This window comes from Actinomadura rubrobrunea NBRC 15275, from assembly GCF_001552235.1.
Taxonomy (GTDB): domain Bacteria; phylum Actinomycetota; class Actinomycetes; order Streptosporangiales; family Streptosporangiaceae; genus Spirillospora; species Spirillospora viridilutea.
The window spans coordinates 1-115343 of the sequence record NZ_BCQU01000002.1 but is presented as its reverse complement, the minus strand read 5'-3'; the positions used below and the strand labels follow the sequence as shown (position 1 = coordinate 115343).

At 74.1% G+C, this 115343-nt stretch carries 96 protein-coding genes and 2 pseudogenes; 58 read left to right on the top strand and 40 right to left on the bottom strand.

Annotated features, from left to right (window positions below; translation table 11 throughout):
• Positions 1-246: 246 nt before the first annotated feature.
• Both AR3_RS01255 and AR3_RS01250 read right to left on the bottom strand, forming a co-directional pair.
• Positions 247-822, bottom strand: coding sequence for a CGNR zinc finger domain-containing protein (locus tag AR3_RS01255; protein WP_083950814.1), 576 nt, complete (start codon positions 820-822; stop codon positions 247-249).
• Positions 823-1099: 277 nt separating this feature from the next.
• Positions 1100-2314: an NAD(P)-dependent malic enzyme gene (locus tag AR3_RS01250; RefSeq protein WP_067907058.1), complete on the bottom strand. Its 1215-nt coding sequence runs from the start codon at positions 2312-2314 to the stop codon at positions 1100-1102.
• A 356-nt stretch (positions 2315-2670) separates the two neighbouring features.
• Between AR3_RS01250 and AR3_RS01245 the strand changes: the two genes are divergently transcribed.
• The 4 genes from AR3_RS01245 to AR3_RS01230 all read left to right on the top strand — a co-directional run bounded on the left by AR3_RS01245 (position 2671) and on the right by AR3_RS01230 (position 6227).
• Complete coding sequence (locus tag AR3_RS01245) at positions 2671-3519, top strand: ABC transporter substrate-binding protein (protein ID WP_067907056.1); 849 nt, start codon at positions 2671-2673, stop codon at positions 3517-3519.
• 14 nt (positions 3520-3533) lie between these two features.
• The gene (locus AR3_RS01240; protein WP_067907054.1) at positions 3534-4370 is read left to right on the top strand and encodes an amino acid ABC transporter permease; all 837 of its coding nucleotides are present in this window, start codon (positions 3534-3536) and stop codon (positions 4368-4370) included.
• 20 nt (positions 4371-4390) lie between these two features.
• The gene (locus tag AR3_RS01235; protein ID WP_067907052.1) at positions 4391-5182 is read left to right on the top strand and encodes an amino acid ABC transporter ATP-binding protein; all 792 of its coding nucleotides are present in this window, start codon (positions 4391-4393) and stop codon (positions 5180-5182) included.
• A gap of 76 nt (positions 5183-5258) precedes the next feature.
• Positions 5259-6227 carry a zinc-binding dehydrogenase gene (locus AR3_RS01230; RefSeq protein ID WP_067907050.1) on the top strand — a complete coding sequence of 323 codons (969 nt, stop codon included), beginning with the start codon at positions 5259-5261 and terminating at the stop codon, positions 6225-6227.
• Between the two features lie 807 nt (positions 6228-7034).
• On the opposite strand, the gene AR3_RS01225 is transcribed toward AR3_RS01230, so the two are convergent.
• The 6 genes from AR3_RS01225 to AR3_RS01200 form a co-directional block, all read right to left on the bottom strand.
• A complete protein-coding gene (locus AR3_RS01225; protein WP_067907048.1) occupies positions 7035-7748 on the bottom strand; it encodes a PadR family transcriptional regulator in 714 nt (237 codons plus the stop codon).
• A 1-nt stretch (position 7749) separates the two neighbouring features.
• Entirely contained in the window at positions 7750-8574 is an 825-nt protein-coding gene (locus AR3_RS01220) for a DUF4097 family beta strand repeat-containing protein (protein ID WP_067907045.1), read from the bottom strand.
• 102 nt (positions 8575-8676) lie between these two features.
• Entirely contained in the window at positions 8677-8856 is a 180-nt protein-coding gene (locus AR3_RS01215) for a DUF6104 family protein (protein ID WP_067907043.1), read from the bottom strand.
• A 104-nt stretch (positions 8857-8960) separates the two neighbouring features.
• Positions 8961-12692, bottom strand: a complete 3732-nt coding sequence (locus AR3_RS01210; RefSeq protein ID WP_067907041.1) for a multifunctional oxoglutarate decarboxylase/oxoglutarate dehydrogenase thiamine pyrophosphate-binding subunit/dihydrolipoyllysine-residue succinyltransferase subunit — start codon at positions 12690-12692, stop codon at positions 8961-8963.
• A gap of 195 nt (positions 12693-12887) precedes the next feature.
• Positions 12888-13559, bottom strand: a complete 672-nt coding sequence (locus AR3_RS01205) for an AIM24 family protein (protein WP_067907039.1) — start codon at positions 13557-13559, stop codon at positions 12888-12890.
• Between the two features lie 198 nt (positions 13560-13757).
• Entirely contained in the window at positions 13758-14687 is a 930-nt protein-coding gene (locus tag AR3_RS01200) for a glutathione S-transferase family protein (protein ID WP_067907037.1), read from the bottom strand.
• A gap of 275 nt (positions 14688-14962) precedes the next feature.
• Here AR3_RS01200 and AR3_RS01195 point away from each other — a divergent pair, with 275 nt between their 5' ends.
• Together AR3_RS01195 and AR3_RS01190 are read left to right on the top strand one after the other, a co-directional pair.
• Positions 14963-15865 (top strand): SDR family oxidoreductase, encoded by a 903-nt coding sequence (locus AR3_RS01195; RefSeq protein WP_067907035.1) that lies wholly within the window; start codon positions 14963-14965, stop codon positions 15863-15865.
• Between the two features lie 12 nt (positions 15866-15877).
• Positions 15878-16723 carry an enoyl-CoA hydratase/isomerase family protein gene (locus AR3_RS01190; protein ID WP_067907033.1) on the top strand — a complete coding sequence of 282 codons (846 nt, stop codon included), beginning with the start codon at positions 15878-15880 and terminating at the stop codon, positions 16721-16723.
• 296 nt (positions 16724-17019) lie between these two features.
• Here the strand turns inward: AR3_RS01190 and AR3_RS01185 are convergent, their stop codons facing one another.
• The gene (locus AR3_RS01185) at positions 17020-17787 is read right to left on the bottom strand and encodes a sirohydrochlorin chelatase (RefSeq protein ID WP_227023129.1); all 768 of its coding nucleotides are present in this window, start codon (positions 17785-17787) and stop codon (positions 17020-17022) included.
• Between the two features lie 415 nt (positions 17788-18202).
• On the opposite strand from AR3_RS01185, the gene AR3_RS01180 reads away from it, so the two are divergent.
• The 5 genes from AR3_RS01180 to AR3_RS01160 all read left to right on the top strand — a co-directional run bounded on the left by AR3_RS01180 (position 18203) and on the right by AR3_RS01160 (position 23082).
• Positions 18203-18601 carry a roadblock/LC7 domain-containing protein gene (locus tag AR3_RS01180; RefSeq protein WP_067907029.1) on the top strand — a complete coding sequence of 133 codons (399 nt, stop codon included), beginning with the start codon at positions 18203-18205 and terminating at the stop codon, positions 18599-18601.
• 298 nt (positions 18602-18899) lie between these two features.
• The gene (locus tag AR3_RS32530; RefSeq protein WP_067907027.1) at positions 18900-21566 is read left to right on the top strand and encodes a sensor histidine kinase; all 2667 of its coding nucleotides are present in this window, start codon (positions 18900-18902) and stop codon (positions 21564-21566) included.
• A complete protein-coding gene (locus AR3_RS01170) occupies positions 21563-22009 on the top strand; it encodes a roadblock/LC7 domain-containing protein (RefSeq protein ID WP_067907025.1) in 447 nt (148 codons plus the stop codon). The genes AR3_RS32530 and AR3_RS01170 overlap by 4 nt, the downstream gene beginning before the upstream one ends.
• 79 nt (positions 22010-22088) lie before the next feature.
• Positions 22089-22487, top strand: a complete 399-nt coding sequence (locus tag AR3_RS01165; protein ID WP_285563351.1) for a DUF742 domain-containing protein — start codon at positions 22089-22091, stop codon at positions 22485-22487.
• On the top strand, positions 22468-23082 hold the full coding sequence (locus tag AR3_RS01160; RefSeq protein WP_067907020.1) for a GTP-binding protein: 615 nt from the start codon (positions 22468-22470) through the stop codon (positions 23080-23082). The genes AR3_RS01165 and AR3_RS01160 overlap by 20 nt, the downstream gene beginning before the upstream one ends.
• Positions 23083-23099: 17 nt before the next feature.
• Here the strand turns inward: AR3_RS01160 and AR3_RS32755 are convergent, their stop codons facing one another.
• From AR3_RS32755 to AR3_RS01155, 3 genes and pseudogenes are all read right to left on the bottom strand, one after another.
• Entirely contained in the window at positions 23100-23210 is a 111-nt protein-coding gene (locus AR3_RS32755) for a cupin domain-containing protein (RefSeq protein ID WP_313819561.1), read from the bottom strand.
• A 160-nt stretch (positions 23211-23370) separates the two neighbouring features.
• A pseudogene (locus AR3_RS32750) lies at positions 23371-23529 on the bottom strand (cupin domain-containing protein); the annotation flags it as partial.
• A gap of 154 nt (positions 23530-23683) precedes the next feature.
• Positions 23684-24301 (bottom strand): Uma2 family endonuclease, encoded by a 618-nt coding sequence (locus tag AR3_RS01155; protein ID WP_227023130.1) that lies wholly within the window; start codon positions 24299-24301, stop codon positions 23684-23686.
• A gap of 241 nt (positions 24302-24542) precedes the next feature.
• Between AR3_RS01155 and AR3_RS01150 the strand changes: the two genes are divergently transcribed.
• Both AR3_RS01150 and AR3_RS01145 read left to right on the top strand, forming a co-directional pair.
• Entirely contained in the window at positions 24543-25169 is a 627-nt protein-coding gene (locus AR3_RS01150; protein WP_067907019.1) for a DUF1707 SHOCT-like domain-containing protein, read from the top strand.
• A 179-nt stretch (positions 25170-25348) separates the two neighbouring features.
• The gene (locus AR3_RS01145; RefSeq protein ID WP_067907017.1) at positions 25349-28432 is read left to right on the top strand and encodes a beta propeller repeat protein; all 3084 of its coding nucleotides are present in this window, start codon (positions 25349-25351) and stop codon (positions 28430-28432) included.
• A gap of 524 nt (positions 28433-28956) precedes the next feature.
• On the opposite strand, the gene AR3_RS01140 is transcribed toward AR3_RS01145, so the two are convergent.
• The 3 genes from AR3_RS01140 to AR3_RS01130 form a co-directional block, all read right to left on the bottom strand.
• Positions 28957-31014, bottom strand: a complete 2058-nt coding sequence (locus AR3_RS01140) for a DUF8508 domain-containing protein (RefSeq protein ID WP_227023131.1) — start codon at positions 31012-31014, stop codon at positions 28957-28959.
• A gap of 277 nt (positions 31015-31291) precedes the next feature.
• Complete coding sequence (locus AR3_RS01135) at positions 31292-32380, bottom strand: Zn-dependent alcohol dehydrogenase (RefSeq protein WP_067907015.1); 1089 nt, start codon at positions 32378-32380, stop codon at positions 31292-31294.
• Positions 32381-32467: 87 nt separating this feature from the next.
• Positions 32468-32659, bottom strand: coding sequence for a ferredoxin (locus AR3_RS01130; RefSeq protein ID WP_067907014.1), 192 nt, complete (start codon positions 32657-32659; stop codon positions 32468-32470).
• 528 nt (positions 32660-33187) lie between these two features.
• On the opposite strand from AR3_RS01130, the gene AR3_RS01125 reads away from it, so the two are divergent.
• Positions 33188-33874, top strand: a complete 687-nt coding sequence (locus AR3_RS01125) for a class I SAM-dependent methyltransferase (protein WP_067907116.1) — start codon at positions 33188-33190, stop codon at positions 33872-33874.
• Positions 33875-33931: 57 nt separating this feature from the next.
• Here the strand turns inward: AR3_RS01125 and AR3_RS01120 are convergent, their stop codons facing one another.
• From AR3_RS01120 to AR3_RS01090, 7 genes are all read right to left on the bottom strand, one after another.
• On the bottom strand, positions 33932-35035 hold the full coding sequence (locus AR3_RS01120; RefSeq protein WP_067907012.1) for a prenyltransferase/squalene oxidase repeat-containing protein: 1104 nt from the start codon (positions 35033-35035) through the stop codon (positions 33932-33934).
• On the bottom strand, positions 35025-35807 hold the full coding sequence (locus AR3_RS01115) for a class I SAM-dependent methyltransferase (protein ID WP_174545402.1): 783 nt from the start codon (positions 35805-35807) through the stop codon (positions 35025-35027). Before AR3_RS01115 ends, AR3_RS01120 begins: the two co-directional genes overlap by 11 nt.
• An 83-nt stretch (positions 35808-35890) precedes the next feature.
• Positions 35891-37195 carry a glycosyltransferase family 4 protein gene (locus AR3_RS01110; protein ID WP_067907008.1) on the bottom strand — a complete coding sequence of 435 codons (1305 nt, stop codon included), beginning with the start codon at positions 37193-37195 and terminating at the stop codon, positions 35891-35893.
• A gap of 92 nt (positions 37196-37287) precedes the next feature.
• Positions 37288-38553 (bottom strand): cytochrome P450, encoded by a 1266-nt coding sequence (locus tag AR3_RS01105; RefSeq protein WP_067907006.1) that lies wholly within the window; start codon positions 38551-38553, stop codon positions 37288-37290.
• Positions 38554-38582: 29 nt separating this feature from the next.
• Positions 38583-39812, bottom strand: a complete 1230-nt coding sequence (locus AR3_RS01100; RefSeq protein ID WP_067907004.1) for a cytochrome P450 — start codon at positions 39810-39812, stop codon at positions 38583-38585.
• A gap of 241 nt (positions 39813-40053) precedes the next feature.
• A complete protein-coding gene (locus AR3_RS01095) occupies positions 40054-41067 on the bottom strand; it encodes an MBL fold metallo-hydrolase (protein ID WP_067907002.1) in 1014 nt (337 codons plus the stop codon).
• A gap of 4 nt (positions 41068-41071) precedes the next feature.
• Entirely contained in the window at positions 41072-42232 is a 1161-nt protein-coding gene (locus tag AR3_RS01090; RefSeq protein WP_067907000.1) for a steroid 3-ketoacyl-CoA thiolase, read from the bottom strand.
• 273 nt (positions 42233-42505) lie between these two features.
• Between AR3_RS01090 and uraD the strand changes: the two genes are divergently transcribed.
• Genes uraD through alc form a run of 8 tightly spaced genes read left to right on the top strand, consistent with a single transcriptional unit; the run spans position 42506 to position 51423 of the window.
• Positions 42506-43018, top strand: a complete 513-nt coding sequence (gene uraD, locus AR3_RS01085) for a 2-oxo-4-hydroxy-4-carboxy-5-ureidoimidazoline decarboxylase (protein WP_106258613.1) — start codon at positions 42506-42508, stop codon at positions 43016-43018.
• Positions 43015-43884 carry a factor-independent urate hydroxylase gene (pucL, locus tag AR3_RS01080; protein ID WP_067906998.1) on the top strand — a complete coding sequence of 290 codons (870 nt, stop codon included), beginning with the start codon at positions 43015-43017 and terminating at the stop codon, positions 43882-43884. Before uraD ends, pucL begins: the two co-directional genes overlap by 4 nt.
• A 26-nt stretch (positions 43885-43910) precedes the next feature.
• The gene (locus AR3_RS01075; RefSeq protein WP_067906996.1) at positions 43911-44783 is read left to right on the top strand and encodes an FAD binding domain-containing protein; all 873 of its coding nucleotides are present in this window, start codon (positions 43911-43913) and stop codon (positions 44781-44783) included.
• Complete coding sequence (locus tag AR3_RS01070) at positions 44783-45268, top strand: (2Fe-2S)-binding protein (RefSeq protein ID WP_067906994.1); 486 nt, start codon at positions 44783-44785, stop codon at positions 45266-45268. Before AR3_RS01075 ends, AR3_RS01070 begins: the two co-directional genes overlap by 1 nt.
• 53 nt (positions 45269-45321) lie before the next feature.
• Positions 45322-46698, top strand: a complete 1377-nt coding sequence (locus AR3_RS01065; RefSeq protein ID WP_067907112.1) for an 8-oxoguanine deaminase — start codon at positions 45322-45324, stop codon at positions 46696-46698.
• Entirely contained in the window at positions 46698-49025 is a 2328-nt protein-coding gene (gene pucD / locus AR3_RS01060) for a xanthine dehydrogenase subunit D (RefSeq protein ID WP_083950811.1), read from the top strand. Before AR3_RS01065 ends, pucD begins: the two co-directional genes overlap by 1 nt.
• A complete protein-coding gene (allB, locus tag AR3_RS01055; protein WP_227023132.1) occupies positions 49022-50374 on the top strand; it encodes an allantoinase AllB in 1353 nt (450 codons plus the stop codon). The genes pucD and allB overlap by 4 nt, the downstream gene beginning before the upstream one ends.
• The gene (gene alc / locus AR3_RS01050; protein ID WP_227023133.1) at positions 50371-51423 is read left to right on the top strand and encodes an allantoicase; all 1053 of its coding nucleotides are present in this window, start codon (positions 50371-50373) and stop codon (positions 51421-51423) included. Before allB ends, alc begins: the two co-directional genes overlap by 4 nt.
• A gap of 116 nt (positions 51424-51539) precedes the next feature.
• Here alc and AR3_RS01045 read toward each other — a convergent pair whose 3' ends face one another.
• Both AR3_RS01045 and AR3_RS01040 read right to left on the bottom strand, forming a co-directional pair.
• Entirely contained in the window at positions 51540-51785 is a 246-nt protein-coding gene (locus AR3_RS01045; protein WP_067906990.1) for a DUF397 domain-containing protein, read from the bottom strand.
• 162 nt (positions 51786-51947) lie between these two features.
• A complete protein-coding gene (locus tag AR3_RS01040; protein WP_083950810.1) occupies positions 51948-52568 on the bottom strand; it encodes a TetR family transcriptional regulator in 621 nt (206 codons plus the stop codon).
• A gap of 203 nt (positions 52569-52771) precedes the next feature.
• On the opposite strand from AR3_RS01040, the gene AR3_RS31445 reads away from it, so the two are divergent.
• The 5 genes from AR3_RS31445 (at position 52772) to AR3_RS01015 (ending at position 58293) form a co-directional block, all read left to right on the top strand.
• The gene (locus AR3_RS31445) at positions 52772-53353 is read left to right on the top strand and encodes an AMP-binding protein (protein WP_067906988.1); all 582 of its coding nucleotides are present in this window, start codon (positions 52772-52774) and stop codon (positions 53351-53353) included.
• A 96-nt stretch (positions 53354-53449) separates the two neighbouring features.
• Positions 53450-54601, top strand: a complete 1152-nt coding sequence (locus AR3_RS01030; protein WP_067906986.1) for an acyl-CoA dehydrogenase family protein — start codon at positions 53450-53452, stop codon at positions 54599-54601.
• 12 nt (positions 54602-54613) lie between these two features.
• The gene (locus AR3_RS01025; protein ID WP_067906984.1) at positions 54614-55786 is read left to right on the top strand and encodes an acyl-CoA dehydrogenase family protein; all 1173 of its coding nucleotides are present in this window, start codon (positions 54614-54616) and stop codon (positions 55784-55786) included.
• Between the two features lie 12 nt (positions 55787-55798).
• A complete protein-coding gene (locus tag AR3_RS32525; protein ID WP_067906982.1) occupies positions 55799-57133 on the top strand; it encodes an OB-fold domain-containing protein in 1335 nt (444 codons plus the stop codon).
• Positions 57130-58293, top strand: coding sequence for a lipid-transfer protein (locus AR3_RS01015; RefSeq protein ID WP_067906980.1), 1164 nt, complete (start codon positions 57130-57132; stop codon positions 58291-58293). Before AR3_RS32525 ends, AR3_RS01015 begins: the two co-directional genes overlap by 4 nt.
• A gap of 9 nt (positions 58294-58302) precedes the next feature.
• Here AR3_RS01015 and AR3_RS01010 read toward each other — a convergent pair whose 3' ends face one another.
• Complete coding sequence (locus AR3_RS01010; RefSeq protein ID WP_067906978.1) at positions 58303-59031, bottom strand: TetR family transcriptional regulator; 729 nt, start codon at positions 59029-59031, stop codon at positions 58303-58305.
• A 235-nt stretch (positions 59032-59266) separates the two neighbouring features.
• On the opposite strand from AR3_RS01010, the gene AR3_RS01005 reads away from it, so the two are divergent.
• Positions 59267-59542, top strand: a complete 276-nt coding sequence (locus tag AR3_RS01005) for a hypothetical protein (RefSeq protein WP_067906976.1) — start codon at positions 59267-59269, stop codon at positions 59540-59542.
• Positions 59543-59558: 16 nt separating this feature from the next.
• Here AR3_RS01005 and AR3_RS01000 read toward each other — a convergent pair whose 3' ends face one another.
• Positions 59559-60872 carry an RNA polymerase sigma factor gene (locus AR3_RS01000; RefSeq protein ID WP_067906974.1) on the bottom strand — a complete coding sequence of 438 codons (1314 nt, stop codon included), beginning with the start codon at positions 60870-60872 and terminating at the stop codon, positions 59559-59561.
• 196 nt (positions 60873-61068) lie between these two features.
• Here AR3_RS01000 and egtA point away from each other — a divergent pair, with 196 nt between their 5' ends.
• The 4 genes from egtA to egtD are packed head-to-tail and all read left to right on the top strand — an operon-like array spanning position 61069 to position 65387.
• Positions 61069-62388 (top strand): ergothioneine biosynthesis glutamate--cysteine ligase EgtA, encoded by a 1320-nt coding sequence (gene egtA, locus AR3_RS00995; protein ID WP_106258616.1) that lies wholly within the window; start codon positions 61069-61071, stop codon positions 62386-62388.
• On the top strand, positions 62366-63697 hold the full coding sequence (gene egtB, locus AR3_RS00990) for an ergothioneine biosynthesis protein EgtB (RefSeq protein WP_067906972.1): 1332 nt from the start codon (positions 62366-62368) through the stop codon (positions 63695-63697). Before egtA ends, egtB begins: the two co-directional genes overlap by 23 nt.
• Positions 63697-64425, top strand: coding sequence for an ergothioneine biosynthesis protein EgtC (egtC, locus tag AR3_RS00985; protein WP_067906970.1), 729 nt, complete (start codon positions 63697-63699; stop codon positions 64423-64425). Before egtB ends, egtC begins: the two co-directional genes overlap by 1 nt.
• An 11-nt stretch (positions 64426-64436) precedes the next feature.
• Positions 64437-65387 carry an L-histidine N(alpha)-methyltransferase gene (gene egtD, locus AR3_RS00980; RefSeq protein ID WP_067907104.1) on the top strand — a complete coding sequence of 317 codons (951 nt, stop codon included), beginning with the start codon at positions 64437-64439 and terminating at the stop codon, positions 65385-65387.
• A gap of 61 nt (positions 65388-65448) precedes the next feature.
• On the opposite strand, the gene AR3_RS00975 is transcribed toward egtD, so the two are convergent.
• Positions 65449-66207 carry an SGNH/GDSL hydrolase family protein gene (locus AR3_RS00975; protein WP_067906967.1) on the bottom strand — a complete coding sequence of 253 codons (759 nt, stop codon included), beginning with the start codon at positions 66205-66207 and terminating at the stop codon, positions 65449-65451.
• Positions 66208-66355: 148 nt separating this feature from the next.
• Between AR3_RS00975 and AR3_RS00970 the strand changes: the two genes are divergently transcribed.
• Positions 66356-67489, top strand: a complete 1134-nt coding sequence (locus tag AR3_RS00970) for an acyltransferase family protein (protein ID WP_067906965.1) — start codon at positions 66356-66358, stop codon at positions 67487-67489.
• A 269-nt stretch (positions 67490-67758) separates the two neighbouring features.
• On the opposite strand, the gene AR3_RS00965 is transcribed toward AR3_RS00970, so the two are convergent.
• Positions 67759-68301, bottom strand: a complete 543-nt coding sequence (locus tag AR3_RS00965; RefSeq protein WP_067906963.1) for a cysteine dioxygenase — start codon at positions 68299-68301, stop codon at positions 67759-67761.
• 4 nt (positions 68302-68305) lie between these two features.
• Positions 68306-69199: an amidohydrolase family protein gene (locus AR3_RS00960; RefSeq protein ID WP_067906961.1), complete on the bottom strand. Its 894-nt coding sequence runs from the start codon at positions 69197-69199 to the stop codon at positions 68306-68308.
• A 164-nt stretch (positions 69200-69363) separates the two neighbouring features.
• Between AR3_RS00960 and AR3_RS00955 the strand changes: the two genes are divergently transcribed.
• Positions 69364-70341, top strand: coding sequence for a LacI family DNA-binding transcriptional regulator (locus tag AR3_RS00955; RefSeq protein ID WP_245637843.1), 978 nt, complete (start codon positions 69364-69366; stop codon positions 70339-70341).
• Positions 70342-70427: 86 nt separating this feature from the next.
• On the opposite strand, the gene AR3_RS00950 is transcribed toward AR3_RS00955, so the two are convergent.
• The gene (locus AR3_RS00950; protein WP_083950808.1) at positions 70428-71909 is read right to left on the bottom strand and encodes an aromatic amino acid ammonia-lyase; all 1482 of its coding nucleotides are present in this window, start codon (positions 71907-71909) and stop codon (positions 70428-70430) included.
• 213 nt (positions 71910-72122) lie between these two features.
• Between AR3_RS00950 and AR3_RS00945 the strand changes: the two are divergent.
• The 4 genes and pseudogenes from AR3_RS00945 to AR3_RS00930 form a co-directional block, all read left to right on the top strand.
• Positions 72123-72869, top strand: a pseudogene (locus tag AR3_RS00945) (ABC transporter ATP-binding protein); the annotation flags it as partial.
• A 140-nt stretch (positions 72870-73009) separates the two neighbouring features.
• Positions 73010-73774 carry an ABC transporter permease gene (locus tag AR3_RS00940; RefSeq protein WP_067906955.1) on the top strand — a complete coding sequence of 255 codons (765 nt, stop codon included), beginning with the start codon at positions 73010-73012 and terminating at the stop codon, positions 73772-73774.
• A complete protein-coding gene (locus AR3_RS00935; protein WP_083950819.1) occupies positions 73771-74556 on the top strand; it encodes an ABC transporter permease in 786 nt (261 codons plus the stop codon). The genes AR3_RS00940 and AR3_RS00935 overlap by 4 nt, the downstream gene beginning before the upstream one ends.
• Positions 74553-75464, top strand: coding sequence for an ABC transporter substrate-binding protein (locus AR3_RS00930; protein ID WP_106258620.1), 912 nt, complete (start codon positions 74553-74555; stop codon positions 75462-75464). The genes AR3_RS00935 and AR3_RS00930 overlap by 4 nt, the downstream gene beginning before the upstream one ends.
• Here the strand turns inward: AR3_RS00930 and AR3_RS00925 are convergent.
• On the bottom strand, positions 75461-76237 hold the full coding sequence (locus AR3_RS00925) for an IclR family transcriptional regulator (protein WP_067906953.1): 777 nt from the start codon (positions 76235-76237) through the stop codon (positions 75461-75463). The two genes, AR3_RS00930 and AR3_RS00925, sit on opposite strands and share 4 nt — an antisense overlap.
• A gap of 112 nt (positions 76238-76349) precedes the next feature.
• On the opposite strand from AR3_RS00925, the gene hutH reads away from it, so the two are divergent.
• The 5 genes from hutH to hutI all read left to right on the top strand — a co-directional run bounded on the left by hutH (position 76350) and on the right by hutI (position 83438).
• Positions 76350-77894 carry a histidine ammonia-lyase gene (gene hutH, locus AR3_RS00920; RefSeq protein WP_067906951.1) on the top strand — a complete coding sequence of 515 codons (1545 nt, stop codon included), beginning with the start codon at positions 76350-76352 and terminating at the stop codon, positions 77892-77894.
• A gap of 27 nt (positions 77895-77921) precedes the next feature.
• Complete coding sequence (gene hutU, locus AR3_RS00915) at positions 77922-79604, top strand: urocanate hydratase (protein ID WP_067906949.1); 1683 nt, start codon at positions 77922-77924, stop codon at positions 79602-79604.
• A gap of 44 nt (positions 79605-79648) precedes the next feature.
• A complete protein-coding gene (locus AR3_RS00910) occupies positions 79649-80830 on the top strand; it encodes an allantoate amidohydrolase (RefSeq protein ID WP_067907098.1) in 1182 nt (393 codons plus the stop codon).
• 10 nt (positions 80831-80840) lie between these two features.
• Positions 80841-82184, top strand: a complete 1344-nt coding sequence (locus tag AR3_RS00905) for a formimidoylglutamate deiminase (RefSeq protein WP_067906947.1) — start codon at positions 80841-80843, stop codon at positions 82182-82184.
• Between the two features lie 84 nt (positions 82185-82268).
• The gene (gene hutI, locus AR3_RS00900) at positions 82269-83438 is read left to right on the top strand and encodes an imidazolonepropionase (RefSeq protein WP_067906945.1); all 1170 of its coding nucleotides are present in this window, start codon (positions 82269-82271) and stop codon (positions 83436-83438) included.
• Between the two features lie 66 nt (positions 83439-83504).
• On the opposite strand, the gene AR3_RS00895 is transcribed toward hutI, so the two are convergent.
• Both AR3_RS00895 and sppA read right to left on the bottom strand, forming a co-directional pair.
• Positions 83505-83990: a flavin reductase family protein gene (locus AR3_RS00895; protein WP_067906943.1), complete on the bottom strand. Its 486-nt coding sequence runs from the start codon at positions 83988-83990 to the stop codon at positions 83505-83507.
• Between the two features lie 8 nt (positions 83991-83998).
• Positions 83999-85702, bottom strand: a complete 1704-nt coding sequence (gene sppA / locus AR3_RS00890; protein WP_067906941.1) for a signal peptide peptidase SppA — start codon at positions 85700-85702, stop codon at positions 83999-84001.
• A gap of 103 nt (positions 85703-85805) precedes the next feature.
• Between sppA and AR3_RS00885 the strand changes: the two genes are divergently transcribed.
• Positions 85806-86675, top strand: a complete 870-nt coding sequence (locus AR3_RS00885; protein WP_067906939.1) for an NUDIX hydrolase — start codon at positions 85806-85808, stop codon at positions 86673-86675.
• A 52-nt stretch (positions 86676-86727) separates the two neighbouring features.
• Here the strand turns inward: AR3_RS00885 and glgB are convergent, their stop codons facing one another.
• The gene (gene glgB / locus AR3_RS00880) at positions 86728-88995 is read right to left on the bottom strand and encodes a 1,4-alpha-glucan branching protein GlgB (protein WP_067906937.1); all 2268 of its coding nucleotides are present in this window, start codon (positions 88993-88995) and stop codon (positions 86728-86730) included.
• Between the two features lie 329 nt (positions 88996-89324).
• Positions 89325-89543, bottom strand: a complete 219-nt coding sequence (locus AR3_RS00875) for a hypothetical protein (protein ID WP_067906935.1) — start codon at positions 89541-89543, stop codon at positions 89325-89327.
• Between the two features lie 202 nt (positions 89544-89745).
• On the opposite strand from AR3_RS00875, the gene AR3_RS00870 reads away from it, so the two are divergent.
• Positions 89746-90519 carry a GntR family transcriptional regulator gene (locus AR3_RS00870; RefSeq protein WP_067906933.1) on the top strand — a complete coding sequence of 258 codons (774 nt, stop codon included), beginning with the start codon at positions 89746-89748 and terminating at the stop codon, positions 90517-90519.
• Between the two features lie 73 nt (positions 90520-90592).
• Here AR3_RS00870 and AR3_RS00865 read toward each other — a convergent pair whose 3' ends face one another.
• From AR3_RS00865 to AR3_RS00855, 3 genes are all read right to left on the bottom strand, one after another.
• Positions 90593-92095 carry a maltokinase N-terminal cap-like domain-containing protein gene (locus AR3_RS00865; RefSeq protein WP_067906931.1) on the bottom strand — a complete coding sequence of 501 codons (1503 nt, stop codon included), beginning with the start codon at positions 92093-92095 and terminating at the stop codon, positions 90593-90595.
• Between the two features lie 2 nt (positions 92096-92097).
• Positions 92098-93873, bottom strand: a complete 1776-nt coding sequence (gene treS, locus AR3_RS00860) for a maltose alpha-D-glucosyltransferase (RefSeq protein ID WP_067907096.1) — start codon at positions 93871-93873, stop codon at positions 92098-92100.
• Between the two features lie 245 nt (positions 93874-94118).
• Positions 94119-96143, bottom strand: a complete 2025-nt coding sequence (locus tag AR3_RS00855) for an alpha-1,4-glucan--maltose-1-phosphate maltosyltransferase (RefSeq protein WP_227023146.1) — start codon at positions 96141-96143, stop codon at positions 94119-94121.
• Positions 96144-96681: 538 nt separating this feature from the next.
• On the opposite strand from AR3_RS00855, the gene glgP reads away from it, so the two are divergent.
• From glgP to AR3_RS00825, 6 genes are all read left to right on the top strand, one after another.
• Positions 96682-99294, top strand: coding sequence for an alpha-glucan family phosphorylase (glgP, locus tag AR3_RS00850; RefSeq protein WP_067906929.1), 2613 nt, complete (start codon positions 96682-96684; stop codon positions 99292-99294).
• A 35-nt stretch (positions 99295-99329) separates the two neighbouring features.
• Positions 99330-99947, top strand: a complete 618-nt coding sequence (locus tag AR3_RS00845) for a hypothetical protein (RefSeq protein ID WP_067906927.1) — start codon at positions 99330-99332, stop codon at positions 99945-99947.
• On the top strand, positions 99944-100495 hold the full coding sequence (locus tag AR3_RS00840; protein WP_067906925.1) for a hypothetical protein: 552 nt from the start codon (positions 99944-99946) through the stop codon (positions 100493-100495). The genes AR3_RS00845 and AR3_RS00840 overlap by 4 nt, the downstream gene beginning before the upstream one ends.
• A gap of 126 nt (positions 100496-100621) precedes the next feature.
• Complete coding sequence (locus AR3_RS00835) at positions 100622-101839, top strand: sensor histidine kinase (protein ID WP_227023134.1); 1218 nt, start codon at positions 100622-100624, stop codon at positions 101837-101839.
• A gap of 67 nt (positions 101840-101906) precedes the next feature.
• Positions 101907-102749: a M55 family metallopeptidase gene (locus AR3_RS00830; RefSeq protein ID WP_067906923.1), complete on the top strand. Its 843-nt coding sequence runs from the start codon at positions 101907-101909 to the stop codon at positions 102747-102749.
• Between the two features lie 141 nt (positions 102750-102890).
• A complete protein-coding gene (locus AR3_RS00825; protein ID WP_067906921.1) occupies positions 102891-103088 on the top strand; it encodes a hypothetical protein in 198 nt (65 codons plus the stop codon).
• A gap of 45 nt (positions 103089-103133) precedes the next feature.
• On the opposite strand, the gene AR3_RS00820 is transcribed toward AR3_RS00825, so the two are convergent.
• Both AR3_RS00820 and AR3_RS00815 read right to left on the bottom strand, forming a co-directional pair.
• Positions 103134-103976: an SWIM zinc finger family protein gene (locus tag AR3_RS00820; RefSeq protein ID WP_067906919.1), complete on the bottom strand. Its 843-nt coding sequence runs from the start codon at positions 103974-103976 to the stop codon at positions 103134-103136.
• Positions 103976-107038, bottom strand: a complete 3063-nt coding sequence (locus AR3_RS00815; RefSeq protein WP_067906916.1) for a DEAD/DEAH box helicase — start codon at positions 107036-107038, stop codon at positions 103976-103978. Before AR3_RS00815 ends, AR3_RS00820 begins: the two co-directional genes overlap by 1 nt.
• Positions 107039-107188: 150 nt before the next feature.
• On the opposite strand from AR3_RS00815, the gene AR3_RS00810 reads away from it, so the two are divergent.
• The 7 genes from AR3_RS00810 to AR3_RS00780 all read left to right on the top strand — a co-directional run bounded on the left by AR3_RS00810 (position 107189) and on the right by AR3_RS00780 (position 115251).
• Positions 107189-107971 (top strand): enoyl-CoA hydratase/isomerase family protein, encoded by a 783-nt coding sequence (locus AR3_RS00810; RefSeq protein ID WP_067906914.1) that lies wholly within the window; start codon positions 107189-107191, stop codon positions 107969-107971.
• 106 nt (positions 107972-108077) lie between these two features.
• On the top strand, positions 108078-108872 hold the full coding sequence (locus AR3_RS00805) for an SDR family NAD(P)-dependent oxidoreductase (protein WP_067906912.1): 795 nt from the start codon (positions 108078-108080) through the stop codon (positions 108870-108872).
• A 146-nt stretch (positions 108873-109018) separates the two neighbouring features.
• Entirely contained in the window at positions 109019-109843 is an 825-nt protein-coding gene (locus tag AR3_RS00800; RefSeq protein ID WP_083950805.1) for a serine/threonine-protein kinase, read from the top strand.
• A 55-nt stretch (positions 109844-109898) separates the two neighbouring features.
• Positions 109899-111857: a serine/threonine-protein kinase gene (locus tag AR3_RS00795; protein WP_083950804.1), complete on the top strand. Its 1959-nt coding sequence runs from the start codon at positions 109899-109901 to the stop codon at positions 111855-111857.
• Positions 111858-111899: 42 nt separating this feature from the next.
• The gene (locus AR3_RS00790) at positions 111900-113213 is read left to right on the top strand and encodes a protein kinase domain-containing protein (protein ID WP_067906906.1); all 1314 of its coding nucleotides are present in this window, start codon (positions 111900-111902) and stop codon (positions 113211-113213) included.
• 283 nt (positions 113214-113496) lie between these two features.
• Positions 113497-114276 carry an electron transfer flavoprotein subunit beta/FixA family protein gene (locus tag AR3_RS00785; RefSeq protein WP_067906904.1) on the top strand — a complete coding sequence of 260 codons (780 nt, stop codon included), beginning with the start codon at positions 113497-113499 and terminating at the stop codon, positions 114274-114276.
• 24 nt (positions 114277-114300) lie between these two features.
• Positions 114301-115251 carry an electron transfer flavoprotein subunit alpha/FixB family protein gene (locus tag AR3_RS00780; protein WP_067906902.1) on the top strand — a complete coding sequence of 317 codons (951 nt, stop codon included), beginning with the start codon at positions 114301-114303 and terminating at the stop codon, positions 115249-115251.
• The last annotated feature ends 92 nt before the right edge of the window (positions 115252-115343 follow it).

Genomic DNA, 115343 nt, shown 5'->3' with positions numbered 1-115343 from the left:
TAGGGCAGGGACCCCAGTACGACGGCGCGATGCTCGCGCCATGACCACGGCCTTTGCTCGCCGCGTCTGGCGATGATCACGGGTGGGGCGGTCCAGGCGAGGCCGCCTTTGGTGTGGGGGCCAGGCCGCCGCCTGTGAGTTATGAGGTTTTTGATTCTTATGTGGCGGATGGTGCGTTCAGACGGACCGCAGACCGCTATGGCGACCGTCCTCGGAGACGGGGTGACAGCCCGCGAGCGATTCGCCTCAACGGCGGCGGGGGCGGAGGGGGACGGAGACTCGGCGGGGCCGGGGACGGTGGGTCGCCGAGGAAAGATCGGGGCGGCGATCGGGGGACGGGGTGTGCTCGGTGCAGTAGCGGCGGGAGGGGGCGTCGGTGGCGTCGAGGTAGACGCGTTCGCAGCCCTCGGCCGCGCAGACGCCGAGCCCGGCCAGGCCGCGCTCGCTGATGTGGACGGCGAGCCCCATGGCGGCGCGCGCCGCGTACCGGTCGGGGATGGAGCCGCCCTCGTTGAAGTGCAGATGCCAGTCCTCCGCGTCGTGGCCGGACAGCTGCGGATGGACGGGGTGCCGGATGAGCAGGGCGTTGAGGCGTTCGACGGCGCCCTCTTCGTCCCCGCGGGACGCCGCGACGAAGACGGCCCGCAGCTCCTCGCGCAGTTCGCGCATCGCGTCCAGGTCGCGGCGCGTGATCCGGCCGCTCAGGTGCGGACGGTCCGCCAGCAGCGCCTGCAGCCCGTCCAGGTCCCCGAGATCGTCCCCGTCCAGGCCCCGGGTGTTCACCAGAACGAGCGCCAGGTCTGCGTAGGAGGAGAGGTCCACGAGCGCTCCTGACGGAGTCGGGCCCTCGCGCGAGGGTGAGTCGTCGGGATCATTCCCCTATGCCGACTATTACACCTTCTGTGACTGCGGCCATAGAAGCCGTCCCGGAGGAATATGAAATATTGTGCTGCTTTGCCCGCTCCTTGTCGATGAATCGCTGGTCATGGAGGGGTGACGTCGCAGATTTCGCTGCATGTCACGGCGGTGCCGGCGTCCCCATGACAACGGCCCGTGCCCCCGTGTGCGGGGAGCACGGGCCGTGACGCGAAGCGCCTGGTCAGGCGCGGCTGACGCCCTCGCGGCGGGCCTGTTCGGCCACGGCGGCGCTCACCGCGGGCGCCACCCGCTCGTCGAACGGACCGGGGATGACGTGGTCCGGGGCGAGGTCGTCGCCCACGATCGCGGCCAGCGCGTCGGCCGCGGCCAGCTTCATCCCCTCGGTGATGGTGCGGGCGCGCACGTCCAGCGCGCCGCGGAAGATGCCGGGGAAGGCCAGCACGTTGTTGATCTGGTTGGGGTAGTCGCTGCGGCCGGTGGCGACCACCCGCGCGTACCGCCGGGCGACGTCGGGGTGGACCTCGGGCGTCGGGTTGGACAGCGCGAACACGATCGCGTCGGGGGCCATCGCGGCGATGGCCGACTCGTGCACGGTGCTGCCCGACAGGCCGATGAACACGTCGGCGCCGCGCAGCGCCTCCTCGGTGGAGCCGCGCAGGCCGGCCCGGTTGGTGTCGGCCGCCAGCGCCTCCTTGACCGGGTTCAGCCCGGGGCGGCCCGGGTAGATCAGGCCGCGGCTGTCGGACACGGCGATGTCGCCGATGCCCGCCTCCAGCAGCATGCGCGTCACGGCGACGCCGGAGGCGCCCGCGCCCGCCACGACCGCGCGCAGGTCCGACAGCGGCCGGCCGATGAGGCGGGCCGCGTTCTTCAGGGCGGCCAGCGTCACGATCGCGGTGCCGTGCTGGTCGTCGTGGAAGACGGGGATGTCCAGGGCCGCGCGCAGGCGGTCCTCGATCTCGAAGCAGCGCGGCGCGCTGATGTCCTCCAGGTTGATCCCGCCGAAGCTGGGGGCCAGCCGCACGACGGTCTCCACGATCTCGTCGACACCGGTGCAGTCGAGCGCGATCGGCACCGAGTCGATGCCGGCGAACTCCTTGAACAGCAGCGACTTGCCCTCCATGACGGGCATGGACGCCGCCGGACCGATGTCACCGAGGCCGAGCACCGCCGTGCCGTCGGTCACCACGGCGACGACCTTGGACGTCCACGTGTAGCTGTGGGCGAGCGCGGGATCGTCGGCGATGGCGGTGCACACCCGGGCCACGCCGGGGGTGTAGGCGAGCGAGAGGTCTTCCTTGTCGCGCACCGGGATGGTCGAACGCATTTCCAGCTTGCCGCCCCGGTGCAGTCGAAATGCCGGATCGTTGTCGAGCGAGGCGGCGTCGGAGGACTCGCGGCGACGCGCTTCGCTGGTGAAGGGCTGAACAGCCACAGCGACCCCTGTCTGTGAGATTCGAGCTTTCAGGCGATGCCGCGTAGGTGACGTGGTCTCGTGGCCGTGCACCTGCGGTGATCTCGCGACGTACGGGGGTCACCCGTTGTCCGATTGTGCCACAGGGGCCCCGACCCCCACGGCGGGCCCCGAGGTGGCGAACGTCACGGAGGACCCTCCGCTTCCTGGTGTCATGCCCACGGTGTGCAGTCGAAACGTCGCCGCGGGTAGGGTGGGGCAGTCTGCCTTGTTGTCCGATTGTTTTGGAGCCTTAATCCGCTGCATGCATGGTGTAGGCCACAATGTCCACTCGTCCACGGATCGACCGGGATCCGACTACTGATTGTGGAGGGACCGTGACGACTGGTTCACTGCGTCGCCGTTCCGTCGCGGCCGCCGCGTTCGCCCTGACCGGCTTGCTGGCGCTGACCGCGTGCGGCGGTGACTCGGGCGACGATTCGGCGGCCGGGACCAAGGTCCCCGGTGTCAAGCTCGTCAAGAACGGCAAGCTGACCACCTGCACCAGCCTGCCCTACCCGCCGTTCCAGTTCCCGCAGAACGGCAAGGTCGTCGGCTTCGACGTCGATCTGATCGACAAGGTCGCCCAGAAGCTGGGCGTCACGCAGGAGATCGTGGACGTCAAGTTCGACATCATCAAGAGCGGCGCCGCGCTCAACTCCGGACGCTGCGACGTGGCGGCGGCCGGCATGACCATCACCGAGGAGCGCAAGAAGAACCTGGACTTCTCGACGTCCTACTTCCCCGAGGCGATCGCCCTGATGACCGCCAAGGGCAAGGGCGTGACCACGCTGGAGCAGGTCAAGTCCCAGAACCTGCGCCTGGGCGTCCAGACCGGCACCACCAGCCTGGACGAGGCCAAGAAGGCGGGGCTGAAGCCCAAGGAGTTCGACGACGCGGGCAAGCAGCTGCTGGCGCTGCAGTCCGGGCAGATCGACATCATCCTGCAGGACCTGCCGGTGGTGAACGACTGGCTGAAGAAGCCGGACGTGGCCGCCAAGTTCGAGCGCACCGCAGAGTTCGAGACCGGCATGCAGTACGGTTTCGCGGTCCGCAAGGGGGGCAACCCCGAGCTGCTCAAGGTGATCAACGACACGATCAGCGAGTCGATCAAGGACGGCAGCTGGAGGCAGCTCTACGTCAAGTGGATCGGGTCGGAGCCGAAGAGCACGCCCAACGCCCAGTGAGCGACCGATAGTCCATGAGCACAACCGCCACCGAGCCGGCCGGCCCCGCCCGGGGCCGGACCGGCCTGTCGCCCCGTCAGCGCCGCAAGATCAGCATCGCCGTCCAGTACGCGCTGTTCGTCGTCGTGCTGGTCGCCGTGGTGTTCATCGTGGACTGGCCGAAGATCCAGGACACCTTCCTGGACTTCGACAACACCCGGGAGATGTACCCGGACCTGTTCACGGTCGCGCTGAAGAACACGATCATCTACACGCTCACCGCCTACGCGCTCGGCTTCGCGCTCGGCCTGCTCGTGGCGCTGATGCGGCTGTCGTCGCTGGCGGTGTACCGGGCGGTCGCCCTGCTGTTCGTGGAGATCTTCCGCGGCCTGCCGGCGCTGCTCACCCTGCTGATCATCGGGTACGGGCTGCCGATCGCGCTGGGCGGCCCGGTGCCCGGCGGCACCGTGGGCGCGGTGGCGCTGGGGCTGGGCCTCGTCGCGGCCGCCTACATGGCCGAGACGTTCCGCGCGGGCATCCAGGCCGTGCCGAAGGGGCAGCTGGAGGCGGCGCGCTCGCTCGGCATGTCGCACACCCGGGCGATGTTCACCATCGTGATCCCGCAGGCGCTGCGGATCATCATCCCGCCGCTCACCAACGAGCTGGTGCTGCTGTTCAAGGACTCCTCGCTGGTGTCCGCGCTCGGCATCGCCGCCACCGGGGTGGAGCTCACCAAGATCGGCTCGGACTTCGCGATCAACACGGCCGACTCGACCCCCTTCGTGGTGGCGGGCGCGTGCTATCTGATCATCACGGTGCCGCTGGGGTTCGCCGTGCGGCGCCTGGAGGCCCGACAGGCGAAGGCACGGTGAGCGGAAGGCACGGTGACGCGATGACCCCCATGGTGGAGATCCGCGGCCTGCACAAGGCCTACGGCGACCTGAAGGTGCTCAAGGGCATCGACCTGACCGTCGAGCGCGGCCAGGTGATCTGCATCATCGGCCCGTCCGGCTCCGGCAAGTCGACGCTGCTGCGCTGCGTCAACCTGCTGGAGACGCCGACCGGCGGGCAGGTCTTCGTCGAAGGGGAGGAGCTCACCCACCCCGACGTCGACATCGACGCGGCCCGCCGCAAGGTCGGCATGGTGTTCCAGCAGTTCAACCTGTTCCCGCACCTGAAGGTGCTGGACAACGTCACCATCGCGCAGCGGCGGGTGCTCAAGCGGCCCAAGGGCGAGGCGGAGCGGATCGCCCGCGAGAACCTGGCGAAGGTGGGCCTGGAGGACAAGGCCGACAGCTACCCGGCGCAGCTGTCCGGAGGGCAGCAGCAGCGCGTGGCGATCGCCCGCGCGCTGGCGATGAACCCGGACCTGATGCTGTTCGACGAGCCGACGTCCGCGCTGGACCCCGAGCTGGTCGGGGACGTGCTCACCGTCATGCGCAAGCTCGCCCAGGAGGGCATGACCATGCTCGTGGTCACCCACGAGATGGGCTTCGCCCGGGACGTGGCCGACCGGGTCGTCTTCATGGACGGCGGCGTGATCGTCGAGGACGGCCCGCCCGAGCAGGTCATCGGCGCGCCGCGGCACGAGCGGACCAAGACGTTCCTGCGGCGCGTGCTCGACCCGACCCACGCCCAGGAGGACGACCTCGACGGCGCCGCCCTCCCCGCCGAGGGCGCCTGACCGGAGAGGCACGGGCGGCGCGCGTATCGCGGACGCGCCTCTCGGGTGCGCGACCGGCGTCCCGTATGGTGCGGTCATGTTCGCTGTGACGGCTACGCGATTCGACGCAGACGATCCCGTGAAGGGGCTGACGCTGGGCGAGCGGCCCGAACCGGAGGTCCCCGACGGGTGGACCACGGTGACGGTCAAGGCCACCGCCCTCAACCACCACGACCTGTGGTCGCTGCGCGGCGTGGGACTGCGCGCCGAGCAGCTCCCCATGATCCTCGGCTGCGACGCGGCGGGGGTGGACGAGGACGGCAACGAGGTCATCGTGCACGCGGTGATCGGCGACCCGGAGCGCGGCGGCGGGGACGAGACCCTCGACCCCAAGCGGACGCTGCTGTCGGAGCTGCACGACGGCACGTTCGCCGAGAAGGTCGCGGTGCCGCGCCGCAACCTGGTGCCCAAGCCGCCGGAGCTGTCGTTCGAGGAGGCCGCGTGCCTGCCGACCGCCTGGCTCACGGCCTACCGCATGCTGTTCGACAAGGCCGGACTGCAGCCCGGCTCCACCGTGCTGGTGCAGGGCGCGGGCGGCGGCGTCGCCACCGCGCTGATCGCGCTCGGCTCGGCCGCGGGCTACCGCGTCTGGGCGACCAGCCGCAGCGAGGCCAAGCGCGAGCGGGCGCTGGAGCTCGGCGCGGACGCGGCGTTCGAACCCGGCGCCCGGCTGCCGGAACGGGTCGACGCGGTCATGGAGACGGTCGGCCAGGCCACCTGGTCGCATTCGCTGAAGTCGCTGCGTCCGGGCGGGCGGATCGTGGTGTCCGGGGCGACGAGCGGCCAGGTGCCGCCCGCCGAGCTGAACCGGGTGTTCTTCCTGCAGCTGTCGGTGGTCGGCTCCACCATGGGCACCCGCGACCAGCTCCAGAGGCTGGCGCGCTTCCTGGTGAAGACGGGCGTCCGGCCGAAGATCGACCGGGTCCTGCCGCTGACGGACGCCGTCGAGGGCTTCACCGCCATGGCCGCGGGCGAACTCTTCGGCAAGGTCGTCTTCACCGTCTGATCGGCTCCTGAGCGGGCGGCGGGGCGCCTCTAGACGCGCCCGCTCGCCGCCGGGCGGCGGGGGAGACGCGCGGTCAAGGCGAGCGGGCGAGACGCCCGTAGAAGGGCGTGAAGCACTGCAGAAGGCAGTACGGCACCGCGCCGCACGCTCGCTGTGTTGTAGGCCTGCGCGTGCGCCAGAGGGACGCTGGAGGTCTCTGGTCGCCGCTTGATCGGTGTGGGCGGCCTGGTGAATCCGGGCGGCGTCTGGCCAAATGGGCCGCCCTCTGCAGAGACGTCTGCGACGGGAAGGCGTGCGCCTGGCGTGCCGCAGAAGGACGCTAACGGCCCCTGTGCTGCGGCTTGAGGCGGCCTGCTGGTTCGGGGACGGTGCCTGGTCGAATGGGCTGCCTTCCGCAGGGACGTCTCCGCCGGGGAGGCGGGGGGGGGGGAGCCGTAGGGGCGGTGCGTCACCGCGTGCGTGTCTGCCATGGGCCCTTGGGTGCGCGGCAGAAGAGACGCTGGAGGTCTCTGGTCGCCGCTTGACCGGTGTGGGCGGCCTGGTGAAACCGGGCGGCGCCTGGCCGGATGGGGTGCCTTCCGCAGGGGGCTCCCTGCGCTGGAGAAGCGCGGGGAGCCGTAGGGGCGGTGCGTCACCGCGCGCGTGTCCGACGTAGGCCCCTGAGCGCGCGGCAGATGGACGCTGAAGGTCTGTGGTCGCTGTTGGGCGGCCTGGTGGATCTGGGCGGCGTCTGGCCTGGTGGAATGCCTTCCGCAGAGCTCCTGCGGCGTGGAAGCGTGCTCGCCGCTTGCAGGGCGGGGCGCGCGGTCAGTCGCGGAGCAGGTCGCGGAGGCGGGCGCGGGCGTCGTCGAGGAGGTCCCGCACCGCCTCCAGGTCGTGCTCGTCCAAGTGGGCGTGCCGGACGTCGCGGCGGACGTCCTCGACGAAGCGGGCGAGCAGACGCTCCAGCTTGAGGCGGGCGACGTCGTCCGGGGAGCCGGTGGCGGTCCGCCAGACCTCCTCCCAGTTGCGCTGCCACTCCTCCTTCCAGGCCTGCTTCTGCTCCCGCCAGAACTCCTTCTGGCGGCGCCACTCCTCCTTATGGCGTTCGGCGGTCTCCCGCCACGCCTCCATGGACGCGGCGCGGCCCTGGTCGCGCATCGTGCGGGCGGCCTGGGTGAGCTCCTCGCGCAGCGAGCGCACCGTCTGGCGGACGTCCTGCTGCACCTCGCGGGCGAACCGCTGCGCCGAGGCGGCGATCTCCTCCTCCAGCTCGGCCAGCTCGTCCATCCGGCGCTCCAGCTCGGCCCGGCCCTTGTCGGTGAGCCGGTACACCTTCTTGCCCTTGACGACCTCGTGGCTGACCAGGCCCTCGGACTCCAGCCGCGCCAGGCGCGGGTAGATCGTGCCGGGGGAGGGGGAGTAGACCCCGAGGAACCGGTCCTGCAGCAGCCGGATCACCTCGTAGCCGTGGCGGGGGCTCTCCTCCAGCAGCTTGAGCAGGTACAGCCGCAGGCGGCCGTGGCCGAAGACGGGGCTCAACTCACTTCTCCATTCCGGGTGCGGTGGCGCCGTCGGCGTCACCGGGGGCGCGGCCGAGCAGGGTGACGCCGCCCGACACGGTGGTCACCGCCAGCCGGCCGGCGCCGTCGCCGAGCCTGCCGGCGAGGGCGCGGCCGATGGGGCGGTCCTGGCGTTCCAGGCCCGGGAAGGAGGACTCGATCCGTCCGGCCGCCGAGTTCAGCGTCACCTCGGCCGAGACGGTCTCGGGGACGCGCAGCGCCACCTCCCCGGACACGGTGTTGATCTCAAGGTCGCCGCCGGGCAGGTCGACGTCCACGGCGATCCGGCCGCTGACGGTGCGGGCGGTGAGCGCCTCGACCGAGCCGCCGGCCAGGGCCAGGTCGCCGGAGACGGACGTGAACGCCACCCGCCCGTCCAGCCCCTGCGCCTCGATCGCGCCGGACACGGTGCCCACGTCGATCTCTCCGGTGACCCCGTCGAGGGTGACGTCGCCCGAGGCGGTCTTCAGGGACGTGCGGGCCGACAGCCCGGTGATCACGGCGTCCGCGGACACCAGGTTCACGGTGACCGGGCAGTCGTGCGGCACGGTGACGGTCACCACGGCCCGGCAGCGCTGGGTGCGCAGCCAGGTCAGCACGCCCTCCCACAGGCGCTCGTGGCTGATGTTCAGCATCCCGGCCTCGTGGGCGACCACCAGCGGCGGCCCCTCGACCTCGTCCACCAGGACCGACGGCCGCTCGCCGCCGGCCAGCACGCAGACGCTCCCGGCGATCAGCGTGGCCTTGAGCGCCACCACGCCGTCGAACTCCAGGGAGGTCGGTTCCTCGATCGTCCAGCGCGGCATCGCGACATTCGCCCTTCGTCCGTGACCGACTTCCAGTAAACACGATATGTCGCGTTCTTGGAAAGGCAAGATGTATCGCGTTCCGCGTCCGACGGCGGCGGGCTACTCCTCGTCCTCGTCGTCCAGCCGGGCCAACCAGGTCGCCAGACGGTCGACGGGCGTCTCGAAGTCGGGGTTCAGGTCGACGAACTCGCGCAGCCGCTCGGCCAGCCAGCTCAGGGTGACCTCCTCCTCGCCGCGCCGCTCAGTCAGCTCCTCGATCCCCCGGTCGGTGAAGTACATCGCCTCTCTCTCCCATATGCGGCAAAGGCGAGGGCTCCGGGCGCGGTCGCGCGCTCCGGAGCCCTCGACCCTCAGCCGGTGACCACTCGCCGTGAACCGGTCGCCTACTTCGCGTCGCCGAACAGCCGGGCCAGCAGGGCCTCCTGCTCGACCTGGTGCAGCTTGGCCGAGCCGACCGCCGGGGACGAGGCCGCCCGCCGCGACACCCGGTTGAGCGGCCGGCCGTCCAGCTGCGGCCCGAGCTTGAGCGCGATGAACGGCCAGGCGCCCATGTTCGCCGGCTCCTCCTGCAGCCAGATCAGCTCGGCGTCGGCCGGGTACTTGGCCAGCTCCGCCTTGATCTCGTCCAGCGGCAGCGGGTAGAGCCGCTCGACGCGGATCAGGGCGGTCTCGGTGTCGCCCGCGGCCTTCCGCGCCGCCGCCGCCTCGTAGTACACCTTGCCGGACGTCAGCACGACCCTGCGCACCCGCGACGGGTCGACGTCCGCGGACGTCTCGCCGATGACCGGCTCGAACGACCCGCCGGTGATCTTGTCGACCGGCGACATCGCCGCCTTGAGCCGCAGCAGCGACTTGGGCGTGAACACGATCAGCGGCTTCTGCCGCTGCGACTTCACCTGCCAGCGCAGCAGGTGGAAGTAGTTCGCCGGGGTGCTCGGGTAGACCACGGTCATGTTGTCCTCGGCGCACAGCTGCAGGTAGCGCTCGATGCGCGCCGAGGAGTGGTCCGGGCCCTGGCCCTCGTAGCCGTGCGGCAGCAGCAGCACCACGCCCGAGCGCTGGCCCCACTTCTGCTCACCGGACGAGATGTACTCGTCGACGACCGACTGGGCGCCGTTGGCGAAGTCGCCGAACTGGGCCTCCCAGCACACCAGCGCGTCCGGCCGGGTCATCGCGTACCCGTACTCGAAGCCCATCGCGGCGTACTCGCTGAGCAGCGAGTCGTGCACGTAGAACTTCGACACGCCCTGCCCGAACTGCTTGAGCGGGGTGTACTCCTCGCCGGTCTTGCGGTCCACCAGCACCGCGTGCCGCTGGCCGAACGTGCCGCGCCGCGAGTCCTGGCCGACCAGCCGCACCGGGTGCCCGTCGATGAGCAGCGACCCGAACGCCAGCAGCTCCCCGGTGGCCCAGTCGATCGAGTTCTCCTCGACCATCTGCACCCGGCGCTGCAGGATCGGCTGCAGCCGCGGGTGCACGTTGAAGCCCTCCGGCAGCGTGACCTGCGACTGGATGATCCGCTTGACCGTCTCCTGCGAGATGGCCGTGTCGACGCCGGCGTGGTCGATCGGGATGCGCTCCTCGACGTCCGGCTTGACCACCGACCCCGGCTCCGGCGGCCGCTTGGCCGCCTCCCGGGTCTCGGTGAACGCCCGCTCCAGCCGCTCCTGGTAGTCGCGCAGCGCCGCCTCGGCCTCCTCGACCGTGATGTCGCCGCGGCCGATCAGCGCCTCGGTGTACAGCTTGCGCACCGACCGCTTGGCGTCGATCAGGTCGTACATCAGCGGCTGGGTGAACGAGGGGTTGTCGGACTCGTTGTGCCCGCGCCGCCGGTAGCAGACCATGTCGATGACGACGTCCTTCTTGAAGGTCTGCCGGTACTCGAAGGCCAGCCGCGCCACCCGCGCGCACGCCTCCGGGTCGTCCCCGTTGACGTGGAAGATCGGCGCCTGGATCATCCGGGCCACGTCGGTGGAGTAGACGGTGGACCGCGAGTACTCCGGCGCGGTGGTGAACCCGACCTGGTTGTTGACCACCACGTGCACGGTGCCGCCGGTGCGGTAGCCGCGCAGCTGCGACAGGTTCAGCGTCTCGGCCACCACGCCCTGCCCGGCGAACGCGGCGTCCCCGTGGATGAGGATCGGCAGGACGGTGAAGCCCGCCTCGCCCACGTCCAGGATGTCCTGCTTGGCGCGGACGACCCCCTCCAGCACGGGGTCGACGCACTCCAGGTGGGACGGGTTGGCCACCAGCGAGGTGCGGATCTTCGAGCCGTCGGGGGCCACGAAGTCGCCCTCGGCGCCCAGGTGGTACTTCACGTCGCCCGAGCCCTGGGCGCTGCGCGGGTCCAGGTTGCCCTCGAACTCGCCGAAGATCTGCCCGTAGGACTTGCCGACGATGTTGGCCAGCACGTTCAGCCGGCCGCGGTGCGCCATGCCGATGACGACCTCGTCGAGGTGGGCCTGCGCGGCCGACGAGATCACCGCGTCCAGCAGCGGGATCAGCGACTCGCCGCCCTCCAGCGAGAACCGCTTCTGCCCGACGAACTTGGTCTGCAGGAACGTCTCGAACGCCTCGGCGCTGTTGAGGCGGCGCAGGATGTGCAGCTGCTCCTCGCGCGTCGGCTTCTCGTGGGGGACCTCGACGCGCTCCTGGATCCAGGCCCGCTCCTCGGGGTCCTGGATGTGCATGTACTCGATGCCGACCGTGCGGCAGTACGCCATGCGCAGCACGCCCAGGATGTCGCGCAGCTTCATGGTCGGCTTGCCGCCGAACCCGCCGGTGGCGAACTCGCGCTCCAGGTCCCACAGGGTGAGGCCGTGCTCGAGGATGTCCAGGTCGGGGTGGCGGCGCTGCTTGTACTCCAGTGGGTCGGTGTCGGCCATGAGGTGGCCGCGGACCCGGTAGGCGTGGATCAGCTCGTGGACGCGGGCGACCTTGGCCACGTCGTCCTCGTGGCTGGCCGAGATGTCCTGCACCCAGCGCACCGGCTCGTACGGGATGCGCAGCGCCTCGAAGATCTCGTCGTAGAAGCCGTCCTCGCCCAGCAGGAGCTGGTGGATGCGGCGCAGGAACTCGCCGGACTGCGCGCCCTGGATGATGCGGTGGTCGTAGGTCGACGTCAGCGTCATGACCTTGCTGATGCCGTTGCGCGCCAGGGTCTCGGCGGACGCCCCGGCGAACTCGGCCGGGTACTCCATGGCGCCCACGCCGATGATGCAGCCCTGGCCGGGCATCAGCCGCGGCACCGAGTGCACGGTGCCGATCGTGCCGGGGTTGGTCAGGCTGATCGTCGTGCCCTGGAAGTCCTCCAGCGTCAGCTTGCCGCCGCGCGCCTTGCGGACGATCTCCTCGTAGGCGGCCCAGAACTGGCGGAAGTCCAGCGTCTCGGCCGCCTTGATGTTGGGCACGACCAGCTGCCGGGTGCCGTCGTCCTTCTGCAGGTCGATGGCCAGGCCCAGGTTGACGTGCGCCGGCTTGATCAGCGTCGGCTTGCCGTCGACCTCGGTGTAGCCGTAGTTCATCTCCGGCATCGCCTGCAGCGCCCGCACGACGGCGTAGCCGATGAGATGGGTGAACGAGACCTTGCCCCCGCGGCCCCGCTTCAGGTGGTTGTTGATGACGATCCGGTTGTCGATCAGCAGCTTGGCCGGGACCGCACGGACGCTGGTGGCCGTGGGCACCGCCAGGCTGGCGTCCATGTTCGCGGCGGTGCGGGCCGCCACGCCGCGCATCCGGATCTCTTCGGCGTCCGCCGGCACCGGGACGGCCGGGGCCTTCTTGGCTTCGGGCTTGGCTTCGGGCCTGGCCGCGGGCTTGGCCGCGGCCTTCGGCGCGGCCTCGACCTTGGGCGCGGACGGCTGCTGCTGTGTCGGCGGGGCGGCCGCGGTGCCGTTGGCGGCCGTCACGGCCGCTCCGTCGGTGGCCTGGGCGGCGTCGGCGGAGGCCGCGGACGGCCGGGTGTCCGGCCGGTAGTCCGCGAAGAAGCTCCACCACGCTTCGTCTACGGAGTTCGGGTCTTCGAGGTACTTCTGGTACAGCTCGTCGACCAGCCACTCATTGGCACCGAAATCTGTGTGCTTGGGGTCGGCACTTGTGTGCGACTCTGTCGACACGGCGGAGATCGCCCTCTTCCGCAGCTCGCAGGTGTGTTCTGAGACGACTTAAGGCTACTCGCACTCGTCCGCCGCGGACGCCGCGACGGCTGCGCCCCGCCCCGCGGGACCGCGTTACGGTAGATCTCGCCCAATCGGGCACGGCGGATTCGTCAACATCTTTGCAAACCCGCGACGGCCCTGAACCGTCGCCGCTCAGTGGGTGTGCGGCGGGACGGTCGGGCCCTCGCTGGCCTGGACGAGCACGAAGCCCTGCCCCTGGAAGGCCAGCTGCATGGCCTCCCCGCTGCCGCGGCCGATCAGCGCCCCCATCTTGAAGGTGCGGTTGACGCCGACCTGCAGGTGGCTGCTCCACGCCACCGCGGACTGGCCGTCGACGAACGTCGGCGCGCGGCCGCAGTCGAGCATGACCGGGGTGCCGTGCGTGGTGATCGCCACCCATCCCGTGCCGGTGAGGGTGGTGTTGAACAGCCCGCCCGCGGCGATGCCCGCGCCCTGCACGCGCTTGATGTCGGACTGCAGGTGCGCGTCGTAGGCCAGGATGTTGGAGCCGTTGACCGTCAGGCCCTCGTTCTCCAGGTAGAACAGGTGGATGTCGTCGGCGTCGTGGGCCAGGAACAGCAGGCCCTGCCCCTTGACCCGCATCGTGGGGACGCCCTCGCCGGTGAGCGCCTTCTTCATGAACTTGCCGATGCCCCCGGCGCCCTCGTACTCGAAGTCCATCTGCCCCTGGAAGGCGACCATGGAGCCCTGGCGGGCCAGCACATCGCCGTTGAGATGGACGCGGAGCATCTTGGGGTTCTGCAGGGCGAAATGGCCGGGAAGCTGCTGGCCCTGGTCCATGTTGCCGAAGAACGCGCTGCGCATGGGCGCCCCTTTTCGTCGGTGTGCTCGTGTGATGCCTCGCGGGACGGGCGTCGCGCGGACCCCGTCCCGCAGGACGTATGACGCCCTCGCAGAGCCTGCGGGTTCCGGACGGAACACGGGGCGTCGGTGTGACGCGCGGCGCGGCGCCGCCGAGAACCGCGTCGTCGCGGGCGTCTCGGCCGCGGCTCCGCGGCGCGGTCAGCTCGCGGTGAGACGTGCGCGGTCGTGCGGCTCCGTCCAGTCGATGATCGGGCCCTTGGGCACCACGCCGGAGGGGTTCACGTTGCGCTGTGTCGCGTAGTAGTGCCGCTTGATGTGGTCGAAGTTCGTGGTCTCGCCGAAGGCGGGCAGCGAGTACAGGTCGCGGGCGTACCCCCACAGGTTCGGGTAGTCGGCCAGCCGCCGCAGGTTGCACTTGAAGTGCCCGTAGTAGACGAGGTCGAAGCGGGCCAGGGTGGGGTAGAGCCGCACGTCGGCCTCGGTGATCCGGTCGCCCATCAGGTAGCGCCGGGTCGCCAGGCGCTCCTCCAGGCGGTCGAGGGTGTCGAACAGCGCGTCCACGGCCTCGTCGTACGCCTCCTGCGAGGTGGCGAACCCGGCCTTGTACACGCCGTTGTTGACCGTCGTGTAGATCAGCTCGTTCAGCTCGTCGATCTCGGTGCGCAGCTCCTCGGGGTACAGGTCCGGGGCGCCGGGCGCGTGGTGGGCGGCGAACTCCAGCTCCATCGTCGTGGTGATGGCCGGGAAGTCGTTGGTGACCATCCGCTCCGTGCGGGTGTCCCACACGCACGGGACCGTGACGCGGCCGTCGTAGGACGGGTCGGTGGCCCGGTAGAGCTCGGCGAGGAAGGTCGCGCCGGTCACCGGGTCGGGCTCGGGGAAGCGCCAGCCGCGGTCGTCGCGGATCGGGTCGACCACGCCGAGGCCGATCACGTCCTCCAGGCCCAGCAGCCGCCGGACGATCAGGGTGCGCTGCGCCCAGGGGCAGGCGTAGGAGACGAACAGCCGGTAGCGGCCGGGCTCGGCGGGGTACCCGCTGGAGCCGTCCGCGGTGATCCGGTCGGTGAAGCGGTTGGCCTGCCGCACGAACCGGCCGCCCTTGATCTCCTTGGCGATGATTCCCGTCATCCGGCACCCCTGGGGTTCCTCGCGTGATCGGCCGTCCCCACAAGCGTGCCGGGACGGCCGGGGGATCGCCACCCCGCGCGGAGGGTATCCATGCCGCAGTGCTCCGGCGCCCTGGTGAGAGGGGGCGCCGCCGTTTCGCCGCCGCCGGGCCGGGACGCGCACGGCCGGGGGCGCGGCCGAGCCGGATTCGGTCGGGTGGTACCACTGGGTAACCCCGGAGTGATTACCTGGGGGACACACCCGTCGACGTGTCGGTGCGATGTGAGGAGAGCGGGATGTCGGAACTGCGCTACGACGGCAGGGTCGCGGTCGTCACCGGGGCGGGCCACGGCCTCGGCCGCCAGCACGCGCTGGAGCTGGCCGCGCGCGGCGCCAAGGTGGTGGTCAACGACCTGGGCGGGGACCGCTCCGGCGTCGGCGCCTCCGCCGGTCCGGCCCAGGAGGTCGTCGAGGAGATCCGCAAGAACGGCGGCGAGGCCGTGGCCAGCCCCGACAACGTGGCCACCCCCGAGGGGGCCGAGGCCATCGTGCGCGCGGCGCTCGAGGCGTTCGGCAGGGTCGACATCGTCATCAACAACGCGGGCATCCTCCGCGACCGGTCGTTCAAGAACATGACGGTCGAGGAGTTCGACGCGGTCATCGCGGTGCACCTGCGCGGCTCGTTCCTGGTCACCAAGGCGGCCTGGCCGCATCTGCGCGAGAACGGCTACGGGCGCATCGTCAACACCTCGTCGCCCGCGGGGCTGTTCGGCAACTTCGGGCAGGCCAACTACGCCTCCGCCAAGATGGGCCTGGTCGGGTTCACCCGGACGCTCGCCCACGAGGGGGCCAAGTACGGCATCAAGGCCAACGCGATCGCGCCCGTGGCGTGGACCCGGATGACCGAGGACCTGTTCCCCGCCGACGCCGCCGAGAAGCTCGGCGTCGACAAGGTCACCCCGCTGGTGGCCTACCTGGCGCACGAGAGCGTGCCGGTCAGCGGCGAGGTCTACACGGTGGGCGGCGGCCGCGTGGCCCGGGTGTTCGTGGCCGAGGGCCCGGGCTGGAGCACCAAGGGCGACCTGACGGTGGAGGCGATCCGCGACAACTGGGACGCGATCAACGCCCAGGAGCCGTACACCGTGCCGAAGAACCCCGGCGAGCAGATGGGCCCGCTGATCCAGCACCTCGGGTCCTGACCGCCGGCCGCGATGGGCGATCTCAGGCTCGACCGGCGGGACGGGGTGCTGGTGATCACCCTGTCCCGCCCGGAGCGGCTCAACGCGATCACCGCCGCGGTGACCGAGGAGATGATCGACGTCCTCAACGAGCTGATGCGCGACGCCGAGACCCGGGTCGTGGTGCTCACCGGCGAGGGACGCGGCTTCTCGGCGGGCATGGACCTGCGCGGCGGCGGCGCCGACGACGGCACGGGCGACGGCGAGGGCGACGGCACGGGCGACGGCGGGGACGACCGGGGCGGCGAGGGCCGCGCGCAGCGGATCCACCGGGGCATCGCCCGCGGCGGCGAGGTGACGGCGCGGCTGCGGGAGATCCCGCAGCCGGTGATCGCGGCGCTGCACGGGCCGGTGGCGGGCATGGCGGTGTCCTGGGCGCTGGCCTGCGACCTGCGGGTGGCCGACCCCACGACGACGTTCGTGGTGCCGTTCGTCGACCTCGGCCTGTCGGCGGGCGACTGCGGGCTGTCGTGGCTGCTGCCCCGGCTGGTCGGCCCGGCACGCGCCGCCGAGATCCTCTACCGGGCGCAGCGGCTGGACGCGCGTCGGGCGGCGGAGCTCGGCCTGGTCACCGAGATCGTCGAGGAGGGCGGGGACCTGGCGGGCGCGCTGGCGCTGGCGGACGAGCTGCTCGCCAAGTCGCCCTACGGGCTGCGCCGCACCAAGGAGCTGCTCAACCTGTCGCTGGACGCGCCGGGGCTGCGCGCGCAGCTCGCGGCCGAGACCGGCGCCCAGACGCTGGCGTTCTTCACCGAGGACCTGGCCGAGGGCATGGCCGCGACCATGGAGAAGCGCCCGCCCAAGTTCAGGAACCGGTGACGCGGGTCAGGCGTGCCGCACCCGCCGAGGGACGGCACGCCTGACGCGCATCGTCCATGGGCGGCGACGGCCGCGACGGGGGCTCTGTGCGGATGGATACGGATGGGGCGGGGGCGGCCGTGCGCACGTCTCTTACGGCGGTCGTCACGCGGCGCCGACAGGCGGGCAGGGCGGTGCGGCGGCCTCGGCCGTCGTCGCGCGGCCGGGCGGCAGGGCACGGCGACACGGCGGGGCGGCGTGAGCCCCGCGGAGCCGAGATGCCGCGATGGCGCGCCCGCGCCGACGGGACCGTCCCGTCAGCGGCGCTCCAGAGCGGTCAGGGCCCGCTCCATGGCCTCGGTGTAGCGGAGCGCGGCCAGCTCCGCCAGGGCCGGGTGGGCGCCGATCGGGGCGGCGTACTCGGCCTGGGCGCGGGCCGCCGCGGCCGCGATGGCCTCCCGGTACGGCTCTCCGTCGACGACGTACGGGGCGATGGCCAGCCGGTTGGCGCCCGCGTCGCGCAGCTGCCGGACCGCGGCGTCGATGCCGGCGGGATCGTCCAGCAGGGCGGTGAAGACCGGGGCGGCCAGCCGCGAGGCCAGCAGCACGCTGGTGACCTCGGCCTGCCGCAGCGCGGCCTGCTCGCCGGGGGTGACGACGAGGAAGCCGCTGGCGGCCGTCACCATGCTCATCATGCGGATGCGGTCGGCGCGGGCCAGCCCGGCCTCGGCCAGCCGTTCGTGCAGGGCCGCGGCGATCTGGGGGTGCGGGCCGAGCGGCTCGGCGAGCAGGACGGGCTCGGGCGCGGACGCCACCGCGTCGCGCAGCAGGGGGTCGATGCGGGGGTGCGGGCCGGTCATCAGCGGCACCACCACGGCGGCGGGCTCCTCGGGACGCTGCCGCCGCACGCCCGCCAGAACCGACCGCAGCGACGCCTCCTCGCCCTCGAGGTGGCCGACCAGAGCGGGTTGCCCGGTCTGCTCGGTCTCCACCAGCACGGCCAGTTCGGACGCGATCGCGCCGCCTCCGCCCGTGGCAGGCCCCGGGACGGCCAGGACGAGCGGGGGAGCGCCCGGGGGGAGCAAGAAGGATTCGGGGCCCCGGTGCCGGCCGCCGCGGGGTGTGCGGCGGCGTCTCGACGGAAGTGCCTCGGATGCCTGGGTTTCGGGACTCACGGCGGGAATCGTAACGCCGTTCGGCGTCGTCCGAGGACCGGTCCGCGCATCATCTCACAGGTTCGGCCCCGGTCGGACCGCGCCGCGGCGCCCCGCGCCGGCCGCCCCGACCTGCGCGACATCAGGTGTCAATACCGACAAATTTCGCAAATGCGACATCTTCCTCGGGGTCGCCGGTGGGTGACGACCATCACCGCCCCATATGGCGGTTTCGTGGAAAAGCGGCAAAGCGGCTGGTAATGTCTGCGGCGCTTTCAGGGGCCGGGGACGCGTCCGAAAATCGGCCGACGCGGACGCCGGGGGCCTGCCGACCGACGAGGGAAAGATGACGCACAACACCGCGACCGGTGAGCTGAACTGGCTGGTCAACGACTTCGCCGAGCGCGTGCCGGCGGTCCGGCAGGCGGTGCTGCTGTCCCGGGACGGCCTGGCCGTCGCCGCCTCCCGCGAGCTGGCCCGCGAGGACGCCGAGCACCTGGCGGCGCTGGCCGCCGGCGTGCAGAGCCTGGCGCGGGGTGCCGGACGGCACTTCGGCGGCGGCAACGTCCGCCAGACCATCATCGAGATGGACAACGTCCTGCTGTTCGTGACGGCCGCGGGCGACGGCTCCTGCCTGGCCGTGCTGGCCGACGCCGACGCCGACGCCGGGCTGATCGCCTACGAGATGGCCGTGCTGATCAAGCGGGTGGGCACGCACCTGCACGTCGATCCGAGGTTCGGCTGAGGAGGTGCCTGATGGCCGGCGGGCGGGCCGTCCCGCCGCTGCTGCGCGCGCGTCGGCCCGCCCGCCGGCGTGCCGCGACGCCGTACCGCTCGTCCATGGAGCCCGCGGTCGCACGCGCCCGTCCGGGCGCGGCGCGCGCTTTCCCCTGCTCGGGCGGCGGGCGCCGAAGATCGGCATCGCGGAGCCGCCGTAGTAGGCTCCGGCAGGCCCCCGCAAACGCTGCATTCGGGAGGTTCCCCCGCATGTCGTCCCCCCGACTGCCCGCGACCATCCCCCCGCACAGGGTGCGCCAGCCGTGATGCCACGCCGTCTGACCTCCATCCGGTCGAGGGTCGCGCTGATGCTCCTCGTGCCGCTGGTGTCGCTCGTCGCGCTGTGGGCCTACCTGACCGCCATCAGCTTCGGCGACGCCAAGGAGCTGCTGGAGAGCGGCAAGCTCCAGGACCGGACGCTGCTGCCCACCCAGCGGCTGATCGACGCCCTGCAGAAGGAGCGCCGCCTGTCGATGGCCGCCGCGGTCGGCCGCGCCGCGGCGCCGCGCGCCGAGCTGGCCGCCCAGCGCCGCGCCACCGACCGCCTGCGCGCGACCGTGGAGCGTTACAGCAAGGACTCCGACACGCGCGGCGTGATCGAACCGCCCGTCCGCGCGCGCCTGGACGCGCTGCTGCGCCGGCTGGGCGAGCTGGACGCGCTGCGCCGTCTCGTCGACGCGCGGGGCGCCGAGCGGACCCGGGTCATGAACGACTACACCGCCGTCATCGACGCCGCGTTCGCGGTCTACGGCGCCGTCACCCCGGAGGACCCGCGCATCACCGCCGAGTCCCGCACGCTGCTGCAGCTCACCCGGGCCCGCGAGTACCTGGCCCGCGAGGACGCCCTGATCACCGGCGCGCTGGCCGCCGGCCGCCTCACCGCCGCCGAACGCGCGCAGTTCGCCCAGTTCGTCGGCGTCCAGCGGAACGCCTACGCCGACACGGTGCCGAGCCTGCCCGCCGCCGACCGCTCCCGGTACGACCGGCTCGTCACCGCGCCGGAGTTCGCCCGGCTGAACGCCCTGGAGGAGCGGGTCCTGCACGCGGCGATCCCGGCCGCCCGGGTCCCCGCGCGCACCGGCCTCACCGGCGCCGCGGCGCGCGGCGGCGCCTCCGTCGGCGACCCCGCCGCGTTCATGAAGCCGCCGATCGAGGCGGCGGACTGGCACGCGGCCGCCCACCCCGTCCTCGACCGCCTGTACCGCTTTGAGAACCAGGTTCTCAAGGGCATCACCGAACGGGCCCGCGGCATCGCCCTCGGCGTGTTCGCCCGGCTCGCCGTGGCGGGCGTCCTCGGCATGGCGGCCCTCGTCGCGTCGATCGTGGTCGCGACGCGCGTCTCGCGGCGGCTGCTGCGCGAGTGCCGCTCCCTCGCCGCCCGCGTCGTCGACTTCACCAAGCGGCGCCTGCCGCAGATCGCCGAGGACGCGCGCGCCGGACGGCCCATCGCCCCGGACGAGGCGGAGCCCCTCGACGAGTACCAGATCGACGAGATCCGGCAGATCTCCGACTCGTTCACGCGCGCCCGCGACGCGGTGCTGCAGGCGGCCGCCGCCGAGGTCAACGCCCGGCGCGGCATCAACGAGGTCTTCGTCAACCTGGCCCGGCGCAACCAGGCGCTGCTGCACCGCCAGCTCAGCCTGCTCGACGAGATGGAGCACCGCACCGAGGACCCCGCCGAGCTGGCCGACCTGTTCCGCCTGGACCACCTGGCCACCCGCATGCGGCGGCACGCCGAGGGCCTGGTCATCCTCGCGGGCCGCCCGTCCGGCCGCGGCTGGCGCAAGCCGGTGCCGCTGGTCGACGTGGTGCGCGGCGCCGTCGCCGAGGTCGAGGACTACCCGCGGGTCCGGGTGCAGCCGCTGCCCCGGCTGGCGGTGGCCGGAGCCGCGGTCGCCGACGTGGTGCACCTGCTGGCCGAGATCGTGGAGAACGCCACCGCGTTCTCCCCGCCGCAGTCGCCCGTGCAGGTCAGCGGCCATCCGGTGGCCAGCGGCTTCGCCATCGAGGTGGAGGACCGGGGCCTCGGCATGTCGCTCGAGGCGGTGCAGCTGGCCAACGAGCGGCTGGCCGACCCGCCGGAGTTCGACCCGGCCGACAGCGCCCGGCTCGGCCTGTTCGTGGTGGCGCGGCTGGCCCGCCGCCACGGCATCCAGGTCACGCTGCGCCCGTCCCCGTACGGCGGGACCACGGCGGTCGTGCTGCTGCCCTCGTCGCTCATCGTCGAGCCCGAGCCGGAGGAGCCGCCGCGGCCGGTCGCGGAAGGCCAGGAGCGGCAGGTGATCCTGCAGCCCGTGGCCGCCTCGGCGCCCGCCTCGGAGACGGCCGCGAACGGCCACACCGGCGTCATGCGCCTGGTCGCGGAGCCCGTCGAGCCGTCCGCGCCCACCGAGCCGGCGTCCGAGGAGCCGGGGACGCCGGGGCGCCCCGCGCCGCTCCCGCCGGGGGACGCGGCGCCGGAGGCGCTGCCGCAGCGGCGTCGCGTCGAAGGCCCGCCCGCCGGAGGCGACGCGGGAGGGCCGTCCGCGGGCGCGGCCCGGCCCCAGGCGCCGGCCCCCCAGCCGCTCATGACCAAGGACGGGTTGCCGCGGCGCAGGCGCCAGACGCACCTCGCGCCCCAGCTGCGCGAGCGGGTGGACGCCGAGCTGGCCGCCGCCGGGCGGCGCCCCCCGGTCGACCGCGCCCCCTCGGCCGGCGACACCGGGCCCCTGCCCGCTCCGCCCGCGCCGCCGCAGCACGGCGCCCCGCCCGCAGACCCCGCCGCAGCCCGCCCGGCCGCCGCGGACCCGCCGCGCTCGCCCGAGAGCCTTCGCTCGATGATGTCCGCCATGCAGCGCGGTTGGGAGCGCGGCCGCACCGAGGCGGAGCGGGACGGCGCCCCGCCGCAACCCTCAGCCGAACCACCCCGAGCCCAGGAGGACGACAGCCGATGACACAACCCCAACAGGCTGGAACGGATACGGCGGGCGGAGCCGGCGGCGAGCTGAGCTGGCTGCTCGACAATCTCGTCCAGCGGGTCGCGCAGGTGCAGAACGCGGTCGTGCTGTCCAGCGACGGCCTGCGCATCGCCGCCTCCAGCGGGCTGGAGCCCGAGCAGGCCGACCACCTGGCGGCGGTGGCGGCCAGCTTCCAGAGCCTCGCCCGCGGCGCGGGGGAGAGCTTCGGGGGCGGCCCGGTGCGGCAGACCATCGTGGAGATGGAGTCGGCCTTCCTGTTCGTCACCGCCGCCGGGCAGGGCGCGTGCCTGGCCGTGCTGGCGGAGGCGGGCGCCGACCTCGGCGTCATCGCCTACGAGATGGCCATGCTCGTCACCCGGGTCGGGCAGCACCTGTCGGCCGACCCGCGGGTGGGCGCCGGCGAGCCGGGCGGCGTCTGACGTGGCCGGCCCGCACCCGACGGGGCCCGAGGACGCGGGCCGCCGGGCCCCGGCATGGAACGACGAGTCGGCGGGACCGGTGGTGCGCCCCTACGCGCTCACCGGAGGCCGCACCGACCATCAGCGCGCCGAGCAGTTCGACCTGGTCGCCCTGATCGTCACCGACGAGGCGGCGGTGGCCGCGCGCGAGGCCGGCGGCGCCGCGGCGACGCAGGTCCCGCCCGGACCGCCCGCCGGTCCGGCGGCGGACCGGTGGGCACCGGAGCCGGAACATGAGATGATCTTGGCGCTTTGCCGTACTCCGCTGTCGGTCGTCGAGATAGCGTCGGAACTTGAACTCCCCCTGGGGGTCGTCCGGGTCCTTCTCGGCGACCTGCTCGACCGCTCGCTGATCCAGGTCCGCCGACCCGCGCCGGTGGCCCAGTTCCCCAGCGAGCGCGTACTCAAGGAAGTGATCGATGGAATCCGTGCGCTCTGACGCGGGCCCGCACCAGGGCGATTCCGCGCTGACCGTCAAGATCCTGGTGGCCGGCGGGTTCGGGGTCGGCAAGACCACGCTGGTGAGCGCGGTGAGCGAGATCCGGCCGCTGCGGACCGAGGAGGCGCTCACCGAGAAGAGCATCGGGATCGACGACACCAGCGCCGTCCAGGACAAGACCACCACGACGGTGGCCATGGACTTCGGCCGCATCACGCTGCCCAACGGCCTGGTGCTGTTCGTGTTCGGCACCCCGGGCCAGGACCGGTTCTGGTTCATGTGGGACGAGCTGGCCAAGGGGGCGCTGGGCGCGGTGGTGCTGGTCGACACCCGGAGGCTCGCCGACTGCTTCGCCTCGGTGGACTACTTCGAACGCCGCGGAGTCCCGTTCATCATCGGCGTGAACCGGTTCGACGGCGCGACGCGGCACTCGCCCGAGCAGGTCCGCGACGCCCTCGACCTGCCGTCGTACGTGCCGGTCATCGAGTGCGACGTGCGCGACCGCGAGTCCGCCAAGCAGGTGCTGATCACGCTGGTGGAGCACATCATGCGGTCGATGAGCGCCCGGCGCGACCCGGGGGCGCTCACCTACTGAGCCGCCTCCGCCGCCCGTCACAGGGCGGTGAAGTCGGCGGCGTCGAAACCGGGGGAGACGACGCGGCTCACCAGCGCCTCCTCGGCCCCGGCGGGACGGGCGGCCTGCCACGTCCCGGCCGGGACCAGCGCCTGCGGCCGCCGGCCGGCGGCCGCGTCCGGGGCGAGGACGACCGTCTCCGGCTCCGGGCCGGAGCGGTCGCCGGCGCCGCCCCGGCATGAGCGCCGGCGGCCCGCCGCGGTGCCACGGCCACAGCTCGTCCGAGCGGACGGTGTGCCACACCGACTCCTCGCCCGGCGGCAGCGGGAAGTAGATGCCGGTGGCCGACGCCCGCTCGCCGGGGTAGCCGTCCGGGGTGAAGCGCGCCGCCGTGCGCCAGGTCGCGCGGAACCAGCCGCCCTCGGGATGCGGCAGCAGGTCTAGGAGCTCGGCGGTGTCCGGGCGCACCAGCAGCGCCACGTGCCGTCCGTGCGGCCCCGCGCCGCGCGTCCGCACGCGCCACGCGGGCGCGGTCGACCACGGCGGAGGGCGGGGCGGCGCCCTCCGCCCCAGACTCGGCGGTCGATCGGGCGGCGCCGGGCCCGGGCCGCCGCGGAGCAGGTCACTCCATCTCCGACAGGCGGGCCGGGTCGAAGCCGATGGGGAACGGACGGTCGACCGTCAGCTCCTCGCCGGCCCGGGCCCGCGCGAGGATGCGGTAGACGGAGCCGTCGGGGGCGGGCCCGCCCCCGGCCGGGCCGCTCAGCTCCAGGAGCGTCACCGCGGGCCGCGGTTCCAGGTCGACGATCCAGTAGTGCGGGATGCCGGTCGCGGCGTACTCGGCCACCTTGGCGCACCGGTCGACCCGCTCGCTGCCCGTGCGCGGCGTGACGACCTCGGCCACCAGGATCAGGTCCGGGCCGTAGTAGGCGCGGCTGCGCCGCTCCAAGGCGGCGCGGGCCGCCTCCCGGCTGACCACGAACACGTCGGGCTTGCGGACGCCGCGCGGCGTGATGACGTCCTGCGGCGCGCCCGCCACGTGCACGTCCGCGCCCGCCCGACCGGCGGCGTCCTTGAGGATGTCGCGGAGCCGGGCGGCGGCGTGGTCGTGCCACAGGTCACCGGGCACCTCGGTCAGCCAGCCGTCGGCCAGCTCGTAGCGACGCCCGTCCTCGTCGGGCATGGCGTCCAGGTCGTAGAGCGTGTAGGGGCCGTACGCGTGGCCGACGGCGCTGCCCACGGTCGCCTCCCTCCCCCCGAAGATCGGCCCTAGCGCGAATCTAACCGACCTCGTCCCGACGGGGCCGCGCGGCGCGCGTCGAACCGGATAACTCTCGCCAGCGGAGCGGAGCCGAGTTACGATGTATCTCGATTTTCCGCTCCAAGGTCGATTCGCCGTGAGACTCCCGCCGCACGAGGGTTCAGGGTCAGGCGGCGCCGTCCCCGCGGCGCCGTGAAGGGGACGTGAAGGGGACGATGCGATGAACGTCGAGCAGCGGCCGCGGCCCGTGCACACGCCCAGGTCCTCCATGCGCGCCTCCGACCGCGACCGCGACGAGCGCCTCGTCCTGCTGCACACCGCCTACGCGGAGGGACGGCTGACCGAGGCCGAGCTGGACGAGCGCATCGACCAGGTGCTGGCCGCCCGCACCTACGCCGACCTCGACCGCCTCACCGCCGACCTGCCCGACGCCGGGGACGGCGCCTGCCCGGCCCGTCCGGCGGCGGACGGGCCGCGGTCCCGCGTCGTCCCCGGACCCCGTACCGGCCTGGCCGGACGCTGGCAGATGGCCTACAAGAGCGACGTGCGCCGCACCGGCCGCTGGCGGCTGCCGGAGCGGTACACGGTCGTGGTCTACAAGGGCGCGTGCGTGCTCGACCTGCGGTCGGTCGAGCTGGCGTCGTCGGTCACCGTGATGCGGGTGGCGGCCTACAAGTCGCGCGTCGACATCGTCGTCCCGCCGGACGTGCGGCTGGAGATCGCGGGGCTGGGCGTGTCCAGCGAAGTGCACGGCGCCGCCGCGGGGATCGACGCGCCGGTGGTGCATGTGCAGGGGATCGCCTACAAAGGCACGATCCTGGCAAAAGATCAACTTGGCCTGGCCTGAGGCGATATAAACGCTCCGCGGCACCTTTGACCGGCGATCGCGCGGTTGTCGGTACAGACGCTGATCTGACGCGGTTTGATGGTGACCCGAGCGCCGAGCGGGGCGCCGAGTGGCACCGAGTGGGCGTCGAGTGGCAACGACGGGTCCTGCGGGACCGCTGCGGGTGTGAAGGAGCGGGAGTGACGGCACAGACCCCTGAGCAGGACAGCGCCCGGCCGTCGGCGGGGGCGGATCCTTCACCGGGGGCCGACCAGGCCGGCCCGCAGGACTCCCGGCGGATCCGGCGGCGGCTGGCCTTCACCACGGCCGAGACGCTGGAAGAGGAGGCGCCTTCGCCGAAGCGGCGGGCCCGGGGCAAGAACGGACGCGCCAAGGGCGCCGTGTCGCCGTGGCTGCGCGCCGAGCAGGCCTGGCGGCGCGCGGGCCTGTCCTGGCAGCCGTCCGATGACGCCGACGCCGCCGCCTCCGGGGCGGAGCCCGCCCCCGAGGCCGAATCGAAGGCCGAGCCCGAGCCCCGGCCGAAGCCGGCGGCGAAGGCCGCACCGAAGCCCGAACCGAAGACCGAACCGAAGACCGAACGGAAGAGCGCCCCGAAGAGCCGGACCGAGCCGAAGAGCACGACCGACGCGAAGAGCGCCTCGCAGAGCACGGGTGATTCGAAGGGCAAGGCCGACGCGAAGGCCGAGGCGCAGACCGGATCGAAGAGCAAGGCCGCCCCGAAGACCGAGACCGAGGACTCGCCGAAGACGCGGGCGGAGAAGGCGGAGCCCGAGCCCGCTCCCGCGTCCGAGCGGCAGTCCGCTGAGCGCGCGAAGGTTGCGGCGGGGGCGCGCGGGGCGCTGGTCGGCGCCGGCGCCGCCGTCGGCGTCGCGGTCGTCGTCGCGGTGGCGGCGGGCGTGCACGCGGTCGGGAGCGGCGACGGCGGCGCGGGACCGGCGGCGCCCGCCGCCGTCGCGGCCGAGCGCCTGTTCGGCGCCGATCCGGCGGGGACCGACGGCCTGGTCCAGGAGCTGTCCGCGGTCGCGGCGTCCGGCGGGACGGTCGTGGCGGTGGGCGGCGAGCAGCCGGTCGACGACGGCGCGGGCCGGGAACGCGCGCAGTTCCTGGTGTCCGGCGACGCCGGCCTCAGCTGGCGGCTGGCGCGCGTGAAGGCCGCGAACGGGGACGAGCCCGCCCCCGGCGACCGGCCCCGGCTCGTCGCCGGAGGTTCGGGCCGGTGGGTGGCGCTGGGGGAGGCCGCCGCGCCGTCCGGAACGGCCCCCGGGACGGCGGTGTGGACCAGCCGCGACGGCGGCGTCTGGACCCGTGAGGCGGCGAGCGCGTCCGCGGCGTTCCGCCCCGGCGACCGGATCAGCGCGCTGGCCCGCACACCCTCGGGTTTCGTGGCCGCGGGCGCCCATTCCCCGACCGGGCGGTTCCGGGGCGACCAGCGCGCCGTGCTGTGGACCTCGGCCGACGGGCGGTCGTGGCGGCGCCTCGACCGCCCGGGAGGCGGCGAGATCACCGAACTCGACCGGGTCGCGGCGCTCGGGAACGGCGGGCTGGTGGCGCACGGCCGGTTCGACCGCAAGGCCGCCAAGACCGTGAAGGGCAAGGGCAAGCGCAGGCAGCGGACCGTCGTGCGGCGCGGCGAGGGGCTGTGGGTGTCGCCCGACGGCGGGCGGACCTGGACGCAGGTCGCGCTGCCGCGGGCGCAGGGGGCCTACGGGCCCGTGATCGGGCCGGTGGCCGGACCCGGCGGCGTGTACGTCGTCCGGGAGGGCAGGCGCGTCGCCAAGGGGAAGAAGCGGCGCGCCGCGACCCGCTACGGCGTGGTCTTCGCGTCGGCCGACGGGCGGACGTGGACGCCCTCAGGGCAGGTGTCGGCGCCGTCGTACCGCGGCGTCGCGCGGCTGGCGGGAACGTCCGCGGGCCTGGCGGTCCTGGTGCGCGGCAAGGGCGGCGCCGGGACGGTGCTGCGCAGCGGCGACGGGCGCTCGTGGCGGGTCGGCGGCGGCATCGGGGCGATGGGCGGCGGCTCGGGGACCGGCCTCGCCGTCAACGGGCTGACCGTCGCGGCCGGCGCCGCCGCCGTCCTCGCCGGACGCCGGGGCGACGACCCCTACCTGGCGCTGTCGAGCGCCGCTGCCGCGCGCCCGGTGACCACGGTGGACCTGACCGGCGTGCCGGGGGTGATCCGTCCCGAGCGCACCGTCACGTCGATGAGCGCGGCGGCGGGCCGCGTCGTCGCCGTGGGCAGCACCGGCGGCGGCGGCGCGGTGTGGAGCGCGCCGGCCGCGGACCCCGACGCCTGGACGCGCGCCCGGATCAGCGGCGCGGGCGCGGCGGTCGGCGGCCCGGGCCGGCCGCGGCAGCGGTTCGGCGACGTCGTCCACGGCCCCAAGGGGTGGCTCGCCGTCGGACGCGTCACCGCCCCGGACGGCAAGACCACGCCGTTGGCGGCCCAGTCCGCCGACGGCGCGGCATGGCGCAGGACGCGGTTCCCCGGCGCGAAGGACGCCCTCCTGGAGGCGTGCGCCTCCGGGCCGTCCGGCTACGTGGTCGTCGGCTCGTCCGGCGGGAAGATCGCCACCTGGCGTTCCGCCGACCTCACGCGATGGAAGCGCGGCGCCGGCGCGGGCAAGGGCGACCTGCGGGGCCCCGCCTGGATGCGGGACGTCGCGGCCACCTCCAAGGGCTACGTGGCCGTCGGCGGCCGCCGGGCGACCGGCGGCGCCGGTCGCGGCAGGCAAGCGCCCGCCACCTACCTGCCCGCCGTGTGGACGTCGAGGGACGGCGGGACGTGGTCGGCCGCTGCGCCGCCGCCGCTGCCGTCCGGCATCGTCTCGGGGGCCTTCCACCAGGTGGTGGCCCGCGGCGACCTGCTGGTCGGGTTCGGCTGGGGCAGCACGGCGCAGGCCCCGGGCGCGCCCGCGCGCTGGCTGGCGTTCACCGGTGTGTCGACCGACGGCGGCCGGACGTGGCGGACGAGCGTGCCTCCGGGCGCCGAGCAGGGGGCGGAGATCACCTCGTCCGCGGTGACGCCCAAGGGGTTCGCGGCGGCCGGCACGGTCGGCCGTCCCGGCGCGCAGGACGCGGCCATGTGGGCGTCGCCCGACGGGGTCGCGTGGCGGCGGGTCCCGGCGCACGGCCACGGTCTCGACGGGCCGGGGGATCAGCGGTTCACGGCGCTGGCGGCCGTCGGCGGAGACGTGCTCGCCGTGGGCGTGGACGCCGGCCACCGCGGGGAGACGCCGGTCCTGTGGCGGACGGCGGCCCCCTGACCGGCGCTCACGCCCTCGACGGCTCGTTCGTCGGCTCTCTCGTCGCGGCGGCGGTGCGCGCGCGAAGGGCGGTGCGGCTCAACCGTTGCAGCCGCAGGAGCAGCCCTTCGGGCAGGAGCATCCGCTGCCGTGTCCACAACTGCATCCAGCTTTGACCATGCCCGGAACGTACCCGCGTGGGCGATGTGCGGTCTATGACCGGAACGCAAGGAAGAGCTGAACGCGGGGCCATGCCGCCATGACCCCGCGGCCCGTCCGGGAGCGGACGTCCGGGGCCGCGTCCTCGTGGGGTCAGGATGCGCCGTATCGATGCGCCGTATAGCCGCATAGATGCGCCGTATAGCCGATAGATGCGCCGTATAAGGGACGCGGTTCGGCGCATGTGGCGACGGACCGCAATTCGGATGTAGCGGACGCGCCGCTCGCACCGATAACCGAAATGCGCGATGGTCGACGGCTACGGGCAGCGCACGTCGGCCATCGCCCGAAGCCCCCGCCCGCCGTCTCGCCTGCCGGGCGCGGCCTCACCTGCCGGGCGCCGCCGCGCCTCTCGGGGCCGGCGGGGCGGCCATGTCGATGCGCACCACCGCCGGATCGCGGTCGCCGACGGGCCGGTCGGCGAACTCGGACCTGCGGTGGACGATGTCGTACTCGTGCTTGCGGCGGGCGAGCGACGGGCTCAGCAGGATGTGGTCGAGCGCCTGCGCGTTCCCCTCGGAGACGGCCGTGTACCGCTCGGCCACGGGCAGCTCGTCGGTCAGGTCGCGCAGCCCCGCCCGCCGGGCCAGGTAGCGCACCGGGGCGGAGAACTCCGGCTCGTTGAGGTCGCCGGCGACGATGACGTCGGCGTCCCGCTGCACGGCGCGCACCGACCGCACGAACCGCGCCACCGCCCGCGCCTGCGCGGCGCGCCGCCACGCGCTGGGCCGCCGCGGCGGCTGGTAGCGGCCGAACGCCGGCTGGTCGTCGCCGGCCTTGGCGTACCAGTGGTTGGCCACGACGATGATCCGCCGGCCCCGCCAGGTGATCTCACCGGCCAGCGGCTTGCGCGAGTCGTTCCACACCGGGTCGGCGGGCGCGACGCGGCCGGGGCTGAGGCTCAGCCGGGCGCGGCCTCCCTCGGCCAGGGCGCGCACCGCGGTGCGGGCCGGGTCGGGGCCCGCGTCCGCCGCGCCGGCGCCCATGCCGTCGCCGAGGGCGGCCGCGGGCCGGTCGACGAAGCCCAGCCCCCGGTCGGTGCGGAACAGGAAGCCGACCCGGATGTTGGCGCCCGGCTCGCCGCCGTCGGCGTTGTCGCGGGGCGCCACCGACCGCCAGTCGTAGGCGGGACCGCCCGCCTCGCTGATCGCCGTGATCAGCTCGGCCACCGTCTGGTCGGCGGCGACCGTCCCGTCGTCGTCGGGGCCGCTGTTGTCCTGCACCCCGGCCACCGTGATCAGGTCGGGCGAGCGCAGGCCCTCCACGATGTCGGCGGCCACGGCGCGGAACCGCTCGCGCGGGGCGCTCGGGTTGAGCCCGTCCACGGTCAGCGTCGCGACGGCCAGCTCGTCGGGCCCCTGCGGCCGCGTGGTCTCGCGGGCCAGCCCGCCGCCGCGGACGCGCGGCGTCGCGGTCGGCAGCACCGTGTACGTCCCGTGGCCGTAGTCGAGCACGCCGTCGACGGCGCCGGGCAGCCGGTCGCCGACGTTCACGGCGGGCAGCGCGGCCAGGGTGTCGCCGAGGACGATCCGCTCGGTGTTGGCGTCGCCCGGCCGCAGCACGATGCCGCCGCGCGCGGTGCGCGGGCCCGCCCCCGCGCCGCCTGCGGGCAGCACGGGCACCCGGCCGTCGCGGGACGGGCCGACGGCCACCGCGTCCTGCACGCGCACCCGCATGCCCTCCAGCGACTCGAAGAAGTCCAGGGCGCTGCGGCGCGGGTCGAACGACCTGCGGGCCTCCACGTCGATCGCGGCGCCGGTCGCGCCGCCCGTCACGCGGCGGGGCGGCCGGCGGCCCTTGGGGCCGAGCGTCACGGGGGCGGGCAGCGGCACGCCCCGGGCCCGCACCGCGACCGCGGACGCGTCGATCTCGGTCCTGCCCAGGTCGGCCGACGCCGACCCGGCGGCGCGGAACTCGCTGACCCTGCCGTCGACGCGCACGGCGTCGGCCACCGCCACCTGCGGCCGGGTGCGCGTGTAGACGAAGATGCCCTCGGACGTGGCGTCGCGGCGGTCCGGCCGCGGGTCCTGCATCCAGAAGCCGTTGTCGGTCAGCGCGGTGACGACCCCGGGCACGCCCGTCACGCGGGCCCCGTTGAGGGGCGACACGTGTCCGGCGCCTTGGATGTGGCGGATGCGGACCTGCCGCCCCCGGGGAGCGCCCGACGGGACCATGGCGCCCACGCCGGGCGAGACGGCGTCCTGGACGCCGGGACCGCCGTGCGCCGCGCCGCGCGGGTCGCCGTGCGCGGCCGCCTCCGAGCCGGCGGGCGGTGCCGCCTGCGAGGCCGGCACCGCCAGGACGGGCAGGGCGAGCAGCGCTCCCGCGAGAAGGGTCCGGGGCGCTGTGGGCCGACGGCCGCGCCCCCGTCCGACGTAGGTCACCCACGCTCCAGGCTCGACTGACGTGCGTGCTTGCGGTGGTGCGAACGGCCTCGGCCGCGGCGGGCGGGCGCCGCACACGACCAAGGATGACACGCGGCGTCGGCGGGGACGAGGCAGTCGGTCAACAAGCCGGATGACACGGGTGGATCGGTCGAAGCGGTCGGATCGGATGCTCCGGTCGAAGGCGCCGGTCGAAGGCGTCGTTCGGCGGCGCGGTCGACGGCGTCAGTCGAGGGCGTCAGTCGAGGGCGTCAGTCGAGGGCGTCGGTCGAAGGCGTCAGTCGAACAGGACGACCTGGCGGATCGCCTCGCCCTCGCGGAGCGCCCGGACGGCGTCGTTGAGGTCCTCGAAGCGGATGCGCCGGGAGATCAGCCCGTCGATGTCCAGCCGCCCGGCCCGCCACAGGTCGACGAACAGCGGGACGTCGCGCTTGAGGTCGCAGCCGCCGTACAGCGACGCCTTGATGTTCTTGCCGTCGAACAGCAGCGCGAACGCGCTCAGCTCGACGGTGTCGTCGGCCGCCCCCGCGCCGACCACGATGACGTCGCCGCCGCGCCGGGTGAGGTTCCAGGCGGTGCTGATCGCCGCGGACTTGCCGACCACCTCGAAGGTGTAGTCGAAGCCGGCGCCGCCGGTGAGCAGGTTCTTGGCCTCCTCCAGACCGTCCAGGGTGGCGACGTGGGTGGCGCCGAACCGCTTGGCGACCGGGTGCTTGGCCTCGTTGGGGTCGACGGCCAGGATGGTCGACGCGCCGGCGATGCGGGCGCCCTGGATGACCGCGAGGCCCACGCCGCCCGCGCCGACCACGGCGACCGCGGACCCCGGCCGCACCCGCGCGGTGTTGATCACCGCGCCCAGGCCGGTGGGGATGCCGCACCCGAGCAGCGCCGCGTACTCGAACGGCACGTCCTCGGCGATTTTGATCACGCCCTGCCGCGGCACGGTCATCTCCTCCGCCCAGGTGCCGCAGCCGGCCATGCCGTACGCGGGGCCGCCGTCGCCGAGCCGGAACCGGGGGTCGCCGAACGACTGGGCGATGAACGTCATGCACAGGTTCGGCTGACCGCGCAGGCAGTCGGGGCAGGCGCCGCAGTCGGGCGTCCAGTTGACCACGACGTGGTCGCCCGGCCGGACGTGGGTGACGTGCGCGCCGACCTCGGCGACGATCCCGGCGCCCTCGTGGCCGAGCACGACGGGCGGCGTCGCGGGCAGCACCCCCGTCATGGTCGACAGGTCGGAGTGGCAGACCCCCGTCGCCTTGAGACGGACCTTCACCTGGTCGGGGCCGGGGCTGACGGCGGTGACGTCGTCGCGCAGGTCGAGTTCGGTGTCGCCGACCGCGTGCAATACCGCGGCACGTGCCATGGCTGCCTCCGCTGGGAGATCGGACGCCGCGCGGGCGCGCGGGTCGCGGACAGGGGTGGGACGGGGAGGGACGGGGGACGGCCGGAGTCACTCCTCCAAGGTGAGCGCGGCCTTGGGGCACGACCGCACCGCGTGCCGGACGCGGTCGGCCTGCTCGGGCGGGACCTCCGGCAGCAGGATCCGCAGCTCGTCGTCGTCGGTCAGGTCGAAGACGTCGGGGGCCAGCCCCACGCACACGGCGTTCGCCTCGCAGACCAGGGGGTCGACTCGTACGCGCATCGCGATTCTCCGTTCACTTCCCGGTGGGTCCGCGCTCCGCGGGCGGCACGCGAACGTGTTCTAGCGGCGGATCGCGGCGGACGCCGCGGGACCGCCGCCCCCATCGTCCTCCGGAAGGTCCGGCTGCCAACATAGCGAACGTCATTCGGTTCGGTCACGGGGGCCGCGGACTCCGTCGTGTCCGGGCGGCGCGTCGGCCGTCCGGCCGCCGTGGCGCGGACCGCGCCCGGCTCGGCGGGCGGCGCGGCCCGGCCGCCCCCGGAGGCCGGCGTCCCTCGGGGTGCGCTGCCTCACGCTCGAAGTAGAACACGTTTCATTCGGGGGCGGCAAGACGGGGCGATCCCGTCGAGGCGGAGATAGAGTGCGCGGCAGGGCAAGCCTCCCGGCCCCGGGGCCACGCGCCCCGCGGCCGCCGACCGACCACGGAAGAAGGCAGGGATGACCGACCCCATGGCGTCCACCGGCGCGCAGCCGCCGACGGCGGCCCCGCCCCCCGCCCGGACGCCCGTGGACACCGTGCACGAGCCCATGCCCCCCGACCTGCTGCGCGCGGCGCGGCAGGCCAAGGGCTTCATGCCCGAGGACGAGGGGCAGGCGCTGTACGAGACGGCGCTGGAGTACGGCGCGCGCCACGGCGGCGCGCCCATCCTGGAAGTCGGCAGCTACTGCGGCAAGTCCGCCATCTACCTGGGCGCGGCGGCGCGGCGCACCGGCACGGTCGTGGTCACCGTCGACCACCACCGCGGCTCGGAGGAGAACCAGCCGGGCTGGGAGTACCACGACCCGTCGCTGGTCGACCCGGAGACCGGCCGCATGGACACGCTGCCGACGTTCCGCAAGACGATCGGCGCGGCCGGCCTGGAGGACTGCGTCGTCGCCGTCGTCGGCGCGTCCCGCACGGTCGCGCGGCTGTGGCGCACCCCGGTGGCGCTGGCGTTCATCGACGGCGGCCACGCAGAGGTGCACGCGCGGAACGACTACGAGGGCTGGGCGCCGTGGGTCACGGTCGGCGGCGCGCTGGTGATCCACGACGTGTTCCCCGACCCGGTCGACGGCGGTCAGGCCCCGTACCAGCAGATCTATCTGCGCGCGCTGAACAGCGGCGCGTTCGTCGAACGGCGCGTCCAGGGGTCGCTGCGCGTCCTGGAACGCGTCGACGACCGCGACCCGCTCGCCGCCAGCCCCGGACGGCACGAGGGCGCGCCGAGCGCCTGAGCGGCGCCTCCACGGTGCCCGCCTCCACGGTGCCCGCCGCCTCCACGGTGCCCGCCGCTATACGGTGACCAGGGCGCAGCCGCAGGCGATCGGGTCGGCGGCGGGCGACGGCCCCAGCGGGCGCCCGCCGATCTCCTTGAACAGGCGCGCGCCCGGCGTGGCGTCCGCCAGCACGTCGGCCGCCAGGATCACCGCGGCGGCCGTGTACGTCGACCGATCCCCGGGGAAGTGCCGCCGGTTCTCGAACTGCCAGCCCGTCCAGTACGAGCCGTCCTCGTGGCGCAGGTGCTGGATCGTGGCGAACAGCTCCAGCGCGCGGTCGCGGTCGCCGATCGCGTCCAGCGCCATCACCAGCTCGCAGGTCTCGGCCGCGGTCACCCACGGCTGGTCGGACACGCAGCGGCAGCCGAGCCCCGGCACCACGTAGGCGTCCCAGCCCTCGGCGAGGCGGCGGGCGGCGGCCGCGCCGCGCACCGGACCGGCCAGCACCGGGTAGTACCAGTCCATCGACCAGCGGCTCTTGTCGGCGAACGCCTCCGGGTGCGCGGCCACCACGTGGCCGAGCTGGTCGGCGGCCAGCTCCCAGTCCGGCCGCGGCTCGTCCAGCCGCTCGGCCAGCGCCACCGCGCAGCGCAGCGCCTGGTAGATCGACGAGCAGCCGGTCAGCAGCGCCTGGTCGGCCGCCCGGCCGTCCGGCTCGCGCATCCAGCGGATCTCGCCGCGCCGCGTCTGCAGGCCGAGGACGAACTCGATGCCGCGGCGCACCGCGGGCCACATGTGCCGGGCGAAGTCCTCGTCGCCGGTCAGCAGCAGCTCGTGCCAGACCCCGACCGCCAGGTAGGCGGCGTGGTTGGATTCGCCGCCCGGCTCGGTGACCTCGCCCAGCACCCACTTGGCGGGCCAGGAGCCGTCCGGCCGCTGGACGCCGCGCAGCCACTCGTAGGCCCGGCGGGCGTGCTCGCGCAGCCCCGCCACGGACAGCGCCATGGCGGCCTCGACGTGGTTCCACGCGTCGACGTGGCCGGGGACGCCGTCCAGCGGCGCGAACCAGGGAATGGCGCCCGACGGCTCCTGCTGGGCGACGATGCTGCGCGCGGTGGCGACGATGTCGTCGGCGGACACCACGCCGGGCACGGACGGCGGGCCGGGCTCAGACCGCATCGGCCGTCTCCCGCCCGGCGCCCTCGCCGGCGGTGTCGCCGGCGTCCGGGAGGTCCCGCGCGGCGGGCTTGGCGAGGTAGACGACGACGCTCTTGCCGATGAGCGGGTTCAGCACGCGCTCGGCCAGCCGGGTGGCCAGCGGACGCTTCACGATGTCCCACACCAGGAGCTGGTGGTACGCCTTGGCCAGCGGGTGGCCGTCGTTGTTCACCCCCACCGCGCACTTGATCCACCAGTAGGGGGAGTGCAGGCCGTGGGCGTGGTGGTGGCCCTGCACCTGGAATCCGGTGGCCTTCAGCTTGGCCTCCAGCTCCGCGCGGGTGTAGATGCGCACGTGCCCGCCGGGCGCGGTGTGGTAGTCCTCCGACAGCGCCCAGCAGATCCGCTCGGGCAGCCACGCCGGCACGGTGACGGCGAGCTGCCCGCCGGGCTTGAGCACCCGCAGCAGCTCGCGCATCGCGCGCATGTCGTCGGGGATGTGCTCCAGCACCTCCGACGCGATGATCTTGTCGAAGTGCTCGTCGGGGAAGGGCATGTCGAGGGCGTCGCCCCGGACCGTCTCGGCGGTGGCGTCCTCGGGGGCCTCACCGGCAAGGCGCATCGCGCCGAACATCTTCTCCACGCCGGCCAGCTCGTCGGCGTCCAGATCGAAGGCCACGACGTGCGCCCCCCGCCGGTACACCTCGAAGGCGTGCCGTCCGGCGCCGCACCCCATGTCCAGCACCCGTTCTCCGGGGGTGACGCGGAACCGCTCGAAGTCCACGGTCAGCAGGGTCCTGCTCCTTCCGTACGGGGGACGGGCGCGCGGCCCGCCCCTCAGTCGGTGTGTGGGGCCGGTCGGTGCGCGGTCCGCGGCTACCGTCTGCGGCGCGCGGCGGCGGCCAAGCGCAGGTACCGGTGCTGGCGGATCGCGGCGCGGTAGTGCTCGACCGTGGCCTGCGCCACGGCCCGCCAGGCGAACCGCTCGCGGACCCGGGCCAGCGCGGCCTCGCTGAGCCGCGCGCGCTCCTCGGGGGAGTCGTGCAGGCGGCGCAGCGCCGCGGCCAGCTCCTCGTCGTCGCCCGGCTCCACCAGCACGGCGGCGTCGCCGACCACCTCCGGCAGGGCGCCGGCGCGGCTGGCGATCAGCGGGGTGCCGGACGCCATGTGCTCGACGGCGGGCAGCGAGAACCCCTCGTACCGGGACGGCACCACCGCGATCTCGGCGGACGCCAGCAGCTCGCCGAGCTCCTCGTCGCCGATGCCGCCCGCGAACCGCACCCGCTCGCCCAGCGCCAGCTCCCTGACCAGCCGCTCGGTGGGGCCGTCCTTCTGCGGGCGGCTGACGACGATCACGTGCACGTCGCGCTCGGTGGCGACCTTGGCGACCGCGCGCAGCAGCACGTCCACGCCCTTGATCGGCGCGTCCGCGCTGGCCATCGCGACGATCCGGCCGGGGACGCGCGGCCCGCGCGGGTGGAAGATCCGGGTGTCGACGCCCAGCGGGAGGATCTCGATGTCGCGCGGGTCGACCTTGAAGTCCTTGACGATGTCGATCTTGGACGACTCCGACACGGTGAGCACCGGCCCGACCCGCCGCGCCACCTGCGCCTGCATGGCGACGAACCCGTACCAGCGGCGCTTGCCCAGCCGCTCGACGAACCCGCGCGCCGCCTGCAGCTCGATCCGCCGGTCCACGCTGATCGGGTGGTGGATGCTGGTGACCAGCGGCAGGCCCAGGCGGGGGATGCCCAGGTTGCCCAGGCCGAGCACCTGGTTGTCGTGCACCACGTCGAAATCGCGCCGGCGCCGCCTGAGCACGCGCAGGGCGCGCAGGCTGAAGGTCAGCGGCTCGGGGAAGCCGCCGGTCTTCATGTGGGCGAACTCCAGCACGTCGATCCAGTCGCGGAACTCGCCGAGCGCCGGCGTGCGGAAGGGGTCCTCGTCCCGGTACAGGTCCAGGCTGGGGACCTTGGTGAGGACGATCTCGTCCCGGTCCAGCTCCGGGTACGGCTGCCCGGAGAACACCTCCACGGTGTGCCCCAGGTCGACCAGCTCGCGGGTCAGGTGGCGGACGTACACGCCCTGACCGCCGCAGTGCGGCTTGCTCCGGTAGGAGAGCAGTGCGACGCGCAACGGACCGCCCTGCTCCCCGGGCGGTGCCTGCTCTGCCTCAGCCACGCCAGCCCCTGCTCACGCACCACTCCCGTCCAGTAGGGGGACTGCCGGGCGATGCCTCGGCCCCGCGGCGGCGCCGCGGACGCGCGGCCGTCTCAGGCACGCGCCGACGCCTTCTGGACCCCGCGGTCCTCGCGAACCCTGACCGGCATCTCCTTGATCCCGTTGATGAAACTCGACCTTAGTCTGCGGAGGTTACCGGAGAGTTCGATATTAGGCATAGCGTCCAAGAGTGTTTCGAAGAGCACACGCAGCTCCAGCCGGGCCAGGTGGCTGCCGAGGCAGTAGTGCGGCCCGCCGCCGCCGAACCCCAGGTGAGGGTTGGGGTCGCGGCCGACGTCGAAGGCGAACGGGTCGTCGAACACCTCCTCGTCCCGGTTGGCCGAGGCGTAGAACACCACCACCTTGTCGCCCTCGCGGATCTTGCGTCCGCGCAGCTCGGTGTCGCGGACCGCGGTGCGCTTGAACAGGTTGACCGGCGACACCCACCGGACGATCTCGTCCACCGCCGTGCGCACCAGCCCGGGGTCGGCGCGCAGCCGCTCCCACTGCTCGGGGTGGTCGAAGAACGCGGCCATGCCGCCGGACGCGGCGTTGCGCGTGGTCTCGTTGCCCGCCACCGACAGCAGCATCACGAACAGCTCGAACTCGTCGCCGGTGAGCACGTTGCCGTCGGCGTCGGGCTGCAGCAGCTTGGTGACGATGTCGTCGCGGGGGGCGTCGCGGCGCGCGGCGGCCAGCTCGTTGGCGTAGGCGTACAGCGCGGTCGCCGCCGCCATGCCCTGCTCGGGGTCGGACTGGAACTCCGGGTCGTCCGCGCCGATCAGCGTGTTGGACCAGGTGAAGATCTTGTCGCGGTCCGCGGCGGGGGCGCCGAGCAGCTCGCAGATCACATAGAGCGGCAGCGGGGCGGCGATGTCGCGCACGAAGTCGAACCCGCTCGCGGCGCGGCCGGATGCGGTCACCTCGGCCACCAGGTCCCGGCAGATCTCGCGGACGTGCTCCTCCAGCGCGGCGATCGCCCGCGGCGTGAAGCCGCGGTTGACGATGGCGCGCTTGCGGGTGTGCCGCGGCGGGTCCTCGTTGAGCATCATCTTCCGCTGCAGCGCGAGCTGCTCGTCCGTCGGCTCCTCGAACAGCGCCAGCCGCGCATACGAGGAGAAGATCTCGGGGTGCCGCGAGACGTACACCACGTCCTCGTGCCGCGTTATCGCCCAGAACGGCGGGGTGCCCTGCGCGGGATCGCCGGGGTGCCGGTGGACGGGGTCGTGTTCGCGCAGCCAGGCCAGCTGGTCGTGCGGGACGCCGTCGCGCTCGTAGGTGCCGGGGTCGACCAGATCGATGTCGGGAACAGCGGTCATCGCCGGGGGCCTCCTCTGACTCGCTCGTCCTAGGCGTTCCGGGGCGCGCTCGGCGTGAAACGGACGGGCAGCTCCTTGTAGCCGTTGATGAAGTTGGACCGCAGCCGGCGCGGCTCGCCCGCGGGCGCGATGTCGGGCATCCGGTCCAGGATCGCCTCGAAGACGATCCTCAGGTTCAGCCGGGCCAGGTGGGCGCCGAGGCAGTAGTGCGGGCCGCCGCCGCCGAAGCCGAGGTGGGGGTTGGGGTCGCGGCCGATGTCGAAGGCGAACGGGTCGTCGAACACCTCCTCGTCCCGGTTGGCCGACGGGTAGAACAGCACCACCTTGTCGCCCTTGCGGATCTTTTTTCCGCCGAGCTCGGTGTCGGCGGCGGCGGTGCGGCGGAACTGGTTGAGCGGGCTGACCCAGCGGACGATCTCCTCCACCGCCGACGGCAGCAGGCTCCGGTCGGCCTTCAGCCGCTCCCACTGCTCGGGGTGCTCGAAGAACGCCTGCATGCCGCCCGCGGTCGCCGTGCGCGTCGTCTCGTTGCCGGCGATCGACAGCATGAGCACGAACATCTGGAACTCCTCGCCGCTCAGCCGGGTCCCGTCCGGGGCCGGCTGCAGCAGCCTGGTGACGATGTCGTCGCGCGGCTCGGACCGGCGCCTCTCGGCCAGGTCGGCGGCCCAGGCCAGGAACTCGGCGGCGTAGCGGGCGGAGTCGGCGCGGTCGCCGATGAACTCCGGGTCGTTGAACGCCACCAGCTTGTTGGACCAGTAGAAGATCCGCTCGCGCTCCTCCAGCGGGGCGCCGAGCAGCTCGCAGATCGTGTAGAGCGGCAGCGGGGCGGCGAAGTGCTCGACGAAGTCGCACTCGCCCAGCGGGGCGGCCTCGTCGATGATCTGGTGGCAGATGGCCCGGATGTGGTCCTCCAGCCTGCCGATCATGCGCGGGGTGAAGCCCCGGTTGACCATGGCGCGCAGCCTGGTGTGGTCCGGCGGGTCCTGGAAGAGCATCATCTGCCCGTACAGGGCGACGTCCTCGTCGCTGAACTCCTCGAACATCGCGGTGCGGGTGTGCGAGGAGAACAGCTCCGGGTGCCGGGACACGTGCACCACGTCGGCGTGCCGGGTGATCGCCCAGAACCCCGGGACCTCCTCGTGGGGATCGGGGTGCCAGTGCACCGGGTCGTGCGCGCGCAGCCAGGCCAGCTGCTCGTGGGGGACTCCGCCCTTCTCGTAGACGCCGGGATCGATGATGTTGATCTCAGGGGTCATGGCCGTCCTCACAACCGGGGTGGGCGGTGCGCCGGCCGGGCGCCGTCCGGGGACACGGGAGTTGATCGAACGCTTGCTTGGTGCGGGTGAACTAGAACCGGTTCTAACATGAGACGCGAGTCTCATCAAGAGTCTCATCGTGGTGACGCGCCTTGCGGCGGCGGCACCTCGGCCTGTCCGTCCGGCCAGGACACGGCTCGGATCCGCGGGGGCGGGAAGGCGGAGAGCGGCCGCGCGCAGGTCAGGCGACGCGCACGAACCGGAGGGGCGCGTCCGGCCCGTCCCGGCGGGCGACGCCGCGCCGCTCCAGCGTGCGCAGGTGCGCCGCCGCCTCGCCCGCCGCCATCTCCCGGTCCGGCAGAGTCATCGCCTCCCACGGCGAGCGCCACCGCATGCCCGCCGCGACCTGCCACAACGTCGCCGGCTCGGCGCCCAGCAGCGCGGCGACCTCGGCCAGCCGGTCCTCGTGATGCCGGACGATCTCCCGGGCGCGCGCGGCGAGCCCGGTGAAGCGGTGCTGGTGGGCGGGCAGCGCCTCGGCCTCCCGCGCCGCGGGCAGCCCGGCGATGCGGCCGAGCGACGTCAGGAAGTCGCCGAGCGGGTCCGCGTCCGGCAGGTCGTACGGATACAGCCCGATGTGCGGGGTGATGCGGGGCAGCACGTGGTCGCCGGTGAACACCCGGTCCCCGTCCTCCAGGTGCAGGCAGATGTGACCGGGCGAATGGCCGGGCGTCCAGATCGCGCGCAGGCGCCGTCCGGGCAGGTCCACCAGATCCCCGTCGGCCAGCTCGCGGTCGGGCTCCGCGGGCGGGTCGACGCGCGCGCCGCGGCGGCGCGGCGCGGCCAGGTCCCGGTCGTCCGCCCCGGCGAGGCGCAGCGCGTCCGGCCGCCACGACCGGTGCGCGCCGCGCCGCACCACGTCCCGGAACAACCGGACGACCGCCGCGTCCTCGCGGTGCATGGCGATCCACGCGCCGGACGCCTCGCGCACCCGTCCCGCCAGGCCCGCGTGGTCGGGATGGTGATGGGTCACGACGACCCCGTAGACGTCGGCGACGTCCATGCCGAACGCCCGCAGCCCCTCGACGAGCGCCGACCAGGCGTCCTCGTGCTCCCAGCCGGCGTCCACCAGCACCGGGCCCCGCGCGCTCTCCAGCGCGTAGACGAGCGTGGACGCGAGGGGGCTGTTCGGAATGGGGACCGGGATGCTCCACACCCCGCCGCCCAGCGCCTGCGGACGCCCCGGGTCGTCCACCGGCTCAGACGCGTTCCAGGACGGTCGCCGTGGACAGCGCCCCGCCGCAGCACATCGTGACCAGGGCCGTGGCGGCGTCCCGGCGCTCCAGCTCGTGCAGCGCCGTGGTGATCAGCCGGGCCCCCGTGGCGCCCACCGGATGCCCCAGCGCGATCGCCCCGCCGTTGACGTTCACCCGGTCCATGTCCGGCTCGTGCACCGACGCCCAGGACAGCGCCACGGACGCGAACGCCTCGTTGATCTCGACCAGGTCGATGTCGCGCAGCCGCATCCCCGCGCGGGCCAGCGCCCGCTCGGTGGACTGCACCGGCCCGTCCAGGAGGTAGTACGGCTCGGCGCCCGTCAGCACCTGCGCCTTGATGCGCGCCCGGGGCCGCGCCCCCAGCGCCGCGGCCTTCTCCTCCGACATCAGCAGCACGGCCGCGGCGCCGTCGGAGATCTGCGAGGACGTCCCGGCCGTGTGCAGCGCGCCCTCTCCCAGCACCGGCTTGAGCCGGGCCAATCCCTCCTTCGTCGTCTCCCGAAGGCCCTGGTCGCGCGTGACGGTGCGGACCTGCCCCGTGGGGCGGCCGTCCTCGTCCAGCACCGGCGCGTCGATCGGGACGACCTCCCGGTCGAAACGGCCGTCCGCCCACGCCTTGGCGGCGAGCTGCTGGGACCGCACCCCGAAGGCGTCGAGATCGTCGCGGGTGAGGCCCCGCCGCTTCGCGATGCGCTCCGCGGCCTCGAACTGGTTCGGCATGTCGAGCGACCAGTCGTCCGGACGCGGGTTGGCGGGCGCCACGTTGCTGCCCAGCGGGCTGCGGCTCATGACCTCCACGCCGCAACCGATCGCCACGTCCACCGCCCCGGCCGCGATCTTCGCGGCGGCCAGATGCACCGCCTGCTGCGCCGACCCGCACTGCGCGTCGACGGTCGTCACGCCCGTCTGCCAGGGCAGCCCCGCGTAGAGCCACGCGTACCGCCCCACGTGCCCGCCCTGCTCGCCCGCCTGGGTCACGCAGCCGGCGAAGACCTCCTCCACCTCGGCGGCGTCGATCTCCGCCCGCGCCACGACCGCGCGCAGCGCGTGCGCCAGGACGGCCGACGCCTTGAGCCCCGCCAGCCATCCGTTCCGCTTCCCCAGCGGCGTCCGCACCGCCTCGACGATCACCGGCGTGCCCATGCGGCCCTCCCGGACGCGACGACCCGAACCTCGTCCACCTGACTGTAACGTGTTCTACTTTGCGCTTCCAGGGCTCTTGTGCCGGCCGTCGGGTGTCGTGGGAGCCCTACTAGAACGCGTACCAGCGAGTCGCCCGAGTCGCGCGGACGATTTGTAGGAACGTACAAATCGGGGCAGGGGCGGAGGGGCGGGTTCGGGCTGTGTGGATCTCGACCGGGGTGGCATCGGTGTGTGTACTCGTGAAAAGGACGACCCCGTAGGTCGGGAGGTGCCGTGCCGGATCCCGGGCTGGAGTGGTTCAACGCGCTGTCCCGGCGGGACGCGGAGGCCGAGCTGCGCTCGTGCTGCGCGTCGCGCGCATGGGCGGCGGCGGTGGCCGCGCGGCGGCCGTTCGAGGACCGGGCGGCGCTGTGGAAGGCCGCCGCGGCGGCGATGGAGGAGCTGACCTGGCCCGACGTCGAGGAGGCGCTGCGCGCGCATCCCCGGATCGGCGAGCGGGCGGGCGGGGACTCCAAGGAGGCCTCCTGGTCGCGCGGCGAGCAGGCGGGGATGAGGGACGCCGGTGACGACCTCAAGGCCGCGCTCGTCGAAGGGAACCGGGCCTACGAGCGGCGGTTCGGGCACGTGTTCCTGATCTGCGCGACCGGCCGGGACGCGGCGGAGATGCTCGCCGAGCTGCGCAGACGGCTGCGCAACGACCCGGAGACAGAACGGGCGGAGGTCCGGGACGAGCTGGCGAAGATCACCGAGTTGCGGCTGGCGAAGCTGCTGGGAGAGGGCCTGTGACGATCACTCTGGGAGCCAACCGCTACGGCAAGGCCGAGACCCGGGTCGTGCGCGTCACCCGGGACGGCGAGACGCACCGCATCAAAGACCTGAACGTGAGCATCTCGCTGTCCGGCGACATGGACGCGGTGCATCTGAGCGGCGACAACTCGGCGGTGCTGCCGACGGACACGCAGAAGAACACCGTGTTCGCGTTCGCCCGCAAGCACGGCATCGGGGAGATCGAGGAGTTCGGGCTGCTGCTGGCCCGGCATTTCGTGACGTCCCAGCCGACCATCCGGCACGCCCGGGTGGAGATCGAGGAGTACGCCTGGGAGCGCGTCGGCGACGGCGGGCACTCGTTCGTCCGCTCGGGGCGGGAGGTCAGGACGGCCCTGGTCCACAGCGACGGGCCGGACGGGCCCGAGTCCGTGGTGTCGGGGCTGAAGGACCTCCTGGTGCTCAACTCGACCGGCAGCGAGTTCCACGGGTTCATCCGGGACGAGTACACGACCCTGGAGCCCACCCGCGACCGGATCCTGGCGACGGCGGTGACGGCGCGGTGGCGGCATCGCGGGGTGGACGCCGCGTGGGGGGCGTCGTACGAGCGGGCGCGCCGGTGCCTGCTGGAGGCCTTCGCCGGGACCCACAGCCTGTCGCTGCAGCAGACGCTCTACCAGATGGGGCGGCGCGTGCTGGAGGAGTGCGCGGAGATCTGCGAGGTGCGGCTGTCCCTGCCGAACAAGCACCACTTCGCCGTCGACCTGACGCCCTTCGGCATGGACAACGACAACGAGGTGTTCTTCGCCGCGGACCGGCCCTACGGGCTGATCGAGGGCACCGTCCTGGACGACGAGGCCCCCGCCGCGCCCGAGGCCTGGAACTAGCGGGACGTAGGGGGAATGGTGAGGGCATGGAGTTCCTGCGCCCGGTGAGCTGGGAGGAGGCGCTGGCCGCGAAGGCCGCGCATCCCGGCGCCGTGCCCGTCCAGGGCGGCACGGACGTCATGGTGGAGATCAACTTCGATGTGCGGCGGCCGGAGGCGCTGCTCGACCTCAACCCCGTGCGGGAGCTGGCCGAGTGGGACGTGGCCGAGGACGGGCGGCTGCGGGTGGGCGCGGGGGTGACCTACACGCGGCTGATCGAGGAGCTGGGGGACCGGCTGCCGGGGCTGGCGCAGGCGGCCCGGACGGTGGGGTCGCCGCAGATCCGCAACCGGGGCACGATCGGCGGGAACCTGGGGGCGGCCTCGCCCGCCGGGGACGGGCATCCGCCGCTGCTGGCCGCCGGCGCCGAGATCGAGGTGGAGTCGGCCGAACGCGGCGTCCGCATGATCCCGGCGGCGGAGTTCTTCACGGGCGTCAAGCGCAACGCGCTGCGCGGCGACGAGCTGATCCGGGCGTTCTGGATCGCGCCGGCGAGCGGCCCCCAGTACTTCTCCAAGATCGGCACGCGGAACGCCATGGTGATCGCCGTGTGCTCGTTCGCGATCGCGCTGCACCCCGAGCGGCGGCGGGTCGGCACCGGGCTGGGGTCGGCGGCGCCGACGCCGCGCCGCGCCACCGCCGCCGAGGAGTTCCTGGCGGCCGAACTGGACTGGGAGCGGCGCCGGCCGCTGGACCCGGCGGTCGCGCGGCGGTTCGGGGAGCTGGTGAGCGCGGCGGCGTCCCCGATCGACGACGTGCGCGGCACCGCCGACTACCGGCGGCACGCCCTCGCCGTCATGGCGCGCCGCACGCTGACCTGGGCCTGGAACGACTACGCACCCGGACGGAAGGTGTCGTGATGCGGGTCCGCTTCAACGTCAACGGCTCCGAGGAGACCGTGGACGACGTGTGGGAGGGCGAGAGCCTGCTGTACGTGTTGCGCGAGCGGCTGGGCCTCCCCGGGGCGAAGAACGCCTGCGAGCAGGGCGAATGCGGGTCCTGCACGGTGTACCTGGACGATGTGCCGGTGTGCGCGTGCCTGGTCGCGGCCGGGCAGGTGCAGGGGCGTCGCGTCCGGACGGTCGAGGGGCTGGCCGAGGGCGGTCCGGGCGACCAGCGGCTCGACCCGGTGCAGGAGGCGTTCGTGGAGGCCGGCGCCGTGCAGTGCGGGTTCTGCACGCCGGGACTGATCGTCCAGGCGCACGACCTGCTCAACCGGGTGCCGGACCCGGACGACGCGGAGATCCGCGAGGCGCTGGCGGGCAACCTGTGCCGCTGCACGGGCTACGAGAAGATCCTCGACGCGGTGCGGCTGGCGGCGCGGCGGAAGGCGGCGTCCCGATGAGCACGGCAATGGCCGACGAGAAGATGGCCGGCGGGAAGATGGCCGGCGGGAAGATGGCCGGCGGGAAGAAGGCCGGCGGGAAGAAGGTCATCGAGAACGCGTACGTCGTCACCGTGTCCGGGGACGAGCATCCCGGCGGGCACATCGTCATCGACGGCGACCGGATCGCGGCGGTGGGGCCCGGCCCGGCGCCGCGCGTCGACGGCGCCGAGCGGATCGACGGCACCGGCTGCCTGGCCACGCCGGGGCTCGTCAACACCCACCACCACCTGTACCAGTGGGCCGCGCAGGGCATGGCCGTCGACGGCACGCTGTTCGAATGGCTGGTCGCGTCCTACCGGGTGTGGGCGCGGATGGACGCCGAGGTGGTGCGGGACGCGGCGACCGCCGGGCTCGGCTGGCTGGCGCTGTCGGGATGCACCACGACGACCGACCACCACTACGTGTTCCCCAAGGGACGGGGCGACCTGTTCGCCGCCGAGATCGAGGCGGCCGCCGAGATCGGCGTGCGGTTCCACCCGTGCCGCGGCTCCATGGACCGGGGCCGGTCCGACGGGGGCCTGCCGCCGGACGAGGTCGTCGAAAACCTCGACACCGTCCTCGCCGAGACCGAGGCCGCGATCGACCGCCACCACGACGCCTCGCCCGGCTCCATGCTGCGGGTCGCGGTCGCGCCGTGCTCGCCGTTCTCGGTGAGCAAGGAGCTGCTGGTGGCGGCCGCCGAGCTCGCCCGGGCCAAGGGCGTCCGCCTGCACACCCACCTCGCCGAGACCCTCGACGAGGAGGAGCACACCAAGCGGCACTTCGGGATGACGCCCGTCGAGTACATGGACTCGATCGGGTGGCTGGGCGGGGACGTGTGGCTGGCGCACTGCGTCCACCTGCACGACTCCGACATCGCGCGGCTCGCCGGCACCGGCACCGGCGTCGCGCACTGCCCCAGCTCCAACGCCCGGCTCGGCGCGGGCATCGCGCGCGTCGCGCACCTGCTGGAGGCGGGCGCCCCGGTCGGGCTCGGCGTGGACGGGGCGGCGTCGGCCGAGCTGGTGCCGCTCGCCGGGGAGCTGCGGCAGGCGATCTACATGCAGCGCGCCCGGTACGGGCCGACCGCGCTGACCGCCCGGCAGGCGCTGGAGATGGCGACCCTCGGCGGCGCCCGCTGCCTGGGCCGCCAGGACGAACTCGGCGCGCTGGAGCCGGGCAGGCTCGCCGACGTCGCGCTCTGGCGGGTGGACGGCTTCCACGCCGCAGTCGACGACCCCGTGGTGGCGCTGGCGTTCGGGCAGACGCCGCCGCTGGCGCGGCTGCTGGTCGGCGGCCGCACCGTCGTGGCGGACGGCGAGCTCGTCACCGTCGCGCAGGACGCGGCCGCCCGCCGCGGCGCCGACGCGCACCGCCGTCTGATGAGGCTGGCCGAGGAGGTGCTCTGATGGCCGCTCCGGTGAAGAGTCCCGGCCATGTCACCGCGCCCGGGCAGGGCGGGGTGGGGGACAGCCCGCCCCGGCCCGACGGCACGTTGAAGGTCACCGGCGAGTTCGCCTACGCGTCCGACCTGTGGATGGACGGGATGCTGTGGGGCGCCACGCTGCGCAGCCCGCATCCGCGGGCCCGCATCGTGTCCATCGACATCGGCCCCGCCCTGGCCACCCCGGGGGTGTACGCCGTCCTGACGCATGAGGACGTGCCGGGGACCAAGGTGTACGGGCTGGACGGCACGGAGGACCAGCCGGTGCTCGCCATGGGGGAGGTCCGCTACCAGGGCGAGCCGATCGCCCTGGTCGCCGCCGACCATCCGGAGATCGCGCGGCGGGCGATGGACCGCATCGCGATCGAGTGGGAGGTGCTGGAGCCGGTCACCGACCCCCGCGCCGTGATCGCCGACCCGGAGGGCAACCGGGTGCAGGAGCGCGGCGGGATCTGCCGGCACCAGCCGGTGCGCGTCGGCGACGTGGCCGCCGCGCGCCGGGAGGCCGAGGTCGTGGTGTCCGGCGAGTACGAGGTCGGCATCCAGGACCAGGCGTTCCTCGGCCCCGAGTCCGGGCTGGCCGTGCCCGCCGAGGACGGCGGCCTGGACCTGTACGTGTCCACGCAGTGGCTGCACAACGACCTCAAGCAGATCGCGCCGTGCCTGGCGCTGCGCGAGGACCAGATCCGGATGACGCTGGCGGGCGTGGGCGGCGCGTTCGGCGGACGCGAGGACCTGTCGATGCAGATCCACGCGGGCATGCTGGCGCTGCGCACGGGCCGTCCGGTGAAGATGTGCTACAACCGGCGCGAGTCGTTCTTCGGGCACGTGCACCGGCACCCGGCGTGGATGCGGTACGAGTACGGCGCCACCCGCGACGGCCGCCTCCTGTACGCCGACGTGGAGATCGTGCTGGACGGCGGCGCGTACACCTCCTCCACGCTGAACGTCACCGCCAACGCGGCGTCCCTGGGCGTCGGCCCCTACGAGATCCCCAACATCGAGATCGACGCGTACGGCGTCTACACCAACAACCCGCCGTGCGGCGCCATGCGCGGGTTCGGCGCGGTGCAGGCGTGCTTCGCCTACGAGTCGATGATGGACAAGCTCGCCGCCGCCTGCGGCCTGTCCCCGCTGGAGGTGCGGCGCCGCAACGCCGTGCGGCAGGGCTCGCGGCTGGCCACCGGCCAGGTGATCGACTCGCCGGCGCCGCTGGCCGAGCTGCTGGACCGGCTGGAGGCGATGCCGCTGCCGCCGCCGCCCGGCCCGTCGCGCGACATCCGCGACCTGCCCGGCGGCGCGTCCCAGACCACGCACGGCGAGGGCGTGGTGCGCGGCGTCGGCTACGGCGTCGGCCTGAAGAACATCTGCTTCTCCGAGGGCTTCGACGACTACTCGACGGCGCGGGTGCGGCTGGAGGTGATCGGCGGGGAGCCCGCCGCGCTGGTGCACACGGCCGCCGCCGAGGTCGGGCAGGGCCTGGTCACCGTGCAGGCGCAGATCGCCCGGACCGAGCTGGGCGTGCAGCGGGTGACGATCCACCCGGCCGACACCCGGGTCGGGGACGCCGGGTCGTCGAGCGCGTCCCGCCAGACGTACATGACCGGCGGCGCCGTCAAGGCCGCGTGCGAGGCCGTGCGGGCGGAGCTGCTCGCGCGGGCCGAGCGGCGCCTCGGCGTCCCCGCGGCCGACCTGTCCGTCCAGGCCGGCAAGATCGTGTCGCGGGAGGCGGGGGTGGTGGCGTCGATCGAGGACGTCCTCGGCGACGAGGCGATCGAGGCGACCCGCGAGTACCACCACCGGCCCACGCAGAAGATGGACCCGGTCACCGGGCAGGGGAACAGCCACAACCAGCTCGCGCTGTGCGTCCACCGCGCCGTGGTGGACGTGGACGTGGAGCTCGGCCTGGTCAAGGTGGTCGAGCTGGCCGCCGTCCAGGACGTCGGGAAGATCATGAACCGGCAGGCGCTGGAGGGCCAGATCCACGGCGGCACCGCGCAGGGGCTCGGGCTGGCGCTGATGGAGGAGATCCAGGTGGCCGGCGGCCAGATCCGCAACCCGTCGTTCACCGACTACCTGATCCCCACCGTCCTCGACATGCCGCCGATGAAGCTGGACATCGTCGAGTACCCGGACCCGCACGCCCCCTACGGCCTGCGCGGCGCGGGCGAGCCGCCCACGCTGTCGTCCACGCCCGCGATCGTGGCCGCCATCCGGGACGCCACCGGCAGGCCGCTGACGCGAGTACCCGTCCGGCCAGAGGACATATCCCTGGCGGGAGGTGCCGAGTGAACGAGGTGACCGGCCGGACAGGACCGAACCAACCGTACGATCTGGTCGTCCGCAGCCGCCGGGCGGTGCTGCCGACCGGGGAGCGGGCGGCGGCCGTGGCGGTGCGGCACGGCCTGATCGCCGCGATCGGGGCGCTGGACGCCCCCTTCGCGGCGGCCGAGGAGGTCGACCTCGGCGACACCGCGCTGCTGCCGGGGCTCGTCGACACCCACGTGCACGTCAACGAGCCGGGGCGCACCGACTGGGAGGGCTTCGCGACCGCCACCCGCGCGGCCGCCGCCGGAGGCGTGACCACGCTGATCGACATGCCGCTCAACGCGCTGCCGCCGACCACCGACGCCTCCGCGCTGGCGGTCAAGCGGAAGGCGGCGGCCGACCAGTGCTTCGTGGACGTGGGGTTCTGGGGCGGCGCGATCCCCGGGAACCTGTCCGACCTGCGTCCCCTGCACGAGCGCGGCGTGTTCGGGTTCAAGTGCTTCACCTGCGACTCGGGCGTGCCGGAGTTCCCGCCGCTCGCGCCCCGGCAGATGCGCGAGGCGTTCGCCGAGATCGCCATGCTGGGCGGTCTGGCGGCGGTGCACGCCGAGGACCCGGACGCGCTCGCCGAGCCGCGCGGCGGCGACTTCGCCGCGTTCGCCGCGTCCCGCCCGCCGGACGCCGAGCGCGCCGCCGTGGAGCGGGTCGTCCGGCTGGTCGAGGAGACCGGCGTGCGGGCGCACATCCTCCACCTGTCCGCCGCCGACTGCCTGGAGCCGCTGGCCGACGCGCAGGCGCGCGGGCTGCCCGTGACCGCCGAGACCTGCCCGCACTACCTGACGCTGACGCCCGAGGACGTGCCGGGTCCGACCGGCACCTCGTTCAAGTGCTGCCCGCCCATCCGCGACAGGGCCAACCGGGAGGAGCTGTGGCGGGCGCTCGCCGACGGCGTGATCTCCTGCGTGGTGTCCGACCACTCGCCCTGCGCGCCGGAGCTGAAGCGCGGCGACTTCAGCACCGCGTGGGGAGGCATTTCGTCGCTGCAGCTGGCGCTGCCCGTCGTGTGGACCGCCGCCGCGTCGCGCGGGCACGGGCTGGACGCGGTGGCGCGCTGGATGGCCGAGGAGCCCGCCGCGCTCGTCGGGCTGGACGCGCGCAAGGGGCGCATCGCCGTCGGCCACGACGCGGACCTGGTCGCGTTCGCCGCCGACCGGACGTTCTCGGTGGACCCGGAGCGCCTGCGGCACCGCCACCCCCTCACGCCGTACGCGGGACGCGCGCTGAGCGGCGTCGTCGAGGCCGCCTGGGTGCGGGGCGCGCTCGTCGACTTCCACGAGCCGCGGGGCGAGCTGCTGACGAGGGTGCGCCCATGAGCGAGAGTGCGCCCATGAGCGGGTTCACCGCCCTGCCGGACCTGGCCGTCCGCACCCTCGGCGGGTCGGTGATCGCGGCCAGCGACGAGTCCTTCGCCGCCAAGGAGAACCTGCTCAACCCGTGGGCGCCGACGTTCCGGCCGGAGACGTTCGGCGTCAAGGGGCAGGAGTACGACGGGTGGGAGACCGCGCGGCGCCGTCCCGGCGAGGACGGGGAGCTCGGCCACGACTGGGCCGTCGTCCGGCTCGGCCTGCCCGGCGTGATCCGCGGCGTGGTCGTCGACACGGCCTGGTTCACGGGCAACTTCCCGCCGCTGGCGTCCGTGGAGGCGTGCGCGGTCGACGGCCATCCCTCGCCCGCCGAGGTGCTGGCCGCGGACTGGGTGGAGATCGTCCCACGCAGCCCGCTCAAGGGCGACACCGCCCATGAGTTCGAGGTCGCGGGCGTCGAGCGGCGCTTCACGCACGTGCGGCTCAACATCTTCCCGGACGGCGGGGTGGCGCGGCTGCGCGTGCACGGCGACGTCGTCCCGGACCCGCGGCTGCTCACCGGGCTGACCGTCGACCTGGCCGCGCTGGAGAACGGCGCCCGCGTCGTCGAGTGCTCGAACATGTTCTATTCGGCGCCCGACAACATGCTGTTCCCGGGGCTGGCGCGCAACCAGTCCGAGGGCTGGGAGACCGCGCGGCGCCGCGAGCCCGGCAACGAGTGGGCGGTCATCCGGCTCGCCGCCCCGGGCGTGATCCGCCTCGCCGAGGTCGACACCAGCAACCTGCGCTTCAACGCGCCGCAGGCGGTGACGCTGTCGGGCCTGGACGCCCGCCGCGCCTCCCCGGAGGACCCGTCGGCCTGGCGGGAGCTGATGGGGCGCACCCGCTTGCAACCGGACGCGCGGCACCGCTTCCGCCTGCCCGGCGACCGCGAGGTCACTCACGTCCGCGTGGACATCCACCCGGACGGCGGACTGGCCCGTCTGCGTCTCTTCGGGGATCTCACCCCCGACGGCGAGCGTCTCCTCACCGACCGCTGGCGCGAGCTGACCGGCTGAACCGCGCCGCCGCGCGCCGGACCGAGGCGCGCGGCGCGGCGCGTCTGCTGAGGCCGTGCCGACCGGCGGACGCCGCCCCGGGCGCCTCGACCGAGAAGGGCGCGCCGCGGGCGCTTCTAGCCCTGGGGCTGCTCCTGGGGCGGCTCCTCCTCGAGCAGGTCGTCGAATTCGCCGTCCTTCACCCCGGCGACGAAGGCGTCCCACTCGGCCTCGGTGAAGTAGAGGATCGGACCGTCGGGGTTCTTGGCGTCGCGCATCACGACGGCCCGGTCGCCGAACTCCTTGTGGTCGACGGGCACGTCCTTGCCATCGATGAACTCGATGATGACGCCGTCGCTGAGCACCGGCTGCTGCTCGGTCACTGGCACACCTTTTCCGTCCCAGGGGTGGTCGGCCTCCAGGCTAGCCCGGCCGTGAACGCACCGTCAGGGTTCCGCGACGGTACGGAGACCTGCCCCGCGCGGGCCGCGGACGAACGCGGTCGAAGCGGACACGGCGGCCGAGGCGCGCCGACGCCCGCGGGCTCACAGGTCGTGCAGGAGGCGGGCGGCGACGGTCTCCAGCCGGGCCTGGGACTCCTCGGCGGTGGCGCGGCCGCGCAGGATCTCGATCATCTCCATCGTCCACACGCTGGTCAGCGCCCGGACCACGGTGCGGCGCCGGTCGTCCTCGGGGACGTCGGCGCCGGGGCCCGCGGCGGCGCGCAGCAGCAGGGCGGTGAGGCGGTCGCCGATGTCGGTGCGCACGTCCGACAGCAGCAGGGAGCGGATCAGCGCGTCGGCCAGCTCCGGCTCGCGCATCAGCCCCCGGGTGGCGCGCATCAGCACCTCCACCGCGCGGCCGGCGGGGGAGTCGTTCCGCGGCGGGCGGCGTTCGACGCTGCCCTCCAGCAGGTCCAGCTCCTCGCCGACCACCGCCACCACCAGGTCCATCTTGGACGGGAAGTAGCGGTAGAGCGTGCCGAGCGCCACGCCCGCGCGCTCGGCCACGGTGCGCATCTGCATGGCCTCCACGCCGCCGCGCGAGGCCAGCGCGGCGGCGGCCTGCACGATGCGGCGGCGGCGCTGCAGCTGGCCGCGGGAGCGGCCGCCCTGCCGACCCGCACCGCCCGCCGTGTCGTCGGTGATCGTCGGCTCTGCGGTCACGGTCGCTTCCCTTCTCGCGCGCGGGCCCGCCCGGCGGGCCGCTCACCCCTGTGCGGGCCCCAGCCTACCCTCCGGCGAGAACCTGTTATCCCCTTTGGTCGCGACGGCGCCGTCGTCTCCTGACATCCCCTGGACACCGACTAGAATCTGTTCTAGTTTCGCGCCGTGGGAGCCGGTACGACGGGTGGAAGGCGGACGCGGCGGTGACCGTGGCGGCGATGCTGGCGGCGCGGGCCGCCGACGACCGGCCCGGGCTCCGGCGCGCCGAGGGCGGCCGCGCCCGGACGTGGCGGCAGACGGTCGCCGAGTGCGCCGCCCGGGCCGCCTGGCTGGCCGCCCGCCCGCGGCCCGCGGACCGCCCCGTGCACGTGGGCGCGTTGCTGGACAACGTGCCCGAGATGGTGTTCCTGCTGGGCGGCGCCGCGCTGTCGGGGTCCGTGCTCGTCGCGCTCAACACCACCCGCTCGGCGGTCGAGCCGGCCGGGGACGCCGCACGCGCCGACTGCGACCTGCTCGTCACCGAGGCCGCGCACGCCGACCTGGCGGCCGCCGTCGGCGCGGCGACCGGCCGCCCGGCGACTTCGACGCCGACGCGTTCGCCGCCTTCCTGCGCGGCCGCGCCGACCTGGGCCCCAAGTGGCCGCCCCGGTACGCGCGGGTCGCCCGGGAGCTGCCCGCCACCGCGTCCAACAAGATCCTCAAGCGGCGGCTGGCCCGCGAGGGCCGGCGCCCCCGCGACCCGGTGTGGTGGCGGCCCGGCCGGGAACTGGTCTACCGCCGGATGACGCCGCGGGACGAGGCCGCCCTGCGCGCCGAGTTCGCCCGCCGCGGGCGGCTCCGCCTGCTGGACCCCGAGCCCTCGCCGAAAGGGAGCGACTGACGTGGACTTCGACCTCGACGAGACCCAGCGGGAGCTGCGGGACCTGGCCGCCGACGTGCTCGCGCGCGAGGCGTCCCAGGAGCGGCTGGAGGCGTTCGAGAAGAGCGGCGCCCCCTACGACGAGGCCGCCTGGAAGGCGCTCGCGCGGACCGGGCTGCTCGGCGCGTGCCTGCCGGAGGAGGCGGGCGGCGCCGGGCTCGGCCCCGTGGAGATGGCGGTGATCCTGCGGGAGGTCGGCGCGCACGTGGCGCCCGTTCCCGCGTACGCGGCGCTCGCTCTGGCCGCCGTCCCGATCGCCCGCCACGGCACGCCCGCCCAGCGCGCGCTGCTGGCGCCGCTGAACGAGGGCGAGACCGTGCTGACCGGCGCCTTCCGGGAGGTCGGCCCGTCCGGCGCCGTCACCGCCGCCGCCCGCCGCGACGGCGACGGCTACGTGCTGGACGGCGTGAAGACGTTCGTGCCGTACGCGAAGGAGGCGTCGCACATCCTCGTCCCGGCCCGCCTGGACGGCGGGGACGTCGAGGTGTTCCTCGTGGACCCCGGCCAGGCGGAGCTGACCCCGCAGCCGTCGGCGACCACCGAGCCGCTGTGGCGCGTGGCGCTGGCGGGCGCGCGGGTCGGCGCGGACGCCCTGCTCGGCGGCGGCACCCGCGGAGAGGCCTGGCGGACGACGCGGCGCTCCGCCGTCGCGGGCGCGGTGGCCGTGGCGTCCGGTGTCATCGACAGCGCGCTCTCGCTGACCACCGGCCATGTCAAGACCCGCGAGCAGTTCGGCCGGCCGCTCGCGCGGTTCCAGGCCGTCACCATGCAGGTCGGCGACGTCTACATCGCCAAACGCGCGCTGGACGTGGCCATGTGGGCGGGGGTGTGGCGGTTCGCCGAATCGATGCCCGACGCCGACGAGGTGCTGGCGGTCGCCGCGTACAACGCCTGCGACCCGGTGCCGCGCGCCCTGTACACCTGCCAGCACCTGCACGGCGGCATCGGACTGGACGTCACCTACCCGCTGCACCGCCGGTTCGCCTGGGGCAAGCAGGTCGCCCACCTGCTCGGCGGCGCCGAGGAGCAGCTCGACGCGCTCGGCGCGCTGCTCGCCCCCGCAGCCGAGGACGGCGCCGAGAAGCCCGCCGCGACCGCCACCGCCGGGAACTGAGGAGCGTCACGCGTGTTCATCGACCTCACCGACGAGCAGAAGAAGCTGCGCGCCGAGCTGCGCGAGTACTTCCGCCACTGCCTGACCCCCGAACAGCGGGCGCAGATCGCCGACGACCCGTTCGGCACCGCCTACATGGAGCACTGCAGGCGGCTCGGCCGCGACGGCATGCTCGGCGTGGCGCTGCCCAAGGAGTACGGCGGACGCGGCTACGGCCCGGTCGAGCAGCAGATCTTCGCCAATGAGATCGCGCGCGCCGAGGTCCCGTATCCGCTGATCACGCTGAACACGGTGGCGCCGACGCTCCTGCGGTACGGCACCGACCGGCAGAAGGAGATGTTCCTGCCGCGCATCCTGGCGGGCGAGTGCCACTTCGCGATCGGCTACAGCGAGCCGGGCGCGGGCACCGACCTCGCCTCGCTGCGGACCACGGCGGTCCGCGACGGCGACCACTACGTCGTCAACGGGCAGAAGGTCTTCACCTCGGGCGCCCACTACGCCGACTACATCTGGCTGGCCGCGCGCACCGACCCCGACGCCCCGAAGCACAAGGGCATCTCCATGCTGATCGTGGACTGCCGCGACCCGGGCTTCTCGTGGACGCCGATCGTCACCATGGACGGCCGCCACCACACCAACGCCACCTACTACCAGGACGTGCGCGTCCCGGCCGACATGCTGGTCGGGGAGGAGAACAAGGGCTGGGACCTCATCGTCGACCAGCTCAACCACGAGCGGGTCACGCTCGGCCCGGCGGGCAACATCGGCCACGTCTACGACCGGTTCGAACGCTGGGCCCGGACCGCCCGGGGCCGCGACGGCAGGCCGCTCATCGAGCATCCGGACGTGCGCCGCGCCGTCGCCCGCGTCCACGTCTACCTGCGCGTCAACGAGCTGCTCAACTGGCAGGTCGCGGCCGGCCAGAACCTGGGCTGGCTGGGCGCGCCGGACGCGTCCGCCACCAAGATCTACGGGTCGGAGCGGATGCAGGAGGTCGGCCGGATCGTCGGCGACGCGCTGGCCCGGTTCGGCGACCCGGGCGACCCGGCCACCGCCGAGTTCATGCGCGTGGTCGACCACGGCGTCAAGGGCGCGGTCGTGCTCACCTTCGGCGGCGGCGTCAACGAGGTGCAGCGCGAGATCATCGCGATGCTCGGCCTCGGGCTGCCGCGCGCGCCCCGGTAAGAGGAGGCACCCATGACGACGACGCGGGAGGCGGCCGCGGAGCCGTCCCTCCACGACCGGCTGACCGAGCTGGCGGACCGGCTCGCCGCCGCGGGCGAGCGGCCGGCGCCGCCCTGCCCGGACGCCGTGAACGCCGCGATGATCCGCAACTGGGCGCAGGCGCTCGGCGACCCCGGCGACTGGTCGCGGGTCGCGCCGCCCGCGATGATCCAGGTCTGGTCGATGCCGGGTCTCGTCCCGGCGGCGCCGGAAGGCGGGCCGGGGGCGGCCGACCGGGCGAGGAACCCGGCCGACGAGGTGCTGCGGCTGCTGAACGAGAACGGCTACACCGGCGTGGTCGCCACCGACTGCGAGCAGACCTACGACCGGTACGTGCGGGTCGGCGAGCGTCTGCGGTCGGCCATGCGGTTCGGCGGACTGACCGGGCCGAAGAAGACCGCGATGGGCGAGGGCTACTTCGTCACCTGGCGCCAGACCTGGTACGCCGAGGACGGCGCGCGGGTCGCCGAGATGCTGTTCCGCGTGCTGAAGTTCCGGCCGCGCGAGCGCCGCGGCGGCTCCGGGGCCGGCGGGCCGGTCCGACCGGCGACGAGCCTGGACACCGCGTTCTTCTGGGAGGGCGCCAAGGCCGGCGAGCTGCGCATCCAGCGGTGCGCCGACTGCGGGCGGCTGCGCCACCCGCCCGGGCCGATGTGCCCGTCCTGCCACTCGGTCGAACGGGACCACGTCGTGGCGAGCGGCCGCGGCCGCGTGCACAGCTACGTCGTGCACCACCACCCGCCCGTCCCCGGGCGGACGGCGCCGTTCGTCGTCGCCGTCATCGACCTGGAGGAGGGCGTGCGGGTCGTCGGCAACGTGCTGCGCTGCGCCCCGGACGAGGTGGAGATCGGCATGCCCGTCCGCGTCAAGTTCGAGCGCGTCGACGACGACCTCACCCTGCCGCAGTGGATCCCCGCCGACGCGCCCGAGGACGAGCCGTCCGCCGAACCCGAGCAGCCCGCCCTGCTGGAGATTCCGCTGACGCCCACCTTCGTCATCGCCACGGCCCTGGCCACGCGGGACTTCACGCCCGTCCACCACGACACCGCGCTGGCCCGGGCGCAGGGCGCCAAGGACATCTTCCTCAACATCCTCACGACCATGGGCCTGGTGCAGCGCGCGGCCCTGGCCGCCGTCCCCGGCGCCGTGCTGAAGGGCATCGCCGTGCGGCTCGGCGTCCCCGCCTACGCGGGCGACACGCTGCGCCTGTACGCCGAACGCGCCGACGCGGCGACGCTCAAGGTGCGCGGCGCGGTGAGCCTCGGGGACCACGTGACCGCCACCGTCACGCTCAGGGAGGGCGCGTGAACGTCTCCGGGAAGGCCGCGATCGTCGGCATCGGCGCGACCGAGTTCTCCAAGCGGTCGGGACGGTCGGAGCTGCGGCTGGCCGCCGAGGCGTGCCTGGCCGCGATCCGCGACGCCGGGCTGGAGCCGTCCGACGTGGACGGGCTCGTCACCTACGCCGCCGACACCAGCTCGGAGATCGCCGTGCAGCGCGAGCTGGGCATCCCCGGCCTGCGGTTCTTCTCCCGCGTCGACTACGGCGGCGGCGCGGCGTGCGGGACGGTCGCGCACGCGGCGATGGCCGTCGCGACCGGACAGGCCGACGCGGTCGTCTGCTACCGGGCGTTCAACGAGCGCTCCGGGCACCGGTTCGGCCAGGCCGGCCGCTCCGTCCGCGCCGATTCCATCGGGCTGGAGTTCTCCTGGCACCTGCCGTACGGGTTCGCCACCCCCGCCGCGTGGGTCGCGATGCAGGCCCGCCGCTACATGCACGAGTACGGCGCGACCGGCGAGGACTTCGGCCGCGTGGCGGTGGCCATGCGGCGGCACGCCGCCACCAACCCGAAGGCGTGGTTCCACGGGCGGCCCATCACCTTGGAGGACCACCAGGCCTCACGGTGGATCGTGGAACCGCTGCGCCTGCTGGACTGCTGCCAGGAGTCCGACGGCGGCGTGGCGCTCGTCGTCACGTCCGCGGAGCGCGCCAAGGACCTGCCGCATCCGCCCGCCGTCGTGACCGCCGCGGCACAGGGCACCGGGCCCGACCAGATGATGATGTTCGGCTACTACACCGGCGACCTGGCGGCGCTGCCCGCCATGCGCCGGGTCGGCGCGGAGCTGTGGCGCCGGTCCGGCCTGGGGCCCGGCGACATCCGCACCGCGATCCTGTACGACCACTTCACCCCGTTCGTCCTGATCCAGTTGGAGGAGCTGGGGTTCTGCGGGCGGGGCGAGGCCAAGGACTACGTCAAGGACGGCGGCATCGAGCTCGACGGACGGCTGCCCGTCAACCCGCACGGAGGGCAGCTGGGGGAGGCGTACATCCACGGGATGAACGGCGTCGCCGAGGCCGTCCGCCAGATCCGCGGCACCTCCGCCAACCAGCTCGACGGCGTCGACCATGTCCTGGTGACGGCCGGAACCGGCGTCCCGACGAGCGGCCTGATCCTCAGCGCGCCCTGACCGCCGGGACTAACCGTCGTTGCGCCCGGTGTCGCCGCCGCCGGGTTCGGGCCGCGGGGCGCGCTTCGGCGCGAAGTTCAGGCCCTGCTCGAGGATGGCGAAGGCGTCGTCGACCGCGTCCGACAGCCGCGCGTAGCCCATCCGCGGCGAGCGCATCGCGTCGGTCGCGGCGCGGAACGCGCACGCCGTGGCGGCGGCGACCACGTGCGGCCGCAGGTCGGTCTCGGGGTCGGTGCCCATGCGCTCGGCGACCAGGCGGGTCAGCTCGGCCTGCTTCTTCTGCGCCAGCTCCAGGCTGCCCGCCATGAGGGTGGGGCTGGCGGCGGTCAGGTCGAGCATGCACCGGAACCGCTCCGGGTCGAACCCCAGATCGCCCCGCTCGGCCGCGCGCGTGGCCTCCACCGCGACGCGGCGCAGCGCGGTCAGCACGGGCTCGTCGGCGAACCGCTCCGCCGCCATCCGCATGATCACGTCGTGCTGCTCCTCCTGGAAGGTCAGCGCGACGTCCTCCTTGGAGGCGAAATAGCGGAAGAAGGTGCGGGGCGACACGTCGACGGCCTCGGCGATCTCGTCGACGGTGGTGGCGTCGAACCCCTTCTCGGCGAACAGCCGGAACGCCGCGTCCACCAGCGCCTCCCGGGTCCGCCGCTTCTTGCGCTCGCGGCGGCCCACCGGTTCCGTGTCCGCGGAGCGGACCCGCGGACCGGCGGGACGGGCCTCGGGAGCGGTCGCGGTCATGAACGAATCGTAACCAGCCTGTCATCTGCTGCCAACCGAACCGGAACACGGCGCCCGTCTTCCCCGAGGGCCCGTATGCGCGGCGCGGGGCCGTCATAGACTTGGCCGCCGGACGGAGGGGGACAGAGGTCATGGGCAAGCACAGCAAACCGCCCACGCGTCCCTGCCCTGGTTGCCAAGGCACGGGCACGCACAGGGGCCACACGTGCGGAGTCTGCCGGGGCGAGGGGCGGATATGACGGCCTACCCCCCGGACGACTGCACCTTCGAGGTCACCTACACCCTCGGCAAGCGCGGCATGGGGCAGGAGTCCTTCCCCGACGTGTACGCCCTCGGCCGCTGGTTCAAGGAGATGGAGCGCCGCGGCGCGTTCGCGCCCGAGGACTTCCAGACGCCCGACGAGGACGGCCGCAACGGCTACCGGATCGTGTGCGTGACCGACAGCGAGCGCGTGCCGATCAGCTACTTCCATCCTCGCCTGGTGATGGGCCGCATCGAGGGCGCCCGCTAGCCTCCCGGATCCCCGCTCAGTCCTGGGCCGGGCTCGGCGTCGGGTTGGACGTCGGCGTGGGGCTGGACGGCGGCTCGGGCGACCCGGTGGCGGGCGGGCTCGACGGCGGCGTCGAGTCGCCGGGCTCGGGCTCCTCGGGCGTCGTCGACGGCTGGGTCGACGGCGGGGTCGACGGCGGGCTCGACGGCGGTGGCGTGGTGGTCTGCGTCGGGGACGACGGCGTGGCCGACGGCGTGCCGGGCGAGGTCGACCCCGGTGCGGACGGGCCGCCCGTCGCGGTGCGCCGCTCGTCCGGCGCGGACGAGCCGACGCCTCCGCCGGACGGTGCGCCGCCCGGCGTCCACGACCCGACGGACCCGCCCGGTCCGCCGGGGGCGGACGGCAGCGCCGGTGCGGTGCTCTGGGTGAACGGGCCTGTGGTCAGGCCGTCGCGGGACGCCTCGCCCGTCGCCGAGGGCGACCCGTCGGCGGGCCGCGCCGAGCCCGCCTGGGTCCGATCGCTGCGCGACGTCGGCACGAGCTCGGCCGTGCCGCCGCCCTTGGACGTCGGCCACGTCAGCACCATGCCCACCACCGCGGCGGCGGCCGCCGCCAGGCCCGCGGCGGCGCCGACCTTCCCGGCCTTGCGGCGGGCGCCGGCGGGCGCGGCGTTCCGGGCGTCCTCCGATCCGATGACGACCAGCGGGCTGGTGGTGGTGACGCTCGACACCGGCCGCCGCGCCTCGGCCTCGCAGGCGGCCAGGACGCGGCCGCGCAGCCCCCGCGGAGGCCGGGCGGGCGCGCGGCGGGCCAGAAGCTGGGGGAGCCGCCCCTTCTCGAACGCGGCGATGACCTCCATGTGGGCCGGGGTGGCCGCGGGGGCGCGCATCAGCCCGTCGAGGACGGCGCGCTCCAACCGGGTGCGGGCGGCGTGCAGCAGCCCTCGCGCGGTGTCGGGCGCGACGCCCATGACCCGGGCGATGTCGTCGATCTCCAGCCATTCGCCCGCCCACAGCAGCAGCACCTCGCGCTGGTCGGCGCGCAGGCGCGCGGCGGCGCGCAGCAGCGGGTCGCCCTGCCGGGCGGCGGCCGGTCCTCCCGGGCGTCCGTACTGCGCCGCGCCGTCGAAGGCGGAGTCGGGCAGCCCGGCCAGGGCGCCGCGCTCCATGCAGGCCGAACGGGCGAGCGCGTACAGCCACAGCACGGCGTCGCCGCGCGGCGGGTGGCGCACCGCCGCGACGAACGTGCCGATGACCGCGTCCGCCGCCGCCCGGTCGCCGAGCAGCGACCAGCAGTAGGCGTACAGGCGGGCGGCGTGCGCGTCGTACAGGGATCCCGGGTCCGCGCGCATCGTTCCTCCGTCGTGACCTGGGCCGACCCCCAGGCTTGACAAAACGGTGGGAATGGGACTCTAGTGCAATCTGCGGCGCAGTGGGTAGTTGGGATGATTTCACCAACTTTTGTGAAGATTGCCGGATAGGTGATCCGGTTCACCGGGGAAGGCTTGGAGACCGTTGCGGAGGACGGTCTCACAGAGGGGGTCCCCGGTGGTCCACCTGACCGTGGACGACGTCTACCAGTACACGCGCGGCGTCTGCTTCAAGAAGGGCCCGCCCGGCACCGTCGGCGCCGAGACCGAGTGGCTGGTGCTCGACGGCGCCGCGCCCGGCGCGCACGTTCCCACCGCCCGACTGCGCGCCCTGCTCGACCGGGCGGGACCGCCGCCGCGCGGCAGCCTCATCACCTACGAGCCGGGCGGGCAGCTGGAGCTCAGCTCCGCGCCGTGCCCCGGCCTCGGCGATCTGCACCGCGCCCTGACCGCCGACATCGCGCACGTCCGCGACGCGCTCGCACCCGACGGGCTCGTCCTGGACGGGCACGGCATCGACCCCGTCCGGCGCCCGCTGTTCCAGGCCGAGCATCCGCGCTACCGGTCCATGCGCCGCTACTTCGACCACGGCGGCTTCACCGAGACGGGCATGGCGATGATGTGCTCGTCCGCCTCGGTGCAGGTGTGCCTGGACATCGGCGCCGACGCCGCCGACGCGGACCGGCGCTGGCGCCTCGCCCACGCGCTCGGCCCGGTGCTCGTCGCCGCGTTCGCCAACTCGCCGGTCCGGGCCGGGCGCCGCACCGGCCTGCGGTCCACCCGCCAGGCCGTCTGGGCGGCCCTGGACCCGTGCCGCACCGGACCCGTCCTGCGGCCGGGAGCCGACGGCGACCCCGCCGAGGCGTGGGCCCGGTACGCGCTGGACGCCCGCGTCATGGTGATGCGCACCGCCGACGGAGGGTGGGTCGCCGACCCCGGCATGACGTTCCGCGAATGGCTGGCCGAGGGCCGGCCGACGCTGGACGACCTCGTCTACCACCTGTCCACCCTGTTCCCGCCGGTGCGGCCGCGCGGCTGGCTGGAACTGCGCATGATCGACGCGCTGCCCGGGGCGTACTGGGCGGTCCCCGTCGCCGTCGCCACCGCCCTGCTGGACGACGCGCGCGCCTCGGCCGCCGCCGAGGCCGCCGCCGAACCGGTCGCCGACCGGTGGGACACCGCCGCCCGGGCGGCGCTCGCCGACCCCGAGTTGGCCAAGGCCGCGCGGGACTGCTTCCACGCCGCGCTCGACGCCCTGCCCCGCCTCGGCGCCCGCCACCTGATCCCGCTCGTGGAGGAGTACGCGTCGCGCTATGTCGAGCGCGGCCGATGCCCCGCCGACGACATCACCGACGGCATCACCGACGGCATCGCCGTCGGCGGTGCCCACTGCGACGCCGGCGGTGTCACCGAGGACATCGCCGCTTCCCTCGCGCCTCACCGCCCCGACGAACCGACCCGTGAAGGGACGAGCCATGCCTCCGCTGAACTCGCTTGACGAGGACGCGCTGAAAGAACTGATCGCAACCGAGCTCGAAGCGGTGCGCCACCGCAGCCTGGGCCTGACCACCGACGTACTGGACGGGCCGGAGCTGACCGCCCAGGTGTCCCCCCTGATGTCGCCCCTGGTCTGGGACCTGGCGCACGTCGGCAACTACGAGGAGCTGTGGCTGCTGCGCGCCGCCGCGGGCGTCGAGCCGATGCGCCCTGAGATCGACGACCTGTACAACGCGTTCGAACACCCCCGTTCCGAACGCCCACGGCTGCCGCTGCTGCCGCCCGACGAAGCCCGCGACTACATCGCCGCCGTGCGGGCGAAGGTGCTGGACTCGCTGGGCTCGGTGCGATTGAACGGCTCCAGCCCGCTGACCGTGAACGGGTTCGTCTACGGCATGGTCGTGCAGCACGAGCACCAGCACGACGAGACCATGCTGGCCACGCACCAGCTGCGCAAGGGCGCCCCCGCCCTGCTCGACCCGCCGGGGACGCCGCCCCCCGTCCGCGACGCCGCGCCGGCGGACGAAGTGTTCATCGAGGCGGGACCGTTCGAGATGGGCACCTCCGACGACCCGTGGGCGTACGACAACGAACGTCCCTGCCACATCGTCGACCTGCCCGCGTACTACATCGACACCGAGCCCGTCACCAACGCCGCGTACCTCTCCTTCATGGAGGCCGGTGGCTACGACAGCCCCGAATGGTGGCACCCCAAGGGCTGGGAATGGCGGTGCGCCAGCGGCAAGCGCGCCCCGGCGTTCTGGATTCGGGAGGGAGGCCAGTGGCTGCGCCGGCGCTTCGGCAAAGTCGAACCGGTGCCGATGGACGAGCCTGTCCAGCACGTGTGCTGGTATGAGGCCGACGCCTATGCCAGGTGGGCCGGCAAGCGGCTGCCCACCGAGGCCGAATGGGAGAAGGCAGCGCGCTGGGACCCCGACACCGGCCGCTCCCGCCGCTACCCCTGGGGCGACGAGTACGAGGAAGGCCGCGCCAACCTGGGCCAGCGCATGCTCCATCCCTCACCGGAGGGGTCGTTCCCCTCGGGGGCGTCCGCGTACGGGGTGCGGCGCCTCATTGGGGACGTGTGGGAGTGGACGTCCACCGACTTCCGCGGTTACCCGGGCTTCCGGTCGTTCCCCTACAAGGAGTACTCCGAGGTCTTCTTCGGCCCCGACTACAAGGTGCTGCGCGGAGGGTCCTGGGCCACGCACCCGCTCGCCGTACGCGGCACGTTCCGCAACTGGGACTTCCCCATCCGCCGCCAGATCTTCACCGGGTTCCGCTGCGCGCGTGACGCGGAGAGCAACTGATGTGCCGCCACGTGGGATACCTCGGGGCGCCGGTGACGTTGCACTCCCTCATGTACGAGGGGGAGTACTCGTTGGAGCGCCAGTCCTACGCGCCGCGCATGACGCAGGGGAACCTGCTCAACGCCGATGGGTTCGGCGTGGGCTGGTACCACGAGGGCGAGGCCGTCCGTTTCCGCAGGGCGCAGCCCATCTGGACGGACCAGTCCTTCCGGGAGGTCGCGCGGGTCGTGACGTCCGGGTGCGCGGTGGCCGCCATCAGGTCCGCGACCGTCGGCTTCCCCGTGGACGAGAGCAGCGCCCAGCCGTTCCGCGACGGGCGCCGTCTGTTCAGCCACAACGGCGTGGTGGAGGGGTTCGGGGGCGTCGAGGCCAAACTGCGCGACCTGGCCGGGGACCTCGCGCCCATACCCGACGCGCGCGCCCCCGTCGACTCGGCGCTGCTGTTCGCCCTGGCCGCCCGCCGCTGGCGCGAGGGCGCGTCCCTCGGCGAGGGCCTCGCCGCCGTGGTGCGCACCGCGGCCGCGCTCGCCCCCGGCCGCTACAACCTGCTCGCCGCCGACGGCGCCGCGCTCGCCGCCACCACATGGGGCGACTGCCTGCACGTCCGCGCAAGCCCCGACGCGGTGTGGCTGTCGTCCGAACCCCTCGACGAGTCCGGATGGCGGGCCGTGCCCGACCGTTCCCTGGTGACCGCGGACTTCTCCGGCGTCCGCGTCACCCCGCTGTGAAGGAGGCGCCCGTGGACCGGTTCCTGACCGCCGACGACCTGGCCAAGTCGCTCCGCCGCGACGTGCGCGACGGGCTGACGGCGACGCCCAAGACGCTGCCGCCCAAGTGGTTCTACGACGAGCGGGGCAGCGCCCTGTTCGAGGAGATCACCCGGCTGGACGAGTACTACCCGACCCGCCGCGAACGGGAGATCCTCACCGCCCGCGCGTCCGACATCGCCGCCGCCACCGGCGCGGAGACGCTGCTGGAGCTGGGCGCCGGATCGGGGGAGAAGACCCGGCTGCTGCTGGGCGCGCTCAACGGCACGCTGCGCTCCTACGTCCCAGTGGACGTCAGCGGCGACTTCCTCGCCGAGGCCGCCGCGCGGATCGCCGCCGACCACCCGGGCCTGGCGGTGCGCGCCGTCGTCGCCGACTACGAGCAGCACCTGCACCTGCTGCCGGGCGGACGGCGACGGCTGATCGCGTTCCTGGGCGGGACGATCGGCAACATGGCCTCGGCCGCCCGCGTCGGCTTCCTCGGCCGCCTGCGCGCGGGCATGGGCGACGGCGACGCGCTGCTGCTCGGCGCCGACCTGGTCAAGGACCCCGCGCGCCTCCTGCGCGCCTACGACGACGCGGCCGGGGTCACCGCCGAGTTCAACCGCAACGTGCTGCGCGTCATCAACCGGGAGCTGGACGCCGACTTCGACCCCGACGCCTTCGCGCACGTCGCGCTGTGGGACGCGGAGGAGGAGTGGATCGAGATGCGGCTGCGCTCGACCCGCGACCAGGCCGTCCGGATCGGCGGGCTGGACCTGGAGGTGTCGTTCGCGGCGGGGGAGGAGATGCGCACCGAGATCTCCGCCAAGTTCCGCAGGGAGCGCCTGGAGGCCGAGCTGGGCGCCGCGGGGCTGTCCATCGCCGAGTTCTGGACCGACCCCGCGGGCGACTTCTCCCTGTCCCTCGCCCGGCCCGTGTGACCGTGCCGTGTGACTGTGCTGTATGACCGTGCCGTATGACCGCCCGTGCGACGGGCGGCGGTCAGGCGGTGGCCCGCGAGGGGGCCGCCAGGTGCAGGCGCCGCAGGGCCTCCACCAGGCGGACGGCGATGTAGCGGTGGCCCTCCACCGTCGGGTGCACGCCGTCCTTCTGGATGAACACGGCGGCGTTGCCGGTGCCGGCGTTGCGGTTCCCGGTGATCCACCGCTCGGCGATCGGGTCGATGAACGGCACCTTCAGCTGCGCGGCCACGCCGCGCAGCTGGTCCCGCACCGCGAGCGCGGCGGGCGGCGGGGTGTCGTTGCCCCACAGCGGCCCGATCAGCACGATGCGGGTGCCCGGCCAGCGCTGCCGCGCCCGGGTCAGCAGGTCGCGGGCGGCCGGGCCGACCTGCGCCCTGGGCAGCCGCGCGTCGTTGTGCCCGCCGGAGACGATCAGCAGGTCGGGCGCCGGACGCCAGCCGAGCTGGCTTTCGAACATGGTCCCGAACGGCGTCTTGGCGGAGCCGCCCTGCACGAACCCGGTGCCGGCGCGGCCGCCGACGATCACCTGCCAGCCCAGCAGCCGCGCGGTCGCCGAGGCGTACGTGGTCTCGACGAGGCTGCCGCGCTCTCCGACCGTGTAGCTGTCGCCCAGGAACATCACCACCGGGGCGCGCGGCGCGACCGACGGCGAGGCGGCGGGCGAGGTCGCGGTGCTCGACCGGGCGGGCTCGGAGAACGCGCCACAGCCCGAGGTCAGCAGGGCGCCGAGGCACAGCGTGGCGATCGCCGCGCCGCGGCGGGCGCGGCGAGAAGTCATGAAGTGACCACCATTTCTCCGGGGGACGGAACGAATACTACTGAGAACGTCACCTCCGGCGTAGCGGTCTTTTCGGACATGTGGCGTTCATCGGCGGCTCACGCGCGCGACGCGGAACCGCCATCCGCCGGCGCCAGCCTTACCGCGCGTGAATCGACGCGACCGGCTGCGGGAACTCGATCTGCTGCGCTTCGCCGCGGCCATGGCGGTGCTGCTGTACCACTTCACCGGATTCGGCGGCTCGGGCCCGTGGCCGGAGCCGGCGCGGGACGTGTTCCCCGCCCTGGGCCAGGTCACCCGGTACGGCTATCTGGGCGTCGACCTCTTCTTCATGATCAGCGGCTTCGTCATCCTGATGAGCGCCTGGGACCGCGGGCCCGGCGAGTTCGGGATCTCACGAGTGGCCCGGCTGATGCCCGCCTACTGGTTCAGCGTGCTGTTCGGCGGGGCCGTCCACCTGGTGTTCGGCCTGGGCAAGGGCGTGCCCGGGCTGGTCGTCCCCAACCTGACCATGCTCCAGTCCGGCCTGGGCCTGGACAACGTGGACGCCGTCTACTGGACGCTCTGGATCGAGCTGCACTTCTACTTCCTGGTGGCGCTGCTGGCCGCCAAGGGCATCACCTACCGGTCCTGCCTGGCGTTCATGGCCGCGTGGCTGCTGTGCGGGGTGTTCGCCGACGAGGCGGAGAACCGGTTCCTGCAGGTCATGCTGGTGCCGACGTGGAGCCCGTACTTCATCGCGGGCATGGCGCTCTATCTGATCCACCGGTTCGGGCCGACCCTGCTGCTGTGGGGGTACGTGGCGGCGGCGTGGCTGCTGGCCGCGCACTGGGCCGCCTGGCGCACCGACGTCGCGTTCAAGGGCGCCGACGAGGTCGCGGCGGCGGCCGCCGTCGGCGGGATCTTCCTCGTCATGATCCTGGTGGCCACCGGGAAGCTGGCCTGGCTGCGCTGGCGCGGCCTGACCGTGCTGGGCGCGCTCACCTACCCGCTGTACCTGATGCACTCGCAGATCGCGCTGCCGCTCCTGGAGCGGGTCTACCCGTCCCTGGACCGCTGGACGGCCCTCGCGCTCGTCACCGCCGCGTCCCTGCTGGCGGCCTTCGCGGTGTACCGGCTGGTCGAGCGGCCCGCGCAGAGGTGGCTGCGCCGCCGGCTGCGTGAGGCGCTCGTTCCGTTGCGCACGTCGACCCGGGAGCGGACCGGGCGCACCGCCTCGGCTTCGCGCCCGGCGGACACCGACCTCGTCGGCACCGCCGGCCGGTCCACGCCGATGGGGTGAACGGACGGGGCGGCCAGGCCTGCGGCTTCTCTCGTCCGGAGGGCTGCGTCTTCGCAGGCCGGAGGCAGTCACGGCTGCGCCTCCGCGACGCGGCGGACGATTTCGTGGACGCGGGGTGTGACGTCACCGGCCATTCCGACGCTGGGAGAGGCAGGGGCGGACCGTCCGACGGTGAGCGGGGATCGGGCGGCCCGCCCGCCAATGTTCAGGGCGACGTTCTGGACGACGTTCTGAGCGACGTTCTGAGCGACGCGGCTCAGGCGGGGTGCTCAGGCGGGAAGGTCCAGAGGACGCAGTTCGTCGGCGTAGCTGACGGACACGCGGCGCAGCACGCCGTCCTTGTCGATGGAGTACTGGCCGAGCCGCCACAACGGCGGCGAGTACGCGTGAATGGACACGCTGGTCTCGGCCACGCCCACGATCCGGTGGATGTGGTCGGGGCCGAAGCAGAACGACTGTCCTTCGGTGACGACCGTGCGGACGTGGTCGCCCCCGATCCGCGGGTTGCATTCCTCAAGGGCGCCCGACACGACCCGTACCGCCCCCGACGAGATGTCGTGGTCGTGCCAACCGGTGTCGTTTTGCGGGGTCCAGCAGAGCAGCCAGATGTCGACGTACTCGTCGCGGTGGAGCGAGGCGTAATGCCGCTTGTCGTCGGAGAAGGCGACGTGCTGCTGCCACAGTTCGGGCTCCTGCGCCAGAGCGTCGACCAGCTCGCGCAGCTCACGCTTGTCGAGCGTCCTGGCGGGCAGGGTCGCCAGACAGGACGAGGCACCGGGGGAAGTGGGGGTCAGCAGTGCCTCAGACGGCATTGGTTCACTCCTTTCCATCCAATAGGCGGTACGGGTTGGTGACACGAAAGGCGTGGTGTGCGGCGTCCCCTTGCATGAGGTCCGTGGGACGCGCGTAGGGGCGGTCAGAGCCGTGCACGACGACGTCGACCCCGAGTGCGCGGACGACGGCGTCCACGGCGCGCGGTCCGTAGGAGGAGGTCTCGACGAAGGCGTCCGGGTCCACCTCGCCCCTGCCGCCGCCCCTCGCGGCCAGGCGTTCACCGTGCACGGGGGCGAGCCCGGCCAGCAGGGCGAAGCACACTCGCAGGCGCGGATGGCGCGGACGGCCGAACGCGCGGAACGCGAACCAGGCGGCGTGCATCTGCTGCACGTAGGGCACGAGGGCCGTCCACCATGCCGGGACGTCGCCGTCCGGCCGCGGGGCGGGGCCGGGGTGGACGAACAGGGGCAGGCCGCGTCGCTCCAGAACGTCCAGCAGGGGCGCGCAGCGCGCGTAGCCGGCGGCGTCGGCCAGGGCGTCGGCGGGCAGCTGGAGGCCGACGAAGCCGCGGTCGAGGTCGCGGGCGAGCGCGTCCGCGTCGATCTCCCGCACGCATGCGGCCGCCCAGGCGCGGAACGGCGCGGGCAGCGCCGCGGCGCCCTCGTGGTAGGCGTCCAGCAGCGGCCGGGCCTGCTCCGGGGGCAGCCATTCGATACCCAGCGGTGAGGACAGTGAGACCAAAGCGATATCGAGTCCGTCGGCGGCGGCGAGCTCGGCGCGGCGGGACGGGTCGTGGTCGGCGGGGTCGACCTCGTACGGCGGCTCTCCGTGCAGGTGAAGCGTCCATCCGTCGAGGCGGGGCGGAGTGCGGCGGGCGCGGAGCGCCTCGATGAGAGGGGCGCCCCACAGGTGCTGGTGCACGTCCACACCGGGCATGCGGCTCCCCCCAGGCGCTGTCGACGGCTGCTGAACCGTATCAGTGAACCGATTCAGTGAACCGGTTCAGGAGGACGCGCGTCAAGTCGGGTCTCCGGACTGTCGGCGGCGCCCTCTAGGGTTGGGGTGTGCCCGACAGGCGCAAGCGCGCGACCATCCGAGAAGTGGCGCAGGCGACGGGGCTGTCGCCTGCGGCCGTCTCGTACGCGCTGCGCGGCATCCAGACGTCCGAGGAGACCCAGGAGCGGGTGCGCGCGGCGGCCGAGGAGCTCGGCTACGAGGCGCATCCGATCGCCCGCGCCCTGGCCAGCGGCCGCACCGGCATGGTCGGCCTGCTGTGCGGGTCGCTGGAGGACTACTGGCAGCAGTCCCTGGCCGTGGGCATCGGCCGGGCCCTGCTGGCCCGCGACCGCTACGCGCTCATCGTCGACGCCGTCGGCGACCCCGAGCGCGAGCTGGCGCTGGCCCGGCGGCTGCGCGACCAGCGCGTGGACGGGCTGATCGTCCAGCCGCTGGACCCGTCCGCGTCGCTGTGGGCCGAGCTGGCCGAGTCGCTGCCCGTGGTGTCGATCGGCGACGCGCTGGCGGGCGGCAACTCCCAGGGCGAGGTGGTGTTCGACAACCGGCGGGGCGTCACGCTGGCGCTGGAGCATCTGCGCGCGCTCGGGCACCGCCGCATCGCGGTGCTCACGCCCACCCTCTCCAGCACCCCGGACCGCCCCGCCGACGTGCACGTCAACGCCGAGGCCGAACGGCTCGCCCTGCAGGTCGACGTGGTCGTCGCGCCGCAGTCCCTGGCCGAGGCCACCGAGACGGCGCGGCGGATGCTGGCCGAGCCGCACCGCCCCTCGGCGGTGTTCTGCTTCTCCGACGTGATCGCCTACGGGGTGTACGCGGCGACGCGCGCGCTCGGCCTGAGCGTCCCCGGCGACGTGGCCGTGTGCGGCTACGACAACCATCCGATGTCGGCCCTGCTGACCCCGCCGCTCACCACCGTCGACTGGGACATCGACGGCATCGTCGACACGGCGGTCCGCCTCGTCGTGGACGTCATCGAGGAGCGCTCGCCGGTCCGCCGCGTCGTCTGCGAACCCGCCCTGCGCGTCCGCGAGTCCACCGGCCTCGGCTCCGCTCCGACATGACCGACCGCCCCGCCCGGCCCGACCACCGGACCCGGACCGGCGTCCGGCGCGCCGCCGGACGCCCGGCGGCCGGGCCCGGCGGGGGGCTAGGCGGCGGCCTGGCGGAGGATGCGGGCCAGACCCGGCAGCAGGTCGGCCGCGGCGGCGATGTCGGTGTCGAGGGGGCGGTCCTCGACGCGCGGGTCGAGCACGGCGGCGGACATGTCGAACGCCGACTTGAGCGGGCCGCCGGCGGGGGTGCGGCCCTGCAGACGCAGCGCCCGCACGGCGGCGACCAGCTCGCAGCCCAGCCCGATCCGGTACGCGCCGACCGCGTCGGTGGTGGCCCGGGCCGACTGCGTGGAGAAGCCCGCGTGCTCCTCCACGCCGCGCGACAGCACGGCGCTGCCCAGCGCGGCGGGCGTGGCGAGGCGGCGGACGTCGGCCAGCGCCGAGTGCGCCACGTACTCCAGGATCATGATCCCCGAGGACGCCTCGGTGGCGGCCTGGAACGGGGAGAGGCCGGTGAAGGACGGCTCGGCGAGCGTGCCGAGACGGGCGGCCGACAGCGCCATCGTCTGGAACAGCGCCGCCCGCACCGAGTCCAGGGCCAGCCCCACGTAGGCGGTGTGGAAGTTGCCGTTGTGCCAGACCGTGCGGCCCGCGACGTCGACGAGCGGATTCTCGGCCCGGGCGTTGATCTCGCGGGTGACGGTGTCCTCGGCGTACGCGGCGGCCTCCAGGGCCGGGCCGTGCACCTGCGGGAACGCGCGGTAGCCGTACGGGTCCTGGATGCGCGCGGGGACCGGCGCTTCGTAGGCCAGCAGCGTGCGCACGGCGTCCGCGACCTGCCGCTGACCCGGGTGCGGGCGCGCCTCCTGCACGGCCGGGGCGTACGGCTCCTCGGACCCGCGCACCGCGAACAGCGACAGCGCCGCGACGACGATCGAGGCGTCCAGCAGCTCGCGCAGATCGGTGACGGCCAGCGCGGCCTCGCCGAGCGTGGCGGCGTTGGAGCTGATGAACGCCAGCGCGTCCGCCGAGCGCAGCGTGAAGCCGGGCCCGCGCTCGGTCCCGCCGTCCGCGCCTCCGCCGCCGAGCCAGGCCCGCTCGCCCAGCAGGCACAGCGCCGTGGACGCCAGCGCGGTCAGGTCCCCGGTGCCGATCGCCCCGTACATCGGCACCGGCGGCAGCAGTCCCAGGTTGAGCACGTCGGCGAGGGCCTGCAGGACCCCCGGATCCACGCCCGAGCCGCCCGCGGCGATCTGGTTCAGCCGCACCGTCAGCATCGCCCGGACGATCTCGGGCGCGACCAGGGGGCCCGCGCCCGCGGCGTGGCTGCGCAGCAGCCGCAGGCCGTGCGCGTCGGCGTCCTCCCACTCGACGTCCACGACGCGGTTGGCGCCCACCCCGGTGGTGCGGCCGTACACCGGCTGCGCGGCCGCCACCTCCTGCGCCACCCGCCAGGCCGCGGCCGCGCGCTCCCTGCCGGCCTCGGCCACGGCGACGGTCACGTCGCCGCGTGCCGCCCGGGCCACCTGGGCACATGTCAGAGATGTGCCATCGATAACGATTCGGCTGTTTTCCACGCACTCAAGCTACTTTCTTTATTTTTCAGGTCGTTATGCTTCGGTGCACGGCATGGCCGGACCCGCGGCCATGGCCTTCAGCGGACGCGAGTGACTACCGTGAGGTAGGGACGGAAATCGACAGAGCGTGACGAAGCAGGCAGGCGCCCTCAGCGCGATGACACCGACCGGACACCGCGGCGTCGAGCCGACGCCCCCGAGGACGTGACCCCATTGATCACCTTTGCGGGCGTGACCAAGCGCTACCCCGACGGCACGGTGGCCGTCGACCACCTCGACCTGGAGATCCCGGCCGGGCGGATCACGGTGCTGGTCGGCCCGTCCGGCTGCGGCAAGACCACCACGCTCCGGATGATCAACCGGATGGTCGAGCCCACCGAGGGCACCGTGACGGTGGACGGACGGGACGTGCGCGGCGTCGACCCCGCCACCCTGCGCCGCGGCATCGGCTACGTCATCCAGCAGGCCGGGCTGTTCCCGCACCGCACCATCGTCGACAACATCGCGACCGTCCCGTACCTGCTGGGGTGGGACAAGAAGAAGGCCCGCGCGCGGGCGTACGAGCTGATGGAGCGCGTCGGCCTGGACCCGGCGCTGGCCCGCCGCTACCCCGCCCAGCTGTCGGGCGGCCAGCAGCAGCGGGTCGGCGTGGCCCGGGCCCTGGCCGCCGACCCGCCGATCATGCTGATGGACGAGCCGTTCAGCGCCGTCGACCCGATCGTGCGGGCCGGGCTCCAGGAGGAGTTCCTGCGGCTCCAGCGCGACCTGGAGAAGACGATCGTGTTCGTCACCCACGACATCGACGAGGCGGTCAAGCTGGGCCACCGCATCGCGGTCTTCCAGGTCGGCGGCGTCCTGGCCCAGTACGCCACCCCCGACGAGCTGCTGGCCCGGCCCGCCGACGACTTCGTCACCGACTTCCTCGGGGGCGAACGCGGCATCCGCCGCCTGCGCTTCTTCAAGGAGCTCGACGCCGAGGAGTCCGCCGGCGCCGCCGACGGCGGCGGGGCCGCGGCCCGCGCCGGCTCCGACGGGTCCGAGTCCGACCGCGCCGGGGACGCCGCGGCCGAGGGCGACGGCCGGACCGCGGCGGCGGAGCGGTGAGCGCGCCGTCGGCGGCCGCCGCCGACGGCGAGCCGCTCATCCGCTGGGACTGGATCGGGCGCAACCTCGACGGCGTCATCGCCGAGGCGTTCCGCGAGCACCTGGTGCTGTCGTTCACCCCGGTGCTGCTCGGCCTGCTGATCGCGCTGCCCCTCGGGCTGGCCTGCGCGCGCTGGTCGCGGCTCTACCCGGTGGTGCTGGCCGCCACCAGCGTGCTGTACGCGGTGCCCGCCATCGGCCTGTTCGTGATCTTCGTGGCGTTCACCCGGCTCACCTACGCGACGGTGATCGTGCCGCTGGCGCTGTACACCCTGTCGGTGCTGGTGCCGGCCGTGGTGGACGGGCTGCGGTCCGTCCCCGGCCACGTCCGCCAGGCCGCCGAGGCCATGGGCTACCGGCCGCTGCGGCGGCTGCTGCGGGTGGAGCTGCCCCTCGCGCTGCCGGTGGTGATGGCCGGGCTGCGGGTCGCCACCGTCGCCAACATCAGCCTGGTCAGCGTGGGCGCCCTCATCGGCATCGGCGGGCTGGGCCAGCTCATGGTCACCGGGATGAAGTGGCCCGGCGGCGGGTTCGCCACCCCCATCATCGTGGCCATCGTGCTGATCATCCTGCTGGCGCTGGCGGCGGACCTGCTCCTGCTGCTCGTCCAGCGGCTGCTCACCCCGTGGGAGCGGGCCGGACGCGGCCGGCGGGGACGCGCGGCGGCCCGGGAGGCCGCCGCGCCGGGACGGGCGGCCGCCGGGGAAGGGGGCGCCGCGTGAACGTGATCTGGAACTCGCTGAGCTGGTTCGGCGAGCCGGGACGCTGGTCCGGCCCCGACGGCATCCCGACCCGGCTCCTGGAGCACCTGTGGTACTCGCTGCTCGCGTTCGCGATCACGGTGGCGATCGCGCTGCCGCTCGGCCTGGTGCTCGGCCATCTGCGGCGCGGCCGGGCCGCCGCGGCCGCCGGGTTCCTGGTGATGTCGTCGGCGAACGCGGCGCGCGCCCTGCCCACCCTGGGCCTGCTGATCCTCGCGGTGATCATGACGTCGGCCGGCGACCTGGTGCCGATCCTGATCCCGCTGATCGCCCTGGCGATCCCGCCCGTCCTGGTCAACGCCTACGCCGGGATCCAGCAGGTCGAGCCGGGGCTGCGGGACGCGGCCGAGGGCATGGGGATGACCGGGCGGCAGGTGCTGGCCCGGGTGGAGCTGCCGGTGGCGATGCCGCTGATCCTGCTGGGCCTGCGCACCGCGCTGATCCAGATCATCTCGACCGCCACCATCGCCGCCTACGTGGGGCTCGGCGGGCTCGGGCGCTACATCGTGGACGGCTATTCCCGGCAGGACTACGACAGCATGGCCGGCGGCGCGATCCTGGTGATCGTGCTGGCGATCGCCACCCAGCTGGCGTTCGCGGTGCTGGAGCGCGCCGTCGTCTCCCCGGGCGTCCGCCCCGCAGAGCGCGGCCGGGCGCGGCCCGGGACGAAGCGGCGCGCCCGCGGCGCGCCGCCCGACGCGATCCCCGCCGAAGGGCGGGGGGCTTTGGGAGGTTCTCGATGACCCGGATCATCCGCGGTGCGGCGCTGCTGGCCGCCGCCGTGCTCGCCCTGACGGCCTGCGGCGGCGGAGGCGGCGACGACCCGCTGAGCGGCGGCGGGGGAGGCGGCGGCGCCATCGTCGTCGGCGGCGCCGACTTCCCCGAAAGCGGCCTGCTCGGCGAGATCTACGCGCAGGCGCTGGAGGCCAAGGGCGTCAAGGTCGAGCGCAAGTTCGGCATCGGCTCCCGCGAGGTCTACTTCAACCAGGTCAAGAACGGCGGCATCCAGGTGTTCCCCGAGTACACCGGGGCGCTGCTGGCCTACGTCGACAAGAACGACCCGGCCAGCTCCAGCGAGGAGGTGACCGCGGCGCTCAAGCGGAAGCTGCCGCCGGAGCTGGAGATCCTCACCCCCTCGCGGGCCGAGAACAAGGACACGCTGGCGGTCACCAAGGAGACGGCCGACAAGTACAAGCTCACGACGATCGAGGACCTCAAGCCGGTCGCCAAGGACTTCGTGGTCGGCGGCCCGCCGGAGTTCAAGACCCGCAAGCAGGGCATCGTCGGCCTGGAGCAGGTGTACGGGCTGAAGTTCAAGGAGTTCAAGTCGCTGGACACCGCGGGCCCGATCACCGTCGCCAACCTGAAGAAGGGGCAGATCCAGGCGGCCAACCTGTTCTCCACCGACGCGGCCATCAAGAAGAACGGCTTCGTCACGCTGGCCGACCCCAAGAACGTGTTCGGCGCGCAGAACGTCGTGCCGCTCGTCTACAAGTCCAAGGTGAACGGCACCGTCCGCGACGCGCTCAACGCGGTGTCGGCCAAGCTCACCACCGAAGGGCTGCTGGAGATGAACGCCGAGATGTCGGAGAACAAGACCGACCCGGCGACCGTCGCCAAGGACTGGCTCTCCAAGAACGGCCTGGCCTAGGAGCCGCCCGGCGGGCGGCCGCCGAGGCGGGCGGTCAGGTCGGCGGCGGTGGCGCGGACGCGGTCGGCCAGCCGCGGCCAGGCGTCCTCGGGGCGGCGCTCCCGCCGGAACGTCACCGTGATCGCCGCCGTGGGATGGCCGGTGTGGTCGAACGCGCAGGCGGCGATGCTCGCCAGCCCCTCGGTGATCCACCCGTCCTCGTAGGACCAGCCGCGCCGGGCGTCCTCGGCGAGGATGCGGCGCAGCTCGCGCAGTGAGCCCGGGCCCCGTCCCGTCCGGTGGACGAACGCGGCGGGGCCCGGGAACAGCGCCCGCACCTGCGCGGCGGGCAGGTGCGCCAGCATGGACCGGCCGCTGGCGGTCAGCTGCGCGGGCATGCGCACGCCCACGTCGGTCACCAGGGTCTCGTGCCGCGGCGGCTGCTCCTTGAGCAGGTACAGCGTCTCGGCGCCGTGCAGCACGCCGAGCTGGGCGATCTCCCCGACCCGGTCGACCAGGCGGCGCAGCAGCGGGCGGGCCAGCCGCTCCAGCGGCTCGTGCCGCAGGTACGCCGAGCCGATCTCGAACGCGGCCACGCCCAGCCCCCACCGCCGCTCCTCGGGCAGGTAGGCCACGAACCCGTCCTCGGCCATCGCCGCGAGCAGGTGGTAGGTGCTGGAGCGCGGCATGTCCAGGTGGCGCGCGATCGCGGACGCGGGGAGCGGGCCGGCGGACGCCGCCAGCAGCCGCAGCACGCGCAGGGCCCGCCGCGCGGCGGGGACCTGCTCGCCCATCGCGCCCCCTTCCTTCCCCGCCGCCCATTGTCTCGTATCTCAGACACAGCGCCCCTCCGGGACCTGGGACGGCGGCACTTCCGCACGTTGCAATGGGGGTATGAGTATCGGCATGGGGGGCGCGGTCGTCGAGGTCGGCCCGGAACCGCTGGCGTTCGACCAGGTGGTGGCCGTGGCGCGGGACGGCGCCGCGGTCGCGCTGTCGGACGAGGCGCTGAAGCTGATGGACGCGTCCCGGGCGCACGTCGAGGAACTGGCGGCCCGGCCCACGCCCGTGTACGGCGTGTCCACCGGGTTCGGGGCGATGGCGACCCGGCACATCCCGCCCGAGCTGCGCCGGCGGCTGCAGGTGAACGTCGTCCGGTCGCACGCGGCCGGGTCGGGCCCGGAAGTGGAGCGCGAGGTCGTCCGGGCCATGATGCTGCTGCGGCTGCGCACCCTCGCGACCGGGCGCACCGGCGTGCAGCCGCGCACGGCGCAGACCCTCGCCGCGCTGCTCAACGCGGGCATCACCCCGGTCGTGCACGAGCACGGCAGCCTCGGCTGCTCCGGCGACCTGGCGCCGCTGTCGCACGTCGCGCTGGCGCTGATCGGCGAGGGCACGGTGCGGGACGCGGACGGCCGCGCCCGTCCGGCCGCCGAGGCGCTCGCGGACGCGGGCATCGAGCCCGCCGTGCTCGGCGCCAAGGAGGGGCTGGCCCTCATCAACGGCACCGACGGCATGCTCGGCATGCTGGTGCTGGCCATCACCGACCTGCGCCGCCTGCTGACGGCCGCCGACATCGCCGCCGCGATGAGCGTCGAGGCGCTGCTGGGCACCGACCGCGTCTTCGCCGCCGACCTGCAGGAGCTGCGGCCGCACCCCGGCCAGGCGCTGTCGGCCGCCAACCTGCGCGCCCTGCTCGCCGACTCGCAGATCATGGAGTCGCACCGGGGGCCGGACTGCACCCGGGTCCAGGACGCCTACTCGCTGCGCTGCTCCCCGCAGGTGCACGGCGCGGCCCGCGACACCCTCGCGCACGCCGAGCTGGTCGCCTCCCGGGAACTGGCGTCCGCCATCGACAACCCGGTGGTGCTGCCGGACGGGCGGGTCGAGTCGAACGGCAACTTCCACGGCGCGCCCGTCGCGTACGTGCTGGACTTCCTGGCCGTCCCGGTGGCGGACGTGGCGTCGATGTCCGAGCGCCGCACCGACCGCATGCTCGACCGGGGCCGCTCCGGCGGGCTCCCGGCGTTCCTGGCCGACGACCCCGGCGTCGACTCCGGCCACATGATCGCCCAGTACACGCAGGCCGCGATCGTGTCCGAGCTCAAGCGGCTGGCCGTGCCCGCCAGCGTGGACTCCATCCCCAGCTCGGCGATGCAGGAGGACCACGTGTCCATGGGCTGGAACGCCGCGCGCAAGCTGCGCCGCGCCGTCGACGGCCTGGCCCAGGTCGTGGCCATCGAGATCCTCACCGCCGCGCGGGCCCTGGACCTGCGCACCCCGCTGCGCCCCGGCCCGGCCACCGGCGCCGTCGTGGCGGAGCTGCGCCGCCGCGTCCCGCCGCCCGGCCCCGACCGGCACCTGGCCCCCGAGATCGCCGCCGCCGCCGAGCTCGTCCGCGACGGCGCCCTCATCGCCGCCGCCGAGGCCGTCACCGGCCCGCTGTCCTGACCGCTTCGCCGCGAAGGAGTGTCCGCGATGTCCGCTGGTCCCCGCCCCGTCCGCGCGCCGCGCGGCACGGCGCTGACCGCCGCCAAGGGCTGGCCCCAGGAGGCGGCCCTGCGCATGCTCATGAACAACCTCGACCCGGAGGTCGCCGAGCACCCCGACGAGCTGGTCGTCTACGGCGGGTCCGGCAAGGCCGCCCGCGACTGGGACTGCTTCGACGCCATCGTCCGGTCGCTGACCGAGCTGGAGGGCGACGAGACCCTGCTGGTGCAGTCCGGCAAGCCGGTCGGGATCTTCCGGACGCACGAGTGGGCGCCGCGCGTGCTCATCGCCAACTCCAACCTGGTGCCGCAGTGGGCCACCTGGGAGGAGTTCCGCCGCCTGGAGTCGCTCGGCCTCACCATGTTCGGCCAGATGACCGCCGGGTCGTGGATCTACATCGGCACCCAGGGCATCCTCCAGGGCACCTACGAGACGTTCGCGGCCGTCGCCGCCAAGCGGTTCGGCGGCTCCCTGGCCGGGACGATCACGCTGACCGCCGGGCTCGGCGGCATGGGCGGCGCCCAGCCGCTGGCCGTCACCATGAACGGCGGCGTGGCGATCTGCGTCGAGTGCGACCCGTCCCGCATCGACCGGCGCGTGGCGCACCGCTACTGCGACATGCGGGTGGACGACCTCGACGAGGCGCTGCGCCTCGCCGAGCGGGCGCGCGACCGGCGCGAGCCGCTGTCCATCGGCGTGCTGGGCAACGCCGCCGACGTCGTCCCGGAGCTGCTGCGCCGCGGCGCGCCGATCGACGTCGTCACCGACCAGACCAGCGCCCACGACCCGCTGAAGTACCTGCCGCGCGGCGTGGCGTTCGAGGACTGGGCCGCCGAGCGCGACAAGGACCGCGAGGGGTTCATCGCCCGCGCCCGCGAGTCGATGGCCGCGCACGTCGAGGCGATGGTCGGCTTCCTGGACGCGGGCGCCGAGGTGTTCGACTACGGCAACGCCATCCGCGGCGAGGCCAAGCTGGCCGGGTACGAGCGGGCGTTCGCGTTCCCCGGGTTCGTGCCCGCCTACATCCGCCCGCTGTTCTGCGAGGGCAAGGGCCCGTTCCGGTGGGCGGCGCTGTCGGGCGACCCCCGCGACATCGCCCGCACCGACCGGGCGATCTGCGAGCTGTTCCCCGACAACGAGCCGCTCACCCGGTGGATCCGCATGGCGGGCGAGAAGGTCCACTTCCAGGGCCTGCCGTCGCGGATCTGCTGGCTCGGCTACGGCGAGCGCGACAAGGCCGGCGCGGTGTTCAACGACCTGGTCGCCCGCGGCGAGATCAGCGCGCCGATCGTGCTGGGCCGCGACCACCTGGACTGCGGGTCGGTGGCCTCCCCGTACCGCGAGACCGAGGGCATGGCCGACGGCTCCGACGCGATCGCCGACTGGCCGCTGCTGAACGCCCTGCTCAACACCTCCTCCGGCGCCACCTGGGTGTCCATCCACCACGGCGGCGGCGTCGGCATCGGCCGGTCCGTCCACGCCGGGCAGGTGTGCGTGGCCGACGGCACCGAGCTGGCCGCGCGGAAGCTGGAGCGCGTCCTCACCAACGACCCCGGCACCGGCGTCATGCGCCACGCCGACGCCGGCTACGACCGCGCCCGCCAGGTCGCCGCCGAACGCGGCGTCCGCATCCCCATGAGCGACGTCCGCATCCCCATGAGCGAGGGCTGACGGCGTTGGACACCGCGACGGACGCCGCCGCCCGCTTCGAGGAGATGTGGGCGGCGCTGCTGCCGATCGGCCGCGACCCGGACGGCGGCGGCTACCGCCGCTTCGCCTGGACGCCGCCCGAGCTGGAGTGCCGGGCCTGGTTCCTGGACGAGGCGCGGCGCCGCGGCCTGGACGTCGAACGCGACCGCAACGGCAACCTGTTCGCCTGGTGGCGGCCGGACGGCGCCGCGGGGCCGGCGGTGCTGACCGGCAGCCACCTGGACTCCGTGCCGGGCGGCGGCGCGTTCGACGGGCCGCTCGGCGTCGTGTCCGCGCTGGCCGCGATCGACCTGCTCCGCGCGCGCGGCGAGCGGATCGGCCGCCCGGTCGGCGTGGCCGTGTTCGCCGAAGAGGAGGGCGCGCGGTTCGGCGTCGCCTGCCTGGGCTCGCGCCTGCTCACCGGCGCCATCGACCCGTCCCGCGCCCGCGCCCTGCGCGACGGCGACGGCCGGACGTTCGCGGACGTGCTCGCCGCCGACGGCCTCGACCCCGACGCGATCGGCCCCGACGACGACCTGCTCGGCCGGGTCGGCTGCTTCGTCGAACTGCACGTCGAGCAGGGCCGGGCCCTCCAGGAGCCGGTCGGCGTGGCCAGCGCGATCATCCCGCACGGCCGGTGGCGGTTCGACTTCACCGGCGAGGGCAACCACGCCGGCACCACCCGGCTGGCCGACCGCCGCGACCCCATGCTGCCGTTCGCGCACATGGTGCTGGCCGCGCGCGAGGCCGCCGCGCGCCGCGACGCCGTCGCCACCGTCGGGAAGGTGCACGTGACGCCGGGCGGGGTGAACGCCGTCCCCTCCTCGGTCGCGGCCTGGCTGGACGCGCGGGGCCCGTCCGACGACGCCGTCCGCGGCGTGGTCGCCGACGTCCACGAGGCCGTCCGCGCCGCGGCCTCCTCCCACGGCGTCGCCGTGGACCTGTCCGAGGAGTCCTACACGGAGGTGGTCGGCTTCGACACCGCCCTGCGCGACCGCATCGTCCGGACCCTCGGCGGGGCGCCGGTGCTGCCCACCGGGGCGGGGCACGACGCGGGCGTCCTGGCGGCGCGGCTGCCGACCGCCATGCTGTTCGTCCGCAACCCGACCGGGGTGTCGCACGCCCCCGCCGAGCACGCCGAGACGGCCGACTGCCTGGCCGGCGTGGAGGCCCTCGCCGCGGTACTGGCCGACCTCGCCCGCGGGTAGGGATTCCGTTATGCGATGGCATGCCGAGTTCGCCTGGCTCGGCGACCACGTGGCCGCCGACGTCCTGATCGAGGCCGACGGCGAGCGGTTCGCCCGCGTCACGCCGGGCGTCCCGGCCCCGCCGGACGCCCGGCGCCTGACCGGCCTCACCCTCCCGGGCCTGGCCAACGCCCACTCCCACGCCTTCCACCGGGCCCTCCGGTCGCGCGCGCAGAGCGGGCGCGGAACGTTCTGGACCTGGCGGGAGCAGATGTACGCGGTGGCCGAGCGGCTCGAGCCGGACACCTACCGCGCCCTGGCCACCGCCGTGTACGCCGAGATGGCCCTCGCCGGGGTGAGCTGCGTCGGCGAGTTCCACTACGTGCACCACCGCCCCGGCGGCGAACCCTACGACGATCCCAACGCGATGGGGGAGGCGCTGATCGCGGCGGCGGCCGACGCCGGCATCCGTATCACCCTCCTCGACGCCTGCTACCTGGCCGGCGGCATCGGGCGGCCGCTGCAGGGGCCGCAGAAGCGCTTCGGCGACGGCACCGCCGGGGACTGGGCGCGGCGCGTCGACGACCTGTGCGACCGCACCGGCAAGACCGACCACCGGCACGCCCGGATCGGCGCCGCCGTGCACTCGGTCCGCGCCGTGCCCCGCGAGCAGATCGGCGCCGTCGCCGACTGGGCGCGGCGGCGCCGGGCGCCGCTGCACGTCCACCTGTCCGAGCAGCCCGCCGAGAACGAGGCGTGCCGGGAGGCCTACGGCGTGACCCCCACGCGCCTGCTCGCCGAGTGCGGCGCCCTCGGCGCCCGCACCGTCGCCGTGCACGCCACCCACCTCACCGGCGAGGACATCGGCCTGCTCGGCGCCACGATGACCGGCGTGTGCATGTGCCCCACCACCGAACGCGACCTCGCCGACGGCATCGGCCCGGCCCGCGACCTCGCCGCCGCCGGGTCCCCGATCTGCCTGGGCTCCGACCAGCACGCGGTCATCGACCTGTTCGAGGAGGCCCGCGCCGTCGAGCTGGACGAACGGCTGCGCACCCGCGAACGCGGCCACTGGACCGCCGGCGCGCTCCTCGCCGCCGCCACCTGGAGCGGCCACTACGCGCTCGGCTGGCCCGAGGCGGGACGGCTCGAACCGGGGTCCTACGCCGACCTGGTGACGGTCGCGCTCGACTCGCCCCGCACCGCCGGAGCGGGGCGCGACCACCTGGCCGAGGCCGCCGTCTTCGCCGCCACCGCCGCCGACGTCCGCCACGTCGTCGTGTCGGGACGCGAGATCGTCCGCGACGGCCGCCACCTGCTCGTCGAGGACGTCCCCGCCGCCCTCGACGAGGCCATCGCCGCCGTCACCGGGTGACCTTCCGCCCGTCCGTCTCGCATCCGAGACGGATCGTCGGAGCCGGTCGCGGACGCGTCCCGCCGCGGGTGCGATGCTGGCCGCGTGAGCACCGTCATCACGAACATCGGCGAGCTGGTCACCAACGACCCCGGTCTCGGCGAGGGCGCGCTGGGACTGCTCCGGGACGCGGCCGTCGTGATCGACGGCGACGCGGTCGCCTGGGTGGGGCCGGCGGACCGCGCGCCCGCGGCGGACGACCGCCACGACGCGCGAGGGCGGGCCGTCCTGCCCGGATTCGTCGACTCGCACGCGCACCTGGTGTTCGCGGGGGAGCGGGCCGAGGAGTTCGCGGCGCGGATGAGCGGCCGGCCCTACACGGCGGGCGGCATCCGCACGACCGTCGCCAGGACGCGCGCCGCGTCCGACGACGAGCTGCGGGCCAACGTGCGCCGGCTCGTCGACGAGATGGCGCGGCAGGGCACCACCACCGTGGAGTGCAAGTCCGGGTACGGGCTGTCGGTGGAGCAGGAGGAGCGGTCCCTGCGCATCGCCGCGGAGATCGCCGACGAGGTGACCTTCCTCGGCGCCCACGTCGTCCCGCCGGAGTACGCGGGCGACCCCGACGCGTACGTGCGGCTGGTGACGAACGAGATGCTCGCCGCCTGCGCCCCGCACGCCCGCTGGGTGGACGTCTTCTGCGAGGAAGGCGCGTTCGACGCCGACCAGTCCCGGGAGGTGCTCACGGCGGGGCTCGCGGCGGGCCTCACCCCCCGCGTCCACGCCAACCAGCTCAGGCCGGGGCCGGGCGTGCGGCTCGCCGTCGAACTCGGCGCCGCGTCGGCCGACCACTGCACGCACCTGACCGACGCCGACGTCGACGCGCTCGCGTCGTCCGCCACGGTCGCGACGCTGCTGCCCGGCGTCGACTTCTCCACCCGCCAGCCCTACCCCGACGCGCGGCGGCTCATCGACGCGGGCGCCACCGTGGCGTTGGCCACCGACTGCAATCCGGGCTCCTGCTACACCTCCAGCATGCCGTTCTGCATCGCGCTCGCCGTCCGCGACATGCGCATGACGCCCGCCGAGGCGGTGTGGGCGGCCACCGCGGGCGGCGCGCGGGCGCTGCGCCGCGACGACGTGGGACGCCTGGCGCCCGGCGCGCGCGCCGACGTGCTGCTCCTGGACGCCCCGTCCCATGTCCACCTGGCCTACCGCCCAGGGGTGCCGCAGGTCGCGGCGGTGTGGAAGGCGGGACGGCGCGTTCCGGCATGACCATGCCCGGCAGCCGGTCACGGGCGTCCGCGCCGAGCCGGCGGCCAAGGGGCTCGCCGAGCGCGGCTAGCCCAGGTAGCGGCGGTTGACCCGGATGAGCGGGCTCCGGCGGCGGGCGATGTAGTCGGCGGACAGCACCTCGGCGACGAACAGCACGTGGTCGCCCGCCTCGATGCGCTGACGGGTCTCACATTCGAGAGCGGCCACCCCGTCGTCGATGATGAGGGCGTCCGAATGGGGGCCGCGGTGGTGCGGTTCGCTCGCCAGCAGGATGCGGGCGCTCGGGCGGCCCGCGGCGGCGAACCGCCCGGCGAGGGCCCGCTGCCCGGCGCTCAGCACGGTCGCGGCCCACCGGTCCCGGCGCCGCAGGACCTCGCACAGATAGGACGCGGCGCCCACCCCGGCCAGCACCATCGGCGGCTCCAGCGACACCGACATGAACGAGGTGACGGTGGTGCCCAGGTCGTCGCGGCCGTCGCGGACGGTCAGCACCACCACTCCGGTGGCGAAGCCCGCGACGGCCTCGGTGAAGTCGGCGGCGGTGACGCTCATCTCGCCGCTCAGCGGATCTCCCAGACGCCGGGGAGGATGAGCGGCCCGGCGGCGGGCAGGCCCAGGCGGGCGGCGGCGCCGGCCAGCGGCCCCCAGCCGTCCAGGCGGGCGGCGGCGGCCGTGCGGTCCTCGCTGGACTCGGCCGGACGCAGCCGCTCCAGCGGCGACACGTGCGGGAACGTGCGCACCGGGGCGTCCTCGGGCAGGCCCGCCTTCTTGCGGGCCAGGTCCAGGGCGAGGTCGAGGCCGCCCAGCTCGTCCACCAGGCCGTGCTCCTTGGCGTCGGCGCCCGTCCACACCCGGCCGCGGGCCAGCTCGTGGACGCGTTCGCGGGACAGCCCGCGGCCCTCGGCCGCCTTGGCGGTGAAGACCTCGTAGATGCGGTCCAGGGAGGCGTTGACGCGCTCCCACTCCGAGTCGCTGAAGTCCTTGGTGGAGCTGAACATGCGGGCGTGCGCGCCCTCGGCGACGCTGCCCATGGCGATGCCGAGCCGGTCCAGCAGCCCGTTCACCACGGCCTTGCCGACGACCACCCCGATCGACCCGGTGATCGTGCCGGGCTGCGCCACGATCGTGTCGGCGGCCATGGAGACGTAGTAGCCGCCGGACGCGGCCACGTCGCCCATCGACACGATCACCGGCTTGCCCGCCTTGCGCGCCAGCACCACCTCGCGCCAGATCGCGTCGGAGGCCACCGCCGAGCCGCCGGGGCTGTTGACGCGGAACACGATCGCCTTGACCCGCTCGTCCTTGACCGCGGCGCGGAACGCCGCGCCGATCGTGTCCGACCCCATGGCCGCGCCCTGGCCGGGCAGCGGGCCGCCGCGCCCGCTGCGGCCCAGCCGGATCGGCCCCTGCCCGTTGATCAGCGCGACGACGTCCTGCCGCCCCGGCTGCGGCAGCCGCCGCGCCAGGCTCTGCGCCCGGTTGTAGCGCGTCACGTACCGCAGCTGCGCCTGCGCGCCGACCTCGGCGCGCAGATCGGCGTACACCTCGTCGCGGTAGGCGAGCCGGTCGACCAGCCCCGCCTCCAGGGCCTCGTCGGCGAGCAGCGGGGCCCGGTCGATCAGGTCGCGGACCTTGTCCTGCGGCAGGCCGCGGGCGGCGGCGACCCCGGCGACGATCTGCTCGCCGATCGATTCGACCAGCCGCTCGGACGACTCGCGGTGCTCGGGCGTGTAGGCCTTCTCCATGAAGGTGTTGGCCATGGTCTTGTACTCGTGCCGCTTGGCGAAGCGCGGCTGGATCCCGGCCTTGTCCAGGGCCTCGGCCAGGAACGGCTCCTCCATCGCCACGCCGGTCAGCCCCACCTCGCCGGTCGGCTGCAGGTAGATCCGGTCGAACGCGGTGGCCAGGTAGTACGGCACCGAGCCGCGGCCGCCCTCCCCGAACGTCTCGGCCCAGGCGACGGTGAGCTTGCCCGCCTCGCGCAGCGCGCGCACCGCGTCGCGCAGCTCCTGCGCCTTGGCCAGGCCGATGCCGCCGGCCACCTTGACCACCAGGGCGCGGACCCGCTCGTCGCCGCGGGCGCGGCGCAGCCCGTCCAGCACGTCCCGCAGGTGAAGGCGGCGCATCGACAGGACGGCGGTCAGGGGGTCCGCCGGGGCGGTCTCGACCAGCCCGTCGGTGAGGTCGAGCTCCAGGACCAGCGGTGCGACGCGCCGATCGCGCGCCTGCTTGACGAGGTTGACGACTGTGCCGGGATCCACCATGGGCCCAGCCTATGCGCTGACCTCCGCGCTCCGGCCCCGCTGAAGCCGATCGGCCGGACCGGGACGGCTGGACGGCCGGACCGGGACGGATATCGTCGCCATCATGGGAGACGGCAACGGGTGGGCGCGCTGCGACCTCGGCCATGTGCACTGGGGGCGGTTCGGCGCCGCCGGATTGCTGCTTTTCCACCGCGACCCCGGCGACGGGCGGCTGCGCGTGCTGCTGCAGCAGCGGGCGTGGTGGTGCCCCGGCGCCGGGACGTGGGGCATGTTCGGCGGCGGACGGCACAGCCACGAGGACCCGGTGGCCGCCGCGCTGCGGGAGACCGCCGAGGAGTGCACGCTGGACGTGCGGGCCGTGCGCGTCCACGGCGTGCGCACCGACGACCACGGGTCCTGGGACTTCGCGTCCGTGATCGCCTCCGCGGACCGCCTGCTGGACGTGCGCCCCGCGTCGCTGGAGACCCGCAAGGCCGCCTGGGTGCCGGTCGAGGAGGTGGGGAGCAGGCGGCTGTTCAAGCCGTTCGCCCGCACCTGGCCCCTGCTGAGCACGATGCTCACCCGGCTCGTCCTGGTGGTGGACGCGGCGAACGTCGTGGGCGCCCGCGCCGACGGCTGGTGGAGGGACCGCGCGGGCGCCAACGCCCGGCTGCGGGACGATCTCGCCGTGCTGCGCGAGGGGCTCACCGGCCTTCCCGACGGGGTGCTGCCCTACGAGCGCTGCTTCCCCGAGGTGGTGCTGGTGGTGGAGGGCGCCGCCCGCCGCGTCGCCGAGCAGCCCGGCGACGGGGTGCGCGTGGAGGCCGCGTCCGGCAGCGGCGACGACCACATCGTCGACCTGGTCACCGACCCGCAGCCCGACGCCACCTATCTCGTCGTCACCGCCGACCGCGAGCTGCGCGCCCGCTGCACCGCCGCCGGCGCCTCCGTCGCCGGCCCCCGCTGGCTCCTGTCCCGCCTGCCGCCCCGGTGAACGGGCGCGTGGGTCGACGGGCCCGCCGGCGCCCGGTCGACCTCCTCGATGATCACTCTCCCCGCGGCGTCCCTTCGGGGACGAGCCACAGCGCGCCCAGGGGCGGGACGCGCAGCGCGGCCGAGCAGGGCTGGGCGTGCCAGGGCTGCTCGACGGCCTCCACGCGGCCCAGGTTGCCCACGCCGCTGCCGCCGTACTCGTAGGCGTCGGTGTTGACGACCTCGCGCCAGCCGCCCGCGATCGGCAGGCCGAGCCGGTAGTCCTCGTGCGGGACGCCCGAGAAGTTGATCACGCACGCGACGACGGGCGGCCGCCCGCCGGAGGCGGCGTCGGCCAGGGCGTCCGGCGGCACCGCGTGGCGCAGGTACGACAGGCAGTTCCCGGTGGCGTCGTTGGCGTCGATCCAGCGGAACCCGTCGGGATCGTTGTCCAGCGTCCACAGGGCGGGCTGGTCGCGGTAGACGCGGTTGAGGTCGCGGACGAGCCGCTGCACGCCCAGGTGGTCGGCGCCCTCGACGGCGTTGTCCAGCAGCCACCAGTCCAGCGCGCGCGACTCGGACCACTCGGCGCCCTGCCCGAACTCCCCGCCCATGAACAGCAGCTGCTTGCCCGGGTGCGACCACATGTACGCCAGCAGCGCGCGCAGCCCCGCGAACTTCTGCCAGGTGTCGCCGGGCATCTTGCCGAGCAGCGACCCCTTGCCGTGCACCACCTCGTCGTGCGACAGCGGCAGCACGTAGTTCTCCGAGAACGCGTACACCATGGAGAAGGTGATGTCGCCGTGGTGGTAGCCGCGGAAGATCGGCTCGTGCCGGATGTACGTCAGCGTGTCGTGCATCCAGCCCATGTTCCACTTGAACCCGAACCCGAGGCCGCCGAGGTGGGTGGGGTGGGTGACGCCGGGCCAGGCCGTGGACTCCTCGGCGATCGTCATGACGCCGGGGTAGCGCTTGTAGACGGTGGCGTTCATCTCCTGCAGGAACGAGATGGCCTCCAGGTTCTCCCGGCCGCCGTAGACGTTGGGCGTCCACTCGCCCTCGCCCCGTGAGTAGTCCAGGTAGAGCATGGACGCCACCGCGTCCACCCGAAGGCCGTCGACGTGGAACTCCTCCATCCAGTAGCAGGCGTTCGCCACCAGGAAGTTGCGCACCTCGGCGCGGCCGTAGTCGAACACCAGGGTGCCCCAGTCGGGGTGTTCGCCCCGCCGGGGATCCGCGTGCTCGTACAGGGCCGTGCCGTCGAACCTCGCCAGCGCCCACTCGTCGCGGGGGAAGTGCGCGGGCACCCAGTCGACGATGACGCCGACGCCCGCCTGGTGCAGCCTGTCCACGAGGTGACGGAACTCGTCGGGGTCGCCGAAGCGCGCACTCGGCGCGTAGTACGACGTGACCTGGTACCCCCATGACGGGCCGTAGGGGTGCTCGGCCACCGGCATGAACTCCACGTGCGTGAAGCCCATCTCCGTGACGTAGGCGGTGAGCTCCTCAGCCAGCTCGCTGTAACTCAGGCCGGGCCGCCACGAGCCGAGGTGCACCTCGTACACGCTCATCGGCTCGTTCACCCAGGAGCGGTCCTTGCGGCGGGCCATCCACTCGCCGTCGCCCCATTCATAGGACGAGGTGAACACGCGGGACCCGGTCGCCGGGGGATGCTCGGTCGCCCTTGCCATGGGGTCCGCCTTGGCGTGCCACTGCCCGTCGGCGCCCAGGATCTCGTACTTGTAGACGGTGCCGTCGCCCACACCAGGGATGTACAGCTCCCACACCCCGGTCGAGCCGAGTGAGCGCATGGGGTGCGCGCGTCCGTCCCAGTGGTTGAAGTCCCCGATGACGCGCACGCCCCTGGCGTTGGGCGCCCACGCCGCGAAGGACGTGCCGGCGACCGGGCCGAACGCCGAGGTGTAGGTGCGGACGCGCGCGCCCAGCGCCCGCCACAGCTCCTCGTGCCGCCCCTCGCCGATCAGATGCAGATCGAGTTCGCCGAGGGTGGGCAGGTGCCGGTACGGGTCGTCCTGGATCAGCTCGACGCCGTCGCGGTAGGTCACCGCCAGCCGGTAGTCGGGGACCGCCTGCGGCGCCTCGTCGTCCCTGCCGGACAGCGACGCCTCGGGCGGCAGCGTGACCGTGAAGACGCCCTCGTGGTGGTGGCGCATCCGGTACCGGGCGCCGTCGGGGAGGACGACCTCGACGCGTTCGGCCAGGGGGCGCAGCGCCCGCACGGTGACCCCGTCGCGCCAAGGATGCGCGCCGAGGACGCTGTGCGGATCATGATGGTCGCCGCCGACCAGCCTGTCGATCTCCGCGCGCGTCACCCGTGCCATGGGCTCAGGGCCTCCTCCGTGCAGGGTCGTCCACACCGTAGGACTGCCCCCGAGGCGGCGTCCTTCACCCGCCGATTGCACTCCGTCCGCCGACGGCGAGGTCGGCGGCCGAAAAAGGACGGCCGCGTGTGCGACCGCACGGCGGCACACCTGTTCGTTGGGGGTCGCGCCGATGTGGTCATGTGCCGACCGTGCGGTCACGTCCGTCCGCCCCCGGTGACGGCCGCACGTCGGCCCCGGCCCGACGGCCGCGGTCACGGATCACCGGAGGGCCGCGTCCCCGACATAACTTCGGCGACAGAAGTATCTGTCGCCACGGTCGGTTCCGCTCAGATCTCCCCGGGGTCCCGGTGCGACTGGTCGCGCAGCAGTCGGCGGAGGCCGTCCGGGTCGTCGGCCGCCACCGTCATCGCGTATCCCGCCTGCAGCTGGGCGTCGGTGAGGTCGCCGCTGCGCGTGGCGTACCAGCGCCCCGCGTCGCTGCGCCAGACCAGCCATCCGGGAAATTCCGCCTCAATGGCCGCCTTCAGCTCATCGAAGTCGCCCATCAAGGTCGTCCTTTCCCCAGGAGTGATGTTCTGTATACAAAAGTCTACTCAGCAGAAGAGGTGTCAAGCTGTGCGTAAGCGGACCGTCTCCCTGCGGATAGCGGGGAGGGGCGGGGCGGCCGGGCCGCGACCGGCCGGGACTCCGGCGCGCCCGCCGTGCGCGGCGGTCGGCGGCGGGCTCGGATGAGGAGAGGTGATAGCGGTGCCGGACCGTCCGGCCTACCTCCGGATAGCCGACACCCTGCGCGACCGGATCCGGGACGGCGGCTACCCGCCGGGGTCGAGGCTGCCGACGATCGCGCAGCTGCGCGCCGCGCACGGCGTCTCGGAGATCGTGGTCCGCCAGGCGATCGCCCTGCTGCGGGGCGAGGGGCTGGTCGAGACCCGGCGGGGCGGCGGCACCGTCGTGCGCGCGCGGCCCCGGGTGCGCCGGGTCGCCATGGACCGCTACCGCGCGGTCGCCCGCGTGCCGGCCGGCCCGGCGGCCGGGCCGCCCACGACGACCTTCACCCACGACCAGCGCATCGGCTGGGACGAGTACCGCCTGGACCGGCGGTTCGCCCGCACCCGCGCCGACCCCGAGCTGGCGGGGCTGTTCGAGCTGCCGGTCGGCACCGAGCTGCTGCGCCGCCGCTTCGTGTTCTACGCCCGCGAGGAGCCGCAGCAGATCTCGGTGAACTACCTGCCGTGGGACCTGGTGGGCGGCACCCCCGTCGCCGACCCCGACCGCGAGCCGTGGCCCGGCGGCACCCTGGCCCAGCTCAGCTACCTCGGGCATCCGCCGACGCGGGTGGAGGAGGCGGTGCGGGCCCGCATGCCCACGCCGGAGGAGACCGAGACGCTGCGCATGGCCGCCGGGGTCCCCGTGGTGGCCATCACCCGGCGGATGCTGTCGGGGCCGCAGGTCATGGAGGTGTGCCGCGACATCGTCATCCCGGCCGACCGGGTCGTCCTCGACTACGCCATCGACCTTTAGCGCGCCGCCGCGCCGTCACGGGCGGCGCACCCGCGGGACGCCGCCGACGTGCAGGCCGTGCAGGGCGTCGGCGTCAGGGCGCCAGGTGCGACAGCGAGCGCAGCGGCACCGGCAGCCAGGACGGGCGGTTGCGCGCCTCGTAGTTGATCTCGTACACCGCCTTGTCGAACTCGAACGCCCGCATCAGCACCGGGTGCGCCTTCGGATCCGGGCCGCCCGCGGCCGCGTAGCCCCGGCAGAACGCCTCCCGGTTGCGCGCCGCCCACGTGTGCGCCCGCGTCTCCAGCCTGACCGCGGTGTCCGAGGGCAGGCTCTGGTCGGCGATCAGGAACCGCGCCGCGTACTCGAAGGACCGCAGCATCCCCGCCACGTCGCGCAGCGGGTGGGCGAGGGCGCGCCGCTCGCCGGGCGGGCGGGCCGGCTCGCCCTCGAAGTCCAGCACGACCCAGCCGGTGTCGGTGCGCATCACCTGGCCCAGGTGGTAGTCGCCGTGCACGCGCTGGAACGTCAGCGGCGCGTCCGACCGCGCCAGCGCGTCGAACGCGTCCCGGATCGCGGTCTCGTACATGGCCAGCGCGGGGACGGCCTCGATCGCCTCGTCGAGCTGCCGGTGCATGTGCGCGGCCATCTGGCGCGCGTGCCGCGCCGGCACCTCGGTCACGCCGAACGCGGCGGCCAGATCGCGGTGGACGGCCGCGGTGGCGCCGCCGAGCCGCTCGGCCTCGGCGGCGAAGTCGCCGCCGGCGGCGGCCGCGTCCTCGTCGGTCGACGGGGCGGCGTCGCACACCGTGGGAGCGTAGGCGAACCAGTCGCGCACGCTGGTGATCGCCATGTGCCAGCCGTCGGTGCCGCTGCGCAGGAACCGCGACATCATCGCCAGCGTGGCCGGCTCCGCGGCGCCCGGCTCGTCCGCCGCCGGTCCGGCGGCCAGGGCGGGCGCGGCGGCCGGGTCGAGGTCGATCCAGCCGCACACCCCGGGCACGTGCGGGCAGCCCGCCCGCGTCAGGGCCAGGTTGACCTCCAGGTCCGGGTTGAGGCCCGGCGACAGCCGCCGGAACAGCTTGCAGATGTAGACGTCGCCGAAGATCAGCGAGGTGTTGCTCTGCTCGGCGGAGCTCGGCACGCTCTCCAGCCCCGTCTCCACCTCGGCGCCGAGCGCCCGGTGGAACCGCAGCGGGCCGACGGTCGCCTCGGCCGCCATGTTGTCCAGCAGCACCCGGGTCAGCTCGACGTCGTGCACCGCGTCGTACACGTGGGCCGACGCCGGATGGCCCGCGTCGTCGGCGAATCCGGCGGCGAAGTTGCCGATCTCCCCGTAGTGCAGCCGCTCCGGGAGCTCGCGCCGGACCCCGAGCAGCAGCTGGTAGTGGTCCCAGCCTTCGCTCTGCCGCACCGCGGCGATCACGTGGTGCAGCTCCGGCTCGTCCAGGGCGCCGCCCGTCGGCGGGCCGCGGTGCAGCTCGGTGGCGGCGCCGATGGCGATCTCGCCGATGGCGCGGTCCTTGCCGGCGAACCACCGCTGCCGCGGCAGCCAGCCCGCCAGCAGGTCGGCCAGCACGTCGTCGGGCGGTCGCATGGTCACATCGCCTCCTCCTCGGCGGCCCCGGGCTCTGGCAGCAGGAACCAGTAGAAGCCGTGCCCGGGGAGGGTGAGCAGGTACGGCAGTTCCCCGATGGCCGGGAACCGCACGCCGCCCATGCATTCGATGGGCGTGGAGCCGCGGAAGCGGCGCAGGTCGAGCTCGACGGGCTGGGGGAACCGCGAGAGGTTGTTGACGCACAGCACCCGGTCGACGCCGGCGCGCCGCACGCCGCGCTCGCCGGTCACGGTGTTCCAGACCGAGGAGACGCCTTCGCCGATCTCGCGGACGAACGCGAGCACGCTGGGGTTGGACGCCGTCAGTTCCACATAGGACCCGACGCCGAAGACCGGGTGGCGCTGGCGGATTTCGATCATCTTCCGCGTCCAGTGCAGCAGCGAGCCGCGGTTGTTCTGCTGCGCCTCGACGTTGACCGCCTGGTACCCGTAGATCGGGTCCATGATGACGGGGAGGTAGAGGCGGGCGGGGTCGCAGCGGGAGAACCCGGCGTTGCGGTCGGGGGTCCACTGCATGGGGGTGCGGACGGCGTCGCGGTCGCCGAGCCAGATGTTGTCGCCCATGCCGATCTCGTCGCCGTAATACAGGACGGGGGACCCGGGCAGCGACAGCAGCAGGGCGGTGAACAGCTCGAGCTGGTTGCGGTCGTTGTCGAGCAGCGGGGCCAGCCGGCGGCGGATGCCGATGTTCGCCTTCATGCGCGGGTCCTTGGCGTACTCGGCGTACATGTAGTCGCGCTCTTCGTCGGTGACCATCTCCAGGGTCAGCTCGTCGTGGTTGCGCAGGAAGATGCCCCACTGGCAGTTCTCGGGGATCTTGGGGGTCTGGGCCATGATCTCGGAGACGGGGTAGCGCTGCTCCCTGCGGACGGCCATGAAGATGCGCGGCATGACCGGGAAGTGGAACGCCATGTGGCATTCGTCGCCGCCGGCGGCCGGGTCGCCGAAGTACTGCACGACGTCGGCGGGCCACTGGTTGGCCTCGGCGAGCAGGACGCGGTCGGGGTAGAGCCGGTCGACCTCGGCGCGGATGCGTTTGAGATAGGCGTGGGTCTCGGGCAGGTTCTCGCAGTTGGTGCCCTCGCGCTCGTACAGGTAGGGCACCGCGTCCAAGCGGAACCCGTCGATGCCCAGGTCGAGCCAGAAGCGCAGGACCTCCACCATCGCCTCCTGCACGGCGGGGTTGTCGTAGTTGAGGTCCGGCTGGTGGGAGAAGAAGCGGTGCCAGTAGTACTGGCCGCGCACGGTGTCGTAGGTCCAGTTCGACGCTTCGGTGTCGACGAAGATGACCCGGGCGTCGGGGTACCCGTCGTCGGTGTCGGACCAGACGTAGAAGTCGCCGTAGGGCCCGTCGGGGTCGGTGCGGCTGGCCTGGAACCAGGGGTGCTGGTCGCTGGTGTGGTTCATGACCAGGTCGGCGATGACGCGGATGCCGCGGGCGTGGCTCTGCTCGACGAGCTCGACGAAGTCGCCCAGCTCGCCGAACTCGGGCAGGATCTCGGTGTAGTCGCTGATGTCGTAACCGCCGTCGCGCAGCGGCGAGCGGTAGATCGGCAGCAGCCACAGGCAGTTGATGCCCAGCCATTGCAGGTAGTCCAGCTTGTCGATCAACCCGCGCAGGTCGCCCGTGCCGTCGTTGTTGGAGTCGTTGAAGCCGCGGACCAGCACCTCGTAGAAGACCGCCGTCTTGTACCAGTGCGGGTCGCGGGGCACCTCGGGGTTGAACGCGTCGGGCACCGGCTCGGACGCCGCCGGCACCGCCTCGGGCGGGAGTTCGGGGACGGACTCCTCGCGCGGCACGGCGTCCGCCGGGACGGCCTCCCCGGCGCGGTCGTCGCGGTCCGGTCCGGGGGGATCGGCGCGGCCGCCGGGGTCGCCGGCGGCGGGGGCGTCCGCCGCGGAGGCCGCGTCCGGCGGGGCGGCGCCGCCCGGCGGACGGGGAGCCCGGGCGGCGTCCGCGGGATGACGGCCTTCCGGGGGTGCTGCGGGCGTGTCGCGGTCGCTCAACTGTCGTCTCTCCGGAGCGTGAAGATGTGGGCCGGCTGGATGTGCGGGTCGAGACGCACGTAGTCGGCCCGCCGCCAGGTGTAGGACTCGCCCGACAGCTCGTCGGTCACCACGAACTCGGCGTCGGGGTCAAGGCCCAGCGCGGCCAGGTCGAGATGGACGGTCGCCTCGCGCACCATGTGCGGGTTGAGGTTCACCACGGCCAGCACGACGTCGTCGAGCGCGACCACCGACTCCCCGTCGTCGGCGTGCGCGTCGGCCGTCGGCACCGCCGCGGTCACGCGTTTGGAGAAGCAGAGCAGCTCGGGCTGGTCGACGTGGTGGAAGCGCAGGTTGCGCAGCCGGTGCAGCGCCGGATGCGCGCGCCGGAACGCGTTCAGCCGGGTGATCAGCGGGGCGATGCTGCGGCCCTCGCGCTCGGCGGCCTCCCAGTCGCGCGGCCGGTACTGGTACTTCTCCGAGTCGCGGTACTCCTCGCTGCCGGGCCGCACCGGCACGTTCTCGATCAGCTCGTAGCCGGAGTACATGCCCCAGGTCGGCGACAGCAGCGCGGCCAGGATCGCGCGGATCTCGAACGCGGGCCGCCCGCCGTGCACCAGGTACTCGTTGAGGATGTCGGGCGTGTTGACGAACACGTTCGGCCGCATGTACGCCGCCGCGTCCCCGCTCAGCTCCCGGAAGTACTCCTCCAGTTCCCACTGGGAGTTCTTCCAGGTGAAGTAGGTGTAGGACTGGTGGAAGCCGATCTTGGCGAGGGCGTGCATCATGGCCGGGCGGGTGAACGCCTCGGCCAGGAAGATCACGTCGGGGTCGTCGCGGTCGATCTCGGCGAGCAGCCGCTCCCAGAACGGCACCGGCTTGGTGTGCGGGTTGTCCACGCGGAAGATCCGCACGCCGTGGTCCATCCAGTGCCGGACGACGCGCAGCACCTCCCGGTAGATGCCCTCGGGGTCGTTGTCGAAGTTCAGGGGATAGATGTCCTGGTACTTCTTCGGCGGGTTCTCGGCGTAGGCGATGCTGCCGTCGGCGCGCGCGGTGAACCATTCGGGATGCTCGCGCACCCAGGGGTGGTCGGGCGAGCACTGCAGCGCCAGGTCGAGCGCCACCTCGAGGCCGAGGTCGCCGGCGTAGCGGACGAACGCGTCGAAGTCGTCGATCGTGCCGAGGTCGGGGTGGACGGCGTCGTGCCCGCCCTCCTCCGAGCCGATCGCCCAGGGCGAGCCCGGGTCGTACGGCCCGGCCTCCAGCGTGTTGTTGGGGCCTTTCCGGAAGGTCCGCCCGATGGGGTGGACGGGCGGCAGGTACACCACGTCGAAGCCCATGTCGGCGATCGCGGGGAGCCGCTTCATGGCGGTGCGGAACGTTCCCGACGTCGGCCCGCGCCGTCCCATGGGGTCGTAGGACGCCCCCTCCGACCGCGGGAAGAACTCGTACCACGCCCCGGTGAGCGCCCGCTCGCGATGCACCGTCAGCGGGAACCACTCGGTGACGGTGAGCAGCTCGCGCAGCGGATGGCGGTCGAGCAGGTCCCGCACGTCCGGCGCGATCGCCGCCTCCAGCCGCCGCGTCGGCGCCACGGTGCGGTCGGCCAGCGTGCGGGCCAGCCGGGCGAACGCGGGACGGTCCTTGCCCGGCAGCCCGTCGGCGGCCCGTTCGAACAGCCGCGCCCCCTCGAGGAGCATCAGCTCCACGTCCTGCCCGCGCGGCACCTTGATCTCCGCGTCGTGCCGCCAGTGCGCGATGGGGTCGCCCCACGCCTCGACCCGGAAGTGCCAGTGCCCGGTCTCGGTCGGTGTCACCTCGGCGCCCATCCGGTCGGTGCCGGGGGCCAGTTCGGCCATGCGGACCGGCGGCTGCACCCGGCCGCCGGGGTCGCGCAGCACCGCCTCGGCGCCGAGCATCTCGTGCCCTTCGCGGAACACGGTCGCGGTGATCTGGAACGTTTCGCCGACGACCGCCTTGGCGGGCCAGCGGCCGCAGCCCACCACCGGTTCGACGTCCAGGATCGGAATGCGTCCGATGCGCGGCGCGTCCCCTCGGGCGGACGCTTCCGCCCCTGATCTGGCGGACCCAGCGTCGGACCCAGCGTCGGACCCAGCGTCGGACACAGCGTCGGACACAGCGTCGGATACAGCGTCGGATACAGCGTCGGATACAGCGTCGGGGACCGCGTGGTCGGGACGTCGCATGCGCCACCTCTACCCGTTTGCGAATTCCAAAACGTCCATGCCCGCCATCGACCTCTGGCCGCCATGAATTTTGCGCAAAGAAATGAAGTGACATGTCGGCCGTGTCGGACGGTGGATATCGACCGTCGGGTGTTCCTCCGACTCTCCAGGGGGAAGCTCCGGGCAACGGCGAAGCAAGCTTTTCTCCAAGAACGCCCTGAGGGGACCGGTGTGACGGAGGGGCTTCGCCGACCGGCGCCTGCCGCCGGAGCGCCGTAACGTACGGGTCGGCGACCGGCGGCCCCGCCCGCGTATTCGGCCTCCGACGGCCGGGCGGCGGCCCCGCGGCGGGGGTCGCCAGCAGCCGCGGACGGCGCCTAACGTGCCATTTGTGAGGGCAATTCGACGATTCACCGTGCGCACCGCCCTGCCGGAGCCGCTCCGGCCGCTGGAGGAGCTGATCCTCAACCTGCGCTGGTCGTGGCACCACGAGACCAGGGACCTGTTCCGTTCGGTGGATCCCGCGCTGTGGGACGCCGTCGGGCACGATCCCGTCCGCCTGCTGGGCGAGGTCGCCCCGGAGAGGCTGGAGCGGCTGGCCGGCGACCGGCGGTTCCTGCGGCGGCTGGACGACCTCGCGGAGGAGCTGCGCGAGTACCTGACCGCGCCCCGGTGGTACCAGTCCCTGGGCGCGTCCGCCGATTCCGGCGGTCCCGCGCGGGCGATCGCGTACTTCTCGCCCGAGTACGGGATCACCGCGGCGCTGCCGCAGTACTCCGGCGGGCTGGGCATCCTGGCGGGCGACCACCTCAAGAGCGCCAGCGACCTGGGCGTGCCGATCATCGCCGTGGGCCTGCTGTACCGGCACGGCTACTTCGCCCAGTCGCTGTCGCGCGACGGCCGGCAGCTGGAGCGCTATCCGCCGATCGACCCCGACGGGCTGCCGCTGACACTGCTGCGCGAGACCGACGGCGCACCGGTGCGCGTCACCATCGGGCTCCCGCAGGGGCGGCGCCTGCACGCGCAGGTGTGGCTGGCGCGCGTCGGCCGGGTCCCGCAGCTGCTGCTGGACTCCGACGTCGACGACAACGACCGGGCCGCCCGCGACGTCACCGACCGGCTGTACGGGGGAGGCGGCGACCACCGGCTGCTGCAGGAGATGCTGCTGGGGATCGGCGGCGTGCGCGCCATCCGCGCGTACTGCCGCATCACCGGGCACCCGGCGCCGGAGGTGTTCCACACCAACGAGGGCCACGCCGGGTTCCTCGGCCTGGAACGCATCCGCGAGCTGGTGGCGGAACAGGGGCTGACGTTCGACGAGGCGTTGGAGGCGGTGCGCGCCGGCACGGTGTTCACCACCCACACTCCGGTCTCCGCGGGCATCGACCGGTTCCCGCGGGAGCTCGTCGAACGCCACTTCGGCGGCGACGCCGAGAACCGCGACGTCCCGCTGGAACGCGTGCTGGACCTGGGCGCCGAGACCTACCCCGACGGCGACCCCGCCGTGTTCAACATGGCGGTCATGGGCATGCGGCTGGCGCAGCGGGTCAACGGCGTCAGCCGGCTGCACGGCCTGGTCAGCCGGGAGATGTTCGGCGGCCTGTGGGGAGGCTTCGACACCGCCGACGTCCCGGTCGGCGCGATCACCAACGGCGTGCACGCGGAGACCTGGGTGGCCCGCGAGATCCTGGACCTGGTCGCGCGCGAGGCGCCGTCGGTGGTGGAGGCCGGCAAGGGCTGGGAGCGGCTGCGGCACCTGCCCGACCTCGAGCTGTGGCGGGTGCGCCGCGCCCTGCGCGGACGGCTCGTCGCGGAGGCGCGCCGCAGGCTGCGCGCGTCGTGGCGGTCGCGCGGCGCCGGCGAGGCCGAGACGGCCTGGATCGACGAGGCGCTCGACCCCGACGTGCTGACGATCGGGTTCGCCCGCCGCGTCCCGTCCTACAAGAGGCTCACGTTGATGCTGCGCGACCCCGAGCGGCTGCGCGCGCTCCTGCTGCACCCCGAACGGCCCGTGCAGATCGTCATCGCGGGGAAGGCGCACCCCGCCGACGAGGGCGGCAAGCGGCTCATCCAGGAGATGGTGCGGTTCGCCGACGGCGAGGACGTGCGGCACCGCATCGTGTTCCTGCCCGACTACGACATGGCGCTCGGGCGGCTGCTGGTGCAGGGCTGCGACGTGTGGATGAACAACCCGCTGCGGCCGCTGGAGGCGTGCGGCACGTCCGGGATGAAGGCGGCGCTCAACGGCGGCCTCAACCTCTCCATCCGGGACGGCTGGTGGGACGAGTGGTACGACGGCCGCAACGGCTGGGCGATCCCGTCGGCCGACGGCCTGGACGAGCCGGACCGCCGCGACGCCCTGGAGGCGGCCGCGCTCTACGACCTGATCGAGGACCAGGTCGCGGTGCTGTTCTACGACCGGGACCCCTCCGGCCTGCCGCGCCGCTGGATGGAGATGGTCAAGCACACCCTCGCCGCCCTCGGCCCGAAGGTGCTGGCCTCGCGCATGCTGCGCGACTACGTCACCGAGCTGTACACCCCGGCCGCGGCCGCGTCGCGGGCGATGCGCGCCGACGGGTACGCGGGCGCCCGCGAGCTGGCGGCGTGGAAGCAGCGGGTCGCCAAGGCCTGGCCGGGGGTGGCGGTGAAGCGCGTGGAGGCGGACGCGGCGGAGGGCCCGCACGTCGGCGGCCGCCTGTCCGTGCGCGCCGTCGTCGAGCTCGCCGGGCTGGACCCGGCCGACGTGGCGGTGGAGGCGGTCTACGGCAGGGTCGACGAGTCCGACACGCTGCTCGACCCGTCGTCCGTGGAGCTCGCCCCGGCCGAGCCGGACGACGACGGGCGGGCGTGCTACGTCGGCGAGGTGCCGCTGCGCAGAAGCGGCGCGTTCGGCTACAGCGTCCGCGTCGTCCCGCGGCACCGCCTGCTGGCGCACCGCGCCGAGATGGGCCTCATCGCCCTGCCTCCGGAGCCGAACCGTGTACCCAACGGCGCATTGCGGTGACGCCGCGTCCATAATCCGGCGATAATCCCCGGATTATGGGCAGCTTTCTGCGCGTCGGTTCGGTGGCGGGCGCGACCGCCGTCGGCTTGGTCTTGGGCGGCGGGGCCGTGTACGCGGTGAGCGGCGGCTCCGCGGAGGAGGACGACCCCGTCCGCGCCGTGCGCTCGCCGTGCAATCTGGCTGCCAGGGAGCTGCTGGACGACGTGGTGCCCGACCCCGTCGTCCTCTCGTCGTCGCGGCTCGCGGAGCCGGGGAGCGAGTGGTGGACCGGTGCGGACTGCGCCCTCGCCCCGAAGGGCGCGTCGGAACGCGCCCTGACCCTGCGGCTGGAAAGGGTCGGCCCCCGCAGCGAGGACGTCGAGCCGGGGAAGAAACGGAAGATCGTGGTCCGGCCGGGGACCGAGGAGGCGCGCTCGAGGTTCGACGCCGCCCTGTCCGAACGGTCGCGGCCCTGCGCGCTGCAGGTCGTCCCCGGCCTCGGGGACCAGGCCGCGGCCTGCGAGGGGACGGACTATGACGACGAGACCCCGGCGTACCGCCTGCTGGTCCGGCGCGGCGATCTGCTCCTGAACGCCGTCGGGACGGGGGAGGCCGCCCGGCGGCGCGAACCGCTGCGGCGGCTGGCGGTGAGCGTGCTCGAGGCGGCCCGATGAGCCAGGCGTCGCTGCGGGAACTCGCCTCCACGCAGACCGGACGGATCGTCCTGGGGCTGTTCGGGGGCGTCACGGTCGGCGCCCTGACGGTCATCGTCGGGCAGATCTCCGGCCTGCTGCCGCTGGGGGAGCCGCGGACCCTGCCCGCCCCCTGCCGGCCGGCGTCCGTCCACGCGCTGGTCCCCGGCGGCACGGTGGTGCGCAACGACGGAGGCCGCACGTCGGCCGAGTGCGGGGCGATGGCCGAGCCGCCCCGTCCCGCGCGGCTGGAGGTCATGGTGGAGAAGGCGTGGTCGTCCGGCAGGGCCGAGGCCGACCACCGCCGCGGATGCGCGTCGCTGGCGGGGCTCGGGCCCGTGGGGCGCCCGCCCGGACTCGGGGACGTGGCGTGCGCGGCCACCGACAGGGGCGTGCTGCCCGAGACGACCGTGCTGGTGCGGCGCGGCGCCCTGCGCGTCACCGTGCGGTACGCCTCGGCCGCCAAGGACGCCGCCTCCGTGGAGCGCGACGCGGTCGCCGCCGCCCGCCGCGTCACCGCGTCGCTCTGAGGACCGCGAGGCGGGGGACGGCGCCCCGCGAACACGGCATATCGTGCAAGAGGCGTGATGAGGGGAACAGTCCAGAGAATCGGTCGACTGCGCGGGCGCCGACAGGATGGGCGACAGGATGGGCCCGTGCCGTCCGCCGTGCCGTCCCCCGAACGCGCCGAGCGGTGGGCGTGGCCGCTGCGGGGCCGCCGCGCCGACGCGGCGCTGGCCGCCGGCCTGTTCGCCGTGACGGCCGCGGTCGTCCTCATCGAGCTGGCCCACGGCGCCGGGCTCGGCCCGATCCCCTGGCTCGGCTGGCCGCTCATGATGATCGCGTGCGGGGCGCTGTACTGGCGGCGCGTCCGCCCCGTGACCGTGGCCGTGGTGACGCTGCTCGCCTGCCTGGTCTACTTCCCCAAGACCGAGCCGGACGGGCCGCTGCTGCTGACCTTCGTGGTCGCGCTCTACACCGTCGCCGCGGAGGGCCCCCTGGCCGTCGCGGTGCTGATCGGCCTCGTGGCCATGGGCCTGGTCGCCCTCGGCGAGCTCACCAGCACCGTCAACCACCTGCAGGACGCGGCGATGTGGATGCTGGCGGGCTGGTTCGTCGCGGTCATCGCGGTCGGCGGCGTGGTGCGCAACCGCCGCGCCTACCTGCGCGAGGCCGAGCGCCGCGCGCTGGCCGCCGAGCGCGGCCGCGAGGAGGAGGCCCGCCGCCGCGCCACCGAGGAGCGGCTGCGCATCGCCCGCGAGCTGCACGACGTGCTCGGCCACAGCATCTCGCTGATCAACGTGCAGGCCAACGCGGCGCTGCACGGCCTGCAGCGCGACCCGGGCGGCGCCGAGGCCGCGCTCACCGCGATCCGGCAGGCCAGCAAGGACGCGCTGCGCGAGATGCGCGCCGTCCTGGGGGTGCTGCGCCAGGTCGACGAGACCGGCCGGGACGCGGGCGCGGCGCCCGCCGCGCCCGGTCTGGCCCGCCTGGAGGAGCTGACCGGACGCGCCGCGGCGGCCGGGCTGGCCGTGCACGTCCGCGTCGAGGGCGCGGAGCGGCCGCTGCCGCCCGAGGCGGACCTGGCCGCCTACCGGATCGTCCAGGAGTCCCTCACCAACGTCACGCGCCACTCCGACGCCGCGTCCGCGCGGGTGCGCGTCCGCTACCGCGACGACGCGCTGGAGCTGGAGATCGAGGACGACGGCCCCGCCGCCGCGAACCCGTCGCCGGGCGGCGGCACCGGCATCGACGGCATGCGGGACCGGGCGCGGGCCCTGGGCGGCGAGCTGACCGCGCGGCGCCGCCCCGGCGGCGGCTTCCGCGTGCGGGCCCGGCTGCCGCTGCCCGCCGGCCGTTCCCCCGCGTCCTGACCGTGCGGGCGGTCGCGGCGGGCGGCGCCGCCGGGGCACCATGAGGGGGCGGAAAGGTGGAGGGCTCATGAAGGTGTTCGTCTCGGTCGACATGGAGGGCGTCTCCGGTCTGACCGACCCCGAGGAGATGCGCGCCCCCGGCCGCGGCTACGAACGCGGCTGCGAGCTGATGACCGCCGACGCCGACGCCGCCGTCCGCGCGGCGTTCGACGCCGGCGCCGACACCGTGGTGGTCACCGACGCGCACGGCATGGGCCGCAACCTGCGCGCCGACCTCATCGACCGGCGCTGCACCCTCGTGCGCGGCCCGTACAAGCCGATGCGCATGGCCGAAGGGCTGGACGCCACGTTCGACGTGGCGCTGTACGTCGGCTACCACGCCCGCGCCGGAGCGCCGCGCGGCGTGCTCAACCACACCTGGATGGGCCGCGAGATCCACAACGCCTACCTCAACGGCGAGGTGGCGGGGGAGATCCGGCTGATGGCCGCCTACGCGGGCACCCTGGGCGTGCCCGTCGGGCTCGTCACCGGGGACGAGGCCGCCTGCCAGGAGGCCCGCGACGTGCTCGGGGACGTGACGACGGTCGCGGTGAAGAAGGGCTGCGACCGGTACGCCGCCGAACTGGTGCCGCCCGCCCGCGCCCAGGAGATGATCTACGACGCGGCGCGCCGCGCCCTGGCGGACCCGGACCGCTGGCGCCGGTACACCGTGCCCGCCCCCTACACCTTGGGCATCGAGTGGAGTTCGACGTCCATCGCCCAGTCCTGCGCGGTGATCCCCGGCGTCAAGCTCGCGGGCCCGCGCACCACCGAGTTCACCACCGACGACTACGCGGAGATCGTCGGCCTGCTCGGCGTGTGCGCCACCATCGGCGGGCAGGTCGGCTGCACCGGCCTGCACTACGACTGACGGCTGCGACCGACGGCTGCGACCGACATCTGCGACCGACGGCCGCGAGGACCGGGCGCGCGGGGCCGACGTCACCGCGCCCGGGTCAGCACAAGCGCGCCCCGACGTAACAGAAATGTCGCCTCATTCGGTGATGACTATGTGAACGTCGGTGCAGTCGTCCCTCACGAGCCCTCCGCGGTGCTGCTCGACCCCGCGCCGCTGTCGGCAGCGCAGCGCGCCGGTCACGCCTGCGCGGTCTGCGAGAAGCGATGGCCCCGTCCCACGGTGCGGCTGGGCGACCTGCCGGACGGCGCACCCGTCCTGGCCTGCGCCGACTGTGCCGAGCCCCCTCACTAGAGGGCGAGACGCCCCACCCGAGGACGGCCTGCGTCGCCCCCGCGGTCAGTCGTCGCGGCGTTCGTCGAAGTCGAAGTCGGCTGAGGCGAGCGCCTCGTAGGCGGGCGCGAGGACGTCCGCCAGATCGCGGCGCCGGATCCGCACCGGCGGCGGAGCGGCCACGCGCAGGATGAACCCCGGGGGTACGGGCGGGGCCGGCGGACGCTCGCGCAGGCGGGCCAGCCCCGTCGGCGCCGTCCAGAAGCCGGACGGCGACAGCGGCTCCTCGGTCGGGCCGTCCGCGTCCAGCGGGTCGGGGCCCGCGGCCGGGAGCCGCCGCAGCGCCGTGAGCAGCTGCTCCTTGGTGCGGCCGTTCCACTGCAGCACCAGGAACGGGTCGTCGTCGAACGCCTCGGCGAGCAGGTAGAGCACCGCGGCGGCGTGCTTGCAGGGGTCGCCGTAATCCGGGCAGGTGCACATCAGGTGCAGGTCGGCCGCCGACTCGGGGAACAGCGACAGCCCCAGCCCGGCCAGCACGTCCTCGATCTCCGGCGGCATCTCCCCGGCCAGCAGCCGCGCCCGGAACACCGCCCGGGACGCCAGCTCCGCCTCCACCGCCCGCCACTCGGCCTCCGTCAGGGCGTCGATGCCGACGGCCACCTCGTACGGCTCCTCCACCGAGCCCTGCACGCGCGCCGTCACCTCGAACGGCGCCACCTTGAGGTCGATCACCTGCCCCCGGCGGGCGTAGGCGCGGCCGCGCTGGAGCCGTCCCGTGTCGCCGGACGCCTCGATCAGGTCGATGAACCGCCGCGACCACCACCGCGCGCCGATCGAGCCGCGGCGGGTGCGGGCGCGGATGCCGCCCTCCACCGGGATCGGGGGGCGGTACTCGGCGAACCCGCTCATCAGTCGCTCACCGCCTCGGGGGACAGGCGCAGCACTTCGCGCAGCTCGGCGACCGACAGCTCGGTCAGCCAGTCCTCGCCGGCGCCGACCACCGACTCGGCCAGCGCCTTCTTGCGGTCGATCATCTCGTCGATCCGCTCCTCCAGGGTGCCGACGCAGATGAGCTTGCGGACCTGCACGTTCTTGGTCTGGCCGATGCGGAAGGCGCGGTCGGTGGCCTGGTCCTCGACGGCCGGGTTCCACCACCGGTCGACGTGCACCACGTGGTTGGCGGCCGTCAGCGTCAGCCCGGTCCCCGCCGCCTTCAGCGACAGCAGGAACACCGCGGGCTCGTCGTCCTCCTGGAAGCGCCGCACCAGCTCGTCCCGCTGCCGCCGGGACGTGCCGCCGTGCAGCCACAGCACCGGCCGCTCCAGCCGCGCCGCCAGATACGGCCGCAGCATCGCCCCGAACTCGGCGTACTGGGTGAACACCAGCGCCTTCTCGCCCTGCTCGACCACCTGCGCGCAGATCTCCTCCAGCCGCTCGAGCTTGCCCGAGCGGCCCGGCAGCCGCGACCCGTCCTTGAGCAGCTGCGCCGGATGGTTGCACACCTGCTTGAGCCGGGCCATCGTCGCCAGCACCAGGCCCCGCCGCTTGTCCTCGTCGCTTTCGGCGATGCGCTGCAGCATGTCGTCGAGGGTGGCCTGGTACAGCGACGCCTGCTCGGCGGTCAGGTTGCAGTAGACCTTGATCTCCTGCTTCTCCGGCAGGTCGGAGATGATCGCCTTGTCGGTCTTGAGGCGGCGCAGCACGAACGGCCGGGTGGCGCGCCGCAGCGCCTGGGCCGCGGCCTCGTCCCCGTCCCGCTCGATCGGGATCGCGAACCGCTCCCGGAACGCCGCCCGCGGCCCCAGCAGCCCCGGATTGGCGAACTCCATGATCGACCACAGCTCCGTCAGGTGGTTCTCCACCGGCGTGCCGGTGAGCGCGATCCGCGTGCGCGCCGGGATGCCGCGGATGGCGCGGGCCTGCCGGGTGCCGCTGTTCTTCAACGCCTGCGCCTCGTCGCACACCACCCGCTCCCAGGCGACGCGCGCCAGCATCGCCGCGTCGCGGGCCGCCGTGCCGTAGGTGGTGACGACCAGATCCGCCTGCGCCGCCGCCCGGACGAGATCGTCGTCGCGGTGCCGCCCCGTGCCGTGGTGCACGTACACGCGCAGCTTCGGCGCGAACCTGGCCGCCTCCCGCTGCCAGTTGCCCACCAGCGACATCGGCACCACCAGCAGAGTCGGCCCCGGCGGGCCGTCCCCCCGCACCTCCTCCCGCTCATGCACTAGCAGGGACAGCACCGAGACCGTTTTGCCTAGCCCCATGTCGTCGGCGAGGACGGCGCCGAGGCCCAGGTCGTTCATGAACACCAGCCAGGCCAGCCCGCGCCGCTGGTAGGGGCGCAGCTCGGCGCACAGCCCGTCGGGGGTGGACAGCGGCGCGAGGCGGCGGTCGGCCTCGCCGGACAGCAGGTCGCCGAACGCGCCGTCGGCGTCGACGTCGATCAGGGGCAGGGCGTCGTCGCCGGCGTGGACGACCGCGCGCATCGCCTCCGCGGCGGTCATCCGGCCGCGGCGGGGACGGCGCAGGAAGTCCAGGGCGGCCTGGAGCTGCCGCTCGTCCAGTTCGACCCACTGGCCGCGCAGCCGCACCAGGGGGGTCTTGAGGCGGGCGAGCTCCGCCAGCTCGGCCTCGTCGACGGTCTCGTCGCCGATGGCCAGGTCCCACTGGAAGTCCACCAGGCTGCGCAGGTCGAACCCCGACGACGTCGCCGCGCCCGAGTCTTCGCCGTCCCGCGTGCGGGTGGTGAGCCGCATGCCGAGCTTCGCCTTGCCCGCCCACTGCGGCAGCAGCACGCCGAAGCCGGCCGCGGCCAGCATCGGCGCCGCCTGCCGCAGGAAGCGGAACGCGCCCGCCGTGTCGAGGAGGAGCTCGGACGGCGTGGGGGAGTCGAGCGCGGGCGTCAGGTCGGGGAACAGGCGCAGCGCCCGCCCGAGGCCGGTGAGCAGCGTCTCCTCGGCGTCGGCGATCGACGTCGCCTCGCCCGCCCAGACCGTCGCGGCCGGGACGTACAGGCTGGGGTCCTCGGTGCCCTGCAGCGCGAACTCCACGCGCCAGACGTCGTCGTCCTGTCCGCCGTCGTCCCGCCCGCCGTCGGCGTCCCGCGGGTGTTCGGCGCCCGCGGGGGAGCCGTCCTCCGCGGCGCCGGGCTCGATCAGGCGGAAGCAGACGCGCAGCGGCCCGGCCGGGCGGCGGGACGCGGCGGCCCAGGCGTCCAGCTCGGCGATCAGGTCGTCGGGGTCGTCGCCGGGCTCGCGCGCCACGCGCGGGTCGGGGCCGGTCAGCGCCTCCACCCAGCGCTCGGACAGCGGGACGCGGTCGGGCACCTTGCCGCGGCGCGGCGGCAGGAGCGGGTGCGGCACCACGCCCCGCACCACCGTGTCGACCAGGCCGGACAGCGCCTCGCGCAGCACGTCCGCGGCGGGGCGCCCGCCGTCGGCGGCGCGGCAGGCGGCGGGCATCGCGCGCGCCAGGTCGGCGATGCGGGCCGGATCGTCCGGGACGGGGCGCCACCGCGCGACCAGGTCGCCGTCCTCGCGCACCAGCGCGGGCAGCACCTGGCCCCGCCCGGCCAGCCGCATCGCCTCGTCCGCCAGCAGGCACAGGAACCGCAGGTCGCTGCCGGGCACCACGTCGGCGCTGTGCTCGGCCAGCTGCAGCAGCGTCATCGCCGGGAACGGCTCCAGCACCAGCGCGGGCACCCGCCAGGGCCGCAGCTCCTCCGGGACGACGCCCTCGGCGCCGCACTCCGGGGACGGCAGCGGGTGATCGCCGTGCGTGGGCAGCGACAGCGTCAGCTCGACCCGGAACGCGCCCTTCACCAGCGGCTCGTAGGAGGTGCCGGTGAAGTCGCGGGTGGCGAACGGGTGCACGTCGGGATCCCGCGCGTCGGGACGGGCGGCGTACGGGCCGGTGCGCTCCGCCCACAGGCAGAGCGCGCCCCCGTGCCAGGTGGCGTGCGCGACGAGCATGGAACGTGAAACCCCGAGACAGCCGGTTGCCGAGCGTCCCCGACGCTACCAGCGAGGACCGACGCTTCCGGCGGATGCGGGGGACGGGAGGCGGCCCCGCCGACGGGCATGGTTAGGCTTCGGGGCGTTGTCCGATCACGGGAGGTCGTTGTGGGCGAGTTCGTGCGCGTCGAGGTGGAGGACGGCATCGGGACGATCCGGCTGGACCGGCCGAAGATGAACGCGCTCAACGCGCCGATGCAGCGGGAGCTCGTCGAGGCGGCGCGGGAGGTCACCCAGGACGAGAGCGTCGCCGCGGTGGTCATCTACGGCGGGGAGCGGGTGTTCGCCGCCGGCGCCGACATCAAGGAGATGGCGCCGCTGACGTTCGCGGAGATGTCCGGCGCGCCGTCGCGGCTGCTGCAGGACTTCACCAAGGCCCTGGCCGCGATCCCCAAGCCGGTCATCGCGGCGATCACAGGGTACGCGCTCGGCGGCGGCCTCGAGGTGGCGCTGGCCGCCGACTTCCGGGTGGCCGGCGAGGGCGCCAAGGTCGGCTTCCCCGAGATCCAGCTCGGCATCATCCCGGGCGCGGGCGGCACCCAGCGGCTGGCCCGGCTGGTCGGCCCGGCCAAGGCCAAGGACCTGATCTTCTCCGGGCGGCACGTCGCCGCGGCCGAGGCCCTCGCCATGGGCCTGGTCGACCGGGTCGTGCCGGACGCCGACGTCTACACGGCCGCCCGGGAGTGGGCGTCGACGTTCGTCGGCGGCCCGGCGCTGGCGCTGCGCGCCGCCAAGCAGGTGATCGACGCCGGCCTGGAGGTCGACCTGGAGACCGGCCTGGAGATGGAGCGCACGCAGTTCGCCGCGCTGTTCGCCACCGAGGACCAGGCGATCGGCATGCGCAGCTTCATCGAGAAGGGCCCGGGCAAGGCCGTCTTCACCGGCCGCTGATCCGCGCCCCGGGCCCGGCCGGCGGCGTTCCCGCCGGTGCACATGGCCGCGGCAGGTCCGTGACAGCCTCAGTCAAAGGGCTTGTCAACGGATACGATCGGCCGCCATGCGAAGCCCCTTCCCCCCGGGCTCTTCCCGCACCGCGTACCGCACCGCTCTCGTCACCGGCGCGTCCAGCGGCATCGGCGAGAGCTTCGCGCGCCTCCTGGCCGGGCGCGGCACCGACCTGGTGCTCGTCGCGCGCTGCGCCGACCGGCTGGACGAGCTGGCCCGCGAGCTGGTGGAGCGGTACCGCGTGGCGGTCGAGGTGCTGGCCGCCGACCTCACCGACCCGGCGCAGCGCGGCGAGGTGGAGCATCGGCTGCGCGCCGACCCGGTGGAGCTGCTGGTCAACAACGCCGGGTACGGCGCGTTCGGGGCGTTCGCCGAGCAGCCGCTGGGCGACCAGCTCGACCAGGTGGAGCTGAACGTGGTCGCGCTGATGCGGCTCACCCACGCCGCGCTGCCCGGGATGATCGAGCGGGGCCGGGGCGGAGTGCTGAACGTCGCGTCCATGGCGGGGTTCGCCCCGTCGCCCGGCAGCGCCGTCTACGGCGCCACCAAGAGCTTCGTGGCGGCGTTCTCCGAAAGCCTGCACGCAGAGCTCGCCGGGACGGGCGTGCACGTGACGGCGCTGTGCCCCGGGTTCACCCGCACCGACGAGACCCGGGAGCCCAACCTGCTGTGGCTGCGCCGCGAGGACGTGGCCCGCGCGGGACTGGACGCGGTGGCCGCGGGGCGTGCGCTGTGCGTGCCGGGGGCGCAGTACAAGGCGGCGCTGCCCGCGTTGAAGGTCATGCCGCGTTCGCTTCTGCGGGCGGCGGCCAACCGCATGTGGCGCCAGGCCGCCGAGACGCGCTGATCTGCTTCGGGTGGCGCACCCGGCACGAAGCGTTCGGGGCGGCGGCACGGCGTGTCGCGCCAAGTGGGCGGCAAGAAGCGGCCGATCGTGGTTCCCCCTCCTGTCCGGTGAGGAACGTCCGCCCCGTTCCCGACGTCACAACGGGTATGGGGACGCCACCGCGACTCGGCGCGCACCGGCTGTTGGGCGAGATCGGCCGGGGCGGCACCGCCGTGGTGCATTCGGCGATCGACGCCTTCGGGCGCGAGGTCGTGGTCAAGCGGCTGCGCCCGGAGATCGCGGCCGACCCGGCGGCGCGGCGCCGCCTGGCCCGGGAGATCGCCGCGCAGCGGCGGGTGCGCAGCCCCTACGTGCCGCGCCTGCTGGACGGCCGGGCGGACGCCGACCCGCCGTACCTGGTCATGGCCTACGCCCCGGGCTGCCCGTTGAGCGAGCTGGTGGCGGGCCACGGGCCGCCGCGCCCCGACCGCCTGCGGCGGCTGGCCCGGCGGCTGGCGCTGGCCGTGGCGGCGGTGCACGACGCCGGGGTGCTGCACCGCGACGTCTCCCCGGGCAACGTCATGGTGCACGGCGAGCGTCCCGCGCTCATCGACTTCGGCCTCGCCCACGACGCCGCCGAGGCGCAGACGACCCGCCCCGGCATGGTCGTCGGCACCCCCGCGTACCTGGCGCCCGAGGTGATCGAGGGCGGGCCCGCCACCGCCGCGTCCGACGTGTTCGCGTGGGCCGCCACGATCGCGTTCGCCGCGACGGGGCGGCCGCCGTTCGGCCGGGGACCCCTGGAGGGCGTCTGCCTCCGCATCGTGAGCGGGACGGCCGACCTGGAGGGCGTCGAGGAGCCCCTGGCCGGGCTGCTGCGGCTGGGGCTGGACCGCGAACCGCGGCGGCGGCCGTCCGCGCGGTGGTTCGCGGGGGCGCTGGCACCCGCGGGCATGGGCGCGCCCGGACGCGGGCGGTGCGCGGCGGCATGAGGACGGGCGGGGAGGACAGGCGAGTGAGGACACGTCAGCCAGAGGTGCCGTTCCGATGGATCCTGCCTCCGGGATGGGTGAGGGTAGGGTTTCGTCAGCGATGAAGGGGGTTGTCACGTCCGGGGACCAAATAGGCCAATACCGCGTACTCCAGACACTGGGGGAAGGCGGCATGGGCGTGGTGTACCTCGCCGCCGACCCCGAGGGGCGCAAGGTGGCCATCAAGGTGCTGCGTCCCGCTGTGGCGGGGGACGCCACCGCCCGACGGCGGCTGGCGCGCGAGGTCGACTCGATGCGGCGGGTGCACAGCCCGCACGTCGCGGAGATCCTCGACGCCGACGTCACCGCGGACCAGCCGTACATCGTCACCCAGTACGTCCCGGGCCGCACCCTCGAAGAGACCGTCGAGGAGGAGGGGCCCCGCTACGGGCAGGCCCTGCAGCGGCTGGCGGTCGGCCTGGCCTCGGCGCTGTCGGCCATCCACGGCGCCGGGATCGTGCACCGCGACCTCAAGCCGGCCAACGTCATGCTCGTCGACGACGAGCCCATCGTGATCGACTTCGGCATCGCGCAGGCCGCCGACGCCACCCGGCTGACCGCCACCGGCATGGTGATCGGCACGCCCGGCTACCTCGCCCCGGAGATCATCGAGGGGGAGGACGCCGGACCCGCGTCCGACGTGCACGCCTGGGGCGGGACGGTCGCCTTCGCCGCCACCGGACGGCCGCCGTTCGGCTCCGGCACCTTCGAGGCGATCTTCTACCGGATCATGCAGGGCACGCCCGACCTGGACGGGGTGCCCGAGCCGCTGCTGCCGGTGCTGCGCTCGGCCATGGCCCGCAACCCGGCCGAACGGCCCACCGCGGTCAGCCTCGTGCAGCTGATCCGGCGCATCCACTTCGAGGCCACCATCACCGACACCACCCGGGTGGACGAGCACTACCCGAGCCCGGAGAGCACGACCCGGCAGACGGACGCCTCGTCCGATCACTCCCGGGTGTTCTCCATGCCGGCGCCGTCCCAGCCGCCGCCGGGGCCCGCCCCGTCCGAGCCGCTGCCCGCGCCGACGCCCGCCCCCGCCCCCGCACAGCCGAAGGACTTCGAAGGCCTCCTTCCGCCGGCGGCGCCTCCGCCCGCCCCCGGCCCGTACGACACGACCCCTTACGCTCCCGCCTCCTACGAACCGGCCCCTTACGAGCCGAACCCCTACGAGACGTCTCCGTACGACCAGCGGACGTACTCCCCGTACGGCCCGGCTCAGAGCCCCCCGCCCCGCACCCAGCCGCCGGAGCAGTTCCCGCCGCCCGCGCCGTACGACCCCTACAACCAGGGGACGAGCCCGACCGACCTGGAACGGCGCGGCCCGGCCGACGCCGCGCGCCGCCCGGACGACCAGCCCAGGAGCAAGCCCTACGGCTGGTATCGGGTGCTCAGCTTCCTCGTCCTGGCGGCCCTGCTGGGGTTCGCCAACATCGCGCCTCTGCTCGCCGTGGGCGTGACCGTCGCGGGAGTGCTGCTGCTGCGCATGGCGGACAAGGCGGCCCGCGGCATGGAGGACAAGCGCACACGGCGCGGCCCGAGGTCCGGCGACGCGGTGGCGGCGGCGTTCAAGACCCCGCTGCACCTTCCGGGGGCGGTGCTGGTCACGGGGCTGCTGACGTCGCTGGCCGTGTTCGCGGGCCTGATCCTGCTGGCCGCGCTGATGTTCGTCGTTCCCGACATGACGGCCTCGCGGGCCATCGCCTACAGCAGCATGGCCGTCATCGTCCTGCTCACCCTGGCGCCCGGCAGCGCGCCGCCGCGGCGGCAACTCGCGCGCATCTGGGGCGCGGTGCTGCCGCGCACGGAGGCGGCCCTGGGCGCGGTGCTCATCCTGGGCGTCTTCACCGGGGTGCTGGTGTCGCTCTCCCGGCAGCAGCCTCCCGACACCACCCCGCTGGACGGGATGAGCCAGTCGCTGGAGAGCCTGCGCAGCGACGTCGACGACCTGATCGCCGGATTCCCGTTCTTCTGAGCGGGCCCTGCGCGTGCGGCCGCTCGGTAAGGTGGCGATCCGATGAGCGGGGAGACCAGGCAACTACGGCAGATCGGCCCCTATCGGCTGCTGGCCCGGCTGGGCGGCCCCACCGGAACGGTCTACCGGGCGGCCGATCCCGGCGGGCGCGACGTGGCGATCCGGGTGCTCGCGGACGGCGCGGCCGCGCTCCCGCCCGAACGCCTGCACCGCGACATCGAACGCATGCGCCGGGTGCAGAGCCCGTACGCGGTGGACGTCCTGGACGGCGACGCCGCCGCCGACCCGCCCTATGTCGTCAGCCGTTTCGTGCCAGGGCGGGCGCTCGCCGACGTGGTGGCCGAGCAGGGGCCGCTGCGGGGCGCGGCCCTGCACCGGCTCGCCCTCGGCATGGCCAAGGCCCTCGCCGCCGTCCACGAGACGGGCCTCACGCACGGCGCCCTCGGCCCCGACACGGTCCTGGTGATCGACGGCGCCCCCGTCATCATCGACTACGGCCTGAACCCGCACGACGAGGGCGCGGCCCGGGATCTGCGCGCGTGGGCGCGCACCGTCGTCTTCGCCGCGACGGGCGACCGCGGCGTCGCCGACGCCGACGCGATCCCGGACGTCGCGGACGTGCCGGACGGCCTGCGGCCGGTGCTGACGGCGGCGCTGTCGGCGCGGCCGCCGTCCGCGGCGGAGGCGGCCGACGCGGTCGCGGCCGTCGACGCTGGGCCGTCCGCGCCGCCGCCCCCGATCCCCGTCCCGGCGGCCGCGGGGCAGGGCCCGGTGATCTCGGCGCCCGCGGCGGCGACGGTGTTCGGATCCGGTCACGCGGCGTCGGTCGTGCGCGGGTGGGCGCGGCTGCTGTCGGCCATGATCGTGGTGGTCGCGGTGGGGCTCGCGATCACGCTGCCGCTGGCGGGGACGCTGCTGTCGGCGGCCGCGGTGACCGCGCTGCGCTGGTCGGCCGCGCTGGGCGTCCGCCGCCGGCTGCTCGCGCTGGTCCGCACGGCGGCGACGCTCCCGTACGCGGCGGTGTTCGCGCTGGGGGTCGGCGGGGGCATGGTCGCGTTGTCGGCGCTGCGCGTGGAGATCGACCCGCTGGAGGTGTGCGCCTTCGCCGCGGGCGCCGGGGTGTGCGCGCTGTGGACGGCGCCGGGCGTCACCGCGCCGTACCGGCAGCTGGAGCGGCGGTGCGCGGCCGTGGCCCGCTCGCCGCGCCGGCTCGCCCTGGCCGGGGTCGCGCTCGGCATGCTGGCCTTCCTGGCCGTGGTGGGCGCGATCTCCCTGACGCCGAGCTTCGCCCCGATGTACGGGCTGCAGACGTCCTTGGAGAACACGGTCGGGCGCCTGCAGGCCGCCCTGCACTGACCGGCCCCGGCCGCGCGCGATGCGGTCAGGATCACCCGGCGCGTCCGGGGCGCCTGGAGCGGTCCGGCGCCGCGGGGCGGGGGCGTCCAGGGCGAGTTTGCGCGCTGATTACCCGCGGGTAACATGAGGCGTGCAGCCGGAAAACCGTCCCCCGGGGCCGAAGCCCGTTCGGGAGTTTGGCAGGCTGTGAGGCATCAGCCCGTCGCGTCGACCCGTCCCAGGGGCGGCGCCTCCGCCGCTTGATACGCGGCCGAACTGAGTGCAGGGAGGTCGGCCACCGGCCATGAACATCGTCGTCCTGGTGAAGCAGGTTCCCGACACCGAGAGCCCGCGCAAGCTCAAGTCCGAGGACAGCACGTTGGACCGTGCCGCCGCGGACGGTGTCATCAACGAGCTCGACGAGTACGCCATCGAGGAGGCGCTGCGCATCAAGGAGGCCCACGGCGGCGAGGTGACCGTCCTCACCATGGGCCCCGACAAGGCGACGGACTCGATCCGCAAGGCCCTGGCCATGGGCGCGGACAAGGCCGTGCACCTCGTCGACGACGCCCTCGCCGGCTCCGACGCGCTGCAGACCTCGTACGCCATCCAGCAGGTGCTCGGCCGCACCGGGTTCGACCTGGTGGTGCTGGGCTCGGAGTCGACGGACGCGCGCACGGGGCTGCTGGCCGCGATGCTGGCCGAGCGGCTCGGCGTGCCGCAGCTGTCGCTGGCCAACAAGGTGGAGATCAACGGCACGTCCATCACCGTGCAGCGCCAGACCGACTACGGCTACGACAAGGTCGAGGCGACCCTGCCCGCGGTGGTCAGCGTCGTCGAGAAGATCAACGAGCCGCGCTACCCCTCGTTCAAGGGGATCATGGCGGCCAAGAAGAAGCCGGTGGAGACGCTCGGCATCGCCGACGCCGGCATCGACGCCGGACAGGTGGGGCTGGCCAACGCGGCCACCGCGGTCGTGGACTTCGCCGAGGCCCCGCCGCGCAGCAAGGGTGAGATCGTCACCGACGAGGGCGACGGCGGCATCAAGATCGCCGAGTTCCTCGCGTCGAAGAAGTTCGTCTGAGCGGGGAAGGGGACTAGCGAACCGATGGCCGAGATTCTCGTCCTCGTCGACCACGTCGACGGTGAGGTCAAGAAGGTCACCCTCGAGCTGCTGACCCTCGCGCGGCGCCTCGGCGAGCCCGCGGCGGTCTGGGTCGGCCCGGGCTACGAGGGCGCCAAGGACAAGCTGGCCGAGTACGGCGCCGCCAAGGTCTACGTCGCCGCCGACGAGGAGCTGACCTCCTACGTCGTCGCCCCCAAGGCCGCGCTGCTGGCGCAGCTGGTGCAGAGCGCCTCGCCCGGCGCCGTGCTGGTGTCGGCGACCGGCGAGGGCAAGGAGGTCGCCGGGCGCCTGGCGGTCAAGACCGGGTCCGGCGTGCTCACCGACGTGGTGGACGTCGCCGAGGGCTTCGTCGGCGAGCACTCGATCTTCGGTGGCGCGATCATCGCGCACGCCAAGGTCACCAAGGGCACGCCGATCATCGCGGTGCGGCCCAACGCGATCGCGCCCGAGGCCGCCCCGGCCGCCCCGGCCGAGGAGCAGGTGTCGGTGACCCTGTCGGACGCCGACAAGGCCGCCAAGATCGTGGAGCGGGTCGTCCAGGAGAAGGGCGAGCGCCCGGACCTCACCGAGGCCGCGATCGTGGTCTCCGGCGGGCGCGGCGTCGGCAGCGCCGAGAACTTCAAGATCATCGAGGACCTGGCCGACGCGCTCGGCGGGGCCGTCGGCGCCTCCCGCGCCGCCACCGACGCCGGCTGGTACCCGCACCAGTTCCAGGTCGGCCAGACCGGCAAGACCGTCTCGCCGCAGCTGTACATCGCGGTCGGCATCTCCGGCGCCATCCAGCACCGGGCCGGCATGCAGACCTCCAAGACGATCGTCGCCATCAACAAGGACCCCGAGGCGCCGATCTTCGAGCTGGTCGACTACGGCGTGGTGGGCGACCTGTTCCAGGTGGCCCCCCAGCTGACCGAAGAGATCAAGAAGCGCAAGTGACCGTCCGCGCGACGCCCCGCCCGGCCGCGGCCCGGCGGGGCGTCGCCGTGTCGCACGCGCCGTGGGCGGCCCTGCGCCCGCGGCGCCGCGCC

Coding starts and splice junctions, on each gene's coding strand:
- AR3_RS00820 (WP_067906919.1), bottom strand. CDS start 103,976: ATGAGCGGGTTCGCCGAGTACCGCCCCCCGATCCCGGTGGAGGGCGGC.
- AR3_RS01160 (WP_067907020.1), top strand. CDS start 22,468: ATGGAATCCGTGCGCTCTGACGCGGGCCCGCACCAGGGCGATTCCGCG.
- AR3_RS01230 (WP_067907050.1), top strand. CDS start 5,259: ATGTTCGCTGTGACGGCTACGCGATTCGACGCAGACGATCCCGTGAAG.
- AR3_RS00805 (WP_067906912.1), top strand. CDS start 108,078: ATGCGAAGCCCCTTCCCCCCGGGCTCTTCCCGCACCGCGTACCGCACC.
- AR3_RS32525 (WP_067906982.1), top strand. CDS start 55,799: ATGACGACGACGCGGGAGGCGGCCGCGGAGCCGTCCCTCCACGACCGG.
- AR3_RS00885 (WP_067906939.1), top strand. CDS start 85,806: ATGGGAGACGGCAACGGGTGGGCGCGCTGCGACCTCGGCCATGTGCAC.
- AR3_RS01105 (WP_067907006.1), bottom strand. CDS start 38,553: ATGACCGCTGTTCCCGACATCGATCTGGTCGACCCCGGCACCTACGAG.
- egtB (WP_067906972.1), top strand. CDS start 62,366: ATGCCTCCGCTGAACTCGCTTGACGAGGACGCGCTGAAAGAACTGATC.
- alc (WP_227023133.1), top strand. CDS start 50,371: ATGAGCGAGAGTGCGCCCATGAGCGGGTTCACCGCCCTGCCGGACCTG.
- AR3_RS01200 (WP_067907037.1), bottom strand. CDS start 14,687: ATGACGGGAATCATCGCCAAGGAGATCAAGGGCGGCCGGTTCGTGCGG.
- egtC (WP_067906970.1), top strand. CDS start 63,697: ATGTGCCGCCACGTGGGATACCTCGGGGCGCCGGTGACGTTGCACTCC.
- AR3_RS01150 (WP_067907019.1), top strand. CDS start 24,543: ATGAACGTCGAGCAGCGGCCGCGGCCCGTGCACACGCCCAGGTCCTCC.
- AR3_RS01235 (WP_067907052.1), top strand. CDS start 4,391: ATGACCCCCATGGTGGAGATCCGCGGCCTGCACAAGGCCTACGGCGAC.
- AR3_RS01195 (WP_067907035.1), top strand. CDS start 14,963: ATGTCGGAACTGCGCTACGACGGCAGGGTCGCGGTCGTCACCGGGGCG.
- AR3_RS01070 (WP_067906994.1), top strand. CDS start 44,783: ATGCGGGTCCGCTTCAACGTCAACGGCTCCGAGGAGACCGTGGACGAC.
- AR3_RS01190 (WP_067907033.1), top strand. CDS start 15,878: ATGGGCGATCTCAGGCTCGACCGGCGGGACGGGGTGCTGGTGATCACC.
- hutU (WP_067906949.1), top strand. CDS start 77,922: ATGTCCGCTGGTCCCCGCCCCGTCCGCGCGCCGCGCGGCACGGCGCTG.
- AR3_RS00790 (WP_067906906.1), top strand. CDS start 111,900: ATGAGCGGGGAGACCAGGCAACTACGGCAGATCGGCCCCTATCGGCTG.
- AR3_RS01065 (WP_067907112.1), top strand. CDS start 45,322: ATGGCCGGCGGGAAGAAGGCCGGCGGGAAGAAGGTCATCGAGAACGCG.
- AR3_RS01120 (WP_067907012.1), bottom strand. CDS start 35,035: ATGCGGTCTGAGCCCGGCCCGCCGTCCGTGCCCGGCGTGGTGTCCGCC.
- AR3_RS00845 (WP_067906927.1), top strand. CDS start 99,330: ATGGGCAGCTTTCTGCGCGTCGGTTCGGTGGCGGGCGCGACCGCCGTC.
- pucD (WP_083950811.1), top strand. CDS start 46,698: ATGGCCGCTCCGGTGAAGAGTCCCGGCCATGTCACCGCGCCCGGGCAG.
- AR3_RS01240 (WP_067907054.1), top strand. CDS start 3,534: ATGAGCACAACCGCCACCGAGCCGGCCGGCCCCGCCCGGGGCCGGACC.
- AR3_RS01205 (WP_067907039.1), bottom strand. CDS start 13,559: ATGCGCAGCGCGTTCTTCGGCAACATGGACCAGGGCCAGCAGCTTCCC.
- AR3_RS00830 (WP_067906923.1), top strand. CDS start 101,907: ATGAAGGTGTTCGTCTCGGTCGACATGGAGGGCGTCTCCGGTCTGACC.
- AR3_RS01000 (WP_067906974.1), bottom strand. CDS start 60,872: ATGCGCGCGGACCCGGGATCCCTGTACGACGCGCACGCCGCCCGCCTG.
- AR3_RS01090 (WP_067907000.1), bottom strand. CDS start 42,232: ATGGGCACGCCGGTGATCGTCGAGGCGGTGCGGACGCCGCTGGGGAAG.
- AR3_RS00905 (WP_067906947.1), top strand. CDS start 80,841: ATGCGATGGCATGCCGAGTTCGCCTGGCTCGGCGACCACGTGGCCGCC.
- AR3_RS00795 (WP_083950804.1), top strand. CDS start 109,899: ATGGATCCTGCCTCCGGGATGGGTGAGGGTAGGGTTTCGTCAGCGATG.
- AR3_RS00800 (WP_083950805.1), top strand. CDS start 109,019: ATGGGGACGCCACCGCGACTCGGCGCGCACCGGCTGTTGGGCGAGATC.
- AR3_RS01075 (WP_067906996.1), top strand. CDS start 43,911: ATGGAGTTCCTGCGCCCGGTGAGCTGGGAGGAGGCGCTGGCCGCGAAG.
- AR3_RS00865 (WP_067906931.1), bottom strand. CDS start 92,095: ATGCGACCGCCCGACGACGTGCTGGCCGACCTGCTGGCGGGCTGGCTG.
- AR3_RS01005 (WP_067906976.1), top strand. CDS start 59,267: ATGACGGCCTACCCCCCGGACGACTGCACCTTCGAGGTCACCTACACC.
- AR3_RS01130 (WP_067907014.1), bottom strand. CDS start 32,659: ATGCGCGTACGAGTCGACCCCCTGGTCTGCGAGGCGAACGCCGTGTGC.
- AR3_RS01100 (WP_067907004.1), bottom strand. CDS start 39,812: ATGACCCCTGAGATCAACATCATCGATCCCGGCGTCTACGAGAAGGGC.
- AR3_RS00910 (WP_067907098.1), top strand. CDS start 79,649: ATGTGGGCGGCGCTGCTGCCGATCGGCCGCGACCCGGACGGCGGCGGC.
- AR3_RS00925 (WP_067906953.1), bottom strand. CDS start 76,237: ATGGGCGAGCAGGTCCCCGCCGCGCGGCGGGCCCTGCGCGTGCTGCGG.
- AR3_RS01010 (WP_067906978.1), bottom strand. CDS start 59,031: ATGACCGCGACCGCTCCCGAGGCCCGTCCCGCCGGTCCGCGGGTCCGC.
- AR3_RS32530 (WP_067907027.1), top strand. CDS start 18,900: ATGCCACGCCGTCTGACCTCCATCCGGTCGAGGGTCGCGCTGATGCTC.
- hutH (WP_067906951.1), top strand. CDS start 76,350: ATGGGGGGCGCGGTCGTCGAGGTCGGCCCGGAACCGCTGGCGTTCGAC.
- sppA (WP_067906941.1), bottom strand. CDS start 85,702: ATGGTGGATCCCGGCACAGTCGTCAACCTCGTCAAGCAGGCGCGCGAT.
- AR3_RS00785 (WP_067906904.1), top strand. CDS start 113,497: ATGAACATCGTCGTCCTGGTGAAGCAGGTTCCCGACACCGAGAGCCCG.
- AR3_RS00960 (WP_067906961.1), bottom strand. CDS start 69,199: ATGCCCGGTGTGGACGTGCACCAGCACCTGTGGGGCGCCCCTCTCATC.
- AR3_RS00965 (WP_067906963.1), bottom strand. CDS start 68,301: ATGCCGTCTGAGGCACTGCTGACCCCCACTTCCCCCGGTGCCTCGTCC.
- AR3_RS00815 (WP_067906916.1), bottom strand. CDS start 107,038: ATGCTCGTCGCGCACGCCACCTGGCACGGGGGCGCGCTCTGCCTGTGG.
- AR3_RS01170 (WP_067907025.1), top strand. CDS start 21,563: ATGACACAACCCCAACAGGCTGGAACGGATACGGCGGGCGGAGCCGGC.
- AR3_RS01180 (WP_067907029.1), top strand. CDS start 18,203: ATGACGCACAACACCGCGACCGGTGAGCTGAACTGGCTGGTCAACGAC.
- glgB (WP_067906937.1), bottom strand. CDS start 88,995: ATGGCACGGGTGACGCGCGCGGAGATCGACAGGCTGGTCGGCGGCGAC.
- AR3_RS01125 (WP_067907116.1), top strand. CDS start 33,188: ATGCCCCCCGACCTGCTGCGCGCGGCGCGGCAGGCCAAGGGCTTCATG.
- AR3_RS00840 (WP_067906925.1), top strand. CDS start 99,944: ATGAGCCAGGCGTCGCTGCGGGAACTCGCCTCCACGCAGACCGGACGG.
- AR3_RS00875 (WP_067906935.1), bottom strand. CDS start 89,543: ATGGGCGACTTCGATGAGCTGAAGGCGGCCATTGAGGCGGAATTTCCC.
- AR3_RS00780 (WP_067906902.1), top strand. CDS start 114,301: ATGGCCGAGATTCTCGTCCTCGTCGACCACGTCGACGGTGAGGTCAAG.
- AR3_RS01215 (WP_067907043.1), bottom strand. CDS start 8,856: ATGTACTTCACCGACCGGGGGATCGAGGAGCTGACTGAGCGGCGCGGC.
- AR3_RS00930 (WP_106258620.1), top strand. CDS start 74,553: ATGACCCGGATCATCCGCGGTGCGGCGCTGCTGGCCGCCGCCGTGCTC.
- AR3_RS00895 (WP_067906943.1), bottom strand. CDS start 83,990: ATGAGCGTCACCGCCGCCGACTTCACCGAGGCCGTCGCGGGCTTCGCC.
- AR3_RS01135 (WP_067907015.1), bottom strand. CDS start 32,380: ATGGCACGTGCCGCGGTATTGCACGCGGTCGGCGACACCGAACTCGAC.
- AR3_RS00975 (WP_067906967.1), bottom strand. CDS start 66,207: ATGACTTCTCGCCGCGCCCGCCGCGGCGCGGCGATCGCCACGCTGTGC.
- AR3_RS01220 (WP_067907045.1), bottom strand. CDS start 8,574: ATGCCGCGCTGGACGATCGAGGAACCGACCTCCCTGGAGTTCGACGGC.